General features: G+C 37.0%; 129 protein-coding genes, 9 pseudogenes and 1 riboswitch (1 of these 139 only partly in view). Of the genes and pseudogenes, 111 read left to right on the top strand and 27 right to left on the bottom strand.

Annotated elements, in window-relative coordinates:
* The 39 genes from BW961_RS01610 to BW961_RS01420 all read left to right on the top strand — a co-directional run.
* Positions 1-203, top strand: partial view of an Asp23/Gls24 family envelope stress response protein gene (locus BW961_RS01610; protein ID WP_068589944.1) — the end only. 205 nt of this gene lie to the left of the window's left edge; the window shows 203 of its 408 coding nt (coding positions 206-408); its start codon lies off the left edge, out of view; the stop codon is at positions 201-203.
* A gap of 77 nt (positions 204-280) precedes the next feature.
* On the top strand, positions 281-820 hold the full coding sequence (gene amaP, locus BW961_RS01605) for an alkaline shock response membrane anchor protein AmaP (protein WP_068589828.1): 540 nt from the start codon (positions 281-283) through the stop codon (positions 818-820).
* 14 nt (positions 821-834) lie between these two features.
* A complete protein-coding gene (locus BW961_RS01600) occupies positions 835-1068 on the top strand; it encodes a DUF2273 domain-containing protein (protein WP_068589829.1) in 234 nt (77 codons plus the stop codon).
* Positions 1069-1297: 229 nt separating this feature from the next.
* The gene (nusB, locus tag BW961_RS01595) at positions 1298-1756 is read left to right on the top strand and encodes a transcription antitermination factor NusB (protein ID WP_068589831.1); all 459 of its coding nucleotides are present in this window, start codon (positions 1298-1300) and stop codon (positions 1754-1756) included.
* A gap of 39 nt (positions 1757-1795) precedes the next feature.
* Positions 1796-2653 (top strand): bifunctional methylenetetrahydrofolate dehydrogenase/methenyltetrahydrofolate cyclohydrolase FolD, encoded by an 858-nt coding sequence (gene folD / locus BW961_RS01590; RefSeq protein ID WP_068589833.1) that lies wholly within the window; start codon positions 1796-1798, stop codon positions 2651-2653.
* Positions 2654-2664: 11 nt separating this feature from the next.
* The gene (gene xseA / locus BW961_RS01585; RefSeq protein ID WP_068589835.1) at positions 2665-4035 is read left to right on the top strand and encodes an exodeoxyribonuclease VII large subunit; all 1371 of its coding nucleotides are present in this window, start codon (positions 2665-2667) and stop codon (positions 4033-4035) included.
* Entirely contained in the window at positions 4019-4279 is a 261-nt protein-coding gene (xseB, locus tag BW961_RS01580) for an exodeoxyribonuclease VII small subunit (RefSeq protein ID WP_068530037.1), read from the top strand. The genes xseA and xseB overlap by 17 nt, the downstream gene beginning before the upstream one ends.
* Positions 4251-5177, top strand: a complete 927-nt coding sequence (locus BW961_RS01575) for a polyprenyl synthetase family protein (RefSeq protein WP_170878512.1) — start codon at positions 4251-4253, stop codon at positions 5175-5177. The genes xseB and BW961_RS01575 overlap by 29 nt, the downstream gene beginning before the upstream one ends.
* 103 nt (positions 5178-5280) lie before the next feature.
* Positions 5281-7188, top strand: a complete 1908-nt coding sequence (gene dxs, locus BW961_RS01570; RefSeq protein ID WP_068589838.1) for a 1-deoxy-D-xylulose-5-phosphate synthase — start codon at positions 5281-5283, stop codon at positions 7186-7188.
* Between the two features lie 27 nt (positions 7189-7215).
* A complete protein-coding gene (locus tag BW961_RS01565; RefSeq protein WP_068589840.1) occupies positions 7216-8058 on the top strand; it encodes a TlyA family RNA methyltransferase in 843 nt (280 codons plus the stop codon).
* A gap of 100 nt (positions 8059-8158) precedes the next feature.
* Positions 8159-8641: a hypothetical protein gene (locus tag BW961_RS01560; protein ID WP_068589842.1), complete on the top strand. Its 483-nt coding sequence runs from the start codon at positions 8159-8161 to the stop codon at positions 8639-8641.
* Between the two features lie 25 nt (positions 8642-8666).
* Positions 8667-9116 carry a transcriptional regulator AhrC/ArgR gene (gene ahrC, locus BW961_RS01555; protein ID WP_068589844.1) on the top strand — a complete coding sequence of 150 codons (450 nt, stop codon included), beginning with the start codon at positions 8667-8669 and terminating at the stop codon, positions 9114-9116.
* Positions 9117-9165: 49 nt separating this feature from the next.
* Positions 9166-10890, top strand: a complete 1725-nt coding sequence (gene recN, locus BW961_RS01550) for a DNA repair protein RecN (protein ID WP_068589847.1) — start codon at positions 9166-9168, stop codon at positions 10888-10890.
* A gap of 113 nt (positions 10891-11003) precedes the next feature.
* Entirely contained in the window at positions 11004-12335 is a 1332-nt protein-coding gene (spoIVB, locus tag BW961_RS01545) for a SpoIVB peptidase (protein WP_068589852.1), read from the top strand.
* A 202-nt stretch (positions 12336-12537) separates the two neighbouring features.
* Complete coding sequence (gene spo0A, locus BW961_RS01540; RefSeq protein ID WP_068589853.1) at positions 12538-13341, top strand: sporulation transcription factor Spo0A; 804 nt, start codon at positions 12538-12540, stop codon at positions 13339-13341.
* 438 nt (positions 13342-13779) lie between these two features.
* Positions 13780-15117: an AbiJ-related protein gene (locus BW961_RS01535; protein WP_068589855.1), complete on the top strand. Its 1338-nt coding sequence runs from the start codon at positions 13780-13782 to the stop codon at positions 15115-15117.
* Between the two features lie 47 nt (positions 15118-15164).
* Positions 15165-15383 carry a hypothetical protein gene (locus BW961_RS01530; RefSeq protein ID WP_068589857.1) on the top strand — a complete coding sequence of 73 codons (219 nt, stop codon included), beginning with the start codon at positions 15165-15167 and terminating at the stop codon, positions 15381-15383.
* 218 nt (positions 15384-15601) lie between these two features.
* Positions 15602-15793, top strand: a complete 192-nt coding sequence (locus tag BW961_RS01525) for a hypothetical protein (protein WP_068589859.1) — start codon at positions 15602-15604, stop codon at positions 15791-15793.
* 56 nt (positions 15794-15849) lie between these two features.
* The gene (locus BW961_RS01520; protein ID WP_139331504.1) at positions 15850-16044 is read left to right on the top strand and encodes a hypothetical protein; all 195 of its coding nucleotides are present in this window, start codon (positions 15850-15852) and stop codon (positions 16042-16044) included.
* 265 nt (positions 16045-16309) lie between these two features.
* Entirely contained in the window at positions 16310-16519 is a 210-nt protein-coding gene (locus BW961_RS01515) for a hypothetical protein (RefSeq protein WP_068589863.1), read from the top strand.
* A 719-nt stretch (positions 16520-17238) separates the two neighbouring features.
* Positions 17239-18060 (top strand): hypothetical protein, encoded by an 822-nt coding sequence (locus BW961_RS01510; protein WP_068589864.1) that lies wholly within the window; start codon positions 17239-17241, stop codon positions 18058-18060.
* 176 nt (positions 18061-18236) lie between these two features.
* Positions 18237-18422, top strand: a complete 186-nt coding sequence (locus BW961_RS01505) for a hypothetical protein (protein WP_068589866.1) — start codon at positions 18237-18239, stop codon at positions 18420-18422.
* Positions 18419-19735, top strand: a complete 1317-nt coding sequence (locus tag BW961_RS01500) for a hypothetical protein (protein ID WP_139331502.1) — start codon at positions 18419-18421, stop codon at positions 19733-19735. Before BW961_RS01505 ends, BW961_RS01500 begins: the two co-directional genes overlap by 4 nt.
* 290 nt (positions 19736-20025) lie before the next feature.
* Positions 20026-20217 carry a hypothetical protein gene (locus BW961_RS01495; RefSeq protein ID WP_068589870.1) on the top strand — a complete coding sequence of 64 codons (192 nt, stop codon included), beginning with the start codon at positions 20026-20028 and terminating at the stop codon, positions 20215-20217.
* 273 nt (positions 20218-20490) lie between these two features.
* Positions 20491-21717 carry a hypothetical protein gene (locus BW961_RS01490; RefSeq protein ID WP_068589872.1) on the top strand — a complete coding sequence of 409 codons (1227 nt, stop codon included), beginning with the start codon at positions 20491-20493 and terminating at the stop codon, positions 21715-21717.
* 1209 nt (positions 21718-22926) lie between these two features.
* On the top strand, positions 22927-23265 hold the full coding sequence (locus BW961_RS01480) for a hypothetical protein (protein ID WP_068589876.1): 339 nt from the start codon (positions 22927-22929) through the stop codon (positions 23263-23265).
* A 279-nt stretch (positions 23266-23544) separates the two neighbouring features.
* Positions 23545-24162, top strand: a complete 618-nt coding sequence (locus BW961_RS01475) for a hypothetical protein (RefSeq protein WP_068589878.1) — start codon at positions 23545-23547, stop codon at positions 24160-24162.
* 205 nt (positions 24163-24367) lie between these two features.
* Positions 24368-24787, top strand: coding sequence for a hypothetical protein (locus BW961_RS01470; protein WP_068589880.1), 420 nt, complete (start codon positions 24368-24370; stop codon positions 24785-24787).
* A 58-nt stretch (positions 24788-24845) separates the two neighbouring features.
* Entirely contained in the window at positions 24846-25151 is a 306-nt protein-coding gene (locus tag BW961_RS01465; protein WP_068589882.1) for a helix-turn-helix domain-containing protein, read from the top strand.
* 79 nt (positions 25152-25230) lie between these two features.
* Positions 25231-26223, top strand: coding sequence for a hypothetical protein (locus BW961_RS01460; RefSeq protein WP_068589885.1), 993 nt, complete (start codon positions 25231-25233; stop codon positions 26221-26223).
* Positions 26224-26303: 80 nt separating this feature from the next.
* Complete coding sequence (locus BW961_RS01455; RefSeq protein ID WP_068589887.1) at positions 26304-26750, top strand: hypothetical protein; 447 nt, start codon at positions 26304-26306, stop codon at positions 26748-26750.
* Between the two features lie 67 nt (positions 26751-26817).
* Positions 26818-27186 carry a hypothetical protein gene (locus BW961_RS01450; protein WP_068589888.1) on the top strand — a complete coding sequence of 123 codons (369 nt, stop codon included), beginning with the start codon at positions 26818-26820 and terminating at the stop codon, positions 27184-27186.
* Positions 27187-27214: 28 nt separating this feature from the next.
* Complete coding sequence (locus BW961_RS30250; RefSeq protein ID WP_156510164.1) at positions 27215-27376, top strand: hypothetical protein; 162 nt, start codon at positions 27215-27217, stop codon at positions 27374-27376.
* A gap of 37 nt (positions 27377-27413) precedes the next feature.
* Complete coding sequence (locus BW961_RS01445; RefSeq protein ID WP_068589890.1) at positions 27414-27785, top strand: DUF2513 domain-containing protein; 372 nt, start codon at positions 27414-27416, stop codon at positions 27783-27785.
* A 53-nt stretch (positions 27786-27838) separates the two neighbouring features.
* Positions 27839-28312: a hypothetical protein gene (locus tag BW961_RS01440; RefSeq protein ID WP_068589896.1), complete on the top strand. Its 474-nt coding sequence runs from the start codon at positions 27839-27841 to the stop codon at positions 28310-28312.
* Positions 28313-28365: 53 nt separating this feature from the next.
* Positions 28366-29427 (top strand): DUF4238 domain-containing protein, encoded by a 1062-nt coding sequence (locus tag BW961_RS01435; protein WP_068589897.1) that lies wholly within the window; start codon positions 28366-28368, stop codon positions 29425-29427.
* Positions 29428-29697: 270 nt separating this feature from the next.
* Positions 29698-30171 (top strand): hypothetical protein, encoded by a 474-nt coding sequence (locus tag BW961_RS01430; RefSeq protein WP_068589899.1) that lies wholly within the window; start codon positions 29698-29700, stop codon positions 30169-30171.
* Positions 30172-30339: 168 nt separating this feature from the next.
* Positions 30340-30732 (top strand): hypothetical protein, encoded by a 393-nt coding sequence (locus tag BW961_RS01425; RefSeq protein ID WP_068589901.1) that lies wholly within the window; start codon positions 30340-30342, stop codon positions 30730-30732.
* A gap of 92 nt (positions 30733-30824) precedes the next feature.
* Complete coding sequence (locus BW961_RS01420) at positions 30825-31049, top strand: hypothetical protein (protein WP_068589903.1); 225 nt, start codon at positions 30825-30827, stop codon at positions 31047-31049.
* 87 nt (positions 31050-31136) lie between these two features.
* Here the strand turns inward: BW961_RS01420 and BW961_RS01415 are convergent, their stop codons facing one another.
* The gene (locus BW961_RS01415) at positions 31137-31409 is read right to left on the bottom strand and encodes a helix-turn-helix domain-containing protein (RefSeq protein WP_068589905.1); all 273 of its coding nucleotides are present in this window, start codon (positions 31407-31409) and stop codon (positions 31137-31139) included.
* 179 nt (positions 31410-31588) lie between these two features.
* On the opposite strand from BW961_RS01415, the gene BW961_RS01410 reads away from it, so the two are divergent.
* From BW961_RS01410 to BW961_RS30245, 9 genes are all read left to right on the top strand, one after another.
* Complete coding sequence (locus BW961_RS01410; protein ID WP_068589907.1) at positions 31589-31969, top strand: hypothetical protein; 381 nt, start codon at positions 31589-31591, stop codon at positions 31967-31969.
* Between the two features lie 166 nt (positions 31970-32135).
* A complete protein-coding gene (locus BW961_RS01405) occupies positions 32136-32357 on the top strand; it encodes a hypothetical protein (RefSeq protein ID WP_068589909.1) in 222 nt (73 codons plus the stop codon).
* A 319-nt stretch (positions 32358-32676) separates the two neighbouring features.
* Positions 32677-32922: a hypothetical protein gene (locus tag BW961_RS01400; protein ID WP_068589911.1), complete on the top strand. Its 246-nt coding sequence runs from the start codon at positions 32677-32679 to the stop codon at positions 32920-32922.
* A 1269-nt stretch (positions 32923-34191) separates the two neighbouring features.
* Positions 34192-35148, top strand: coding sequence for a DUF4062 domain-containing protein (locus BW961_RS01395; protein WP_076576640.1), 957 nt, complete (start codon positions 34192-34194; stop codon positions 35146-35148).
* A gap of 209 nt (positions 35149-35357) precedes the next feature.
* Positions 35358-35537 carry a hypothetical protein gene (locus BW961_RS01390; protein ID WP_068589949.1) on the top strand — a complete coding sequence of 60 codons (180 nt, stop codon included), beginning with the start codon at positions 35358-35360 and terminating at the stop codon, positions 35535-35537.
* 102 nt (positions 35538-35639) lie between these two features.
* Positions 35640-36161, top strand: coding sequence for a hypothetical protein (locus tag BW961_RS01385; protein WP_244555835.1), 522 nt, complete (start codon positions 35640-35642; stop codon positions 36159-36161).
* Between the two features lie 544 nt (positions 36162-36705).
* Entirely contained in the window at positions 36706-37557 is an 852-nt protein-coding gene (locus BW961_RS01380) for a tyrosine-type recombinase/integrase (protein ID WP_068589951.1), read from the top strand.
* A gap of 409 nt (positions 37558-37966) precedes the next feature.
* Positions 37967-39046, top strand: coding sequence for an HIRAN domain-containing protein (locus BW961_RS01375; RefSeq protein ID WP_068589953.1), 1080 nt, complete (start codon positions 37967-37969; stop codon positions 39044-39046).
* Between the two features lie 300 nt (positions 39047-39346).
* The gene (locus BW961_RS30245; RefSeq protein WP_156510166.1) at positions 39347-39502 is read left to right on the top strand and encodes a hypothetical protein; all 156 of its coding nucleotides are present in this window, start codon (positions 39347-39349) and stop codon (positions 39500-39502) included.
* A 383-nt stretch (positions 39503-39885) separates the two neighbouring features.
* Here BW961_RS30245 and BW961_RS01370 read toward each other — a convergent pair whose 3' ends face one another.
* Positions 39886-40917 carry a tyrosine-type recombinase/integrase gene (locus BW961_RS01370; protein WP_068589955.1) on the bottom strand — a complete coding sequence of 344 codons (1032 nt, stop codon included), beginning with the start codon at positions 40915-40917 and terminating at the stop codon, positions 39886-39888.
* 149 nt (positions 40918-41066) lie between these two features.
* Between BW961_RS01370 and BW961_RS01365 the strand changes: the two are divergent.
* The 5 genes and pseudogenes from BW961_RS01365 to BW961_RS01345 form a co-directional block, all read left to right on the top strand.
* A pseudogene (locus tag BW961_RS01365) lies at positions 41067-41204 on the top strand (sporulation initiation factor Spo0A C-terminal domain-containing protein); the annotation flags it as partial.
* Between the two features lie 184 nt (positions 41205-41388).
* Positions 41389-42366 (top strand): tyrosine-type recombinase/integrase, encoded by a 978-nt coding sequence (locus BW961_RS01360; protein ID WP_068589956.1) that lies wholly within the window; start codon positions 41389-41391, stop codon positions 42364-42366.
* Positions 42367-42528: 162 nt separating this feature from the next.
* Complete coding sequence (locus BW961_RS01355) at positions 42529-42921, top strand: hypothetical protein (RefSeq protein WP_068589958.1); 393 nt, start codon at positions 42529-42531, stop codon at positions 42919-42921.
* 109 nt (positions 42922-43030) lie between these two features.
* Positions 43031-43390: a hypothetical protein gene (locus BW961_RS01350; protein WP_068589960.1), complete on the top strand. Its 360-nt coding sequence runs from the start codon at positions 43031-43033 to the stop codon at positions 43388-43390.
* Positions 43391-43483: 93 nt separating this feature from the next.
* Positions 43484-44314, top strand: coding sequence for an SHOCT domain-containing protein (locus tag BW961_RS01345; protein ID WP_068589962.1), 831 nt, complete (start codon positions 43484-43486; stop codon positions 44312-44314).
* A gap of 207 nt (positions 44315-44521) precedes the next feature.
* Here BW961_RS01345 and BW961_RS29420 read toward each other — a convergent pair whose 3' ends face one another.
* The 9 genes from BW961_RS29420 to BW961_RS01300 all read right to left on the bottom strand — a co-directional run bounded on the left by BW961_RS29420 (position 44522) and on the right by BW961_RS01300 (position 52513).
* Positions 44522-45301 (bottom strand): winged helix-turn-helix transcriptional regulator, encoded by a 780-nt coding sequence (locus BW961_RS29420; RefSeq protein WP_068589964.1) that lies wholly within the window; start codon positions 45299-45301, stop codon positions 44522-44524.
* Between the two features lie 272 nt (positions 45302-45573).
* Positions 45574-46284, bottom strand: a complete 711-nt coding sequence (locus BW961_RS01335) for a hypothetical protein (RefSeq protein WP_068589966.1) — start codon at positions 46282-46284, stop codon at positions 45574-45576.
* Between the two features lie 21 nt (positions 46285-46305).
* Positions 46306-47031 (bottom strand): hypothetical protein, encoded by a 726-nt coding sequence (locus BW961_RS29415; RefSeq protein ID WP_068589968.1) that lies wholly within the window; start codon positions 47029-47031, stop codon positions 46306-46308.
* The gene (locus BW961_RS01325) at positions 47024-47428 is read right to left on the bottom strand and encodes a hypothetical protein (RefSeq protein ID WP_068589970.1); all 405 of its coding nucleotides are present in this window, start codon (positions 47426-47428) and stop codon (positions 47024-47026) included. The genes BW961_RS29415 and BW961_RS01325 overlap by 8 nt, the downstream gene beginning before the upstream one ends.
* 28 nt (positions 47429-47456) lie before the next feature.
* Complete coding sequence (locus BW961_RS01320) at positions 47457-47753, bottom strand: AbrB/MazE/SpoVT family DNA-binding domain-containing protein (protein WP_068589972.1); 297 nt, start codon at positions 47751-47753, stop codon at positions 47457-47459.
* A gap of 77 nt (positions 47754-47830) precedes the next feature.
* Positions 47831-48556 carry a hypothetical protein gene (locus BW961_RS01315; RefSeq protein ID WP_068589974.1) on the bottom strand — a complete coding sequence of 242 codons (726 nt, stop codon included), beginning with the start codon at positions 48554-48556 and terminating at the stop codon, positions 47831-47833.
* A gap of 654 nt (positions 48557-49210) precedes the next feature.
* Positions 49211-50530 carry a DEAD/DEAH box helicase family protein gene (locus tag BW961_RS01310; RefSeq protein WP_082867621.1) on the bottom strand — a complete coding sequence of 440 codons (1320 nt, stop codon included), beginning with the start codon at positions 50528-50530 and terminating at the stop codon, positions 49211-49213.
* A 122-nt stretch (positions 50531-50652) separates the two neighbouring features.
* Complete coding sequence (locus BW961_RS01305; RefSeq protein WP_068589978.1) at positions 50653-50955, bottom strand: hypothetical protein; 303 nt, start codon at positions 50953-50955, stop codon at positions 50653-50655.
* 814 nt (positions 50956-51769) lie between these two features.
* Positions 51770-52513: a hypothetical protein gene (locus BW961_RS01300; protein WP_068589980.1), complete on the bottom strand. Its 744-nt coding sequence runs from the start codon at positions 52511-52513 to the stop codon at positions 51770-51772.
* A 750-nt stretch (positions 52514-53263) separates the two neighbouring features.
* On the opposite strand from BW961_RS01300, the gene BW961_RS01295 reads away from it, so the two are divergent.
* The 15 genes and pseudogenes from BW961_RS01295 (at position 53264) to BW961_RS01230 (ending at position 66658) form a co-directional block, all read left to right on the top strand.
* On the top strand, positions 53264-53818 hold the full coding sequence (locus BW961_RS01295; protein WP_068590558.1) for a tyrosine-type recombinase/integrase: 555 nt from the start codon (positions 53264-53266) through the stop codon (positions 53816-53818).
* A 351-nt stretch (positions 53819-54169) separates the two neighbouring features.
* Entirely contained in the window at positions 54170-54691 is a 522-nt protein-coding gene (locus BW961_RS01290; protein WP_068589982.1) for a hypothetical protein, read from the top strand.
* Positions 54688-56076 carry a hypothetical protein gene (locus BW961_RS01285; protein ID WP_068589983.1) on the top strand — a complete coding sequence of 463 codons (1389 nt, stop codon included), beginning with the start codon at positions 54688-54690 and terminating at the stop codon, positions 56074-56076. Before BW961_RS01290 ends, BW961_RS01285 begins: the two co-directional genes overlap by 4 nt.
* Positions 56060-57172: a hypothetical protein gene (locus BW961_RS01280; protein WP_068589985.1), complete on the top strand. Its 1113-nt coding sequence runs from the start codon at positions 56060-56062 to the stop codon at positions 57170-57172. Before BW961_RS01285 ends, BW961_RS01280 begins: the two co-directional genes overlap by 17 nt.
* 86 nt (positions 57173-57258) lie before the next feature.
* A complete protein-coding gene (locus tag BW961_RS31835) occupies positions 57259-57342 on the top strand; it encodes a DUF6979 family protein (RefSeq protein WP_394327644.1) in 84 nt (27 codons plus the stop codon).
* Positions 57343-57346: 4 nt separating this feature from the next.
* Positions 57347-58324, top strand: coding sequence for an HNH endonuclease (locus tag BW961_RS01275; RefSeq protein ID WP_068589987.1), 978 nt, complete (start codon positions 57347-57349; stop codon positions 58322-58324).
* A 23-nt stretch (positions 58325-58347) separates the two neighbouring features.
* Positions 58348-58665 carry a nucleoside triphosphate pyrophosphohydrolase gene (locus tag BW961_RS01270; RefSeq protein ID WP_068589989.1) on the top strand — a complete coding sequence of 106 codons (318 nt, stop codon included), beginning with the start codon at positions 58348-58350 and terminating at the stop codon, positions 58663-58665.
* Between the two features lie 65 nt (positions 58666-58730).
* Positions 58731-59621, top strand: coding sequence for a glycerol kinase (locus tag BW961_RS01265; RefSeq protein ID WP_068589992.1), 891 nt, complete (start codon positions 58731-58733; stop codon positions 59619-59621).
* Between the two features lie 43 nt (positions 59622-59664).
* Positions 59665-60312 (top strand): restriction endonuclease, encoded by a 648-nt coding sequence (locus BW961_RS01260; protein ID WP_244555834.1) that lies wholly within the window; start codon positions 59665-59667, stop codon positions 60310-60312.
* Between the two features lie 625 nt (positions 60313-60937).
* On the top strand, positions 60938-61936 hold the full coding sequence (locus BW961_RS01255; protein ID WP_068589996.1) for an LAGLIDADG family homing endonuclease: 999 nt from the start codon (positions 60938-60940) through the stop codon (positions 61934-61936).
* 457 nt (positions 61937-62393) lie between these two features.
* Positions 62394-62519 (top strand): annotated as a pseudogene (locus tag BW961_RS01250) (sporulation initiation factor Spo0A C-terminal domain-containing protein); the annotation flags it as partial.
* Positions 62520-62667: 148 nt separating this feature from the next.
* Entirely contained in the window at positions 62668-63570 is a 903-nt protein-coding gene (locus BW961_RS01245) for a tyrosine-type recombinase/integrase (RefSeq protein WP_394327641.1), read from the top strand.
* A gap of 140 nt (positions 63571-63710) precedes the next feature.
* Positions 63711-64457, top strand: a pseudogene (locus tag BW961_RS01240) (IS30 family transposase); the annotation flags it as partial.
* Between the two features lie 705 nt (positions 64458-65162).
* Complete coding sequence (locus BW961_RS01235) at positions 65163-65483, top strand: ArsR/SmtB family transcription factor (protein ID WP_068589998.1); 321 nt, start codon at positions 65163-65165, stop codon at positions 65481-65483.
* 95 nt (positions 65484-65578) lie between these two features.
* Positions 65579-66658, top strand: coding sequence for a Rossmann-fold NAD(P)-binding domain-containing protein (locus tag BW961_RS01230; protein ID WP_068590000.1), 1080 nt, complete (start codon positions 65579-65581; stop codon positions 66656-66658).
* Between the two features lie 229 nt (positions 66659-66887).
* Here BW961_RS01230 and BW961_RS01225 read toward each other — a convergent pair whose 3' ends face one another.
* Positions 66888-67862 carry a tyrosine-type recombinase/integrase gene (locus BW961_RS01225; protein WP_244555833.1) on the bottom strand — a complete coding sequence of 325 codons (975 nt, stop codon included), beginning with the start codon at positions 67860-67862 and terminating at the stop codon, positions 66888-66890.
* Between the two features lie 148 nt (positions 67863-68010).
* On the opposite strand from BW961_RS01225, the pseudogene BW961_RS01220 reads away from it, so the two are divergent.
* The 14 genes and pseudogenes from BW961_RS01220 to BW961_RS31830 all read left to right on the top strand — a co-directional run.
* Positions 68011-68149 (top strand): annotated as a pseudogene (locus tag BW961_RS01220) (sporulation initiation factor Spo0A C-terminal domain-containing protein); the annotation flags it as partial.
* A 185-nt stretch (positions 68150-68334) separates the two neighbouring features.
* Entirely contained in the window at positions 68335-69309 is a 975-nt protein-coding gene (locus tag BW961_RS01215) for a tyrosine-type recombinase/integrase (protein WP_068590002.1), read from the top strand.
* 229 nt (positions 69310-69538) lie between these two features.
* Complete coding sequence (locus tag BW961_RS01210; RefSeq protein WP_068590004.1) at positions 69539-69736, top strand: hypothetical protein; 198 nt, start codon at positions 69539-69541, stop codon at positions 69734-69736.
* A gap of 243 nt (positions 69737-69979) precedes the next feature.
* Positions 69980-70627, top strand: a complete 648-nt coding sequence (locus tag BW961_RS01205; RefSeq protein WP_068590006.1) for a restriction endonuclease — start codon at positions 69980-69982, stop codon at positions 70625-70627.
* A gap of 76 nt (positions 70628-70703) precedes the next feature.
* Entirely contained in the window at positions 70704-71363 is a 660-nt protein-coding gene (locus BW961_RS01200) for a hypothetical protein (protein WP_068590008.1), read from the top strand.
* A gap of 3 nt (positions 71364-71366) precedes the next feature.
* The gene (locus BW961_RS01195; RefSeq protein WP_082867622.1) at positions 71367-71603 is read left to right on the top strand and encodes an excalibur calcium-binding domain-containing protein; all 237 of its coding nucleotides are present in this window, start codon (positions 71367-71369) and stop codon (positions 71601-71603) included.
* Positions 71604-71756: 153 nt separating this feature from the next.
* A pseudogene (locus tag BW961_RS01190) lies at positions 71757-71963 on the top strand (IS1595 family transposase); the annotation flags it as partial.
* A complete protein-coding gene (locus BW961_RS01185; RefSeq protein ID WP_139331494.1) occupies positions 71963-72472 on the top strand; it encodes a hypothetical protein in 510 nt (169 codons plus the stop codon). The pseudogene BW961_RS01190 and the gene BW961_RS01185, both read left to right, overlap by 1 nt.
* Positions 72473-73169: 697 nt before the next feature.
* The gene (locus BW961_RS01180; RefSeq protein ID WP_068590012.1) at positions 73170-73958 is read left to right on the top strand and encodes a hypothetical protein; all 789 of its coding nucleotides are present in this window, start codon (positions 73170-73172) and stop codon (positions 73956-73958) included.
* A 334-nt stretch (positions 73959-74292) separates the two neighbouring features.
* Complete coding sequence (locus BW961_RS01175; RefSeq protein ID WP_068590014.1) at positions 74293-74919, top strand: hypothetical protein; 627 nt, start codon at positions 74293-74295, stop codon at positions 74917-74919.
* Positions 74920-74975: 56 nt separating this feature from the next.
* Positions 74976-75275: a hypothetical protein gene (locus BW961_RS01170; RefSeq protein ID WP_068590017.1), complete on the top strand. Its 300-nt coding sequence runs from the start codon at positions 74976-74978 to the stop codon at positions 75273-75275.
* A 252-nt stretch (positions 75276-75527) separates the two neighbouring features.
* Positions 75528-75635, top strand: a pseudogene (locus BW961_RS32110) (SLOG family protein); the annotation flags it as partial.
* 130 nt (positions 75636-75765) lie between these two features.
* Positions 75766-77139 carry an S-layer homology domain-containing protein gene (locus BW961_RS01165; protein ID WP_068590021.1) on the top strand — a complete coding sequence of 458 codons (1374 nt, stop codon included), beginning with the start codon at positions 75766-75768 and terminating at the stop codon, positions 77137-77139.
* A gap of 626 nt (positions 77140-77765) precedes the next feature.
* Positions 77766-78038: pseudogene (locus BW961_RS31830) on the top strand (IS110 family transposase); the annotation flags it as partial.
* Positions 78039-78257: 219 nt separating this feature from the next.
* Here the strand turns inward: BW961_RS31830 and BW961_RS01155 are convergent.
* The 3 genes from BW961_RS01155 to BW961_RS01145 form a co-directional block, all read right to left on the bottom strand.
* The gene (locus BW961_RS01155; RefSeq protein ID WP_068590023.1) at positions 78258-78773 is read right to left on the bottom strand and encodes a hypothetical protein; all 516 of its coding nucleotides are present in this window, start codon (positions 78771-78773) and stop codon (positions 78258-78260) included.
* Between the two features lie 292 nt (positions 78774-79065).
* The gene (locus BW961_RS01150; protein WP_068590025.1) at positions 79066-81264 is read right to left on the bottom strand and encodes a GH92 family glycosyl hydrolase; all 2199 of its coding nucleotides are present in this window, start codon (positions 81262-81264) and stop codon (positions 79066-79068) included.
* Positions 81265-81303: 39 nt separating this feature from the next.
* Positions 81304-82398 carry a GntR family transcriptional regulator gene (locus BW961_RS01145; protein WP_068590027.1) on the bottom strand — a complete coding sequence of 365 codons (1095 nt, stop codon included), beginning with the start codon at positions 82396-82398 and terminating at the stop codon, positions 81304-81306.
* 374 nt (positions 82399-82772) lie between these two features.
* Between BW961_RS01145 and BW961_RS01140 the strand changes: the two genes are divergently transcribed.
* The 3 genes from BW961_RS01140 to BW961_RS01130 are packed head-to-tail and all read left to right on the top strand — an operon-like array spanning position 82773 to position 86264.
* Positions 82773-84362, top strand: coding sequence for an extracellular solute-binding protein (locus tag BW961_RS01140; RefSeq protein ID WP_139331492.1), 1590 nt, complete (start codon positions 82773-82775; stop codon positions 84360-84362).
* A gap of 60 nt (positions 84363-84422) precedes the next feature.
* Positions 84423-85358: an ABC transporter permease gene (locus tag BW961_RS01135; protein ID WP_068590029.1), complete on the top strand. Its 936-nt coding sequence runs from the start codon at positions 84423-84425 to the stop codon at positions 85356-85358.
* A 12-nt stretch (positions 85359-85370) separates the two neighbouring features.
* The gene (locus tag BW961_RS01130; RefSeq protein WP_068590031.1) at positions 85371-86264 is read left to right on the top strand and encodes a carbohydrate ABC transporter permease; all 894 of its coding nucleotides are present in this window, start codon (positions 85371-85373) and stop codon (positions 86262-86264) included.
* A 108-nt stretch (positions 86265-86372) separates the two neighbouring features.
* Here the strand turns inward: BW961_RS01130 and BW961_RS01125 are convergent, their stop codons facing one another.
* Complete coding sequence (locus BW961_RS01125; RefSeq protein ID WP_068590033.1) at positions 86373-87626, bottom strand: ATP-binding protein; 1254 nt, start codon at positions 87624-87626, stop codon at positions 86373-86375.
* Between the two features lie 118 nt (positions 87627-87744).
* Complete coding sequence (locus BW961_RS31015; RefSeq protein WP_068590035.1) at positions 87745-87969, bottom strand: hypothetical protein; 225 nt, start codon at positions 87967-87969, stop codon at positions 87745-87747.
* 237 nt (positions 87970-88206) lie between these two features.
* Here BW961_RS31015 and BW961_RS01115 point away from each other — a divergent pair, with 237 nt between their 5' ends.
* A complete protein-coding gene (locus BW961_RS01115; protein WP_068590037.1) occupies positions 88207-89037 on the top strand; it encodes a stalk domain-containing protein in 831 nt (276 codons plus the stop codon).
* Between the two features lie 16 nt (positions 89038-89053).
* Here the strand turns inward: BW961_RS01115 and BW961_RS01110 are convergent, their stop codons facing one another.
* Both BW961_RS01110 and BW961_RS01105 read right to left on the bottom strand, forming a co-directional pair.
* Positions 89054-89785: a ZIP family metal transporter gene (locus tag BW961_RS01110; protein ID WP_068590039.1), complete on the bottom strand. Its 732-nt coding sequence runs from the start codon at positions 89783-89785 to the stop codon at positions 89054-89056.
* Positions 89786-89896: 111 nt separating this feature from the next.
* Positions 89897-90466 (bottom strand): thymidine kinase, encoded by a 570-nt coding sequence (locus BW961_RS01105; protein WP_068590041.1) that lies wholly within the window; start codon positions 90464-90466, stop codon positions 89897-89899.
* 123 nt (positions 90467-90589) lie between these two features.
* Here BW961_RS01105 and BW961_RS01100 point away from each other — a divergent pair, with 123 nt between their 5' ends.
* Positions 90590-90802, top strand: a complete 213-nt coding sequence (locus BW961_RS01100) for a hypothetical protein (protein ID WP_068590042.1) — start codon at positions 90590-90592, stop codon at positions 90800-90802.
* 87 nt (positions 90803-90889) lie between these two features.
* Positions 90890-91219 (top strand): hypothetical protein, encoded by a 330-nt coding sequence (locus BW961_RS01095; RefSeq protein WP_068590045.1) that lies wholly within the window; start codon positions 90890-90892, stop codon positions 91217-91219.
* A gap of 121 nt (positions 91220-91340) precedes the next feature.
* On the opposite strand, the gene BW961_RS01090 is transcribed toward BW961_RS01095, so the two are convergent.
* On the bottom strand, positions 91341-91628 hold the full coding sequence (locus BW961_RS01090; RefSeq protein WP_068590047.1) for a DUF2627 domain-containing protein: 288 nt from the start codon (positions 91626-91628) through the stop codon (positions 91341-91343).
* A gap of 202 nt (positions 91629-91830) precedes the next feature.
* Here BW961_RS01090 and lpdA point away from each other — a divergent pair, with 202 nt between their 5' ends.
* The 5 genes from lpdA (at position 91831) to lipB (ending at position 97564) form a co-directional block, all read left to right on the top strand.
* The gene (gene lpdA, locus BW961_RS01085; protein ID WP_068590049.1) at positions 91831-93252 is read left to right on the top strand and encodes a dihydrolipoyl dehydrogenase; all 1422 of its coding nucleotides are present in this window, start codon (positions 91831-91833) and stop codon (positions 93250-93252) included.
* Positions 93253-93396: 144 nt separating this feature from the next.
* On the top strand, positions 93397-94431 hold the full coding sequence (locus BW961_RS01080) for a thiamine pyrophosphate-dependent dehydrogenase E1 component subunit alpha (protein ID WP_068590050.1): 1035 nt from the start codon (positions 93397-93399) through the stop codon (positions 94429-94431).
* On the top strand, positions 94422-95408 hold the full coding sequence (locus BW961_RS01075; protein ID WP_068590052.1) for an alpha-ketoacid dehydrogenase subunit beta: 987 nt from the start codon (positions 94422-94424) through the stop codon (positions 95406-95408). The genes BW961_RS01080 and BW961_RS01075 overlap by 10 nt, the downstream gene beginning before the upstream one ends.
* Before the next feature lie 19 nt (positions 95409-95427).
* A complete protein-coding gene (locus tag BW961_RS01070; protein WP_068590055.1) occupies positions 95428-96798 on the top strand; it encodes a dihydrolipoamide acetyltransferase family protein in 1371 nt (456 codons plus the stop codon).
* A gap of 64 nt (positions 96799-96862) precedes the next feature.
* A complete protein-coding gene (lipB, locus tag BW961_RS01065; protein ID WP_068590057.1) occupies positions 96863-97564 on the top strand; it encodes a lipoyl(octanoyl) transferase LipB in 702 nt (233 codons plus the stop codon).
* A 2-nt stretch (positions 97565-97566) separates the two neighbouring features.
* Here lipB and prli42 read toward each other — a convergent pair whose 3' ends face one another.
* Positions 97567-97668 carry a stressosome-associated protein Prli42 gene (gene prli42, locus BW961_RS29725; RefSeq protein WP_139331491.1) on the bottom strand — a complete coding sequence of 34 codons (102 nt, stop codon included), beginning with the start codon at positions 97666-97668 and terminating at the stop codon, positions 97567-97569.
* 98 nt (positions 97669-97766) lie between these two features.
* Here prli42 and BW961_RS01060 point away from each other — a divergent pair, with 98 nt between their 5' ends.
* A complete protein-coding gene (locus BW961_RS01060) occupies positions 97767-98915 on the top strand; it encodes a tripeptidase T (RefSeq protein ID WP_068590058.1) in 1149 nt (382 codons plus the stop codon).
* 148 nt (positions 98916-99063) lie between these two features.
* On the opposite strand, the gene BW961_RS30240 is transcribed toward BW961_RS01060, so the two are convergent.
* The 3 genes from BW961_RS30240 to mciZ form a co-directional block, all read right to left on the bottom strand.
* The gene (locus tag BW961_RS30240; protein WP_156510167.1) at positions 99064-99234 is read right to left on the bottom strand and encodes a hypothetical protein; all 171 of its coding nucleotides are present in this window, start codon (positions 99232-99234) and stop codon (positions 99064-99066) included.
* 234 nt (positions 99235-99468) lie between these two features.
* Positions 99469-100686, bottom strand: coding sequence for a hypothetical protein (locus tag BW961_RS01055; RefSeq protein ID WP_068590060.1), 1218 nt, complete (start codon positions 100684-100686; stop codon positions 99469-99471).
* 112 nt (positions 100687-100798) lie between these two features.
* Entirely contained in the window at positions 100799-100933 is a 135-nt protein-coding gene (gene mciZ / locus BW961_RS01050; protein WP_076576635.1) for a Z-ring formation inhibitor MciZ, read from the bottom strand.
* 105 nt (positions 100934-101038) lie between these two features.
* Here mciZ and BW961_RS01045 point away from each other — a divergent pair, with 105 nt between their 5' ends.
* From BW961_RS01045 to spoIIM, 3 genes are all read left to right on the top strand, one after another.
* On the top strand, positions 101039-101596 hold the full coding sequence (locus BW961_RS01045) for an NUDIX domain-containing protein (RefSeq protein WP_068590565.1): 558 nt from the start codon (positions 101039-101041) through the stop codon (positions 101594-101596).
* Entirely contained in the window at positions 101593-102807 is a 1215-nt protein-coding gene (locus BW961_RS01040; RefSeq protein WP_068590062.1) for an endonuclease Q family protein, read from the top strand. The genes BW961_RS01045 and BW961_RS01040 overlap by 4 nt, the downstream gene beginning before the upstream one ends.
* Before the next feature lie 76 nt (positions 102808-102883).
* Entirely contained in the window at positions 102884-103510 is a 627-nt protein-coding gene (spoIIM, locus tag BW961_RS01035; protein WP_068590063.1) for a stage II sporulation protein M, read from the top strand.
* Positions 103511-103571: 61 nt separating this feature from the next.
* Here the strand turns inward: spoIIM and BW961_RS32105 are convergent.
* A pseudogene (locus BW961_RS32105) lies at positions 103572-103849 on the bottom strand (tyrosine-type recombinase/integrase); the annotation flags it as partial.
* A gap of 91 nt (positions 103850-103940) precedes the next feature.
* Between BW961_RS32105 and BW961_RS01025 the strand changes: the two are divergent.
* Positions 103941-104066, top strand: coding sequence for a dihydroorotate dehydrogenase (locus BW961_RS01025; RefSeq protein WP_068590067.1), 126 nt, complete (start codon positions 103941-103943; stop codon positions 104064-104066).
* A 242-nt stretch (positions 104067-104308) separates the two neighbouring features.
* Here the strand turns inward: BW961_RS01025 and BW961_RS01020 are convergent, their stop codons facing one another.
* Both BW961_RS01020 and BW961_RS01015 read right to left on the bottom strand, forming a co-directional pair.
* Complete coding sequence (locus BW961_RS01020; protein ID WP_068590070.1) at positions 104309-104926, bottom strand: hypothetical protein; 618 nt, start codon at positions 104924-104926, stop codon at positions 104309-104311.
* A gap of 299 nt (positions 104927-105225) precedes the next feature.
* The gene (locus BW961_RS01015; RefSeq protein ID WP_068590072.1) at positions 105226-105465 is read right to left on the bottom strand and encodes a glycine zipper domain-containing protein; all 240 of its coding nucleotides are present in this window, start codon (positions 105463-105465) and stop codon (positions 105226-105228) included.
* Positions 105466-105651: 186 nt separating this feature from the next.
* Here BW961_RS01015 and BW961_RS01010 point away from each other — a divergent pair, with 186 nt between their 5' ends.
* The 13 genes and pseudogenes from BW961_RS01010 (at position 105652) to BW961_RS00950 (ending at position 115337) form a co-directional block, all read left to right on the top strand.
* Entirely contained in the window at positions 105652-105903 is a 252-nt protein-coding gene (locus tag BW961_RS01010) for a cysteine hydrolase family protein (RefSeq protein ID WP_068590074.1), read from the top strand.
* A gap of 296 nt (positions 105904-106199) precedes the next feature.
* The gene (gene fur / locus BW961_RS01005) at positions 106200-106664 is read left to right on the top strand and encodes a ferric iron uptake transcriptional regulator (RefSeq protein ID WP_068590076.1); all 465 of its coding nucleotides are present in this window, start codon (positions 106200-106202) and stop codon (positions 106662-106664) included.
* A 174-nt stretch (positions 106665-106838) separates the two neighbouring features.
* Positions 106839-107075: a DUF4227 family protein gene (locus tag BW961_RS01000; protein ID WP_068590077.1), complete on the top strand. Its 237-nt coding sequence runs from the start codon at positions 106839-106841 to the stop codon at positions 107073-107075.
* A 127-nt stretch (positions 107076-107202) separates the two neighbouring features.
* Positions 107203-108102: a site-specific tyrosine recombinase XerD gene (gene xerD, locus BW961_RS00995; protein WP_068590080.1), complete on the top strand. Its 900-nt coding sequence runs from the start codon at positions 107203-107205 to the stop codon at positions 108100-108102.
* Positions 108103-108166: 64 nt separating this feature from the next.
* Positions 108167-108522: pseudogene (locus BW961_RS00990) on the top strand (hypothetical protein); the annotation flags it as partial.
* Positions 108522-108704, top strand: coding sequence for a hypothetical protein (locus BW961_RS00985; protein ID WP_068590082.1), 183 nt, complete (start codon positions 108522-108524; stop codon positions 108702-108704). The pseudogene BW961_RS00990 and the gene BW961_RS00985, both read left to right, overlap by 1 nt.
* A 177-nt stretch (positions 108705-108881) precedes the next feature.
* A complete protein-coding gene (locus BW961_RS00980; protein ID WP_068590084.1) occupies positions 108882-110072 on the top strand; it encodes a D-alanyl-D-alanine carboxypeptidase family protein in 1191 nt (396 codons plus the stop codon).
* 92 nt (positions 110073-110164) lie between these two features.
* Entirely contained in the window at positions 110165-110518 is a 354-nt protein-coding gene (gene spoIIAA, locus BW961_RS00975; RefSeq protein ID WP_068590086.1) for an anti-sigma F factor antagonist, read from the top strand.
* Positions 110515-110976 (top strand): anti-sigma F factor, encoded by a 462-nt coding sequence (spoIIAB, locus tag BW961_RS00970; RefSeq protein ID WP_068590088.1) that lies wholly within the window; start codon positions 110515-110517, stop codon positions 110974-110976. Before spoIIAA ends, spoIIAB begins: the two co-directional genes overlap by 4 nt.
* A gap of 11 nt (positions 110977-110987) precedes the next feature.
* Positions 110988-111743, top strand: a complete 756-nt coding sequence (sigF, locus tag BW961_RS00965; RefSeq protein WP_068590091.1) for an RNA polymerase sporulation sigma factor SigF — start codon at positions 110988-110990, stop codon at positions 111741-111743.
* Positions 111744-111903: 160 nt separating this feature from the next.
* A riboswitch (cyclic di-AMP (ydaO/yuaA leader) is annotated at positions 111904-112070 on the top strand.
* Between the two features lie 123 nt (positions 112071-112193).
* Positions 112194-114011, top strand: coding sequence for an APC family permease (locus tag BW961_RS00960; RefSeq protein WP_068590093.1), 1818 nt, complete (start codon positions 112194-112196; stop codon positions 114009-114011).
* 259 nt (positions 114012-114270) lie between these two features.
* Positions 114271-114918 (top strand): stage V sporulation protein AA, encoded by a 648-nt coding sequence (locus tag BW961_RS00955; protein WP_068590095.1) that lies wholly within the window; start codon positions 114271-114273, stop codon positions 114916-114918.
* Positions 114915-115337, top strand: coding sequence for a stage V sporulation protein AB (locus tag BW961_RS00950; RefSeq protein WP_068590098.1), 423 nt, complete (start codon positions 114915-114917; stop codon positions 115335-115337). The genes BW961_RS00955 and BW961_RS00950 overlap by 4 nt, the downstream gene beginning before the upstream one ends.
* Positions 115338-115343: the final 6 nt, after the last annotated feature.

Genomic DNA, 115343 nt, shown 5'->3' with positions numbered 1-115343 from the left:
AAGCTGCAATTGATGTATCCGTCATCGTAGAATACGGTTATCGTCTGCCTGAAGTAGCTACTCAGATTCAGAGTAACGTGAAACGCTCTATCGAGAATATGACTGGACTGACCGTAATCGAAGTGAACGTTCATATCCACGATGTTATTTTTAAAGCAGTGGAGAAGCACGAAGAGATTGATTATAGCCAACGAGTTAAATAATAGACTACGATAGGCATTCAAACCCCCGACATTTCATGTCGAGGGTTTACTATAATTTTAGGAGGTTGGGTTGCTTCGTGGCTAAAATACTTGATAGACTTTTGCTGTTTATATATAGCTTGAGTATTGCTATTCTTTCTGTAGTTGCCATCCTCCACCTCAGTGGTGTTTTACCTTCTAACTGGATTGATGACTCGGATTACCGCGTATTCATCTCAACCATTGTTGTGATGGTCGTACTGTTTCTTCTGAGTATTCGTTTCTTCTATATCTCAATCCGTAAAGATCGGAATAGTGTTCCGTCCATTGATCAGCGAACAGAATTTGGAGATATTCAAATTTCAGTAGAAACGATTGAGAATTTATGTCTCAAGGCGGCATCTAAAGTACGAGGCGTAAGAGATTTGAAAGTTCGTGTTAAGGTAAATCAAGCAGGTATTACGATTGAGATTCGTGCTGTTGTAGATGGTGAATTCTCCATTCCTGTCTTATCCTCTGACATACAGAAACAAGTCCATGATTATTTGCAAGAAACTACTGGAATTCCGGTGTCGGATGTGTCAGTATTTATAGCTAACGTTGCGCAATCACCAAGCTTTAAGAGTAGAGTGGAATAGAGGTGGATTTCCCGATGCTTTGGAAAGAGATGTGGGGGAGTCACAGAGGACGCATTGTCGGTATTATGGGTGGGGTTTTATTCGGTATTATATATTTGATATCTGGTTTTTGGGATATGTTGTTCTTTGCATTGGTTGTGTTCATTGGATACACTTTCGGTAAAAGAAAAGATTTGCAACAAGGTTCCTTCTTTCATTTGAAGGAAACGATGCAATGGTTATCGGAACGGTGGCGTCCTTTTAAATGAACCCTGTGATATGCTTTCTCTAAGAAAAGAGCTACAGCCTCGCCAGGCCCATTTTTTGGAGAAAGTTTACCAGGGTTTTTTTTGTGAATATTAAGAAAGTATAAGTTCACGTTATACTTTGTTAATATTTCACGAAGAAGCACATGTGAAACCTGAAATGACAACATGGTAGGCTCTGTTATGAAATAAAATGAACGCAATACAAGATATTCAGGAGGAACAGATAATTATGAAAAGACGTGTGGCAAGAGAAATCGTGGTACAAAGCTTGTACCAAATGGAAATGAACTTAGTAGAGAGTGAAGAGGCTGTATCGATCCTTTTGGAAGAAGCTTCTGAAGAGAATGAGACCGAAAGAGTCATCAAAGATGAAATCAAGCTAAAGGAGTATGTTCTAGAGCTTGTGAACGGAACGTGGAGTAATAAAGTCGCGATTGACGAACTGTTGGGTCATTATTTAGTTGGATGGCAAATGAGTCGTTTATCCCGAGTGGACCGTCAAGTATTACGATTAGCAACGTATGAAATGGTGTATCACGATCACGAAGACGCTCCAGCCAAAGTTGTTGTCAATGAGGCGATTGATCTTGCTAAGCACTTTGGTACAGAGGATTCAGGTAAGTTTGTAAATGGTGTGTTAGGTAAAATGATTGGCGATTTAGACGAACTTAAAGAGAAACGTTCCTAGAATTCCAAATTATACTTAAACATAAGGGGAGAGAGTGTAATGACAGCAACGATTATTAGTGGGAAACAGGTATCAGATGAAATCCGTGGTTCATTAGCAAATGAAGTAAAGGAACTTTCAAATAAAGGCGTTGTTCCAGGACTTGCTGTCGTATTGGTAGGGGAAGATGCTGCCTCTCAAGTTTATGTTCGTAATAAAGAGAAAGCTTGCCATGATCTAGGTTATTATTCGGAAGTGCACCGTCTGTCTGAGACAACTTCGCAAGAAGAATTGTTAACATTAGTGGATAAGCTTAACCGTCAAGATAATATTAATGGAATACTTGTACAGTTGCCACTTCCTGGGCATATTGAAGAGAAGGCCGTCATTAACGCCATTTCTGTGGAAAAAGACGTGGATGGGTTTCATCCCATCAATGTAGGTAACTTGGTTATTGGTGATGATAGTCTTCTTCCATGTACACCATCAGGTGTTATTGAACTGATTAAGCGTGCGGGCATTGAAATGTCAGGCAAACATGCCATTGTGATTGGTAGAAGTAATATTGTAGGTAAGCCCGTATCTTTGTTACTTCAAAGGGAAAATGCTACCGTTACGATGTGCCATTCTCGTACAGCTAATATGGCTGAGATCGCGAGACAAGGTGATATTCTAGTCGTGGCTATTGGACGTGCTAACTTTATCGATGCAAGTTATGTGAAACCAGGAGCAGTTGTTATCGATGTTGGGATGAATAGACTACCTAATGGTAAACTCGCTGGTGATGTTGATTTTGAAAGTGTTAAAGAAGTATCAGGACCTATTACACCCGTTCCTGGAGGCGTTGGTCCAATGACCATTACAATGCTTATGCAGAATACGTTGATTGCGGCTAAGCGTCATCATAAATTGGTTTAAAGGGGTTTGTTATGGACCAGCAGAATGTATTATCCATTAAAGATCTGAACCGATACATCCGGATGAAGCTTGATTCGGATTCATTGTTGTCTGATGTATGGATTCGTGGGGAAATATCTAATTTCACTCACCATTCTAGCGGACATATGTATTTCACATTGAAAGATGAAAGTAGCCGTATAAAAGCTATTATGTTTGGATCTCACAATCAGAAATTACCTTTCATACCGAAGGAAGGCTCACGTGTGATCGCCAGAGGAAATGTTACTGTCTATGAACGAGATGGACAGTATCAATTCTACGCTACACATATGCAGCCTGATGGTATCGGAAGCTTATACCTTGCGTATGAACAGCTAAAGAAGAAATTAGAGTCAGAAGGGTTATTTGCATCGGAGCGTAAGCGTCTAATACCTGACTACCCAAAAACAATTGGCGTAATCACGTCTCCAACAGGAGCAGCGGTAAGAGATATTATGATTACGCTGAAGCGGCGGTATCCCCAAGTCAATATCATCCTTTATCCTGTTCTTGTACAAGGTAAAGGCGCTGCACCAGCTATTGTGAAAGCAATTGAGGGTTTGAATAGTATGGCAGAAGTCGATGTGATTATTGCAGGTAGAGGTGGCGGGTCGTTAGAAGAATTGTGGGCTTTTAACGAGGAAACGGTTGCTCGAGCTATTTTTCGATCAGCCATTCCTATCATTTCTGCAGTGGGGCATGAAACGGATTTCACAATTGCTGATTTCGTTGCAGATCTCAGGGCTGCGACACCAACAGCAGCAGCTGAGCTTGCCGTACCCAATATAGAGGAAATTAAGGCTACGCTGCAGCTTAGAGAACGGCAGTTACGTCAGGCATTGAAACAACGAGTACAATATGGTCGTGAGCGGCTTGCAGCGTTACAACGTTCACCTGTGTTGGTACATCCACGTAGAACGTTGCAGCAACATACGGAGCGGCTTGATAGGCTACAGCAACAGCTTACGCGTTCGATCCGTTCCGATGTAAAGCTGAATATGGAAAGAAAATCGCGAATACACCATAGCTTGTTGCGATTCAATCCTCAAGAGCAAGTGTCCTCCGCTAAAAAGAATAGAGAGAGAAGCCAGCGTCAGCTTCAGCTAGCTATGTTATCTATTCTGAAAGGAAGTCAAACACAACTTGGTTCAGCGGTACGCCAACTGGATGCCCTAAGTCCCTTGAAAGTCATGTCTAGGGGATACAGTCTTGTGTATGATGAGCAGGAGAAGCGATTAATTAAATCGATAAGCGATGTACAGCTTGGAGATTTGGTGAAGATAAGAGTTAACGATGGTCAATTCGATTGTCAGGTATGGGCAATCAAGGAGGATGAACAAAGTCATGGCGAAGGTCACTGAACTTAATTTTGAACAAGCAATGAGCCAGCTAGAAGAAATTGTAGACGAACTTGAGCATGGAGACGTACCTTTGGAAAAAGCGATCGAGTTATTTCAAAAGGGGATGGGCCTTTCTCAGTTATGCAGTCAGAAGTTGGAACAAGTTGAACGCAAAATTGAAATGATTGTGGAGGAAGATGGCGAGCTTCGGAAGAAGCCATTTGGTGCTTCACTAGATTCGGAAAGTGGTGAGTCCATTGAATAATCAGCCTCCGTTGAAAGATTATATTGATGACATATCGGATTTGATCACATCATCCTTGTTGGAGATTTTCCCATCCAACTGGGATGTTCCTTCTAATTTAAAGGATTCAATGACATATTCCCTTCTTGCAGGTGGCAAACGTTTACGTCCATTATTGGTCATAGCGGCTTGCGAAGCTCTTGGGGGACGACGTGAAGTAGCGATAGAAGCAGCTTGTTCTGTTGAAATGGTTCATACATATTCGCTCGTTCATGATGATCTTCCAGCAATGGATAACGATGATTATCGTCGTGGTAAGCTTACGAATCATAAAGTCTATGGTGAAGCAATGGCTATCCTTGCGGGAGATGGGCTTCTTACCCATGCTTTTTTTAGTTTAGCTCAGATTTCACGTAAACATGGTATTCCCTCCGATCGGGTTCTTGCCATAATTGAAGATCTGGCTGAAATGGCTGGACCTAGAGGTATGGTTGGAGGACAGGTCGCGGACATGGAAGGGGAACAAGGCCTAACGGGTCTTTCTCAACTGGAGTATATCCATACACATAAGACAAGTGATCTGATCATATTCTCACTCATAGCAGGGGGACGAATCGCAGGGGCTGATGAAGCTAAGGTTACAGCACTTCGTACATTTGGTCACCGTCTTGGACTTGCATTCCAGATCCAAGATGACATTCTAGATCTAATCGGTGACGAAGCTAAGCTTGGCAAAAAGACTCAAAGTGATGTGAAACAAGATAAAGTAACTTATCCTTACTTTATTGGTCTTGATGAATCGAAGATGGAAGTCGAAAGACTTACCCAGGAAGCTAAGAAAACGATTATTGAGGCTGGATTCCCTCATCCAGAACGTCTTCTGGAGATTGCCGATTATTTGGTGAATAGAGATCATTAAGTCTGCTGATTTTATAAGTGAGGTTTATTTGTGATATAATGAGCGGAAGATTCGTGAAGTACAACATTAACAAATCCTATAGAAGAAAAGTGGGGAGATTTAAGTGAAACTTCCACAATTGAAACAGCCAGAACAATTGAAATCACTTTCGGTTGACGAGCTAACTTCTCTGGCGAGTGAAATCCGACAGTTTCTAATTGAGAAGTTGTCTGTTACAGGAGGGCATCTCGCATCGAATTTGGGAGTGGTGGAACTCACGCTTGCTCTTCATTATTGTTATAACAGCCCGAAAGATAAGTTTTTATTTGATGTAGGACATCAAGCATACGTCCATAAGATACTAACTGGCCGTATGGATCGATTCGATACATTACGTAAATATAATGGTTTATGTGGGTTCGTGAAGAGAACAGAAAGTGAACATGATGTCTGGGAAGCTGGACATAGTAGTACATCTCTTTCCGCTGCCATGGGTATGGCTCTTGCTAGAGATCTTAAAGGCGAGGACAACAAAGTTGTTGGGATTATCGGTGATGGAGCATTAACCGGTGGTATGGCATTTGAAGCGCTAAATCATATCGGTCATGCACAGAAGAAGCTAATGGTCGTTCTTAATGATAATGAGATGTCTATTGCACCTAATGTAGGCGCTATGCACAATTATTTGAGTAAGTTACGCTCAGATCGTCACTATTTAAGAGCAAAAGATGAAGTAGAAGGCATGCTTAAGAAAATCCCAGCCATTGGTGGTAAATTAGCCAAGACCGTTGAGAAATTAAAGGATAGCCTTAAATATATGGTTGTTCCAGGTATTCTTTTTGAGGAATTAGGTTTTACGTATCTTGGTCCCGTTGATGGACATGACCTTCAGAAATTAATTGACACGTTTAAGCAAGCAGATAATGTAGACGGCCCTGTGTTCGTTCATGTTCTTACAACAAAGGGTAAAGGTTACACACCTGCAGAAGCGGACTCCTATAAATGGCATGGTATTACACCTTATAAGATTGAATCTGGTCAAGTACTGAAATCAGTAGGAAACCCGATGTATACAGATGTGTTTGCACAAACATTGATTGAACTTGGGGAACGTGATTCAAGAGTTGTGGCAGTAACTCCAGCAATGCCTGGTGGCTCAGGATTATTTCCTTTCAGCAAAAGATTTCCGGATCGTATGATTGATGTAGGAATTGCAGAGCAACATGCGGCAACGATGTGTGCGGCGATGGCGATGGAGGGAATGAAACCTGTATTCGCAGTGTACTCTACCTTTATGCAACGTTCGTATGATCAGATTGTTCATGATATTTGCCGACATAATGCCAACGTAACGTTTGCAATTGATCGCGCGGGATTTGTTGGAGCAGATGGTGAGACACATCAAGGGGTTTATGATATTGCTTTTATGCGTCATATTCCGAATATGGTTCTTATGATGCCTAAAGATGAGAATGAACTTCGCCATATGATGTTTACGGCTCTAGAATATAATGATGGACCTATAGCCTATCGTTATCCACGCATCAATGGACTTGGTGTGCCTATGGATGAGACACTTAAGTCTATTCCAATCGGAACATGGGAGAGCGTTCGTGAAGGAGAAGGTTACGCCGTACTTGCTGTAGGACCTATGGTTCAAGTGGCACTTGAAGCGGCCGAACTACTTAAGCGAGAAGGAATTCAACTACAGGTTGTGAATGCACGTTTCCTCAAGCCTGTGGATGAAGATATGTTACGTGCCCTTGCTAAATCAAGAACGAATATGATCGTATTGGAAGAAGCATGTGAGGCGGGAAGTCTTGGTAGTGCTGTCCTTGAATTTTATGCAAGTCAACATATGTTTGATACGACTGTGTCCCTGATGGGTGTTCCTGATCGATTTATTGAACACGGAAGCATCAAGGAACAGCGTGAAGAAACAGAACTAACAGCTAGTGCAGTATGTGAGGAGATTCGTAAACTTATAGCTCTTCATCCTTATGAATATGGTAAAAGCAGCTTTCCGTCTTAAGGCGTGAAGACAGAATCAGGTGAATATATGGAAAAAGAACGTATAGATATACTGCTTGTCGAGCAGGGGTTATATGATAGTCGCGAGAAAGCTAAGGCAGCTATCATGGCGGGATTAGTATTTGCTGCTGAAGAACGGATTGAGAAACCAGGAATGAAGATTCCAAGGGACGCAGCGATCAGAGTCAAGGGTGCTGTTCATCCTTACGTAAGCAGGGGTGGATTGAAGCTGAAGAAGGCTATCGATAGTTTTGGGATTGAGCTCCAAGATGCTGTGATGCTCGATATTGGCTCTTCAACCGGTGGTTTTACCGACTGTGCGTTAAAGCATGGTGCAAAGAACGTATATGCGATTGATGTGGGAACCAACCAATTAGATTGGTCTCTTCGCAGCGATGAGCGGGTTTATGTTATGGAGAAGACTAACTTTCGATATATGACTCCAGAAGATTTAAAAGGACCTATTCCGAATTTTGCTAGTATTGACGTGTCATTTATTTCACTTCGAATTATTTTGCCACCTCTAATGGCACTATTGAGCCAACCCTCGAGTGTTGTAGCTTTAATAAAGCCGCAATTCGAAGCTGGTCGAGATAAAGTGGGTAAGTCAGGTGTAATTCGCGATACTGCGGTTCATAAGGACGTTCTAAAGACGGTTCTATCATTTGCTGAAGAATTAGGTTATCGCCTGCAAGGGTTAACTTTCTCACCCATTACGGGCGGGGAAGGTAATATTGAATTTCTAGCCCACTGGGGGTTAGATACATCTAATCGTGATGGAATTCCAATGGATAACGTAAGCATGAAGGAACACATTGATCGCGTTATTAACGAGGCGACACATACGTTTAAGGGGAACTCATCTAAATAGATGGGTTTCTTTGCTCATCTTTGAAAAAGGCATAGCCATTTTCAAATTGAAAAAAAGGTTTTTTTTAAGGTCTCACGAATACATCTACGAGGTGATTCGCATGGGAGGACGAGCTGATCTATTCATGATGGCTGTCATAGGAATTCTGCTTGTTATAGGTATTGTTTCTTTACTGACGAGGTGGTTTCAGAAGCCCGTAATTGATCGCAGCTTAAATATTCCCTTTAATGATTATATTCCTGAGCATCCAGCCGTGGATTTTTTGCAAAGTAAAGGGTATGAAGTGATGGGTGGACGTGTCAAGATCCCCCTTTATTTCGAAGTCAATCATGAGGATTACTTTAGTAGGTTGTTTATTGATTATGTTGTATCCGATGAAGCTGGAGCTGTGTATCTGGTCAAGACAGCGAAGAAGCGTTTACCTTTGGAATGGACAGGTAGTTCACTAAGAGATCGTCTCTTACCTTACTTCTTACTTTATCCAGACTGTGCCGGAGTAATATATATGGATCTAAATGAACGAGAAATACGGCATATCTATTTCGAGTGGGATGAGGAAGAATGGAATGGATATGATAGTTAATTATTAGCACAAATAGGAGGCATTTATGAAGGGACAGCGACATATTAGGATTCGTGATATTATTACGCATCGCGATATTGAAACTCAGGATGAACTGGTAGAAGCGTTAAGGGAGTCGGGGTTTCAGGTGACGCAAGCGACAGTATCACGAGATATTAAAGAATTAGTTCTCATTAAAGTACCGACGGAAGATGGAAGGTATAAATATTCACTTCCTACGGACCAGCGTTATAATCCTGTTCAGAAATTAAAAAGAGCGCTCGTAGATAATTTTGTTCATATTGATCATACTGGCAATCTCGTTGTAATGAAATGTCTTCCAGGAACAGCCAACTCCGTTGCGGTCCTGCTGGATAATATGGAATGGAATCAGATTATGGGCACCATCTGTGGAGATGATACCATTCTTATGATTTGTCGGTCTGAGGAAGACAGCGAGTATGTCATCAAACAAACGTTAGGTTTTATTTCATAGAAAACATGCTAATGAGTAAGGCAGTAAAGAGCCAAAGGTGGGATTATTCATGCTGGTAACGTTATCCATTCGAAATTTAGCTGTCATTGAAGCAATTGACGTACATTTTTATCCGGGTTTCCATGTGATTACCGGAGAGACAGGTGCAGGTAAGTCCATTGTCATTGATGCGCTTGGTCTATTGGCGGGGGGCAGAGGTTCTGCAGATCTCATCCGGTATGGCTGTAATAAAGCTGAGATTGAAGCATTGTTTGAACTTCAGGAAGGGCATCCAGTATGGGATACACTTGTTAAGATTGGTATAGAAGGTGATCATGAAGAGCATTTAGTTATTCGACGTGAGATTACGTCCCAAGGTAAGAGCACTTCTCGAATCAATGGACAACTCGTAAATCTTACAATGCTTCGTGAAGTGGGAGAACAACTGGTTAATATTCATGGTCAACATGAGCATCAGAACTTACTGCTCCCTGAAAGGCATTTGAATCTTCTAGATACATATGGCGAACAAGTTATTGGTCCTTTGAAGCAAGGTTATCAGGAGAAATATTCAGCGTTTATTAAAGTGGAGAAAGAACTTCGAGAACTGCAGAATTCTAGTCAGAAAGCATATCAAATGTTGGATCTATATCGATTTCAATTAGAAGAGATTGCAGCAGCACAATTAAAACCGGGTGAAGATGAATGGTTAACCAATGAAAGGGTTAAGCTATCACATAGCGAAAAAATGATGGACTCTGTTACAGGAGCACATGAGATTCTTTATGGGCACAAAGGCGTAGGTTCTATTAGCACTGCAATCACCCTTTTAAAAGATATCATTCATTATGATGAGTTGGGACTTAAGCCTTTACTTGATCAACTTCAATCCGCTTATTTTCAATTTGAAGATGCGGCATTTCAGTTAAGGGATTATCGTGAGAATATTGAATTTAATCCTGAGCGTTTAGAGGAGATTGAACAACGTCTAGATATGATTACCACGCTTCGTCGAAAATATGGCGACAGCGTTGAACAAATTCTAGCTTATTATGAGAATATTAAGCAGGAAACGGATTTGTTGGAGAATAAAGATGAGCGTTTGGAGAGCCTTCGTGAATTGCGCGATGGTATGCTTGAAGGTCTACTTCAATCGGCCTATAAATTAAGTCAGGCTAGACAACAGTGTTCTGAAGAGTTGGCTTCGCAGGTTGAGAGCGAACTGAAAGATCTTCAAATGGAGCGGACTTCTTTGCAAGTTAAGCTTGATCTGCTTGAGGATCCACGTGGATATGATGTGGAAGGTCATAAGGTAAGATTAACGAAGCAGGGAATGGATAACGTTGAATTTATGATATCCCCCAATCCCGGAGAGCCGCTAAGACCTCTTGGTAAAATTGCTTCAGGTGGAGAGCTATCGAGAATTATGCTCGCGATGAAGACCATCTTTGCACGTCATGATCAGATTCCTGTACTTATATTTGATGAAGTGGATACAGGTGTTAGCGGGAGAGCAGCCCAGTCGATTGCTGAGAAGCTCTTTAAGTTGTCAGGGACGTGTCAAGTGTTCTCCATTACCCATTTGCCGCAAGTCGCTTGTATGGCAGATCATCAATATTTAATTGAGAAGAACATTCAGGATGGACGGACGATGACACAAGTAGAAAATCTGTCTGATCAAGGTCGGATTGAGGAACTTGCGAGGATGTTGGGTGGCGTCGAAATCACTGAAAAAACGCGTCATCATGCCCAAGAGATGTTGAAGTTGGCGGAAGCGAGAAAAGCTGTCAGATGAGGGAACGGAGTAATGATTGACAGTAATAAAAGCCTGAGGGCGGGGTTATCTTAAAGGTACGCAACGGCGACCACTTTCGTCAAGCGAAAGAAACCAGGGGAGTGTGATAGCCATTGAACTCCAATCTCAGGAAGAAATTACTAGGTTTATTATCCGCCTTCTTTCTGTGTTTTCTATGTACAAGTGAATCTGTACACAGTTATGCAGCATTACCTAATGATGTAAGATTATTTACTGGCGATTCATCCATGTTTCAATTAGCAGTTCCGGTGAACACCCACGCATCTGTGGACAGGCCTGATGTACTTCAATTAAACGGACTGACACGTCCTACGTTGCAAGTGGCCCCTAATCATTCTTTGCGACTTAGCTCACAACAAAGTGGCAATGCGCGTCTTACCCTGAAATTATTCGGAACCATTCCTATTAAAACGGTACGGATTCAGGTTGTTCCTGGATTGAAAGTGATCCCTGGCGGACAAACAATCGGAGTAAAAGTGAAATCAGCGGGAATTCTTGTTGTTGGACATCATTTAGTTAACGTAAGAGAAGATCGTCGTGTCTCTCCAGGTGAGAATGCAGGTATTCAGTTAGGTGATTTAATGACTCATATGGATGGCGTCGCCCTAACCGACATAAGTAAAGTGGCTACGATGGTTGAAGAAGCTGGAGTAGGGAAGAGAAAACTTGATATTTCCTTTAAAAGAGGAGATTTAACCTTATCAACCAAACTTACTCCTGCCTATGACGAAGAAGACAAAGCATGGCGGCTTGGCCTTTATATCCGTGATTCTGCTGCGGGGGTTGGAACGTTGACCTTCTATGCTCCAGATCAAGGCGTATACGGTGCACTTGGACATGTGATCACGGACATGAACACGCAGACTCCTATCGTTGTAGGTAGTGGTCAAATTGTTCAGTCAAACGTAACTTCAATTTCCAAAAGCCAAGACGGTGAACCAGGTGAGAAACGAGCTCATTTTCTCAAGGAAAGTAACATCCTTGGTAATATTGTAAGTAATACGCACTTTGGAATTTTTGGGAAAATGACTCAAAACCCCGAGCACAGTTTATATAAGGAACCTATTCCCGTTGCTTTTGCTGAAGAAGTAAAGGAAGGGCCTGCTGAAATATTAACTGTCGTGGATGGACAGCAGGTTGAACGATTTAAAGTAGAAATTGTGCATGTTGCACGTCAAGATGAGCCAGCTACGAAAGGCCTTGTAATAAAGATTACTGACCCGAAACTTATAAGTAAGACGGGCGGGATTGTACAAGGAATGAGTGGAAGTCCCATTGTTCAGAATGGTAAGCTGATTGGTGCCGTTACTCATGTGTTTGTAAATGATCCGAAATCCGGTTATGGATGTTTCATCGAATGGATGTTACAAGATTCCGGGGTAATGCAGAAGTCGGGTCAACCTGAAAACCTTAAGGCGAGTTAGCCTTAAGGTTTTTTTGTCATAAATAAACGAATGCAGTCATACTTTGTAAATAAATAATTAATTATAAATGAAGTTAATAAAAAAATAAACAAAAATAATTTTCGACAGAAGGAATTGAGAAAGGGATGTCGAAAGTTATGTCTAGAGAAGAAAAATTATCACAGTGTGCCAATTATCAACATAAACCAAGGAGGAACCAACAGTGCAAAAAATTGAAGTGTTGTTAGCGGATGATAACAGAGAGTTTACAAATTTACTTGCCGAATATATTTCGGAGCAAGAGGACATGGTTGTTACCGGAATCGCCTATAATGGCGAGGAAGTGCTCAATATGATCAATGAGTCTAGAAAGGCGCCAGACGTACTCATCTTGGATATCATCATGCCGCATCTGGATGGCCTTGGTGTACTTGAACGCCTACGTGAAATGAACATCTCTCCACAACCTAAAGTTGTCATGCTGACGGCATTTGGACAAGAGAACATCACCCAAAGAGCAGTGCAGCTCGGAGCCTCTTATTACATTTTGAAACCATTTGATATGGAGGTTCTTGCGAACCGTGTTCGTCAATTGGTGGGTCAGCAGAACGTGAATTCATCAAGCTTGTCCATGTCTAACCACAGATCTAATGTACTTCCTTTAGGAAAAGGAAAAAATTTAGATGCTAACATTACATCCATCATTCATGAAATTGGTGTTCCTGCACATATTAAAGGATATCAGTACCTGCGAGAAGGTATCACCATGGTATATAACAATATAGAAATATTAGGAGCGATTACGAAGACACTTTATCCTGCAATCGCTGAGAAGTTCAAAACAACGCCTTCCCGTGTGGAACGTGCCATCCGTCACGCTATTGAAGTGGCCTGGACACGCGGCAACATCGACTCCATTAGCCACCTGTTCGGCTACACGATCAATATAAGCAAGTCTAAACCAACGAACTCGGAATTTATAGCGATGGTAGCTGATAAGCTTAGAATTGAGCATAAAGTTAGCTGAGAGTGGGCTACGATTGACTTTTCGCCTTGTATTCGGTCGCTAATTCGGTGAATTTACGTAAGTTGCAGCGCTGTCGTTCCGATAAACTACAGCGTCGCGATGCGGATAAGTTTTGGACTTTATACTTTGATAAATGCGTGAGTTTGTCGGACGTTTAGTTGAGGGTAATAGTAACGTAATTGAATAGTAAAGACAAGTGGGCGTTCTTTCGTTGTATAGCGGATGGACGTCTTTTTTGCATTCTATAATATGAATTCATTACCAATCATCATTGGTTGGGATTGGCTTTTTTAATTGGTTTTAATATTAAAAAAACCAGAACTCGCATACTTTCGTACTATCGGGCATGGTAATATTAACCTATAATATAAATGAAGAGAGAGTTTTGTCTCTAAAGTATTTAAAAAATTTAAAATAAACTAGTAACTGGGGTATAGTATGACTCTTAAGAATCTAATTAGTGGTATAACTTCCGTGTTAACTACCGAAAAATCGATGTACCTTCCGGATGTTTGCTCTCGCTATGGGCTTGAACATGGAGATGTTATCGAGATAGGAAATAGTAGAAGGATTTATGTAGAGAAACGTTTAAAGGGGAAAGACCAGTTATTTCTTATTGATTTAGCTAAGCGAGTAGCGAAGGATTATAACGATACTAATTTATATAAAGTTCTAAATATGCTTGCTCCTAGTGGCGTATTTATGATCACTCAATTGACAAGAAACAATATATTGAAATATCTGTTAACTCAAGGTATAGAAGGTGAAATGGATTTCATTGAGTTTTTGCAAAGAACTTGGGATTTAGACGAAATGGCTTCAACTGATCCACGCTATTCGAATGCTAGAGAAGATATTGTACAACATGTGCTGGCAAACTCTGATTGGGATGAGCTTTTCCTATATGAAAATATTCTTGAAATTTACAATATTTCAGATGATCAATTTATAAGATTCATTGAAAATACAGTACATCCTAGAGTTAGAAAACAAAATATAAATGAAATAATTGAAGTGCTGAATGTTTATCTTGCTAATGACGGATACAAAATCGTTATAGTTGATAAAATGTCTGGGTATGCAATCTACTCAGTGATTAAGACATCAGAAGGAGTAAAGGGTTCGTTTAAAAATCTTATCTTTGCAGCCGATGGATTAAAACCGAAGATAGTTATTAGCGATTCGATAAATAATGATATTAAAATTGTTGAAAATGAAGAGCATTGTTTAGTGTATGATGAGCCAATATTATCGGGTCTTAATTGGAAAGATCTAATTAAGTGGTGGGGAAGAAATAATATAACCTCGGATACAAATACGTTAGAGAAAACTCTTTACAAACGGTTACTAAAATCATTAGATTCAGAGCCAGAGGAAAAGCTGTTTTATTATTACTTTGAATGCTTTAGAAATATATTAGGAGATGAATTTCCTGCGTTAATACCTCAAGTATACCTACACTATGATCCATATACAGTAAAGAAAATGAATGGGACAAACCATTTATTTAGACAGAGGATGGATTTTCTTTTGTTATTGCCCAATAATATCCGAATAGTCATAGAAGTTGATGGAAAACAGCATTATTCAGATGAAACTAAATCTTCACCAAAAAAGTATGCAGACATGATGGAAGCCGATAGGGATCTGAGATTGAATGGATATGAAGTTTATAGGTTTGGCGGTCAAGAATTTGTTGATTCGAACAAACAAAAGGATTTAATCAATAGTTTCTTTGTCAGACTATTTAATAAGCATAGTATTCTTAAAAGGTGAGAGGAGAAAAAGAACCTAAACATTTTTCTGTTTAAGGAGGGCTATGCATGACCAATATAATCGTAAATTACAGTGTAAATCGTTTGGCTGGAACAGGTAGAATAGTTTTAGATCAAAAGTCAGTAGCAATACAGACAGACTGTGATCTAAATGATGAAACTGCTTTATATAATCTAGAAAAATCAAAGATTAGTTCGATTGAGTGTTTACCAGAAGACGAAATTAAAATACTTGGATTTATGAGAGTGAATAACCAGAGAAGGTGATCGCCATCTATCAAATTAAGAGGAATTATAAAATACTACTAGCTACTGTTGCTTTATTTATTTTAATATTGGCTGTAAAAAATCCTACCGTATCAAGTGAATATGCTGCTGACTTTATTACTGGGTGTTTGCAAGCGTTGGTGGAATTTATTTCAAGAGTCGTAGATTTACTTCGCTTTAAGTGATCGGAGATTACAACCTTTATTAGGAGGTAGGACATGAGTGAGCAAAATAAGAATGATGGTAGCGGTATAAGTAGGGCTAAAAACATACCACGTACAAGATGTAAGATTTATATGATAAACGATGAAGAGACAAATAAGAAGCTAATCAGTAATTTTGAAGACATAATGGTAAAAGCCTTCGTGCATTATATCCAGAGTGAGCGTGATAAATTGGGTGGCAAATAATTAATTGATTTTTAGAATGAAGGTGGCGATCAATAGAAATGATAAGAGACTCTATCTTGTTTGACGGAGAGATTTATGATTATAAAAAAAATGAAGATGGATCAAAAATTTTATCCAAAGAGAGGAATGAGAGAGGATTTAAAATATCAATAGAGGTGTCTGGTGATAAAGAAGAACTGGCTAGAGGAATACAAGCAGTAAAGGATTTCTATGTAAAATCAGATGTACTCTTACAGAAGCTGAAGAAATAACATTTAGTATCAAAAAATCCTAAATAAGATCAATTCAATCAGATAATTAATTTAGCGGATTTGATAAATACAATAATATGTACAGGTAAAGATACCTTGACTATGATGATATTGCAATTTTTTTATACACAAGTAAAGTTGTAAGCCCATGAGGGATAATCTCAAGGGCTCTTTTTTCGTATGTATTACTCATCATCGTTACGTCTTCGATCGGGCAATAGATATTAGATGATCTATTCCGTTATGCTAAAGGAGGTAACACAAAATGAGACAAGCTACACGCCATCCAAAAGGCTCTCAATCAAAGATACTTATCAATGGACGGTTTATATTTCGAATCGTTAAAGAGGATAGTAGGGGCTTGTACATCCAATATGACAAGCAGAGAGTAGAAGTTAAGCCCGATCCATACTCGGCTAATTATCTTGCTAATCAGTTATTGAGTGTCGAATTAGACACATATATTGGGAATTAATGATCTTTTTCAACTTAATTAGACACTATTCGACACTAAAAGAAGATAATAACTCACAAATCGACAAAAATGCATAAACGAAATCGTTTGTCAATCTATATTATTGATGCTCAAACTTGTCTATCTTTTTTGTTTGGCAGATTGTATGCTTGGATTATCAACAAACAAACAAACTACAGGGGCAAATAACGTAAGCAAAATGATAAGACAGGTGACTGTTTTTAGCAGATGGTGTGTGTTACGTATTGGCATGTTGCTCAGTGATGGTAAAATAGCGTTACATGGTGTCACGCTATCAGCGCATGCTAACAAGAGAAGGACTAACGAAATTAAGACAAAAGGAAGGAAATTATTAGATGATCACATTTACGAAAACAGCAGCCTTGAATTAAAATGAAGACGGGGAGAATCAGGAGGGTAACAAAAATTTTTAGACAAATAAAAATAATCTTGACAAATTGCATATCAAGTGTATTATTATTCAAGTGCGAGTTTAATATAGAAAAAAGAAAACTCTCATTATTTAATCTATTAGATTAGAGGTGATTATAATTAATCTTTCCCTAAATTTATTGAACTTAATTAAAATTTTTGGGTAAAGGTGTGTGGTTTACATTTGTAAAGTAATAATAGCATGAAGGAGAACTGGATGCAAGTGAGTGAAGAAAATTTTTTTAATGTATTCAGTTCAACTTTAATCGAAAAAAAGGAGGATTATATTGATAAAAGATAAATTGGATGTAGAGTCAGAGATTGCAAGGGGTTATCAACAAAGATGGCGAGAGAAACGATTTCAAGAAGACTTTGCACTACAGTGTTTGTACGAGAGTTGTTTTAATGCTTATGGTCGTGGAAAGGAAAATTATCCAAACAAAGCATATAAAAATGTGAAATGTGAATGGGAAAGCGGAAAAGATATGTTTTATGAGTTGTCAAATGATGATGTATTTATAACTGAATGGAGAAAGATTACAGCGGTTTACATTGCGAGTGATTTTAATTCAGGGCTTAGACCTGTAATCAGTCGTAAAGGGGATCAAGGAGATTACAAAAGGGGAAATATTGAAATCTTAAGTAGAGAGGACAATCTTAGGAACGCTACGAGCAAAGAATGTGTATTGATTGTCATAAAAAATACTAGAGTTGAACACATAAATAAATATGTGTCGATTAGAAACGCATTACTTCAACTAAAAGAAATTATTGGATTTGATTGTGGTCACAATGTAAGAAGAATGATGGACACTGGAGTCATTCATACAGCAGGACAAGATAATCAAGGTAATGACTGGTCATTTATCTTTCAATCGAAGGAAGGCAAGACTCCAATACCCACAGGTATACCTAAATATTTGAATGTTATTAGCATAGAGCGATACTGGGTAGATTTGGATTTGGTTGAGAAAATGAGCAAAGAGGAAGAATTGTCTTATCTTCGAACTCAAGTACCAATTCAAACGACTCAATATGAAGTCCCTCATGAATACATTTGGATTAATATGAAGAAAGGAAACTCAACTAAGATAGCCAATTGTTCCTAATTGAAACGAGACTATATACAATTTTAGCAGAAAACATAGTTTGACGAAGGATAAAAATATCTAGTAGTAAAATAAGCAATTATACGGGAAACGATATATCAAGTTTTATACATATTGGGGAGCGGGATATTCTTATTCTGATTCCCGCTCCCCTAATACAAAGGGGATAATAAACAATGAAACTGACAATTAATTTTAAAAACGGAACTACAGCAAATGGATGGTGTGATTATACATCTGAGCAAGTACAGCAAGTTATTGATTCACTTTCAAAAGGATATGAAGTGAGATTAAATCATAGCACTGATAAACCATTCACCTTTCAGGCAAATGACGTAAAAACAATCACGGTGAAAATATGAGTATGTGCTTTTACCTTGGCTATGATGATAAAGCAATGATATTTGCTGATACAAGGATATCAACTGAGAAAAATGGCATTTCCTATTATTTAAAAGATGGCATGGAAAAGTTAAGGCAATTCGGTAATAAGGTTGTATTTTGTGGTGGAGACTTAAACATTGCTAATCTGGTATTCAATTTTATTGACGATCAATGCAGTATTGAAGATATACAAGAAGTTGCTATTGATTGCTTTGGAACTAGCAAACGAGAGTTAGCCGTTTATGTCATGCAACAAGCGAACAATAAATATCATATGTATCAAATGGCATCACAAGATGGATTTAAGATTGATCATTCGGTTATTGAAGATTATGACGTTGGAGTGAGTGGGGCTAATTGTGATGAAGCTCTAGAATATTTTGGTAATCGTATGGGTCAGATGTCTCCATTAGATGCAATTAAACAATCCTATCAGCATGTTGCAGATAATAAGGTTGGCGGTGAGTTGATTATTTATACTCTATCAGGCGGTGATATTTCAAAGGAGATCTTTGACATTGAGGATAATAAGCCATTAAGACACTGGAAAGATCATCACTCAGTTTCCCATATTGATATGAGTGGACAAGCTATATTTAAAAAAGTGAAAATTACTGATGGTAATAATACGATGCTTATGGATTCTACCATACGTAAATTCTATATGAATAATTGGGATATCGAAGGTGTTGGATCTCTTGATGCTCAATTTATCCAAGCAGGAACGCTAACGGCTGAAGATGGATTTATTAATAATCTTACGGTAAATGCACTCAAAACACTTGATCAATCGGATGCTATTGGTGACAGTGTAGACTATGTTTATGCAAAAGAGAAGTATATTAAACTCGTCACGGGGACTATTACTAACCGTGAGCAAGCACAAGATGGTAATGGAAATCTACTGTATTGGACAGATGGAAATAAAACAATGCTTACTACTCAATCAACATCATATCCATTTTATGACCTTACATATGATCCAGTAGATAAATTTAAACTCTATTTACAAGGTCAAGGTGTCGATTCCTTCCCTGTGATGGAATTAGGCAGAGGTGACGGAGTTACTGCTACTAGCGCGCGCGCTTTTATCCAGAAACCAGCAGACGGTTTAGGCATAAGCTATCACCGAAGCAATACAGGAGCAATACGAGAAGTTGAATTAACTGATATTGGTATTACGATCAAAGCGCATGACAATGGTAGTATCACCATAGAAGGAAAGAATGTCAGTGTGGTGGCTCATGACAAGATAAGCTTATCAGCTCCAAATGGGTATGACTTCTCATAATTGAACAACACTGGAACAGGTCTATATGGCTTGTTCCGATTTTCTAGGATTAGGTTTTCACTCTCCAATTGTGGAGGTTGAAAAATGGTAAGAGGATAGCACGAATTTGTGCTTTCAGATTAACTCATTTCCTTTTTAGATTTGACTATTGACAACTATATTGTAAAGGTGGAAAGTACTGCTGAGATTGTTCGAGGGATAAATAACTTAGCAGTCTATCCTTACAAGTGAAAACCTCTAGCATAAACTAGACAAGGAAGGTAATTTCAAGAAACGGAGGATAGGTGAAAATGGAAAGTAACACAATTTTTATTCACTCAAAGAGAATGGTTGGATGGTTGCTGATGAATGGAATCACTCATTATAAAGTTGTTGATGACAAAAAACATATCGGAAAAAATGTATATCTTTATCATAAATCAGACTACATAGCATCACTCATGGAAAGAATGCCATACCCCCAAATGATGTCATTAAAGTGACATTAGATTCCACCATACCCCCAAAAAATGTCCTGTTTGTGACATAACCATACCCCCGTTTCATGTAACTTTAATGACATAACCATTACCCCAAACAATGTCATTTATTGGACGGTAATTGGGGTAATATTAACAGAATACTTATAAACAGAAAACTTACTAACAGAAGGGAATAGCAGGTTAGTTATTCGCTTATGCTTGGTAAAGGTCAGAAGATAAGATCAAAGGCACAATTATATTTATTGTTTTCTATTATTCGGAGGTTACTATGAAATGTTAAATGAAAAAGGTTTTATTAAATTTTATAATGTTTTTATGGAAAAAGGAGTATATAAACTCTCTCCTATTCAATGGTATTTTTATTCACTGGTTGCTTGTAGATGGACGCCATTCTTGGATGCAACTGAAACGTCTGTAAGTATGCTTAGTAATATTCAAACTTATTATAATGATAAGCCAAGCAGAAACAAAGACAATACATTAAAGCATCTTGTAGCGTTGAAGGAAAAAGGTGTTCTGAATTTTGATTACGATCCTCTTATTGATAACTATGATAAATTGATTACCGTTACGTTTACAGACTTTACTCGTCATGAACAAATTAAATCTAGTCTATACAATAGAACTGATGTACCAGATGAATTATATTTTATGTGTATACTACATCGATTCAAAGATGGTTTTTCTCATTCTATGAATAATATGAAGGATATACTGGACTGCAATATTAAAACAGCGGAAAAGGACATTGCTTCAATGAAGGAAAAGAAACTCATACGATATGTTCAAGGTAAATCAGTTTATACCAAGTGTGGAAAATATGAACGAGAACCTAATACATATTTTATTCGTGGAATTGATGAACAGGATGTTCTAGATGTTCCAGAAGAGATTACTTTACTTCCCGATGTTTCAGTTGATGAACTAATCATTCAATATGGAAATTGGAAGGGGGGCAGCAATCTAATTGAAAGTGACTATATCTATTATGCACAACAGATGGACAATCCTGAGTTTATGAAGGTTGCTGAGTCTAAAATAAGCAGAATAACTAATAAGAACACCAATGAAAAGGCTGTATGTACAATTGAATCAGAAATTGAAAAAGCAATGGATACGGTTGAGCGGAAACGAAGATCGTTGATAAGAGATAAAAAGGATAAGATTGCTAAAGAACATGGATATTTCTTTGTTTATGATGATGGAAGTTTCGGTATTCTCGAAGATAATCCTGAATGGTATACGTTTAAGGATATTGGTACTGATTCAATAAATAAACGAGACTTAGACAAGGAAGAAAATGTAGAATTAAAAGAGTTTATTATTATGAAGATCAAGGAGTATGGGGAATTAGATTATGATTTATTAGTAGATATTTATAAACAGTTTCGAGTATTGAATGGAATTGAAACAATAGAAGAAGTTAAGCCTGATAAATCTTATACATATGTACCAAAGAAGAAAAAAGATGGTCTTGATATTAGTGAATTGTTTGCGTAAACGGTTTATTCAGTTGCTTTTTTATTTGTCATTAATATATCAGGAAGGTGCAGCGTTTAAAGGGGAAAGCTATTGATACAACAATAAATTTTACCGATATTTGTATTCTGATAAGAATAGGTTACTTGTTCAGTAATAGGATTCTTTTCATTACATTAATAATAAAGATATGAGTTATTAGCAACAATTCGAAGCGTCTAGCAATAGGCGCTTTTTTGTAATCCTTAACCAGAAAAATGTAATCATAGACATGGTAAGCTGTGGTATCCCTGCTATTTATAACACTAAAAAACGGCTTAAAATGGACAAGTATAACCGTAGGTCTGGGAATTGACTTTAAGACAAATTGCATATCTGGCAAGGCTTTCTTCAGCTTGCGGAAAACTTCTCCCTTACTAGTCTAAGTACTCAATCCATTTTTGCCAAGGACATTGTGTTCCTCCCAAATACAGATTCAAATAGTTCATCTTTTTCATTACCTTTAAATCATGATTTCAATCTCTTTTTTTTGTTTTACTTGTATTTTCGAGATCGCAGTGTAACCAACATCTTAATAGTTAGCGATCATTCTCAACCCTTCTAAAATCCATCCTAAGCCATTCCTATTTGATAGGTGGATTTAATAGATTCAGAATAATAAATCAATTCAGCATATCGCTAAGTGTCTAAAATGTCGTGTTAGAGGAACTGTTAATATACTGATAAATATTATTGATTAGAATTTCCGAACTGTGTGGATCAGCTTTCTATGAATGATTTGATTGAACCTTAGAGATGCATGAGAAATGAGCATAGAATATATCGCTCTTTTTTGAGGCTTATCACGATGAAAATTAATTATTGAATTTGGAAAAAAATGAAGTTAATAAAGAAACAGATGAGGCTAATTATGAAAGTGTTTTATATCTTACTCTTAGCGATGCCAAGCTTTTAAGACAGTACAAGATTTTATTGATAAATGTATTACGACATGATCAAAGAGTGATTCCTTGGGGATTGAATTTAATAGTTGAATTGATAACTTTATCTTTAAAGTAAAAATACATATTGAAATTTATATGGTGTTGTTTAGTGCATTATTGAGAAAAACTCTATAAAATGCTTATTTTAGTACATCAGCATTTTAGATTGTAAATATCAGTTAAAATGATATAATTTTCTTACTATATTTAGTGATGATATCAATGATGAAAGGAGTGTCTCTAGCTAGTGGGAGAAGAATCCAAAGAATTTAAATTTATGAAAAACCTTGCCAACGAGCTGCTTATAAAGCATTCAAGACATGTAGAAGATAAGATTAAACTGTTTGAAGAGATTGAAGGTTTATCTATGACACTAGAACCAATGGAAGAAATTGAAGTTTCAGATTTAAATAAAGTGATGGATGCACTAAAACATTTATATAAGGGTGTTGTCTTTGATAAAGAAACTGATACTCATTATTTTTTCTATTTGAACAGTATGGAATTTCCTATAAGTGTTGATAAAAAAACAAGACAAGTATTTCAAGATGAAGATCCAGTTGAAATTCTGATAGTCCCAGAGTAGAAAGAAGCCTAATCTAATACATATTTGTCTTAATAAAACCAGTCTTTCATTAGAAGCGTTTAAATATTTAATATATTAGATTTAACTTGAAGCCCTGAGAGTAATTGTCTCAAGGCTTTTTATATAGCTGTAGTATGGACTTTTTTTCCTACATTGGAATAATCGCTATTTTATGCTGTTTCAAATCTAAAAGCCGCACTACCATACTCAAATACTGTTAACGTGGTAAAATAATCCTATACATTTTGATATTTATTATAGGGGAAGGTAATTACAATTATGAAGCCATCTTATTTAATCTCTACGATTTTACTTACACTGATAACTAGTGCATGTTCCAATAGTGTAACTAGTACAACTGAAGTATCAAAACCAGTAAAGTACTCTATAGCCACTCCATCACAAGATGAGACTAAAGAAGTCATACCTCCAAAGCTAGGAGGAAGACTTGAAGATTTTGAAGGTAAATACGATAAGTATGACTCACACTATAGAGACAGCTATACATTTGAAAATGATAACGTCTTTGATGTTTCTATTAACACTGATCTTGAAATGGTCAATGAGGTATCAGTGACAGGATATTCTGGCGATTATTTTTTACCCATTGAACGGGCATTAAAAGAAATCAATGAGTTCTTACCGTCCGATTCAGTAAAAATAGCATCCAAAGAAGATAACGGTGTGCTGTATATCGCTTACGAAAGCAAAATGATAGCTGAAAAGTTTGAAAACATGTATTCGGAAACAGAAGCAATAAACAAAGGTAGAGTTCTAATTAGAGCTAATGAAGGTAAGGAAGGAAGCGGGGTACGTTCAGAGGCAGCAACGAATGTTAGAATGACAGTAGGGATAGAATCTAGTGAGGAAAAGGAATTAGGATTAAAAAAAGAGTAGATTGAATCAAACACGGATTTTACGCAAAGTTTGATTTAACAACAAGAAAGGAGTGAACATCATGAGTTCAGTATTATTTATTGTAGGTTGGACTATAACTGGAATCTGCATCGGAGGTTTAATTGTGGTTTTGAAAGCTAGGTTTAAGAAGTAAGAGGCAGTGTTAATAAGAGTTTTTATTCAGAAGTTGAAAAGAGGTGAATGTTTGTCAACTCCAACCCAAAAGAGATTTAACAAGGAAATGACGCAGATAAATAAAGAGTCAAAGACCAACGATAAGGTCTACAGTTATATCCAAGATAAATTTATATCAAGTTATTATGAAGCGAATTCCAATGGGCGTCAAAGAGTAAAAACGCTTAATAAGTATAAATATTCTATTGTCATTACTGCTGCTCTTTTTTGTTTCCTTGTTTTTATAGCAGCCCCATACAGCAAGATAACAGCCATTCCTGTCACTTTTATGCTTTCATCAATAATCCTAATTCCTTTTGGACTAATACATCCTTCGTTAGCATTTCTCGATGGAAAGTCTAGGTTTACAGTGGTATGGGTATATGTGTTGCTTTTTATTGTTTCTTTCATTTTAATTGGATTGTCCCTCGGCGTCCGTTTTGAAGGATAGGTTCGGTATAGATGACTATCAAATATTGATTTCAACAGCATATGGAGTTGATAAATACATGACGTTTGGTAACAGACTAAAAACACTGCGAAAGCAATCAAAAATGACTCAAAAGGATTTAGGAAATCAGTTAGATGTAGGTGAAATGACCATATCTGGCTATGAATCTGGATCAAGAGAACCCAACTTCGAAAGATTAAAGAAGATATCAATTATTTTTAATGTTACAACTGACTATTTATTATTTGGCGAAGAGTCAGCATCTATAAAGAATGTATACTGGGAAAATAGAGCTAGAGAATTTGAAACTGAAGTTGAGAGACTGTCCGACGTGGTTGCACAGATAATAGGAATTTTGAATTAATGAAATACTAGTTTCATTAAATGCTTAGTAGTATCTAAAAAGGTTTTTTAGATCATAGAAGGTAGGTTGGGTCGAATACATGAAGCATTCATTTAAAGTCAATCGTAACATAATTATTACAACAACGTGTTTCATTATAATGCTAGTTTTTCTGAGTATCTTAAAATGGTCTTTTAGATTAGAGGCATATCTTCACCCAAGTACACATCGACTGGAAGCAGAGATTCGTCACTTTTGGTTTTCAACATTAAGGAATAGTTCAATTGTCTTGATTCTATTTATGATTATTTTTATTTTCATTACCCATTATGGTTTAGGTTATTTATTTAAAAAGAGAAGTGTCAAGGGAGACCATCCACAACTACTCTTATGGACAGGTCTAATTAGTACTTTTATTGCTTTTACATTGTCCACTGCAGCTCAGGATGTAAGTTCCAATAAAGACAGTAAGCAAAAAGCTACTGGTATTCTACAAGCCGCAAAGGAAGCTACAGATATGGGGGAAGAAAGTACTAGACAAATTTTAGTTAGTGCTATGATCAATCTTCATAATAATGAAACAGTTAAATTTAAAGAATTACAAAAGGATATTAACAACCCAATACACCTCATACCTGAAAGTGGAGATTTATTTAGTATTGTGTCATCTTCTGACCCAGTAACTCAAGATCCACTTAACGAATTTATGTATTCTCAAGACCCTAGCTATTGGTCAAGGTACGATCCAACCAGTAGTGACACGTTAAGTAACTTAAAAGAACTTGAGAAGGTTATTTTAAAATATGATGCATTTAGCAAAATGTTAGAAACAAAAATAGCAAGCTTGAGTAATTACCGTATTTATTACTTCGAGTACACTATAGATATGAACAGCAAAATACAGGAATATTATGATAATGTCATAAGCAAAAAAACTTTGAAAGATTATGTCATTAAAGTTAACAGTAGTGGATATTACCACTACGAAGGAGATTTTGGACCTTACATTGTATCAAGACGGTTTGGAGAGTACGATAATCAGCATTTCCGAATTAATGAAATAGGTACCTTTAATAGTTGGACAAAAGAATAAGATCGTTAATTAAATAACAGAAAAAGCTCATATTTAGGAAATAAAAGAGTTGTTTTATCTGAAAGGATGAGATGGAATCATTGAATAGACTGTTCCTAGGAAAAATGAAAATGTTAGTTCATTGTCATACAGGTCTGCCTCTAATAGAACTTGATATTGACTACTATGAGAAAACCACAATGTTTATGGGTTATAACTTGAACGAAAAACTTATAGCATATAATTTACCAATGTACGAACTAAATAAGAGCCAAATTCCTGAGTTAGTGCATCTTTCATTAGAGGAATTCTTTGAAATAGCAGTTTATCACGAAATAGGACATCATCTTGATTACATTGCAAACCCGAATAGGAAGCTATACAGAGAAATACATGTTGACGATGCGACCAATGAGTTTATGCTTGAAGGTGAACTCAATGCTAATAAATATGGTAGGGATCTTGTACCTGACTCCCTGATAACCTATTACGACATTTTGAACCAATTCAATATAGAGAAGTACAATAAAATAGCAAATGAAACCTGAATTTTATAAGGATTCATCTAAAAGAAGAGTGAAGTATTTTAGGTGTAATAAAAGGGAGGAAATCAAAATGGAGAAACGTAATAAAGTAGAAATGTTTTCTGAAGATATAAATATCAACATCGAGGGGAAGAGTGATATATTTGGCGGCGTAGATTTAAGTGTGAAAGCAGCTCGTGAAATAATTGAATCACTTGATTTTAAGTTTGCGTATGAAACTGTCGGAATGGAATATTCTCAAATAGCTCATATTCAATTAGTAAGTTCAATAGGCAGGTCAATAAAGAATTTAGGTTTTTATCCTGACGAGATGCCAAATATTGAAGTAATTCAGCATTTTTTGAACTGGTTTATAGATGAAGCTAAACTTCATGAAACCGAAAAATATGCAACTTTGTTGGAAGAAGATGAGGAAGATGAATCAATTACATTCTTTTAAAACGATGATTTCGTAGGAGGTGAGTTAAGTGCAAAAAGCATTGGTTGTTAGTTGGTTCACCGAAAAGAAAAATAATCTTGAAGAGTTGAACAATCTATTAAATGATGGTTGGAAAATAGTCTCTCAGAGTCCTATGGGTGGTGGTGGAGGCAGAAATGACGTAGTGTCGTTAGTTATATTGGAAAAATGACTACATGAAATGACGATTTTAAAGGGAGTGAATGTTAATGAAAAGAGATATGGAAGTGATTATCGAAACGCTAAAATTCATTGAAGAGAACAATGAGAATAATCCCAAATTGGTTATAAAATTAGATAATCAAGAATTTGGCTTGGTTCAATATAACGTAGGTCTTATGTTTGAACATGGATTAATTCACGCAACGCCAGTTAAAGTATCGGGGAGTAGGGTGGTTGAATATTTAGTTAAGGGGTTGACATGGGAAGGACATGAATTCTTAGACTCGGTAAGAAATGATAATGTATTAGAGAAAGCCAAATCACTCGCTAAGGAAAAGGGTAGTAAATTGTTTGACTTACCATTTGAAATTATTAAAGGGTTAGCAGTGAAGGCAGCACAATCGTATTTCTTGGGGTAGTAGATAAAAATGATTAATGATCAAATAATACTTTTATGTGGAGATGATGCAATTTGATCATTCGTGATTCAATTTGGCAAAAAAGATTAGACGCTGAAGTAAAAAAGTTTCTAAAAAAGCCTGCTATAAAACTAAATGGAAATAAACAATTGTTACCTATTGCTGCTGGAGTTTATATGTTTTCTTCAGAAGACGATACTGAGTGCTACTATGTTGGAAAAGCTGGAGATATCCAAGGACGAATATTTAATGGGCATCTAACTAGAAGCAAGAGAAAGGATAGGGTTGGTAACTTAAGAGATTATTATTATAAAGCACCCCTAAAGAATTCTTTACTTGGCTGGTCAAATGCAGGTACTTCTGAAGAGAATCCTGAGTGCTCATATGAGGATCAAGCCCATGATCTATTGTTAAATAAATTGAATTTCAGGTGGGTAGAGATAGGTAATAGTCGATTTAGGGGAATGTTTGAGTACTACCTAACCAGTATATTAAATGCGAAACATTCAATTGATAAAGACGTATAGGATAAATGAATTCATTCAAGAGAACATTCGATCTCGTATTGGAGGTGAATATTATGGCGGAAAAGAAAAATCAGCATTTTGTACCAAGGTTTTATTTGAAGTATTTTTCACATGAATTAAATGGAAAATTTCTTAGCATATATAATATCCCTAAAGAAAAATATATTCTTAAAGGAGGATTGCAAGGGCAGGCATCCAAAGATTATTTTTACGGTAGAGATTTGGTGATTGAGGATGCCTTAGGCGAAATAGAGTCAGAAACATCAAAATTGTTCAATCTTATGTTACACACACATACGACACCAAGCTATGGTTCTGAAGCGCACTATACTTTATTAGCTTTTGTTTTAACCCTATCCTCCAGAACTGAACAGACAGGAGATATGATAAACGAAACAGTAGATAAACTGATGAAAATTATATTAAGAGACGATGAAACATTTAAAGAGCACTTGAATTATGTGAAAATTGGCTATGAACATCCTACTTTAATGTCCCTGAAAGCAACAGCAGAGAACTTACAAGTCCTCCAAGACCTGCGTTTTAAATTTATTGTAAACACAACGGATACACCATTTATCACTTCGGATCATCCAGTTATAAAATACAATCAATTTTATGAACGTCTAAATAAAATAGGTGGACATACAGGATTTGCATCTAAAGGATTACAAATCTTCTTTCCTATGTTACCAGATCTATATATGGTGTTTTATGACTCAGATGTTTATGGAATTGGGAGCAGAAAAGAGGAAGTTATAAGTGTAAGTGATGAAAAAGATATAGAGTTTTTAAATTTGTTACAGTTTACAAATGCACATAAAAATATATATTTTAATGAAAAGTTCACTCTTAAGGATTTAGAAAGTTTGAAATCGAAAGGAGTAGGTTTCAGAAAAAAATCACTCACTAATGTTGTCGAATATAAGTCTGCAAACAATGATCTAGCCTCACTTCTACATACCTATTCAAATGATACTAAAATTGGTCTTAAACTAACTTTTGTAAAGGAATTAAGGAAGGCGAAAAAATATGAATTAGGAGATAGTGTTGTCCATTATCGAAATAAAGAACTCGTAGACATGGTTAAAGAAGAAAAAGGGAGGTATTTCTAATACTGAGATAGATGAGACCGCAGTAGAAAAATTAACGTGAGAAAAAAAGTAGATAGAGAAAAAAACGGTGATTGAACAAGTATGAGCGAAAATGGATATGGCACTTTTAAAATTATTAGATAAATACCAAAAAGAGAAGTTGGCATTAAATTAATGTGGTAAAATAGTCCTGAATGTTAAAAATTAACAATCAATGCTGTGTAAATATTGGGATTATGCTGATAGATGGCATATTTTTAATATTAAACTACGTAAAAGTGAGGAATAAATATGTCGATTGATCCAGTCTTAGGCACACTTGCAGGAACTCTGCTAGGTATGTTTGGAGCTTTCCTTACAAACATCCATAAAAAACGTGCCGATGAGAAAGATGCACTTAGAAAGAGAACTTGGGAGAAAGAAGATAGAGATATTTCCGAATTAAAAGATATGAAAAATATTAAATACGAAGTGTACAACAATATTTTAATGAAAGATGGAGAGGTGATAATTGTTACTAATGCTGGCAATCGACTTTCTTTTGACTTTATTAGTTATTCAAAAGAAATACGTCCTCTCTTATTTAAAAAATATCATTTATTGGATTTAGATGTTAAGGATAAGGTCAAAAAGATGGACAAAAAAATTGCAGCTATGGCTTTTAATGAGGAAGCTACAGGATATGATGAAGATGATATTTCATCTGATTATTATAGACTAATTGAAATGATAGAAAATAAGTATGAAGATCAGAAAAAATTGTAATAGAAATATCATATGACTCTAAATGATTTTGTTGATGGCGCAACATAATAAACATACGATATATTAAGGGTTTAGTCTTTCTAAGTGAAATTGAGAAGATAAGACTGAGGAATTTTTTTAAATGACTGTAATTAGGATTAACATTTTTTATAAAAGGGAGGTTATTTTATGCTTGATAGGGTACAGGTCATGTCTCGTTTATTAGATATTACCGCAGAACACTATGGTAAAGCTGATGTATCAATTAATAGTTTAATTAATCTAATTGAAGATATCGCATTTCCTTCACATTTCTATGAGAACATTACAAATCTTACAGATCCAATTGATAAATTTTGTCCTCATGAATTTGAAGATGAATTAGATAGAAAAATTTGGTTCTATAAGCAGGAGTTTTTCTACGAAATACTAAATTGTATTGATTTTAATACTTCTGACAATGTCAGTGAAGAAGAAATAGAAGATCGTAAAGTAGAATGTATAAATGCTTTACTATTTTGGGAGGATTCATTACAAAGGTATGATAAAAAATTTAGAAAACGAAACTTTAAAGTTTTGTAATAATTCACTAAGAGAATCGGGGAACTGGAAGAATAAATAAACTATATACAATATAAATTAGTAAAATAATTCTACATTGGAGAGATGCTGTAATGGTTAAAGCAGAAATAGAAAAGTATATTCTTTATAATTACCCAGATGTTAAATCGGAATGGGTTGGAGAGAAAGGCAATGAAGCGCAGTATTTGTATGTCCCTAAAGGTTTGATGCCAGAAATAAGTGAGTTTGTTAGGGATAATGAATGTATAGTCTCAACATTGGGTGATTGGAATAAAGATATTGACTATGAAGCAATCAAAATTGTAGGTAGAGCTTAAATGTCATTACGTTTCGAGATTTGATAATTAAAGAATAGTATAAACTTAAAGCCCTGAGACTAATTATCTCAAGGCTTTTTGTATTAGTTAATTACGTGATCCAGTATCAACAGTCAATAACCCATCAATGCTATATTTTAATAAATCCGAAATATCTATAAAACCTTTTCCTTGTTTACTAGAAATTTCATTTAGTGTATCCAATATTTTTAACAAAGTTTCTAATTTAATTGCTTTTGTTTTTCCTTCGGTCATTTCACTAATTAAATTGGGTCTAAGTTTAGATTCAACAGCCAATTTGTTCTTTGTAATATCTAATTTAGTTAATACTTTATCAAGAGTGATCTCAATCTTAGACAAATACAACTCCTCCTTTAGTTACTAATCTAATATATCATATATAAGTTATTGAAAGTAGATAATTGTTATTAACAAAACTAATTTAATTTATGTATTTACATTTAACTAATAACGATATATAATAAGTTTATCGAATAAAGTTAAACGAAAAACAATAGATTTAAAGGGGATTGATACATATGACAATCATGAACGTTATTATTCCAACAGGTACTATTATTAACGAAAACAAAATGAGCGTTCGCTATGCAGATGGAATGCACGATATATTGCTCGAACTGAAAGATGGAAGCATGAAGCCTTTACAGCTTCTACTTGATAAAGCATCTGAATCCAAAGCATATTTTATCCAGTTTATTAATAGCTTGGAACTGGTATATAGTACACCTTGGCTTGTTAGTTGGATAGATGAGTATTTTACAGATGCAATGGCAAAGGTGTTCTTCGATAAATTTTGGAATGGATCATGGGAAGTTAGAGCTCTCTATACAGCAGCGTATGAAGAGCTACCAAGCATAATTGATGATATGAGTGATTGTATTAATTCTTTTGCTCATTAAGAGTATTTTAGTAGGGGAAGAACACTCATTAGGATTACGCTATAAAAAAGTACTGGAGAGGGTAAGAATGCACTTTTGTTCAGGAAAAAGGATATATGGAAAGCTGTTCTTGAGAACAGTAAACGGAAATTGGATTGAAATTAAACTGCTTGTAGGAGAGGACTAGATGAAAGAAGAACAACTTTATAAATGTCATTGCAATCTTGTAAATAAGATTTTTAAATGTTTCTATTTAGACAGAAAAACGATGAAAGAAATTGATATATCTGCTACTAATTATAATGCATTAATTAATAGAGCATCTAATCGAAAGCTAACTTCCCATAAGGAACTGTTAAGGATAAGAGAAAAATTAAAAATGATTCGGTTACTTCGCAGTCGCAGTTAACGAACACTAGGTTCAGATAGAAGAATAGTGAAATAATATAATCCACTCAATAAAGGTGATATTGGAATCGCCAAATTGTAGTGGTTTTTGCGTTTTATAATATGATATACGCATATTTTTTATGAATTTATGCTTTATTTATGATAAAATGTAATAATAAAGGATGTTTATGGTTTTTTTGTAAGATTTTGAACATCCATTATTTCATTATTGCTAGATTGAAATTATGACGAGAAAATAGGAGGTAATTATTATAGAAGATAGACTTATTAAAATATTAGGTGAATTATTTAAATTTAAAGAATTAGAAGAAGGAACTATGATAGATGTAAATGTTAAAAAGGGAGAAGAAGTACAAGATTGGAATGATAATGAGCAGAAAAAGATTGTTGTAAATAATGAAAAAATCAAAGCCAAAAACATGCCCAATATGGGAAGTAAGATTTATATATTAAAGGATGAAGAAACAAATAAAAAGTTGGTCAGTAACTTCGAAGATGTAATGGTGAAAATATTCGTCAATTACATCAAAACTACTAATTATCTTGAAAGAAATGATAAATGATAATTAATTGATGCAGTAATTGAATCTTGAACTAACAAGTTGATTTTTGAAAAGATGGAGCGATCAATAAAAATGACAATAAAGAATGTACCAACTTCATTTACTGCTGTTTTTAAAAAGAATAATGACATTTGAGCAAGAGAAGCAAGAGGGCGCTTTGATAGGGTAATGCGTTAAGGCTAATCCAGATATTATTAAATATAGTAATGTGAAGGTGTGAGTGCTTGATTAGATGTGGTGTTCATCCTTTTTTGGAGGGGAACACATTCTTTGTTGAGTAACCAAATCTGAGTCAACTTATCGATTTAATACATTGAGAGAGATACTCTTGTTACTTTACGATACGATATCAAAAATCAGAAATACAACTCGAATCAAGAGTGTATAAAACCCTTATATTTCAATGTTATTTCACTTAATGTTTTTACTGCAAAATAAGGAAAAGGCAAGAAACGTTGAAATCATTGAATATTTACGATGTACATTACGATAATAAATTTGGTGTTTTTACTTATATGGAAAGGATCGAAATAACCTTATTTATCAGTGTATCTTTAGGAGCGGGAAATAAATTTGATTTATCACGATAGCATCACGATGTATATATATATGTAGTTAAATGGAATGAGATCAAGGTGGGTAATTACACTTTGGTCTCTTTTTATATGTAAGGAAAGAAAATAGTTGATATAGATTATTTCAATAAGGACAAAAAAGTCCACATTGAGAAATGGTTGCGAGTTTAGACGTTCAATGATTTATTAACCTGCCCCTCAAATTTTTTGGGGGGTAGACTATAATCCACGTTGAACCACCATTTCCATTCAGGACGAAATTTCGTCCCCCTAATTCAAACAAAGGTGCGTCAAATTTGACGCTACATTGATCTGGCGGAGTTCCAATTGGACTTGGCGAAATTGTCGACTCGTAGTTTAACTCGTAGTTTAACTCGGGGTCCATAGACCCACCTATCTTATATGAATCTTATTGTCCCACAGCTAAACGATATAAATCATGAATAGACACTTTGACGAAGACTGTATATATCTTGTTGCAAATTCTAATGTAACGAATCGTGACTTTAGAAAGCTACATTAAATACGTTAATATATTAATCCAGTTCCACATATGGAACTACCACCTAGCCATGTCCCCTTAAAACTAAGGACACCTAATTGGGGAATGAGTTAATAAACTGATTAATGTGTATGTTGGTATCTGTCAAACGTTGTATAATAATAGATGACATTATACAAAAGGGGAATTCATATGAAAAAGAAACTACAAGTTTTCATTTCATCTACATATACAGATATGATCGAAGAGAGACAAGCTGCTGTTTCAGCCGTTCTTAATTCTGGACATATACCCGCAGGAATGGAATTGTTTAAGTCTGGGGATAAAAGCCAAAAGGAAACAATTAAGCGGTGGATAGATGAATCAGATGTGTATATGCTTATTCTTGGTGGCAGATATGGAAGCATAGATGAAGAGACAGGAAAGAGTTACACTCACTGGGAATATGATTATGCAGGTGAAATAGGAAAACGTAGATTCGCTGTAGTGATTGAAGATAATTCACTTAGAGATAAAGCAATGAAGAATCCAGACTTTATGGAACGAGAAAACTATCCTAAGTATCAAGATTTTAAGAGAGATGTCTTAGGTAATATATCTAAGTTTTATGAGGATCTTAAGGATATAAAGTTAACAGTAATGGAATCGCTAAAAGAGTATGAAGCAGATGATAAATTAGTTGGATGGGTAAAAGCAGACCAAATTAGTAATGTAGAGGATACGTTGAAGGAAAATGCAAAATTGTTGAAGGATAATGCCAAGTTTAAGACGGAAATTGAAACACTTAAGAAACGGCAAAATCAGAATAATCTTATTAATGGCTGGGATTATGAGGAATTGAAGAATACATTGATAAAAAGAGATATCACATTGCCTATGAGTCTTTCCGAAATAGAAGAAGAAATGACTCTGCTACAATGCTTCGTTAGAATGGCTGATCGTTTCTCAGTAGGAGTAACAAATAGTGCTAGAAACAAAAGTGAAACTACTAGAGCTCTGTATTATCATGTCGCTCCTAAATTTCTACCATACGGACTTTTAGAAAAGGTAAAAGTAGCAGGTGTTCAATATGAGAGAATTCAGACATCCAAAGAAGGTTTTAAATTTTTAGCGAAATATAATATAAGGAATGCTCGAATTATGAATTGATGTGAACGGTAATATGTAAACCAAGGAAGAAGAAACGCAAAAAGAAAAGCGCCAAGACTTCTCGTAAAAGTCTAAAGCGCTAACACTATCCAAGGTTTATCAACTTAATGAATACATAGGACGGAAACTAACACCGTCCTTCTTTTTCCCTACATCTTATATCATTCCATTGTTTATAGTCAACGTTAAATCAAAGGAGGTCGTACCTATTGTCCAATCAATCTAAACGCACTGTGTCGAATCGTGAAGGTGTATTACGTATATCTCTATTCATTATCTTATTACCTCTTATCTATACCGTACAAGACACATGGGCTATTATACTCATCTCATTGACTGCACTATACTCATTCGTTACAGGAGTATATAAGCTTATTCGTAAGAATTGATGTCAAGTGTATTCAGCACCTGAGATGATAGATAGGACATCGTATCCCCTTGTCTATAGTGAAAACTAACTATCTGTAGTATATTGATGTTTGGAGGTGTAGATGAGCTATATGGGTCAAGTGGATCAAGTATTGCATATTATGACGTATACATTAAACAGTGGTGTGAAAGGTACTGTCCCATTGTCTGGTGAGCAGATAAAGGAATGGATCGAAGCCTATAGTAATAATAAAAAATATGTAACAGTGATAGGTATGGAATGGTTTGGACTCAATTCAGATTTAGTAGCAGATTTTAAGGTTCATAATAATAGTTCAGAGCAAAGAGAGTACATAGCTCCAACACAGCCAATAGTAGAAAGCGGCAAGGTTGAAGAAGAAAGTAATCAGTTGGCAGTAGCATACAGGCAGCAGAGCGAAGAAAGACTATTGATTCAGGTAGATTGTAAATGTGGAGCATCATATGAAGAAGGCTTATCTAAATACAGAACAAAGTCATCGTGCAAGGAATGTAACAGCTTGGTGTTTATGGATAGGAAGGTTGGAATAGTAGATACAGTCAAAGGCAAGGCGTGGTATATGACGAATAAATATTATGTTGAGAGAGAAGCAACTGGCATATAGTCGGTTGCTTTTTACTTATTTAACGTGAAAATGAGTAAAAGAACACTTACATTCCGCTACCTTTGGTATTATTACGATACGATAGGTGATATTCAAGAAACCCTTTAATACAGCTACTTTTCTTTATTTTGGGCAATATCCTTATTATGTTAAAAAGTATCTAAACCCCTTGATATGACTACGTTTCTAGATGATTTACTGAGATATTTACGATAGCAATCACGATAGGACTATTTTGGATGCCTAATGTTAGATATATCCATATGTATACCGTGTTTTGTGTGCAATTACGATACAAGGCACGATAAGACTTAATTGGAACTACAATAAGATAGTTGGCAATAGCTTTATAAAGGTATTAGCCACATATAGTATATGTACATATTCCTGCTAGAGTAATATTATAGTGAAATAATAATGCAACATAATATTAATTATGTTGCAAAACTAGATCAGAAACAGTATAATAATAGTAGGAAATGCAACATAATTTATAACAAATCACACCAAATACAATGCAACATAATTATAATGAGGTGAGTAAATGATAACCTTTGAATCATACTTAATCGAAGAAGAAAAGAGTATCAATACAATTAAGAGTTATATGCTTAACGTTAGCGGTTTTATGAAGTGGTTTGATGAAAGTAAAGGTACGGAGTTTAAGAAGCTACATAGAGAGAACATAAAGGACTACATAAGCTACCTGAAGGTTATTAAGAAGCTGAGTCCATCCTCCATTAATGCCAAGATTAGCGCTCTCATTAAGTATAATGATTTCCTTATCAGCACTGGATTACAGACAGAGCAAGCCATAACAAAGAGAGATATGATTAAGGTACAACGTCAATACGCTTCACTGGCTACTGTAGGGATTGCAGATGTAGAGAAGTTCAGACAGTTAGTACTAGAGAGTAAGTCTAAGCGAAACTATGCTATTGTCTCACTCCTTGGTTATGGTGGGCTACGTATCAGTGAAGCACTTAACATTAGGATGGATGATTTTAATACGACTTCTAGGGAGGTAATTGTTTCAGAAGGTAAAGGTAAAAAGACTAGAACGGTAATCATGAACAGCAAAGTAAAAGTAGCGCTGCTAAGCTGGATCAAAGAGAGGACAGATAAAGGTATTCAATCCGACTATCTCTTTCCTAGTTCTAGAGGTAATAAACTAGATAGGACAGTAATAAATAAGCTGTTTAATAAATACTCCTCAATTATAGGCAAGGATATAACTCCGCATGACCTTAGACATTTCTTTTGTACCTATGCATTAGAAAACAATATGTCAGTTCATGAAGTAGCAAATCAAGCTGGACATAGCAACATTCATACAACCATGATGTACACAAATCCAAGTAAGCAAAAGATGATAGATAAGATGGATAGACTTTAAGCCCAGTTAGGGCTTTTTATTTTGTTATCAGATTAAACTCAATATTTTAAATAATTTGTTTTCGGATTGACGTAATATCAAAGCTGAAATGAGTCAATTATGTCAACGTTAACCTGAGTATTACCTATACATATACCCAGGGGGGGATTTTAAATCCAAAATGACACTTAGTGTCTGATATACGCCCCTAGCACATCCATTACCACACCACCCTGAAATAAGTAGAAATTTTGTGCTTTCATAACACTCGATTACCAATAAGGTTCTGGGGGAATTCAATCCTTGCAAAAAAATAGGTGGTTTACTATCTCTAGTACTATTTGACTGATATAAAATAATAATCTATTCCCATAGAACTATTTTGTCGATAATGATAGAATAATGGAAAATATGGGTTTGGAGGGAAACTATGAAACTAAATAATGATCGAGATGGTTTTGAATCGTTTCTATTTAGTTGTTTAGGGAAAAATCTTTCCATAGAAACTGATTTTGAAAGTAATAGAACAATTTATTACTTTATTTTTGATTATAAGACAGCTAATAAAGTGAAAAGTTTATTACTTAATGAATTTGGGATAGATATTCAAATAATTATTGTTGATGTGAAAAATTTTGACTATGATGTTGACGATTTGTGTTACTTCATACTTCAAGAACAAAACGGAATTAAAAGTATATGGTCTGATATTTTCAAAGTTATTAGAACTTCTAGAATATCTGTTTGTTTGTATGTTGATACTCGTGGGAAAATTGAATTGAGACACTGGTACGCAGTTGATAATGACGAATCAACTGCAAATCATGGTTGGCGTGACGATTTGCAAACTGTATTTATGTCTTCGTGGGAAGCGAATATTGCGAGAATATTGAATTATATAAATATAGGTTGGGAATATGAGATGTATAAAGTTGAATTAAAAACATACCATAGTAACGTTGAACAACATAGTTACTCGTATACACCAGATTTCACATTGAGTGATGGAAGCGTCATAGAAGTCAAAGGATTTTGGGATTCTAATAGTGTAGAAGTAGCAAGTTGCTTTTCTAGAGAATATCCGAACATAAAAAAGTATTATATAGATGGAGATATGTATGGAACACTCAAAACAATTTATTCTGGCACCATTGAAAATTGGGAGCATTCGCGTGATAAAGGTTATCCTTCTAATAATATTCCTTTAATCGGTATCACAATTCCAGATAGAAAAGTTTATGTGAAATTGTTAACAGAACTCGAACAGGTATATTTTGAGAGAGATCAGGATAATCCTTATGATAGAAATGCTATAAAAGTAGTCAATTCTAATGGGAATCATCTTGGCTTTGTTGCAAAAGATTGGGCTGCTATATATGCCATGAAATTAGATTTAGGAATGCAGTATGATGTTCGAGTGAAAAGTATTCAAGAAAAAGTAATAACATTAAAAGTAACAAGAAACAATCACGAAGCACTTATGTATGAAATTTTCAAACCCACAATCTAGGCGGTTTTTTATTACCCATTCTCCTATATCGAAAGTATGAATAAATAAATGCCAACAGACACAATGACCAATCTCGATCTCGAATGCAAAACATAGAAGTCCAGAAATCAACCTACCATACAGAACTATCCATATTATTAGATGAATCTCTCCTCGTTCTTACAGAGGATCATAACCCTATTTCAATTGAGAACAAGAAAGCGATATTTCAAACGGATCTGCCATGCTTACAATCCCATACAAGTATGATAGAATACAATTAATACCATAACCATTAATGAACGCTAGGAGGGCTATACAATGTATAATAATGGTCTATACGTGCTTCTTATACTCTCATCTATCACAATGATGTTCGTGCTGGAAATGTCTACATTACCTATGTTTGCTCTAGTTGGTGCTATTGCCATTAGTGTATTAGGAATGTATAGAAACAAAACAAGAAAGCAAGTCTAAGCGTCAAATCTATTACATAAACAATAAAATTAGAAGGTATCCTGTTCCCTTGGTGTATTGGCTTGGGTGAATGGTGTGCCTTCTTTTTCTATTGTAATAGAGGCGATAAAATCTGTATTTCATGCATTGTTTGGTACGGAAAATGAGAGTATATGTAAGGTTGAGAATAAGGAAGGTGGGCGGGTAGTTAAAAGCTAGCAAGATTAACGGTTTATGCTATACCCCTATAGCACATCTGGTCACAGGTAGAGGTTAGATTTGAGCTGAGTTGGCTTAGTTTTAATCTGATCATATTAGCAAGAAAATATTATGAATAATCAAGTTAGGGCATAGACTACGGATCTTCTCCGCAATCTACACCTCTATATTTCATTTACAATATCTTAATTAAACTTATGCTTACCGCGTTTCTTTTCGTTACCTTCATCTAATAGATTCATAATAGGTGATGCCTTATCATGCTGCTCACGTAAATCCGTTCCCGTAAATTTAACATACACCTGTGTCATATTTAAGGAAGTATGTCCGAGTATCCGAGCGAGTGCCATAGGATCACCACCTCCACGTAGGAACTTAACCGCGAAATAATGGCGGAATGTATGTGGTGATACACGTGCACCAGTAACACCAGCCCTTTTCGCATATATCTTAAGCATCTTTGCAAATGTATCTCCAAAGTACCTTTCACCAAACTGCGTAAGCCATAGGTAATCATCTTCTCCTACGTCCATATATTCAATTAACTTTTCAAGTTCACGAGTAGTTCGTTGAGATATTGGAACTATCCGAGTAGTGTTTGTTTTTGCTATTTCTGCACGAATTGTTATTTGGCGCAGTTTAAAGTCAATATCCGATAACCGAAGGCTTGTCATTTCCTTTAGTCGAAGCCCTCCATCACAGAGAACGAGCATCATACAGTAATCACGTCTACCAGTATATACACGTCTATTTGGTGCATTCAGAAGTTTCAATACGTTTTCGTCATTGAATACCTCAAAGGTTTCTTTCTCTTCCTTCTGATAATAAATCTCGTCCATTGGTGAATGTATTATGATGCGCTCTCTGACGAGATAATTAAAAAATATCTTCATATTACGTATTGCATTGTTTACTGTACGTGGGGATAATCCAACTTTACCATTAGGACTCGTAGGGTGATCGTCCCATCTTGTTTTCTCAAATGTAAGATAATGAATGTAACTACGGAAAGTATCCGAATTCAACTCCTTGTCCTCTTCTGCATCGTACCATTTTCGGAATTGTGAGAGTACCTGCTCATATGCAGAGACTGTACGAGGAGATCGTTTTTCAATACGCTTCCTTTGTAAGAACTTTTCAATCTGTATTTCTAAGTTGAAATTAACGGACTGATTACGCTTTGAAATAAAACCAAATTTCGGATTGTTACGTGACATTTATTAGCGTCCTCTCTAGCGATAAAGTATTACTAAACGTTCCGACAAAGAACACGTGAAGTTTATCGCTATAACCGAATGCTATCGATTGAATCTACGTAAAGTTGCCCGGGAAATAAATTCGAAGTGAATGCGGAATCCCTTGCTACGCCTGGACACGCGGCAACATCGACTCCATCAGCCACCTGTTCGGCTACACGATCAATATAAGCAAGTCTAAGCCTACCAACTCGGAATTTATTGCGATGGTAGCAGATAAGCTTAGAATTGAGCATAAGGTTAGCTGAGAGCGGTAGGAGCGTTGTGAGGTAAGGGATGTAGGGTTTTGGAAGTTGTTTACTGCCAGAACAATTTTGGCGGTAAATAACTAAAACCAGTGTTTCCAAACCGATAAACTTCTGAATAGCAATCCAACTAATATCGCTTATTTATTGGTTCCTCAAATCCAATGAAAAAGGCGGTATTTTTGTTATGACAGACATTGAATTTCAGTTAGACAATTTTATGCTTTACTGTTCATCCAAGAATTTATCACGTAAGACGTTGGCAAGTTACGAACAGACGTTAAAGTTATTTGTAGCTTATTTGAAAAATGAATACCAAATCGAAGATATCAAGAAGGTTCAATCAGGTCATATTCGTCATTACATTAAGTATCTTAGGGAACGTGGCAAGTATACAGTTGTCAACAATGAAGAATCCAAGCAGTGTAATCATCCTGAGAACAGGAAAGACTATAAGATGGAATTGTCGATGACTACAATTGCAAATTATGTACGAAACATTAAAGTGTTCTTTAATTATTTGTATACGGTAGAAAGAGAAATTCCAAAGAATCCTGTTGAAAAATTAGAGAATCCTAAAGTTGAAAGGAAAATGAAGAAAACAATAACGCCTGAAGAGTTGAAAAAGGTGTTTGGACAATTTGAGACAAGCACATTTCATGGTTATAGAAATCGTGTTATATCAAGAATACTTTTGGATACTGGTATGAGGATTGGCGAATGCTTGAGTATTCTTCCAGAGAATATAGATTTTCAACATAAGAGCATTCATATCACGAATGCTAAAAACAAACAGGAACGTTTTGTATATTTCTCATTTAAATCAGCCAATGAATTAAAGCAATGGTTGCGTTATAAGGACAGATACTCCGAAAGTCCGTTTATGTTTCCTACAACTAAAGGAACAAAGTTAGATGTAAGGAATTTTGAACGTGCATTACGAGATGCTGGAAAAAAGGTTGGAATCCACATACATCCTCATCAACTAAGGAACAATTTCGCTAAATATTACATTTTAAACAATGGAGACTGGTTTTCCCTTTGCAGAATATTAGGACATTCTTCTGTGGAAGTTACGCAAAAGGCTTATTTGGATTTCAGTGATGAAGAAATTGCTAAGAAATATCAGAAACATAGCCCTCTGACTTTCATAGAGGAATTATAAAAATAAATTATGAACTTTTATATATTCGTATTAGGCTTCCTGCATGTGCAGGTAAGCCTTTTCGGCTAATAGTGGTTTTAGGTAACAACATATACTCTATTGCTAAATTCATCCAGTCAGATATAAGATTGTTGTACTAATACATAATGGGGGATGTACATCATGGAGGGGTTTGCATCAATTTTGATTCTGTTGTCAATGTTTGGAGTTTTTTTATCTCTTATTGGAACAGTTAAGGGTAGTATAAAGTTACTGAAAATAAAAGGCAGGAAGAATAGCTCGTTTCTTCTCATAGCGTGTTTTGTCCTATTTATAATTGGAGGATCGCTATTACCTGTAGATGACAGTACAGTTGCTCAGACGAATACATCACAGAAAGAAAAATCAGTAGTCACACAAGCTGGAAATGCTAAGTCTACAGCCATTAGTGAAGCGTCAAACAGTGACGGTATTAAGCCAACTGAAAATAAAAAAGTTGTAGTGTTACCATCAAAAGAAGTACAAAAAGTAACAGAAACTCTAACAGCACCTACAGGTGTTTGTTGTTCTAGTTAATGGAGTATGGATGTCTGATGCAACGGATACAGAACATCGAGAACGGAAGATTAAGAAGCTTATGAACGATATTTGGGAAGATTGATAATTCAGAATAGGATGTGCTGTTATGGATTTTAATTCATCATTTGCTTATCATAAATTCCTTAATGATTTCTATAATGAGTTCAGTATTAAGTACTTGAACGATGTGATTGATTTCATGGAGGAAGACGAAGATCATACTTTTGATCAATATTTAATAGAAGCTGAGCTTACACGTGAGATTGAATCGGCATTTTTTTCTATGGTGGTCACCTCAATTACAACAGAACTGAGTTTAATCTCATTAGATTCAACTGACATTGAAAACAAAAATGGCACTGAGGATAAGGTGTATGATGATGTTGTGATAATGATCAAAAGGAAGTTGCAGGATTTCATATTGGACTCTCAGGCGTATCATCATTTGGCGGAAAGAATTATGTAGAGATGAGTAAAGATATGTATTCCTTATGTACGGGATATAAACCGAATAAATAATAATTTTTATTTCTAAATCATAAAATTGGGGGCATACATAATGTATATGGGTTTTGGTGGTGTATTTGCAATTCTTGCTTTTATTATGTTTTTCTTTGCAATTGCTGGAGAAGGAGTCGGTTCAGTTATTGGATGGATGCTCGTATTCATATTCGGTATTGGTTCTTGGTTCTGTTATGCTATGCAAAAAGATAAAGATGAAGAAGAATTGATGAAAAAACAAAAAGAAACAAGTAAGAAATTAGAGGAAATACCCAACTATAAATCGACGCAAAGGTACACTTCTCCAAACGGGGATGTTACTTTGTCTATTGATGAGAATACAAAGAAGATAACCTTTGTAAATATTAATGCTAATAGTCAAAAAATATATAAATATGGAGATATTCTAAAATCAGAGATATTGACTGATGGTATAAGTGTCACTTCGACAAACAGAGGAAGTCAAATTGGTGGTGCTTTGTTAGGTGGTGTACTAGCTGGGGGAATAGGAGCAATTATTGGAGGACTTTCTGGGTCTCAATCAAGCGAGGAAAAAGTCAAGAAAATTGAACTGAACGTAATTGTAAATGATACAGTTAATCCGATTCATAAAATTTCATTTTTAGATTCAGAGTTTACTTCATATACAAAAAGTAGTCAAGAATACAAGGATGCATACAAAACTGCATACCATTGTCATCAATTAATGGGAGTTTTAATAAGACAAGCTGATGAAGATGACAAGCAAAAAGAGAATGCTAAGCAGAATGAAAGTTCACTGCAAAGTATATCGGTTGCAGATGAACTCAGGAAATTTTCACAATTAAGGGATGATGGGATTTTAAGTGTTGAAGAATTTGAAATACAGAAGAAAAGGCTAATTGGATAACAATGTCCAAAGACCCTTTAGGTGTGTTTGAATATATAGAATCCCAGAAGCTAATGGTTCACTTCTGGGATTCTATTCAATATATTCACTCTGTATTCTTAGTCTGTAAGGATACTTTATACTCCAAAATCCAAGTGCCTATAATGATAGACAACGTCTCTAAGGTGCTATATTGGCTGTCTGAGTACCAAGTGGATCTAAATGCTCCTATATTACGCAATAACTCTTTTCAAACCTCTTAGATGATCCTATCGTCTTCCTACTGCTAGATATTAATCCAAGCGATTCAAGCCTATTAGTGTAACTGTTTATCGTGCGTTCACTACATCCAACAACTTTTGCTAAGTCTGCGTTCGATATCGTATACCCCATTGGAAATCTATCAAACATCATGTTCAGGTATCCATAAACATATAATCCTACATGCCCCAACTGATCGTCAGCGATAATGGTAATGAACTTCATAATATCGATCCTATGCGTACTCTGAAAGGAGTAGAATGTTCCAGTACAATCTTCGTCATCAAACCTCACTATTGCTTTGACAGGCTCTTTTATTGTGAATCTTGGATTATTATCTAACCTAACATCTGACATTCTCTTTCTCAGCGACTTGATAGTTTCAAACTCCAATATTCCATTATCCATGTATGGAGCTATTGGGTAGTCTGTAGTCGTTCTGGTATACCCTATACTATCAAGCAGTCCGCCTTTCTTGGTGATGTAGGATATTGATGATTTATTTGTAGTTGAAAGACTGATTATATTTGATTGACTATATACACTTACGTCTCGTGTCCCATACAATGCATTTCTATATAAGTAGCTGACCACGTAATAGTATGCATACGCAAAACATTTATGGTTGAAGCTTTCAAATTCAGCTTGATGGAAATCCTCGAAAATCTCATTTGGAATTTGAACATTTATACTTGAGTCTATATTAAACCACGATCTCAAATCTTCCTTGTTTACGATGAATATCACTCCTTCTGTGTGAACATAGTTGTAGTTGTTGATCTCCTACTGAATGACTTTAAATTGAATCCTTGTTTTATTGACACTGAGGAAGAACGAACCACAGCAAATGATTGCTTACTCACTTATAATTCAGAATTTCATAGAAAAAGAAGTAGATTCCACCCAGTTCACTCTAGTTAAGTGATGGGTGGCTTCTACTTCTAGATTCATTTATTACTAGATTATACCACTGTTTCAACGAGCTACTCTCTAATGGTGCTTATTGACTGTGAGTATACTCAATCTTCATCGTCATACATTGCTTCCGCAGTAGATTTTCTGTACTCTTCGCTCTGCAAATGAAAAGGACTGATATCAGATTTTCTAGCTGATGAAATTCTTTCTTCAATACCAATGACAAGGAAGGACAATAATTCCGTCGATGAATCTTGTTGGTGTTGTTTACGCTGGATGATGTCCAAACGAGCTTCTAACTTGGAAAGTTGTCCTTGTAAGGACTTGGAGTCAGAGGGTTCTGATAGTTGTGTAAAATGATCTTCATGATTATTATAGATGCCTAGTTGCTCTTCAAGCGCAATTACTTGTTTCATTAAAGGTATTATTTTTGGCGTTTCTCTTTCTACTTGTTTTGATTCTGTGGAATCTGGCGTCTCCTCTAATTCTTCGACTACAGAAGGATTCACAGTGTGCATGGTATCTAAACTGGATATCGTTCTATTCATTCTGAGATTAACATACCCTAGACCTTCCTTTATCATTTCTGAATCTTTAAGTGTCTCTTTCAATAGCTTCATATCATGCTCTGATAATTGTTCTTCCCTGGTTGTTATATCATTACTTTCATTAACAATAGATTGTTCAAGATTCGATGTCAGGGCATTTAAATTAGAAATCATTATATGCACCCTGACATAAAAAGCCTCTAGACCTTCCTTGACTATCAATAAGCTATCAAACGCCTCTTTAGTTAGCTTTATATCTTGCTTCATAACGTTACCTCCTCTAATATATTACTGATCAGGAAAAAGTTCTTTTAATGACTTTTCAATGCATTCTATAGCCCTCAATTCTCTACCATTAACGGATGCCTCACCGCACAGTGTACATTTTGCACCGACTATTTTTACACTCTTTAACGAATCGATTGGAGACTTAATAGGGATGTCCAAGATAACTGTTCGGATACCATTCCTACCACACATGACACACTGTTTGATTGTAGATTCAGTTTGATCCTCTGGATATGGTGCTTTCAAATTCTCACCATTAAATGTTGTAGTAATATAGTCCCTGTACTCATCGTTATACTCGTTGTTAGATCCATCAAAAAAAAAATCAAATGCATTCGATATGCTGATAGGGACTGTATCATTATCTTCTTCTATCAGTGGAAGTTTACATATTGCTTCAATTAACTCTCCTTTATTTTTTAATCGTGTCTCTGCTTGTAATAATTGATCATTAATATATGCAATAGAATTATCATCAGCAAGAATAGCGTGACATATTTTGCATGACATTACTGGAATATCGTTTACTAGATATTCTCGCTCAGATCGAATGAGTCTATAATTGGATATTGTACTTGGAATATAATCATGCTGTTCACAACCTATAATTTCAGTGCTAATTGTATCTTGTGATATCAAGGTATCTTGCTCATTGGGCTTAAGCCAAATAAATTTGATCTTAGTTTTATGCATTTCTTTGAACTTTTCGAATTTGGATTTAGCCAATTTCCTCACCCCTGTGTAAAGCGCCTAGGTGAAATGGGGTGAATGGGACTTGATAATTACATGTACTGTTCTGACAGATAACCTGTTGATCCTCGTTCTTATCGACTTTTTCTGAACACGCAAACCAGTTACTTAATGCGCCTATTTTGGTCAAGTAATGCACTTCTTGGTCTGCATAATCATAGTAACGGCATGTCCAGTTACAAACGGGGCATCTTATGAAATCATCAAAAACGGATTCGGTAATTTCAATTACTCTGAGCTTTAGATTGTCGGGATCTGTATTTAAGCCTCCAGACGTTCTATAGAATTTACGTCTTGCTTCATGGGGATCTTCCTTTTCAACTTCAATTTGTTTTATACCTGATAGTGAGTAGTACACATTAAATACCTTCATTTGTATTGTTCCCTTCTATATTTTGATCCTAATCTAGCGAGTCCTCTGTTTTAACTACATAACATCTCCCAAACTGAAATTGGAATAAAACTGTATCTCCTGTATTTAAGTTCAATTTGGTTCTAATTTCGATTGGTATAGTAACTTGTCCATCTGTATCAATTGGTTCTGATTCTGCTTCGATTTTAAGATATCGTTCCTCTTGTACTTCTTCCCACGTTCTTCCGCTATTATTAAAGTGTTTATCGTAGAGCAGACCAAGTAGCTTAATACGCTGACCATTGTCCATAATTTCGATCTCAGTCATTATTTCATCTGCTGTCATAGAGTTAGCTCTTTAATAAAATTGAATGTGGAGATATTTATGGTTTTTTTAACTTATCTCTAAGAATATTAAATTGGTTACATCATAGAATATCCAAATTGCTTTCTAAACCATTCATGTAAATCATTACTTACAGAAACTATGGCTTCATTTATGGCTAATTTTGAAACTCTTTTTACTTCATTCTTAATCTTTAGAAACAGTGGATGATTCTCGCCTATAAAGTATTCAGGACGCCATTTATCATCTGCAACAAAAAATGCAATCTTCGCGTTATATGGAGCATCCATATTGTAGTTATCAGCTGAACCAAACCCATAGGAAGCATCACCTAAAACATATATGCTGAAATCAAAATTAGCTTTGTGTTCGAATGTAAGCTGATGTTGTATGTCAATTAAATAATCAAGAAAATATTGACCGTAATACTCTTCAAATTGCTCTTCGGAGGTAGGGAAAGGGGAGTATTCAAAAGGAGTTTCGCTAAATGCTTTACCTTTTACTTCGGCGAACTCCTTAGAAATAAGTTGTGATTCCTTCCACAAGTCATGACTAGCTTCATATTTTTTTTTAGCTAACTCAGCATACTCTTCCGTTGTAGCTTCAAGTAATTTGGTACTGAGCATCATCAAATGATTCATGGCTTCTATTTTAGACGATACAGTTATTTCACTTTTACTCAAAGAAATCAATTCTTTTTTCACATCTATTCCCCATGTTCCATCCTCATAGACACATATAGTATCAAAGTCACCATTCCAAATTACCTTTAACAATTTCTCTGGCATTTTCAATAAAGCCATAATAAACACAGCCACCTTTTCTATATATTGATAACGATCCACTTGCCAGTTTCTTTGGTTTTGAGATGAATCTAACTGGGATTGTTATTCCTCTATAATCACCTCCCTTCAATGGATGCTGAATAAAATAGAGATATAAAAAAATCCAAAAAAAAAACAGAGTGACTAAGAAGCTAGCCACTCTGTTTTGATATTGTATTTGATTCGTATCTGTATTTGTCTCTTAAGTATTAGCATTTAGTTATCTTCCCTTTCTGGTGAAGGATTGGTTGGTTGAGGATACGATAATATAATAACATAAAACTATATAAAAGTATACAAATAACATTTTACCTGTTACTGAATAAAGTATTGTTACTTTCATAAGTATATATTGTCAAACATCGTGTTAAATATGATGGGCAAAGTAATAGATTTAGAGAACAAATTATAATGCTATTTATATTGGGTGGTGAGAAAAAGGGTACTTCTAAGTCAAACCAAAACGAAGTTGCGGTTTGCCAGAAGTATCCTTTTTGTTGCCACAATGTTTTTGTCAAAGATAGAGAGAAGGGAGAGAGTATTATTTATACTTTTTTTCTTTAAGGAAATCATTTTGAAACCCTTATAAACACTGGGATTTTCATGTGTGCTTAGGCATATATTTGCCTAAGATTATAAATGCCAATCACTTGGTGCTTCGTCAGTGATTGCATTCAGAGGAGCTTCTTCGAATGCTTCGCTAGTTAGATACTGTTTCAATAAACCACGCATTCGACTACTTGGGATATAGATGTGAATTGGTTGATCATCTCGAATACGACTTCTCCATACCCATTGTATAAGTTCTGATAATGCCCATGCATCTTGGTCAACTTTAACTCCATATTGTTCAAAGAACTTTTTCTCAATAGGATTCATAAACCTGTTAATTAGGTAAGCTAGATGGGATCTATCTTTGTAAATATTGGTTGCTCTAGTAGTCATGGAAATAAAACACTTAGCGAAACCTTTTGGTTTTACTTTATTCATTATTTTTCCTTTGTTTTTTTCTTTTTTTCCTTCTTTTTTTCCCATAACAGTTGTCCATAGGGCAGTATTCTTGTTTGCATTACACTTATTTGTTAAGAAGTTATATGCATTATTTCTTAGTGTAACTAATAAATCTTTATTATCAGGCTTTTCAAACCAGCTAGTTGAGAGTGCATGTCTCTTATCACCAATTACATTGAGCTGACCTTCATAGATAGATATATTCTGACTAAGTACTGTCTTGTCATGAATTTGTCTATTCTCATATGGAACTAAGATATAACCTTGTTGTTCTTTAGTAACAGACAGATATTGGTACTTCACTTCATGTAAGTCGTAATAGTATCGCTGAAATTGTCCTTTAAAGAGATAAGTAAGTATGAATACATCTCTGAACATTAGAAAAAGATCACATGGAAGATTCCATATTAGGGCTGAGCTGTTGCAATACATAAGATTACCTGATAAAGCCATGTACTTAATGTCATTGTATTTTGTGTCATAACCGATCTTATCATCTTTCCACTTGATGAACGTTAATCCTTTATCATTATTTACATATTCAATGACACCTGCATTAAGTAAAAAGTTCAAATCATCTTTACGTAATGGGACTTGTTCAATTACATTCATAACTTCATCAAGAATAAGTGTGTAATCATTACTACTTATTAAATCTCGTGTTTCAGCATTCGCCATTTGAAATAAAGCGTGTGTTGTGCAAATATCATTTCCTTGTCCCAATAGACGATGTAAGTCATCAAGTTTTGTTACTCCTTTTATGGATTTAGGATCATAGAATTTTCGATTCACAACTGCTTGCTGAACTCTTTCAACCTCATCTAAAAAAGGGGTGACATAAATAAATCTATGTGATTCAGTACTCATTTCATTCATGTATTCAATTGCCCACGAAGTCTTTCCATAGCCACATGGTGCATCTACAACGTTAACTGTTGTCATTTTCATTTCTCCTTTAAATTGTGATTTCAGTATTAACTTATCTGATATGACGTAAGATTTGTTTGTAGCGAGGCAAAAGCAAAGAGAGCCTTCAAAAATCTGAAGGCTCTATAACTTCTTCCTTACTCAAATAAATCTCGAATGTCTTCAAAGTCTTTATTGTATTTATCTAAGACCTCTTGGGATTTTTTAATTGTTATTATGAATAACCAAAATCGTTGCATGGTTTTATGGTCTAAACCAGTACAAATACAAGGTATGTTAAAATTTACTGTATAGTATTGAGCCAGGGAAGCAGAAGTAATCAGTAAAGGTACTTTTCCATCGATGCCAAGATCATAGTCTTCCTCAGTAAGATAATCAAACTCTTGAAGAGGTTCCTCTCTGTGTCCACATGGTGCATCTACAACGTTAACTGTTGTCATTTTCATTTCTCCTTTAAATTGTGATTTGATTTTGGTTTTTAACTTAGTAGAGATTGCTTAAGATTCATTGTGATACCATCTGCTCAAATGTTCTCTGGAAACACCAGATTTTGTGGAAATAAAATATGGTGAAGCTCCTACAAACGTGCGTAAATCATCATCGTTCATGTATAATCACCTCCCTTCACGAATTTGTGATCTATTAGGTAAAACAAAAAAACTCCCCGATTTCTCGGAGAGTGAGTACACCATTTAGGGTATTTTGATTTCCTAATGTAAGTTGAGTAAGTTATGTAACGCAGGTAAGATGCAATGCATCTAATCGATATGAATCTCCCAGCAAAATTATGGAGAAGTCATTGGTTGTAAATTGTGCTTTTTGTTTATCTCCCCTATATATACACATGCATGAGACCCTCAAAATCACACGAGTAGGGTGAACTTTTTTTGATTTCTTAATGTAAGCGAAGTAACGCAGGTAAGATGATTTTATCTAATCGATATGAAACTCCCAGCAAAATTGTTGAGAAGTCATTGGTTGTAAATCACATTAAATATAGTCCACCAAGTAGTCACTCTACCTCTATAAATATATAGTAAGGTATGGGTGAATATTAGTTTGTATAGATTTAAGTACGATTAAAGCGTAACACACAAATAATCTCTTTACTGTAATGAGAGTGCATAGATAAGGTAGCCAGTTAGACATATTGAATCAGTAAATCAGATAATAAATAAAGAACATTCAGATAATCTGTTTGATCTGATTGATGATATGAAGTACACAAGATATAAGGTAGTTACGAGATGAATGTTAATCGATGAAATTCATCTTTATCAATAATTCGTAAAGTCCCTGATGATTTAAATTGGTTTTATCTAATAGGTCTGCCAAAGTGTGATTTTGGTTATTAAAGTGTTTAAATGAAAGATACATTGCATAATCACCTGATGTTCTATATTTTTCTTTTGAATCTCCGATGGTCCTGCTGTTATTTTTACATAAAGAGATACAAGCTAATTCTGCTTCTTGTGAGCATCCGATAGTATGTCTTATTTTTGGACTAAGTTTTCCTGTCCCAGTTTTTATAGGATCACCCATTGCATCGACATTTATAGTGCTATAAGAGATATAGTTTTCTTTTGCGTTCATCTTTGAATTATTATTGATGTCCTTAAGAAGCTTGAGTTTTCCGTTAGAATCCTCGACCCATGTGTCGCTCGCTCTTGCATCATCTATTTTTAATTCAAAGATAGCGATGATCTTTTTACTGTCTCTGTGAATAACAACGATGTCTGGTCGTATGGATTTCTTTACCCCATTTAACATTGTCGATAGATTTACGTCAATTAAAAATAAGTAATTTGATTTAATATTTAAGTTATTTAAAAATTCAGCAAATTTGTCCTCAACTACGTGAGATAAAGACGAATTATTGCCCCTAATCATAGAATCCTCGAAAATGCGCTTTATCTTTTTTTGAAAAGTAGAATCGAACTCCTGCTTCACCTCTTCAACAAATATCTTTAATAGATTATCGAATAAAGTTTTGTCCATATATTCTCCTTTTAGATAAAAAATAGCCATGGTTACATGGGAATGCGATCTCAATATTATTATATATTACGTAGGATAAATTATCCGAATATTTATATAGGATAGCGTAGCTACGATGTGTATAATTGGTAACTCTAAAAGATATCCATCCTGACACCCATCTTAATTAATTCCCGATACGAGAAGATATGAGTGTCAATCTATTATGTATTCAATAGGTATTATCGGTTGATGATTAGTTTTTTGAATCGAGATTTAAAAAGCATTGAACGACTGTGAATATATGGAATTTGGTTAGACAGCGTAACTATTATCGAAAGAACCACGATAATGAATTGTAGGATTCGCTTAAATCAATTACGTTTGTGATACATGAAAAAAACGCCCACTAGGGACGTTTATTCTGCTTCATATTCTTTTACACGACGATAGAATGTGTTAGGCTTCATCTCGATATGGTTCACCTGATGTAGTTCAAACTAGAATCAAGAGAGCTATCACAAATGAGTAGACTCACTTCGGACTAGTGGACATTCAGTGTTATCAGTAGTTCGTTCGGAGTGTCTCATATACATGTTTCATGAGTTAGAGATAATATTTAAACGAATGTACGTTTTTATCTAAAAACATACATTCGTTTTGTTGATTGTATTGACTATTTCTAATTTAAATAGTAGGATCTAATTATACAAATAAAAACGTACATTCAAAACGATATAGAATAAGGAGTCCTACGAATTGACTATAATAATGAATCAAATTAAAGATGTCCAACCTATACGTAGTAAAAAAGAAATCGATGATATGAAATGGTCGTTAAAAAGATGGTGTTCCGAACGTGACTACATATTGTTCTTTATCGGTATTAACACAGGGTTACGATGTGGCGATATATTAAAACTTAAAACAGCAGATATTCTACGTATGAACAAACGTGAGTTAAAGATAAAGGAAGGAAAGACAGCGAAGGTCAGAACCATTGATTTTAATAACATCTATGATGAAGTTAAAGCTTATGCTCAAACAGTTAATAGTGAGTGGCTTTTCCCAAGCCGAAAAGGAGAAGAGCCAATAACAGTCACGCAAGCGTACAGACAATTAAACAAATCTGCTGACATGGTTGGTCTTGAAAGTGTAGGCACTCATACAATGCGTAAGACGTTTGGCTATCACTATTATTCTCGAACAAAGAACATTGCCATGTTACAAACTATTTTGAATCATTCCACTCCAGCAATTACATTGAAATATATAGGGTACAACGATAAAGAAATAAGCGATTCGTTAAAGGACTTCTACTTGTAGAGGTCTTTTTTGTATGGAGAGAGAGGAGGGGGCATGGGTTTACAGTTGAAAAATGGATGTTATTTGCGGAAAGCGTCATAACACATACAGCCAGCAACTCGATGGTGATTTGTGAGCGATACGTTAAAGATGAAAGTTCCAACATAGAGCGATAATTTTATGTGAATACATTATTGAATTGAGCAGGCTATTGAAAACTTAATGTTAGAACATAGTTTGAGAGAGTTTGAAATAAGGTGTCGATATATGTTGATATTTCTTGATGGATTTAATATTTACCGTATCAAATCGAAGTTTACTTTGGTAAAATAATCCTATGAATTAGAATGTATTGAATGGGGGAACTGAAATATGTCTGATGAAGAAAGAATTGAAGATAATACAATAGAAAAAACTCATGACGAGAGCATCGGGATAGCATATGAGCAAGGCAATTTGCTGTATGAATCAAGAATGAGAGAGTTAATTAAAAATGTGGCAGAGCATGAAGGATTTGGTAACATTAGGATTGGTAATAAAGGAGGTATAGCGTTACAAAATGCACTAAGATTTATAACAGTAATGTTTACTTATGAATTGCTTGATATTTTAACTCTACAGAAGAAAATTACAGTAAGTGGAAAGTCGGTGAATGATACTCTTACTAAACTGCTAGGAAGAACTGATTCCTTTAATGTTACTATTCACGAATTAGAAAGTTTGATTGCAAATTTACAGCATAAATCAAATGACACCTCAATTACAAAAGCAATGGATTTCGTAAATATAATTGATGGTATTTATAATACTGTAACGCCTCCTTCAGAGGATGAAAGCGAAGATGAAGGTGAAGGTGAAGTTGTTACAGCGGATGAGGAGACTACAGACAAATGAGCTTAAAAGAGCAGAAACTTTTTTTTACTAGAAATGGAGAGTTTACTGTATGGGAAAAGTTAAACGCACTTAGCTTACCTCTACTAGAGAAGCTGTATTTTTTTGTGTTTGAAAAAAAATACATAGGTGATTTTTATCCCGCAGATAATGAATTTTCATCATTTCTTTATAGAGCGTTTGAGGCACTAGAAGAATCTAAAGAAAACCAAGGAATCTTTGAACTGGAAATCAACAATACCTTTAGTGAAATTATAACACCACGATGTGACTTTAATGCTTTAATATACCATGTTTCAGGAACAATGTTAGACATCGAATCCTCACGATTGAATCTTGAAGAATTAAATAAACATGATTTCGAAATTGATGGTCTTGAAATGGAGTATTGGTATTATCCTGAAAAGGATATTGTTGATGTTAGATTTACAAGTGAGAAAAGTTCATATTTTAAAGAAAATAATAACTTGCAATATCTACATACAGAATTACGAGTATACTTAGGATTTAATATTGTGTTAATGACAAACTTTTCTCAATATACTCATACTGACACTGAAAAAAATAAATTCATAAAAAGTATAATAGTGTCAGTTTCTTCATCTAGAAATACTGTCATTGCTCCAATTAAATTAAGTGATCATTCACTAAGAAAATTAATAGTCATGGAAGACCAAAATCTTCCTGCTAAATTAAAATTTCAAATTGAGGGACGTTTCAAGGTAGATATAGATATTAGCCACGATGTAAACGTTCGTGACCTTATCTCACAAGAAGAGATTAAGTACTTTTATGATAAATATCCATTATCATTAATCCGAGTTAAAATAAGGGATGATGCTGATAAATTGATGAGTTTGGATGGTAATGAAGGGAAAATGTACTCAAGATCACAGAATTTAGATCCTGAGGATATTGATGAGTTTATTGAAAAGATAAATATTTTACTTGCGTATGATTATTTGAATGTTAATTACCGAAATGAAATAGGCAGACTTGCTTATTACCATATAGTGGGGTCGGATCAACTGAAAGATAATATTGTTAGTACTATTTATAAAGATATAGAAAAATACATCTTATCAGAGACTCTTGATTATACGGGTGTTTTTGTGAAGCTTTTAAGTAATTCATTCTTTTTTTGTTTGAAAGACAAAAAGATATTATCGTCAGTTATGCCAATTGATTTACTTGAAAAATTTGATGGTAGAATGATTAATTATCTTCAAAAAATAACAAACGTTAAGATAAATGAAATAGGTGGAATATTAGCTCACTTACTTGATTTATATAAAGAAAACTTAGATGATGTTTCAAAACTCACTATAGCTATTGATGATTCCATCAGTACAGTAACGGAGTTGATTCGAAATGCTTCTGGGCAGTGAGTATGATACTCTAACAAAAATAGCAATGAATTATACATGGCATTCTGTAACTGGGACTTTTCAGTTTAGCGAGAATGATTATAAACTGAAATTTCCTGATGATGCTAATCTTTTTTATTTGAAAAAGTTAGTTATTAAAGGTTTTGTGAAGTATAGTACTAGAACACAATTAGTAGTAGACACAGTAGGTTGGATTACTGAATTTACTAGTTTAGTTGAAAAGGAAGTCAAAAGAAAAGGCTATGAGTATAGATTCGAATATAATTTACAAGAAAACGTAATTAAAGTGAAATCTAAAGATACAGAAATCATTGAATTTAATGTGAATTTTTGCGATGAAATATTGAATTATAACAACACGATTAGTTTTGTATATGTTCCAACTTTTGATTCATACGTATTTTGGCTTGATATTTTGAATGATCCTAGGATGTTTGATATGTTTTTGGCATTTATAAATAAGCAAATTAGTAGTTTCAATTTTCAAAGAAGATTTAGCTTTACATTTTTTGAAAATCTAGATGCTTCTTTTTTAAGCGAAATATATATTAATAGTATTCCAGACTATTTTAAACAAGCGAGCTTTACAAAAAGTAAAGTAATTAATGAACAATGGCAATGGTTAATGAAGTTGTATTTAAGAGAGGATTTAGACGCTTATATTGTCGAGAAAGATAATATTTATTTAATAATTTGTAAATTAGATGGTCGCCTTGAATTTGTTTCTTTTGATGATGAAGGAAATATTGATTATAGTCAAACGATTATTGATGAATTAGATAAGTTAGAATCGAAGTTGAGAGAAAAAGTGACATCTTATCGGCGAATAAAATTACATGTCAATAACAAAGTAACTGATAACGCAAAAACAACAACTCAGATAGCTGGTGTATTGATTACTCCAGTAAATTTGCTAATTTTATTTGGAATTTCTCCATTAGGTCTTACTTGGATGAAGGATGTTATAAATTCAATTTATTCATATATTTTTATGGGTGTGCTTCTTGTATTGATCATAATGGGTTATATATTTTGGCTTGTAATTCCTAATATTAAACTATTAAGGTTTAATTGGAGGTTGAAATATGATCATTAGATAGATAATGATCATATTTTTTTTAGATAGAGAGCTGTAATTGCGCTAAATGCCTTGATATTTTACATAATTCCAGAAAAGCTGAAATGAATGGCACAGAAAAATCACATAACTCCCAAATGGATGTTGTGCTTGAACTCTGGAAAAATAATTATATTGTAATGGAGTAAGTATATGACATTCTTAGAGAGATGGTTACACATTGTTAGAAGTTGTAGTTACGTCAATACATATAATGTAGCGTGGGCTAAGGCTATAACAGAAATTGCTGTAGAGAGTACTTTTACATTAGAGAAAGTGGAAACAGTTGAGATTCAACTAAAGGACATAGCAAAGAAAGTCATTCGTTACTATTTTGAGCAAACACTGTTCTTCGACCTTCAGCAAAGTTCAAACCCTCAAAAAATACCCGTAGTAGTTTCTATTGTGAAAAAGCTGATTGATATTTATCAAGTAAAGACAGGATCATTAATGCCTATAAAGTGGTTCAAGTCTAATATTGAAACAGCTTGTAAGTCTGAGTATGAGAAAGCTGTTAGCGATACTGTAAAAGCTCTGAAGACTGATGTGAGTTATCGCTTCTTAAGGATTCAAGGTATAGAAGTTGAAGGGGTCTATCAGTACGAGCAAAGAGCAAACAGTTTGTTTATTCGATCTGATGATCTACTCGCATTAAAAGAGAATAGATTAGCTATCTTAGATGCCATCAATTATCGCTGGACGCAGATGCTGGAAAACTTCAATCACTCGCCTAGGTTATCGAAGAAAGTAAGAATAATTGATGAAGATACGATGAAACGTAAACCACTTGGAAAGTTCGCGTCTTTTTTATATATGGAAAATCCTCATACCCAATGTTTTCTGTGTAGCTTGAAGATTGAGAACGAAACACCTGCTATAGACCATGTTATTCCTTGGTCTTACTTATATTCTGATGACTTATGGAATCTAGTATTTGCACATCAGTCGTGCAATAGTAGCAAGTCAAATGTGATACCCAGTGAGGAGATGATACAGAGACTTGAAGAAAGGAATAAGGTCTTACTTCAACGAATGAAGGAACAAGGAAAGCTTGATAAACATGTTTCTGAACTCGAACTAGCCATTGAAAGCAACTTTGTACGTAAGTTTTGGATTGCATGTCAGGGCTAAGAGATTAGAGTGGAGGATGAGGTTTGAAGACATATAATAAGCTTGTACGTGATAAGATTCCGCAGATCATCGAAGCAAGTGGAAAGCAATACACTGTAAGGGTGATGGATGAAACTGAGTATGCGATAGCTTTGAAGACTAAGATGCAGGAAGAATTGAACGAGTTCCTTGAAGCATCAGAGGAACATCAGATGGGTGAACTTGCTGATCTGCTCGAAGTGGTATATAGCTTTGCGTTTAGTAAGGGCGTTCGGGTTGAGGAACTGGAGGGCATTCGTCAAGGCAAGTGTGATGAACGTGGCGGGTTTCTCAATAGGATTTTGCTTGTTTCAAGTGAATGAACATGATACTTAGAAGAATCCTCATTAAGATAGATTGAAGCTTATATGACAGGGGACTATAAAAAATGACAGAGAAGGTAAAATACCAATCGACAACAGCATTGTCAAAAGAAATGGGTTTATCTGCTAAGGTACTATTCGAAGTAATGATGAACAATGGGTTGATAAGTAGAGAGAATGATACTTGGGTTCTAACAGAGCAAGGAAAAGTAAATGGAGGTATCATCAAGCATCATCCTCAACATGGTTCTTTTATTGCTTGGGATGAGAAAATCAAGGATGTACTTGATCTAACAAAGGATAATGAAGAAAAACTCATTAGTGCAATAGGTTTAAGCAAACATTTTGGGATATCTAAGCTTCGAATTAATCCAATCCTATCTGAACTTGGTTTGTTACAGAAGGGAGTTAAGGGATGGCTAGTAACTAAGCTCGGAGAGAGTGTAGGAGGAAAACAGTTTGAATATGACCAAAATGGTGTTCCTTATGTATGCTGGGAATCAAGTATCTTAACAAACAAACGATTGAATGAAACGATGGAAGAATTTCTTGGTGAAGAAGCAAAGGATGTAAAGGAATATAACAAAACAGAAACAGTTGGTTTCAGAGAGAAGTTTGAAGCAACCCATAGATCAGCAGACGGTCATTACGTGAGATCAAGAGCAGAAATGCTTATTGATAATTGGTTGTATATGTCTGAGATTGTTCATGCTTATGAGAGGAAGCTACCTATAGAGGAAGATGTTTATTGTGATTTTTATCTGCCTGTCGGTAAAGTGTATATAGAGTTTTGGGGGTTAGAAAATGATGCTAAATACAATGATAGGAAACAACTTAAGCTGGAGATATATAAAAAGTATGGGTTTAAGTTAATTGAACTTGACGACAAAGATATACTGAATTTAGACGATATACTTCCTAAGAAGCTACTCAAATTTGGTATTCAGGCATATTAAGAAACATTGGTTAGCTTAAATGAACTTAAGTAGAGGTGGATTTGTGCTAGGTCTTATTATTTCACTTATTGTTGTGGTTACTATAATAGTTGGTTTAATTGTACATAGAGGTATTAATAAAACGAAGAGTCATATCTATTCACTATCAAATGATTATAACTTGAAAGATATTGATATTACAGATATTGATAAAATGGAAGACGGTTCTGGATTTGAAATGTATCTATATAGGCTTTTCATTGAACTTGGTTACACTGGTGTATATAAAACTATAGGCAGTCGAGATTTTGGAGCGGATGTAGTATTCACTGATCGAGAGGGCGTAAGGAACGTAGTTCAGGCGAAGAGGTACTCTATTGACAATCCAGTTGGCATAAGTGCGGTACAGGAAGTATTCTCATGTATGAGATACTACAAGGCTAAGAAAGCCATAGTCATTGCTTCTGCTAAGTTTACAGAACCATGTGAAACGTTGGCAGGAATAAATCATGTAAAGTTGTTGGATCGTGATGATTTGATAAGCATAATTGAAGCATTCAAGAGAGAGGATATTCAAGCAGTCAAGGACAGAATTGAAGCTGAGCCGAGGACGATCTTGGAATCATGGAGAGAAACTACTAGTCCAGTACTTCATGAAATTAAGAAGGACTATAAAGCAGAGAAGTTTGTTAAGAAGTTTGTGAGTAAATGACTTGATTAGAAAGTTGTATGATCTAATATTTTCATAGACTCTTAAGGTGATTCAAACTCGTCACAGTTTCATTACAGGGCTTGTACGATCAGGAGAGGATATTAGTGTGATACAAAGTCTTAGCGGTCATATGATTTTGAGGTATAGTATGCCCGAGTGAGGAAGATAAACAGAAAGCAGTTGATCGTATATTTAAGGACTAGCCACCTAACAGGTGGCTTTTTTATATGGAATGGGTCAGCTCTGAGTTTGCATCAAAATTGAGTTATCCTAACATCGAACTAGGTATATGGAAAAGTTAGGATTTACACCTAATAGAGAATTGACAATCTAATATACGGTGTAATTAGAACAACGATACCTTTAGACTGTTAGGTGGTTGGATATTAGTCTTGAGAGCAGGAGATTGGATAATAGATCAACTGGATACACTATGGAATATTATGATCAAACATTGCTTTATTTCATTTTAACAACTCTCAAAAACTATGTGCTTATTTTGTGCGACATAAATAGTGATGTTGCTAATTACAACAGACCAATACAGCTCGAATTTAGAGTGCTTTTACAAGTGAGATCTGTAACAAGGCATTTTGCTTTATCCTAAAGTATGGAGAGATGAATCATGAAAAACAGTTATACCGATGACCAGAAAATAAGGATTTGCGAAATATACAGTAACACTCACAGATTTAATGATGCTTTGATGCTAATTGAAAAAGTAATAGGAATTAAAATGGGGGAGTCTGCTCTAAGAACGCTTGTATCCAGATGTGGAATAAAGAAGTCAGTAACAGCTTTCACCAAACAAAGTCAACTGGAATTAGTTGAAATTGACGCGTTGATACTGGATTATGAATCAGGTTCATATACTCTGTCAGAACTCTGTGAAAAATATGGTTTTAAAACTAGAAAGTCCATTACTGATAAAGTGAAGATGTATGGTGGGAGAATGAGAAAAGTCTCGGAATCTTCTAGAGTACATTGCCAGTATGATGAAGATATTTTCGAAGAATTAAATGAAGATTGGAAAGCATATTTTTTAGGTCTATTACTAACTGATGGATATGTGGAGAGTAAAAAGGGTACTGTTGGTCTTGATTTGGTTGATAAGGAAACAATGAGATTTCTTTCTGAGAAAACAGGGAAATCAATCACTCTATGTAAGGAAAGAAGTAACGCTCAAGCTAGGCATAGAATATTGTTCACATCTCGAAAAATGGCTAATGATCTTAAAAGGCTATCTGTGGTGAATAATAAAACTCACAACTTACAAAAACCTAAGCTGAAACCCAGTGAACGTATTTATCTCCCTCACATAATAAAAGGAATTATTGATGGTGATGGATGGATAAGAAAGGACGGGAAGGAGTTTTTCATCGTTTCTGCATCTTATACATTTCTTGAATGGTGCAAAGAAGTTCTTGAATCTTTCGGAATGTTTGATTTAAAAATAACTACGATGCGAATGAGTAAATTGAATGAAAATTGGAATGACGCTTATTTGATAAGGACAGCAATTAAACATAATATTGAAATCCTTAAAGAAACAGTTTATTACTATGATATCGGTATGAAGATAAAAAGAAATAGGTTATTTCAGCAGGGCGATCAGAGATTGTAACAGTAGAATCTCAGTAAGTGACATTATGATGAATTAAATATCACATTATTTTGAATGTATAAGAAATGGTTACTCATTTTATTTGATAGCTTTAGAAGGCTGAAAAAGCGACCGAGACAAAGACTTGATTGCATGTGAACGTTAAGTATTCTGTACATAATTTGAAATTTGATTATAGCAAAGACCTTTCTAATAGTGAGAGGTCTTTTTTTAGTAGAAATGAACTCTAAATGATGCAGATACAAGCATATTAAAAAAACTGTTTTATAGTTCGGGTTTCGGAAAAGTCAATTGACATTCTATAGAAAATAGCTTACCTTGATCTTAGGCAAATTTGCCCATAAATAAACTTACTGGAAACCGATAAATATCCGATTTTAGTTGATTGTCTACTATTATAGAAGTAACTCTCTAGCGACATGCTCTAACGCTTCCAGCCCTTACTACATAAGGATTCGGCAACATCGACTCCATCAGCCACCTGTTCGGCTACACGATCAATATAAGCAAGTCTAAGCCTACGAACTCGGAATTCATTGCGATGGTAGCAGATAAGCTTAGAATTGAGCATAAGGTCAGCTGAGGGCTTGCGGAGCGTTGTGTGGTAAGGGAAGCGAGGGATTGGTAATTATATACATACAATATATATAAGCCAACAAACTTGTTTTGAAGCCTATAAAGTATTCCCATCTCACCCGATAAACCTTTTTGGTTTATTGGGTTTTGTATTTGTGGAAAAAGAGATGGGGATAATACATATGAAGTTGTCGGAATTGGAGTTCTATCTTGAGGATTTTTTAGCTTATTGTCAAAATAAGAACTTATCACGAAAAACCATCAGTTCTTATGAACAGTCACTAAAGTTGTTTATTGTTTATTTAAAGAAAGAACATGATATTGATAAGGTGAAAGAGGTTCGTACAGGTCATATTAGACAGTATATTAACTATGTTCAAGATCGAGGGAAGTACACGGTGGTTTCAAGAGAATCAACTAAGAATATTAACTTTCCTGAGAATAGAACTGACTTTAAAAAGCAGGTTTCATCGATTACGATTAATAACTATATCCGTAATATAAAAGTTCTATTCAATTGGTTGAGACAAGAAGGAGAATTGCAAAAGAATCCTGTGGATAATATTTCACAGATTAAAACGGTTAGACGACAGAAAAAAGGAATAAGTAAAGAAGAGTTCAATAATTTGATTGAATATTTTGATTATACGAAGTTTCATGGGTACAGAAACAAAGTCGTAGTTCTCTTGTTGCAAGTCACTGGAATGAGGATTGGTGAATGTTTGGAACTGGAAGTTGATGCAATTGATTTTAAAAATAAGATGATTCTTGTTACAAAAACGAAGGGTAACAAAGAACGCTACGTATATTTTTCAAATGTGATGCAAAGAGAACTAAAACAGTATTTAAAGTTTAAGGATCGTTATATAGATACTCAATTACTTTTTCCTACCACAAAAGGAACGAACTTGACCATTCAATCTTTCGAGAAACAGCTGAAGGATGTCGGGAAAAAAGCTGGAATTGATGTACATCCACATCAAATTAGAAACAATTTTGCCAGACACTATCTACTAAATGGTGGAGACTTCTATACGTTATCTCATTCTTGGTCATAGTTCCGTGACAGTAACTGAGCAAGCGTATATGGACTTAACTCGTGAAGAAATAGCTAAAAAATATCAAAACCATAGTCCGTTGAGTAAGTGGAGGTTGCAAGGATAATAATCTTGAGAGGTAGAGGTATTTCTGTTAAGAGGGGAAATGGACAACGGAACTAGCCAAGCAAGTCGAGGAAAAACTACGACAGACGTGGTCTCCTGAACAAATTTCACAGTGGTACAAGACCACTGGAAATCCCAAGATCTCTTTCAAAAAAATCTACCGTTGGCTATACGATGGGCGTTTAGCATGTGCAAAGATAAGCATGCTTCGCCACAAAGGAAAACGACGTAAACCGTTAGAAACACGAGGACGCTTTCTGGTGGGTAAGTCGATTAAACAGCGGCCAAAGGAAATCCGGTCCCGCGAGACATTTGGACATTGGGAACTCGACACCGTTGTCTCCAGTCGAGGAAAGAGCAAGGCATGTGTTGCAACCTTGATTGAGCGAAAGACACGACTATATACGGCCATTAAAATGTCTGACCGAACAGCACTTTCTATGGAGATCGCCTTTGGCGTTGCTGCATCTCAGTATCCTCAGGGCACTTTCCAAACCGCAACCACGGATCGCGGGAAAGAGTTTGCCTGTTATGCCTCTTTAGAGTTCACTCACAACATCGATGTCTATTTTGCTGATCCCTATTCCTCCTGGCAACGTGGTTCCAATGAGAATGGAAATGGTCTCCTTCGAGAGTTCTTTCCTAAAGGCAAAGACTTCGCTGAGGTGACTGATGATGCACTAGCAACCGCACTCAATCTCATTAATAACCGGCCAAGGAAATGCTTAGGTTGGAAGACAGCTCACGAATCATTCATGAATGCCCTGTCGCACTTGGCTTGACAATCCGTCAATTGAAAACGCTCATCTCTTCGGAGGTGGGCGCTTTTTTGCGTTGATCTCAGCGGTGATTGTCGGTAGGTTCAGTGTTCAACGCAAAAACTTCGCAAATCAACGCGGTAACGAGCGCGCAAAAAATTACCGTAATCTGGAGTGGGACACATTCAAACCTGGTGACCGGAATATCTACATATCATTTTTTACCTCGGGGTTAACTCTCTATTACAACACCTATTTATAAAATGCTTGCTCCTTCATCATTTGTTCGATATATGTTTTAGCAGTATCAGTTATAATCATTTATAATTTCTCCTGTCTATTCTGGATACTTGTTATGCTTCTTACTTTGTATAAGCTGTTTTAATTTTTGATATCCTTTGATATCATTAGGTTCCCAAGGAATAAGCACACGCACCTACAAGAATGAGCAAACATGCTATTTTTGTAACCTGTGGTGTCATGGTGTCATCTCCTATTCTACTATTACATATAGACGGATGAAGAACAGCAATAGTTGCTTCTAGTTGCCTCTTTCTGCCTCAAAGGAAGCTAGGATCAACCGTCCCGCTTTATGATAATACATAGCTAACAATCACTAAGGAAGGAAGATGCGTTAACCTTCAACTTAAAACTCATCAAAGCATTGAATTATTTTGCGAAATACATTATGATATGTTTAAACAATTAAGCATTATAACGGAGTGAGCCATGAGCGAATTTATCGGCAATCAGAAGGCAATTCATATTTTCGAGAATCTAAGTCCCTATTTTCAAGGCTTGGGAGACCCCATTCGTCAGCAGATCATAGCGCTGCTGATCGACAAAGATAGTATGAATGTGACGCAAATCGCAGAGCATATTCCGATGTCGCGGCCTACCGTCTCTCATCACCTGAAAGTATTACGGCAAGCAGGGCTGCTTAAGGTTCAGAAAAAGGGAACAGAAATGTACTACAGGCTTGAGATTAACGAAGCGATAGCGCTTATGAAACAACTTGTCCATTTCGTGGAAGAGGAATGCGAGTGCTAGTGCCATTAACCAGGCTAGCACAATGACATTCCTATTTTTAGCAGTAATGCGTTGAATAAATTAAACGTATAAACATTTAAACGGAGGTCAATAATATGAACAGAAAAATGGTACTTATAGTAGGGGGATACGGTGCCGTAGGCAGACAGATTGCTCAAATATTACACGATCGGCACCCCGATCTGGATATTGCATTAGGAGGAAGGTCACCGGAAAAAGCGGCACCTTTCGAGTCCGTACGGGTCCAAACAGTCGTAGTTGATAATAATGCGGATGATCCACTGCTTTATGCAGGCGACAATATATCGCTAATCATTAACTCCGTCAACGATTTGCAGGATCGGCTGCTTCTGTCAGCAGTTAGAAGAAAAATTCCACTCATTGATCTTACTCGCTGGACAGAGCTATTCCAACAATCGGTCACCAAATTGGAGAACACAGAGCTTTATGCTCCTGTCGTGCTGTCCTCCGGATGGATGGCGGGAACGGCTTCACTGTTTGCCATGCTGCATTCGGCCTCACTTCAGAACGTCGCCGTCAATATTCATGCGCTATACTCACTGCGGGACAAAGCAGGACCCGATTCCACGGCGTATATGGATCGAATGGCCGTTCCATTCCATATTACGGAACCGGAGGGAAGCCGTCTTGTATTCCCAATGACCGATCCGGTCAAAGTTCAATTTCCTAACGGATATACAACAAAATGCTATCGGCTTGACACCCCGGATCATGTGACCCTGCTAAAGGCAAGCCATGTCGACTCAGCCAGCTTCCGCATCTCCTTCGACAGCAAAGCCTCCATCTACATGCTTGTTGGGCTGGTCAAGAGTGGAATATGGAAGATGATCAGCGGTGATCGATTCCGTTCACTTAGACGAAGTCTACTCTACAATCCGGGCGATGGCAGCGCACATCACGTCCTCATACATCTAAAGGGCCGGGATACTAATGGGCGCTGGGTTGAACGGAACATCGCGATTTCTGATCCACTTGGCCAGACTCATCTTACCGCCTTGGGGGCTGCAGTCCAAGCAGAAAAGCTATTGCGTATACCAGAGGACGAACCGCTGGCTCCAGGCATTTATTATCCAGAAGACCTACCCGATGTGCGGATGGACAGCTCTGCAATTATCAACTTTTTTAAACAATATGGGGTTCTTATATCTCACTAATGTTCTTTAGTTTCTGCGTTGCAGGTTTGTTACTTTGTAACAATGACAACAGTCCGCGAAGCGCCCCACCACTTCGAGCACTTCGCGGACGAATATGACATAAATGAAGATAGGCGCAGATTTAGCGGAGTGAAATCCGTTGAGTCTGCGCCTATTTTTGCGTTTACAATACCTTAATTAAACTTATGCTTACCACGTTTTTTCTCGTTTCCTTCATCTAATAGGTTCATTACTGGTGAAGCTTTATCGTGCTGTTCGCGTAAATCTGTTCCGTAAACTTCACGTACACTTGCGTCATGTTTAACGAAGTATGTCCGAGTATCCGAGCAAGCGCCATTGGGTCACCGCCTCCGCGTAGAAACTTAACCGCAAAATAGTGGCGGAATGTGTGAGGCGAAACACGCACACCAGTAACGCCAGCTCTCTTGGCATATAATTTAAGCATCTTCGCGAAAGTGTCACCGAAGTACTTCTCGCCAAATTGTGTAAGCCACAGGTAATCGTCTTCCCCTACGTCCATATATTCGATTAGCTTTTCAAGTTCACGGACTGTCCGTTGTGATATTGGAACTATGCGTAAAGTGTTTGTCTTTGCTATCTCGGCACGAATCGTAATTTGGCGAAGTCTAAAATCAATATCCGATAGTCGCAGGTTCGTCATCTCTTTTAATCGGAGCCCCCCGTCACAGAGAACGAGCATCATACAATAATCGCGCCTTCCTGTGTATACGCGTCTATTTGGAGCGTTTAATAATTTTAATACATTCTCATCGTTGAATACTTCAAAGGTTTCCTTTTCCTCCGTTTGGTAACCGATAGGCTCCATTGGGGAGCGCGTTATGATACGCTCATTAACGAGATGATTAAAAAATATCTTCATATTCCGTATTGCGTTGTTTACAGTACGTGGGGATAATCCGAGTTTACCGTTAGGGCTCGTAGGGTGATCATCCCATCTTGTTTTCTCAAACGTAAGGTAATGAATGTAGCTACGGAACGTATCCGTATTTAATTCCGCATCCTTTTGTACATCGTACCATTTACGAAATTGCGAAAGCACTTGCTCATACGCGGAGACTGTACGAGGTGATCGTTTTTCAATACGCTTCCTCTGTAAAAATCGTTCTACTTGCGTTTCTAAGTCGAAATTAACGGACTGATTGCGCTTAGAAATGAAGCCGAATTTCGGAGTATTACGTGACATTTATTGGCGTCCTCTCTAGCGATAAAGTATTACTAAACGTTCCGACAAAGAACACGTAAATTTATCGCTATGACCGAATGCTGACCGTTGAATTTACGTAAAGTTGCCCGGGAAATAAATTCGAAGTGAATGCGGAATCCCTTGCTACGCCTGGACACGCGGCAACATCGACTCCATCAGTCACCTGTTCGGCTACACGATCAATATAAGCAAGTCTAAGCCAACGAACTCGGAATTTCATTGCGATGGTGGCTGACAAGCTTAGAATTGAGCATAAGGTTAGCTGAGAGCGTAAGGATTGATGTATGGTAAGGGATTGCGATGATTGGTAAACTTTTACTTCCAGAACAATTATGGCAGTGAATATCTGGAATTAGCGTTTCCAAACTGATAAACTTCTATAGGACAAATCAACTAATACCGCTATTTATTGGGTTTGAGAAAAATCCAACGAAAAGGCGGTATTTCTGTTATGACAGACATTGAATTTCAGTTAGATAATTTTATGCTCTATTGTTTATCCAAGAATTTATCACGGAAGACGCTAGGAAGTTACGAACAAACATTAAAATTATTTGTAGCTTATTTGAAAAATGAGTTCCAAATCGAAGAAGTAAAGAAAGTTCAGTCAGGTCATATTCGTCAATATATTAAGTATCTAAGGGAACGAGGGAAATATACCGTCGTTAACAAAGAAGAATCCAAACAGAGTAATCATCCTGAGAACAGGAAAGATTACAAAAAGGAATTATCCACGACTACAATTGCAAATTACATTAGAAACATCAAAGTGTTTTTTAATTATCTGTATACGGTAGAAAGAGAAATTCCAAAGAATCCAGTTGAAAAGATTGAAAATCCTAAAATTGAACGGAAAATGAAGAAGACATTAAAGCCAGAGGAATTGAAAAGAGTGTTTGGACAATTTGAAACAAGTACATTTCATGGATATAGAAATCGAGTTATAACAAGAATACTGTTGGATACTGGCATGAGGATTGGTGAATGCTTGAGTATTCTTCCAGAGCATATAGATTTTCAACATAAAAGTATTCATATCACGAATGCTAAGAACAAACAGGAACGCTTTGTATATTTCTCCTTTAAATCAGCTAATGAATTAAAGCAATGGCTACGTTATAAGGACAGATATTCTGAAAGTCCATTTATGTTTCCCACAACTAAAGGAACACAACTAAATGTAAGGAATTTTGAACGGGCATTGCGTGATGCTGGAGAAAAGGTTGGAATCCACATTCATCCTCATCAACTAAGAAATGATTTTGCTAAATACTATATTTTAAACAATGGAGATTGGTTTTCCCTTTGTAGAATATTGGGGCATTCTTCTGTGGAAGTAACTCAGAAAGCATACTTGGATTTTTCAGACGAGGAAATTGGGAGGAAATATCAGAAACATAGTCCACTGACCTTCATAGAGGAATAATAAAATGGGTATTAAGCACTCTTGGAACAACAATTAGCTAGAGGGTTACCCTCCTTAATCCAGAAGTGAATATAAACTTACGTAGGCTTCCTTCATTTGAAGGTAAGTCTATTTTTTTTCTAGTTTGTTTAAAGTAATGGTTAATATAAGCATCCAACATATACTCTATTGCTATATTCATCCAGTGAGAGATAAGATGAATATAATAATTCAATTGGGGGATATACATATGGAGGGTTTTGCATCAATTTTAATTCTTGAGTACATGGATGACTTATATATTATCCCAATGGTATTATTGTTTAAAAATAGTTGGATAACACAAAGGGATGGTACAGTTCCACCGAAAGTAAGAGTTGAAGAAATAGAGAACTTTACATATGAATGGGCAAAGAGAGAAGGATTTTTAAAACACGTAAACGGCTAGATTAGCAAGGTTTGCTTGTGAACGGTAAGTGGTTCGTTTCAGAATTGATTTTTTGAATACTGATGTAAGTTATCGCTTCTTAAGGATTCAAGGTAAAGAAGTTGAAGGGGGCTATCAGTACGAGCATATAGAACAAATCAAGCCAAGCCTTTTATTTAGAAACGTATATGATCATAGAACACAGAGTTAAGCTAAATCAGATTATTTAGAAGCAAGCATAAAATTGAGTTGGGGGTTTGTTCTTTGTTTGGATACATAGTCTTTGCAATCATTATCATCGTATGTGTTGGGACTTTGATTGGATATATAATCAGGAACAAAACGGCTTATAAGAGTGCTAGTCAACCATCGGAAGAGAATTATGCTTTAAAAGCAATTGATATTTCAGACATTGATTTGATGGAAGATGGTACTGGATTTGAGATGTATCTATATAGATTGTTTCTTGAATTAGGTTACAAGGGAGTATATAAGACAGTTGGGGCTAGAGATTTTGGTGCAGATGTAGTTTTTACTGATCGAGATGGGATAAGAAATGTGGTACAGGCGAAGCGATACTCTGCTCCAGTAGGCATAAGCGCAGTTCAGGAAGTATTTTCCTGTATGAGGTATTATAAGGCAAAGAAAGCCATTGTGATAGCTTCTGCTAAGTTTACAGAACCATGTGAAACGTTGGCAGGAATAAATCATGTAAAGTTGTTGGATCGTGATGATTTGATAAGCATAATTGAAGCATTCAAGAGAGATGATATTCAAGCAGTCAAGGACAGGATTGAAGCTGAGCCGAGGACGATCTTGGAATCATGGAGAGAAACTAATAGTTTAGTACTTCATGAAATTAAGAAGGACTATAAAGCAGAGAAGTTTGTTAAGAAGGTTATGAGTAAATGACTTGATTAGAATGTTGTATAATCTAATATTTTTATAGACTCATAAGGTGATAAATAGCAATTTATTGGAGGAAGATATGAACTATATTATTTCAAATTTAGATTGGATATTTTCTGGTGCTGGTCTAGTAATAGTAGGGGGTATATATAGGTTCTTCTTTAAAAAAAAGAATCCACCCATACCACAATACATAAAAAATCAAAATGGTTCTAAAAATATCCAAACGGATGGAGCTGTAACCGTAAATAACAATACGACCAATATTTTTAATGGAAATGATAAAAATCCACAGAATGGAAAGCGTTTTGAAATGGATGAGCGTTTACTTGAAAGTATAATTGAAAGAATAGAGAGTGAGTCTTTGTTACAAGTAATAGAAAGTGTTCATACATCTTGTTCATATAATATAGAGGAAAGTAAAAAACTTACGGATTTTATAGATTTTTCTCGGAAACCGACTACAAAATACTTTAATGATGAACTTAACACAGTCTTGGATCAACTAATTAATTCATTGAATGAACTTAGTACATTCATGACACTTAATTTTTTTACACGGAGAGCTGGTAGAAAGGATTTCTATTTACGTCCAGATTTCGATATCGATCTTGAAGGACGTACAGAAGAAGATATGATACTATTTCATAAATATCAAGAAAAACTAGGTGGATTTTGTTTGAAAGCAATGGAGAGTATAAACGAGTATGCCTACAAGTCAAAATTAGTGTTGTACTGATTAATGGAAATTATCGCTGAAATTAGTTTCCGTGAGGTAATTAAACTTCTAAACTTTCGTTATCAGGTTCAAGACTTCTGTACGGAGTTGAACAAGGTGTACAAAGGTGGAGTGGCTCGTTCCTCCTCAGTCAAAAACAAGGGTGGGAAAACGAAGCACAAGCCTTTTGTTTCTCAGGCACTGTATGACGCCAATAAGAAGAGTGATCGAGACAAAGACTTGATTGCTTGTGAACGGTAAGTGGTGTTCGTTTCAGAATTTAGTTTTAGCAAAGACCTTTCTAATGAGATAGGTCTTTTTTTGTGTAGTGAGAATCAACGCTAAGGGAATGGTAACTTATAGTATAATCTCAATAACTAATTAGGTGAAATCACCGAAAATATAAAGGAGAAATTATATGCACGTTTGAAACAATGGGCTTACCCTTTTAAAGGTGTGGCTACCAAATATCTTGACAATTACCTCGCTTGGTTCTTGTTCGTAGATAGCCATAGTAATGAAACCACAAAACATAATATAAAAGAGTTTCTATTAACATCATTTGTATTTGAAATGATGGAAACAAACGACAGTTTACGCTTATCAAAATTCAGTGCATAGTGCTTATTAATCTAATTAAAGAGGGGATTATTATAAAAAAATATATTCCGATTGTGTTGCTTTGTTTCACTTTAATATTATCGGCTTGTACCCAACGTGAAGAAGACACACAAGAATATTCAGGAATTATTGTTGATGGTAAAGTTATGGGCTATGAGTACACCGTAACCAAAGAGGAAAATTCATTCTCTTGGAAGGTAGGTTACAAAGGAGATATAACCACTATCGAAGAAAGTATCGACAATCAAGATGAATTACAAAATTTTATGATGGCTGTAAGCGATAGTAAATTGATACTTTCAAAACTAATCATATCGTTATCATACTTTATAATTGTTGCAGTAATTTCGTTTTTCCTTTATAAGAAGAACAGAAAAACACTTAAAGATGTTGCAATTGTAGTTGTATTAGCAAGTATTATTGCATTATATATTGCTATTGATGCATCTTTTGATTTAAGTATTGCATTACAAGATATTAAACTTCACTATCTAAGGCTAACTAATTGAGATAATGAGGAAACCCGATAAAAAACTTGGGAATAATGAATGTGTATCAAAGTAGCCCGAAACTCCACATAATAGAGCATTCCAGCTGTGTCACTGACGCCCTTTGTTCACCAACATGGATTTTCAGAGAAGTGGAATCAGGAGACACATACAACCAGCTAAGTCTGATGATCCGTTCCCTTTTGATGGTATTCAAGTTTATATGCCTGAATTGAATGACTTTGCGAAACAAGTTAAATTGAAACATATTCATGATTGATCCTACGGAACACGGTAGTTCAATAAAAGAGAAGTTTTATTGAGAGTTAACTCCATTGTGTCGGGAGTTGCTCTGTGCTTTATAGACGTATGTTTACGAAGTGTATCGAGTGTGGAAGTTAAACTCATAAGGTTAAGGATTAGCCACCTGTGGAGGTGGTTTTTTGTTGGAGAGGGGCGGGGGATGGATAATAGATGAAATACGATTGTTATTTGCTGAAAGGCTCAGTATACATATAGCCAGAAACTCGATAATGATTTCTGAGCGATACGTTAAAGACAGATATACCAACATATGGTATTGTGTGTTCACGAAGTAGCTCAAAGCATGATATGTCTTACATAAAGTTCAATTACAAATATAGTAGTGCACTTATGAAGGTAGGTATCGGTAGCTATTATTAAAATAATGTTACTTGACTGGTGGAGGGAATAAGAATTGTCGTTAAAATACCGCTTAAACAAAAGAAAAAAAGCAATTGAAACAATTGACGAAATATCAAGAAATCCTTCTCATATTTTAATCATTCATTATTCGTGTGAGAGCCTTTATGATATAAATGAAGGTAAAACTCCTCGGATTACTTCAATTGCTGTAAGGTATTTCAATACAGCGCAAACTAAATCATTTGCAATTCATAGAATAGCGGAAACAAAAAGAATAGCATTTAACGAGATTGAAACTCACTATGATGCTTTAGAGAAGGATATGCTGAAGGATTTCTTTCAATTTGTAAAGAAGCACAAGGACTTTTCTTGGGTACATTGGAATATGCGTGACCTTAACTTTGGATTTGAAGCGATTGAAAATAGGTTTACAGTTTTAGGTGGGAAGCCAGAAGTAATTGACTCTAAAATTAAAATAGACTTACCTCGTTTTTTGGTTGATATTTATGGGCTGAATTACATTGGACATCCTAGATTAGAGAGACTAACTGACAGAAATAATATATCCAGAAGAGACTTTCTTTCGGGAGAAGTTGAAGCGAAGGCATTCGATAATAAGGAATATGTTAAGCTCCATCAGTCAACTTTGAAAAAAGTTGACATTTTTCATACGGTACTCGAGAAAGTAGATCAAGGAAGCCTGAAGACTAATTCTAGGTTTTACCAAGTTTATGGATTGACACCACAGGGAATATTTGAGTCGGTTAAAGATCATTGGTTGTATGCAATAGTTAATCTAATTATTGGTGCTATCATTGGTGCTATCATTTCAAAAATTTAGTTTAGTAGTAGATCGTGTATTCATGGGCTAGCTACCAAATAAGGTGGATTTTATTTTGTTGGAGCTTTTCGGAGGATGGTTTTCAGATGATAACCTGTTGTTATTTCAGCTATGGAAAGCTGATCACTCTTTGAAGTAGATTTAAGCGTACTCTTCTATCTGTATGGGGGAAATGAGTGCGTAGATCCCGAGTATTATCTGAAACTGCTTGTCAAATTCTAAATTTAATTTTGCCGTAATGAGAATTGAAGAAGTTCCTAAAGAAATGTTTCACTACACTTCACTTGAAACTTTAACATCAAAACATTAATTTGAAAGTACTGGTGAATAAAAAATGAGCGAGACAACATATCTAATCGAGCAATTGAAATTGTTAAAGAAGAAACCTACGGATACAGTTTTTGCATATCTAGTTTCTAAAACTATCGATTATAGTGAAATCAAGTCTATTAAAAATGAATTAAATAAATTAGGCTGGATACCAACGAGAAAGGCATATGATATTATGCTTTATCTAGCAAACACTTATAGTGAAGCGTGCATTGTTTTTCAAGAAATGTTGGACAATGGTAGGAAACCAAATTCGATTAGAATAGCAAAGAACGAGCAAGTAAAAAGTGATAATATTTTAAAACTGGCACTTCATAATAGAATTCAATATTTTAATACCGAGACGAATAACAAGTATGAATCTATAACACAAGTGTTAAACAGAAATATCCGTAATGCTGATTCGCACAATACAATAAAATATTCTGGTCAAAAAAATTGTATAGAGATAAAAAAACGTGTGGGAAATAAAACTGAAATCATTGAAGTAAGCATAGACGACTGGTTTTTAAACGTATATCCTAAGACAGGTTGGTTGGTTCAAGCTTTTATATATTCAATTGCTCTAATTTCTTTAGGTATAAGTGACATAGATTTATTCAGAGAAAAATATGTATCTTTGTTTGGATGAAATGACTGCTTTATCAGAAGAACAAAAAAGGCAAATAAGAGGGAGTGAGGTTTTAATTGAGTAATTTATTTGTATCGGTATTCATGCTAATCGTAGTTATAGTTATATTAGAAATTCTTCAGCGTATTGGTGCATTGAAGTATTTATTTAGTAATCATTCCTCAAAGTTTGAATACGGGATAAAATCATTCTTATATGCTGCTATTGCGATTTATACGGTTTACTATAATAAGTTAGATTTCAATGAAATTACGAAAGTTGAGTGGCTTGTCATTGCAGTGTCAATTATTGAAGCTGCATCAAACTACATAAATCTTTCAAGAGAACGTGATAAAGAAGGCGGAAATAATAAATGATGTAAGATTTAAGTTTAATTATAAAATGGCAATTTGATTCAAAGAATTCGGTGGTGAATGGCGTTGTCTTTAACATATTTGTTGAAAATAACTCAGACATGAAAAAAATATTTAAAGCAATTCCAAATTTGAAATATTTAGTAAGGAATGAAGAAGGCAATCGTGTCGATTTCAGAAATATCGATATCAAATCGACCTTATTGAGCAAAAATCCTTCATTGATCGGTCATTCCTATGACTATTTTTTTATAGGAAAAGGCTTTGAAGAAACAACAAGTAGACGGTTATCGTTATATTAACATAAGTTCAGAGGACATACAGAGCATTGCAGACGATGAAAGCTACCATGCTATGGAGTAATTATTCGGGCATTCTATCAAATGAAATTTTTGTAAATATTTTTGTTGACATAATAGTTTTTGAGTTGATATAATAATCGACGTTACGTAAATCCGATAAAATATATCGGGATTAATTGGAGGTATTGTTCATGACAAAATCAGTTGTTTCATACGCCAAGCTTTTTACAGCACTCCTCTTATCCGCATCTATCATTTTTGCGCAGCCAGCTGCTTTCGCAGCATCTGTTGCACCTGTTGCAACAGTAGCAGTTGCTGCTTCACAAGAGGACGGCGTACCGCAGTATAAACAGTTCTTGCAAGAAAAGTACAATGTAAAACTTGAGGGTGAAATTACGAAAGGCCAATTCATCAACGCAATAGCTAGTGTCCTAAAAGTTAAGCCTTCTGGTAAAGAAGTTGTATTTACAGATGTTAAAGAAACTGATGCATTGTTCCCGGCAGCTGCTGCTTTATATGAAGAAGGTATTCTAACAGGTCCTGCATTTCAAGGAGAAGAAACACTTACGAATGTGGTTGCAATCTCCATTGCAGTAAGAGCGGCTGACCTTAAAGAGCTTGCGTACACATATCCTGCTACGAAAGTTAACAAAGTGCTAAGCGCAATTAATGTTAACGGAAGCACACTAGGAACTAAAGTGGCTCAAGAATTAGCGCTTGCTGTTGATACAGGCCTATTGCCAGCAGAGTTTTATGCTAACTTCAAGCCTAAAGGTATCGCAAGCGAGCAATTGATCAACACGCTTGCTGGTAAAGTACTTATTACTAAAGGTCTTTATAAGCAATATATCGGTTACGTTAATGATGCTGATATTTATAACAAGCTGAATAGCGCATACAAAACTTCCGATATCATTGACGCTCCGAAATTGCAAAAGATTGTTAATACAGCATTGGAGCAAGAGCTTATTACAGGCTACAGCATCAAAGATTTACGTTTTGAACCTAACTTTATCCCATCACTTGCACTAAGCTATGGTCATTCCAACTATAAGCATGCTGTACAGCTTATTGGTTTGCTTCGCAGTGAAGGTCTAAATGCTAAAGTTCAATTTGAGCCTAAAACTTCCGCTTTCCTTCACTTGGCTGAGTGGGGCGATCCAGGTCCAAACGTAGTGAAAATTGCAAACGGAAATTATATCGCTTATGCAAAAGAATACGATCTGAAATTTGAATTTGCTACAGTTGCTGATAAAGCTGCTTTCGATGCAGTAATTGAAAAATATGCAAAGAAAAATGAAGATGGTCAAACTGGTTTGATCGCTAGCTCATGGTGGCAGCCGCTTTATTATTCTGCAACAGAATTGAATGGTTATGCGCAAATTACTAACAACCAAATTACAGATGCAGATAGCCCTTACACAGTAAATCCTTACTCACTGAATGAAAATTCAGAAAAAGTAATTGCTGGTTTGAAAGCAATCGATCCTGATGTAACGATTAAGCCAGTTAAATTCTGGGTTGATCTGCCTTTCTTCAGATACTTGCACGGTGAATCTAAATAATAGATTGATCTGATAAGTTAATAGTAAAATCGTAACAGCCCAACTATCACTAAAATGGTTGGGCTGTTTTTTTGTTGGGGAATGTATATAAGTTGAATAAAATGAATGATCTCCGCGCGCAGCGATCAACACGTAAATGTCTTGTTCAACTTGTATAGCCAAATTACGGTTGTATTTAGTGTGATATATTGAAACTAACAGGTGAAAATTGCTCGCAGGAGGGTAATTGGTTTCAAATTGTGAGTTTAGTTGGCGTTTTTACCGGGTTACTACATAAAAAGGACTTCTGTAGGTTCGAATTTTGAAACTAAATCGAGGTTTTTTAAGGTGAAATTGAGTTTAGTTTCAATAATTGAAATTAATTCCAATAAATAAGACAAGTCCTTTTAAAAGAGAATAAAGTATTCAGTATTGGTTGGATTATCACAGTTTTAAAGACGTGTCTGTAAATGATTATCTTATAAATAAAAAAGACAAATTAATGAAGGTACTCGGATTATTAATGTTTATCGAAGATTATTATGTAAGAATTACTGATATCAAATTTTGTGAAAGAATGATGATTCTAGTTGAAGATTACCTGAAGAAGTAATAACTGATTTCAAGCCACATGAGTGTAATAACTCATATGGTCAGGTGGTAAGTCACGAAACTACAAAAGTAAGCAAGGAAATCGAGAATTACATGATATTATCAAGAGCCTTGCTATCCGACAGATAGCGGTCACACGTACCAAGAGGGAACCAAGGAATCCTCATGTTTATGCCTATTATGTACAGAAGATGGCTGAGGGTAAAACGAAGCAACAGGTTATTGTAAATATTATGAGGAAACTAGTAAACATCATCTACGCTATGATGAAGAAAAAATCAGCATATGTGATGCCGACGAATACCTAAAAAGCAAGCAGGATGATATAACTGGTGGTAATTGGGAAAGTTATTTCCAGTTAGCACCTTTTTAAATTTTAGTTCCGTTTTATTAACTAGGACATGAAAGAAACAATTACAATATAAGAAGCCTCACCCAATTAAAAAAATTTTTAGTTAGAAATTAATAAACTAATAAACCTTATGGTTTATTAGTTTTTTTATTTGTAGGAAAAGTGATGGAAGAAATTACTTAGTAGCGACATGTCTAGCCTCATTATGAGCCATTCTGTGCAAATGGTTGTTCTTCTTGTGTTTGCTAATGTATTTTACACTTACTTTAACCTCTGGGAACATATTATTCAGATGATCTAATGAAGCTAATATTTCATTTCTTACATTTTCATAAAAGTGATGTGGAAAGTGTTGTTTTGATAAAATTCGTAATATAGAACTACAGTCAGTAAATATGATAGCGACTTTCGGTTGATGTTTCGTAAGTGCTTTTGTCAGTAACTCAAGACTGTAAGCGATAGCTAGTAATTCACCGTAATTTGAACCTTTATCATGTTCAATTAGAAGTTTCTTGGCGGTAACGCTTATAGTTCGATTATAGACAATACAGCAAGCTACGCCAAATTCATTTTGTACAACATAACCAGCGTAATCGCAGTATAAGAAAATCGTGCCCTTATTAAAAATATTTTGTCTTAAACTAGGGGTGGCATATGCTTTTTTTATCAATAAGTCTTTAGTTGAATCCATAAGTTAATCATTCTCCTTTATATGAGGGTAGGGCTATGCGATAAGGATAAACCTAAAGATCAATATTTAAACTTATGCTTAATATAAACTTGTTTTAAAGCCTATAAACTATTCTCATCTCACCCGATAAACCTTTTTGGTTTATTTGGTTTTACATTTGTAGATATAGATATAGAGATAGAGCTAGAGATGGCAGATATGATGCGATGTATTAAGAACTACAAAAAGGGACATCCCAAGAGGCCACATTAGCCTCTTGGGATGTCCCTTACCTGATAAAGCTGATACTGAATTAACCATTACTCTTCGATATCGAGAAAGGAAGCTCTTCCGGGCCGTAAGTACGGTATGTTGGAGCTAGTCCTAGACGGAAATCCAAGGATTTTCCTTCCATAATATCCTCATGCGTAATATACAATTTGGTATATTCCTCGTTCTCCAATGTGACGTTAGCAACGAAATTGGACTGCGTGTTATTGTTCTCAGTATGAATCTCCATATGTTGTCCATTTGGCAGTTCAATTGAAACACTGTCGAACAGAGGGATGCCAAGTACATATTCTTTGCTGCCCGGGCATACAGGGTAGAAGCCCATGGAGCTAAATACATACCATCCCGACATGCTGCCATTGTCTTCGTCGCCAGGGAATCCGTCAAAACCACTGTTGAACAGGTTGGTTAGTATTTGTTTGATTACAACCTGGGATGATGCTGGCTGTCCGACATAATTGAACAGATACGGAATGTGGAAGCTCGGTTGGTTTGAAATGGCAACCTGTCCGAAGTCGACAGCGGCCATTTCGCTCATCTCATGAATTTCAAATCCATAGCCTAATACATCGAAATCCGGTGCTTTGTTGCACAAATCGGTTATTTTGTTAAAGAATTGTTCCTTGGATCCATAAGCTTCGATTAAACCTTCGAAATCCTGAAATACGGCAAAGCTAGTCTGCCATGCGCTACCTTCGGCATAATCAAGTCCCCAGCTCGTATCGTTGAAGTTTGGACGGAAATGCCCATTTTGATCCTTCGCCCGCATGAATCCGGTCTCGGGGTCAAAAATGTTCCGGTAATTCAAGGCACTTTGTTTATAATTATCTTCTATCTCTTTGTTTCCTAATACTTCAGCCACGCGGCTAATACAGTAATCACTATAAGCGTAGTCTAGGGTATGATTAACGCTCTCGTGATAGCTGCTTGGAACATAACCATATTTGATGTAATCCAGTGTTCCCTGACGGCCGTAGCAGTTCTTTTCACTTTGCGTCGTGGCTGCTGTCAACATCGCTTCAAGTAGTTCAGGCATCAGGTGTTGTCCGATTCCTTTCGTTGCAGCATCGGCAATAACAGCGTCAATGAGCGTACCTGGCATGAGTCCGCGCTCATCCGGGGATAACCATTTTGGCAAGAATCCAGTTTCTCGGTAGGAATTCATAAAGCCCTCGAGCATCTCTTCATACTCTTTAGGTGCAATGATGGAGTACAGAGGATATACGGTTTTGTATGTATCCCAGAATCCGTTATTGGTATAAAGAATACCTTCCTTTACAGATCTAGCTGTCGTATCGTAATGGACCGGATTCATATTGACATCTAGCTCGTAGAACTTCTGAGGGAATAGGAACATGCGATACAAGCATGTATAGAATGTCCGTAAATATTCCTCGTTCGAGTGTGTGACTTGGATTTTGTTCAGATAATGATTCCAAGAATGTGCGGCTTGTTCTTTCAACTCATCGAAGGTTGTAATCGTATCCCGCTGTAGATTGAGCTGCGCTTGCTCGATGCTGATAAATGAGGTAGCCAGTCTAACTTCGAGCGTCCCCTTCTCACAGTCCACAAATCGAATGACCGCATGCTGATCCTCACCACGTAGTGTACTTACATTGGTTAAATTCCCTTCAGCATTATAATGACCGGAATGCGCAAGGTCGATGTCCTTGTTGAAGGTCATAGCCACGTACATTCGGAATCCATCGTCGTGACTACCCGAGAAATTGCTGACATATCCAGTAATTGTACGATTTACCGCATCCAGATGGAATTCGCTCTTCTTCTTTGCATTTAATACGAAACCTGCCTGTTGGGCTCCATTGTATTTGATGCGCAGAGATGCTCCGTAACAGCTTGGAACGAGTTCGGTTGTAATGTTGTAACGTTGTTGCTTCACTTTAACGTAATGAGGTTTAAATATCGCTTCTTCGGGCCGGTATGAACTTTGGCAGGAAAAGACGGATCCTCTGATTTTGTCATCTGCGATAGGTGTCATGAGGAAGTGGGCGAAATCTCCCATCCATGGACTCGGTTGGTGCGTCAGACGAATTCCTTGAAAGATGCGGTCATTCGGATTGAAGAACCAGCTCCCCTCATCATTTGTCTGTACGACAAAGTGATTCATACCAAAGGGAACCCCTGTGTACGGGAGTGTATTCCCGTTGGAATAAGAGTGTTTGTTATTTGTACCTTGGCGTGTGTCGACGTAATGTAGCATGCAGAGTCAGTCTCCTTTATTATGCAGAAATAATAAGTGCTAAAGTTTCTTTACAGTCTGACGTTCTATGAGCTGAACGGGGACTACAATGTTTTCTTGCAAAGAGTCCTGAGGACTTTCGATTAAGTGGATAAGGTTTTGGGCAGCCAGATATCCCATCTGGCAAAAGTCCTGTGACATCGTTGTCAGCTTAGGTTCTATGAAGCTGGCAAGGTTAATGTTATCAAATCCCACAATGGATAAGTCATCTGGCACGGACAGACCCAATTCCTTGGAAATCTGAATGATTTCGATGGCGGTTAAGTCATTCTCTGTAACAATCCCTGTGATTCCTTCCTCCATAGCGGATTGTATGAATTTGGTATAGTATTCTTTCCGGTTAGTGTGGTCATGGGTCAAATACTGGTCAGTTAAGTCATTCACGCTGTAATCGATCAAGTTGTTGTCATGTAGCGCCTTTAGGTAGCCGAAATATCGTCCCCGAATGGACGAAGAATTCTCTACCTTCAAGGATGAGAAAAAGGCGATTTTCTTATGATTATTCTCAATCAGATGCTTGCAGGCTTGATAACCACCGTCAATGTTATCAGAGGTAACGGATTGGAAAGGGATTCCTTCAATACATTTATCTATCGTCACTAATGGGAAATTGGACAGATGATATTGATATAGAATACCAAGATCGCAAATGCTGCTTACCGGGTAGAAGATTACACCAGAGTTGGTACTATGAAGAGCTGCCTTCAATAGCTTTCGTTCTTCTACAATAGTATTGGACTGAATGTTTAACGTATAGTCGGTATTCGTAAGATATTCGTTAATGCCTTTCTCGTAATCCCCAAGCCCAGGATTGTGGGTGAACGGCAAAATTAACAAAATATCCTTGTGTTCTTTGGACGAAGAGCGGGTGGAGGCATAGTTTGAATTTACGAAGCTTCCTTTTCCCTGTATCCGATAGATCAGATTTGAGTTTTCCAATTCTGTCAATGCCCGCTTCGACGTGATCCGGCTAACGTTATATTGCTTTGAAAGATCAGCTTCGGTTGGAAGTTGATCTCCACTTTTCAACTTCCCTGATTCAATTTTAGCTTTTAAATCGTTTACGATATTTTGGTATAGTGGAATTTGTCCCATTTATATATCTCCCTGCTTAATTTGATATATCATCATTATACTGCTTATGTCAAATTTATATGGTAGCCTCTTGTTTGAAATTAAGGTTCTTATGTTGAATATACGATAGGATAGACGTTTCAGCAATAGAAAAGAAATATCTAGCAAAACATTGGGGAAATTGACCGAATCGAAAGTTCTGTCTAGTGTTCATAGCCTGTCACTAGTGAAATCTGTTAACTCCTTATGAGTAAAGGTCCTAGGAGGTTTTAAATATAATGGTTACTAAATTACCTTGAAAATAATTAATGTAAGCGCTAGACAAAATAGTTGGTATGTCATAGAATGGATTTCATAGTCAAAGTTGATATATCAAATATTAAGGGGCTGATGGAGTGTTACATTCTAAAAAAGAAAGAGCTGTAATGTCATTGTTGCTGGTTTCGGCTCTGCTTGTGACAGCATGTGGAGGAGAATCAGGGAAGTCCAAAGGGGCTGGTGCTGATGAATCTGCGAACACGAACGAAATTTCACTCTTAAGACCAAGTTGGACGAACCTAAGACCTGCGTCAAAGGATTTGTGGATGTGGAAAGAATACGAAAAGATGTCAGGAATAAAAGTGAACTGGGAAGAGCTTAGTGATATTGGAGAAAAGAAAAATGTGATACTGACTAGAAGCACGCTGCCTGATGCTTTCTATCAAGTCGATTGGAGTAACGGTGATCTACTGAAATACGGACAGCAAGGAATGTTTATTCCTTTGGAAGATTTGATTAAGGAGAATGCGCCAAATCTGCAAAAATATCTGGATGAGAACGAGGACGTTCGAAAAGGGCTGACGAGTGCGGATGGTCATATTTATGCAAGCCCTTACATAGATCCATATCCGGAAGGAAACCGTACGATTCGCTTGTATATTAACAAGAAGTGGCTAGATAATCTTGGCATGGAGGTTCCGAAAACGACGGACGAACTGGAAAAAGCACTTACAGCATTTGTCACCAAAGACCCGAATGGTAATGGTATTAATGATGAGCAGGGGTGGTATATGCCGAGCGGTTCAGTTGGCTGGACTTTCGAACAGATGATGATGGGATCTTTCGGCATTGGTAACGGTGGACGGAAGGCTGTAGGTGATTTTATTTATGTGGATGACAACGATGAGATTCAGCTTACGATTACATCTGATGAGTATAAGGAAATTCTGAAGTATGAGAACCGGTTGTATAAGAGTGGTGCGATCAACAAGCAGGCCTTCAGCGGTGTAGATTATGACAAATGGACAGCGGATGCTGCTAAAGATACGGTTGGTGCATGGAACTGGGCTGCTCCAGATTATATCGGCGAGAGCGTGAAGGGTGACTTTGTAGCGATTAACGTGCTTGCTGGTCCTAATGGAGATACGGCTTCGTTGACCAGTTCCCAGGTAGCAGGGGGATCAAGTCTTGTTATAACGAAAGATGCGAAAAATCCTGCCGCGATTCTGAAATGGGTGGACTATTTCTACAGTGAAGAAGGCAGTGAATTCGGCTATCTTGGTAAAGAAGGCGTCACCTACAATGTGGAAGATGGTAAGAAAGTCTACATCGATGATATCTTGAAATACAAAGATGGAATCGGTCTGGGTGCATTTCAATATGTCGATAACGTGTATGGTGGATATTTCCCATATATCGAGCTTTCACCGGAAGTTAGAGCGGCGGCTGGACGTCAGGATACGCCAGTATATAGTGATTTGACCGAAACAACGCTGCCGAGTGTGATGTTGCCAGATCTCCCTGCAACGATTAAGGAAGCGAACGAATCTTCTTCTGTTATTGCAGATGTAGGTAATTATATCGGCCAGATGCGTGTGGAGTTTGTTCAAGGCAGTAAGGATATCGACAAAGAATGGGATAACTATATTGCTCAGTTGAAAAAAATGGGTTCGGATAAATACTTGGAGATAAAACAAGCGCAATACAAACGTTATAAAGAAAGCTAAAGGCTTTGTTGGGGAGATTCTTCGGAATTCTCCCTAACACTTTAAGGAGAGGGGAAAACCATGGAATCTTCAGTTCACAAGAAGCATCTTCTCAAGTCGAAACGTAAATCTTTTCTGAAGCAAAAGTGGCTATACATCATGATGCTACTGCCGCTAACCTCTTTGATTATATGGAATTACATCCCGATGTATGGGATTATTATTGCTTTTAAAGATTACTCTCCAGCATTTGGGATATTGAGTAGTCCTTGGGCGGGATTCTCACATTTTGAGCGTTTCTTTAACGCCTTTTATTTCTGGGACGTGATCATTAACACGCTGCGAATCAGTATATACAGTCTTCTGGTTGGAGTACCTCTTCCGATCATATTGGCACTCATGTATAACGAACTTCGCAATAAGAAGTATAAGTCTATTGTACAAACCATTTCTTATATTCCTAATTTTATTTCGGTAGTTATCATTGTTGGTATGGTGACGTTCTTTACGTCTCCGGTTGATGGAGTTATCAATTCTGTAATCGAGTATTTCGGAGGTACGCCGATTGATTTTATCGGAAATTCCAAGTTGTTCCCTCACGTCTTTGTCTGGTCTGGTATCTGGCAAGCAGTCGGATGGGGGACCTTGATCTATACGGCTGCGATGTCCGGCATTCCACAGGACCAATATGAAGCGGCTTATCTTGAAGGTGCATCCCGGATGCAGTGCATTCGTAACATCACCATTCCGGCGATCATGCCGACCATTATGATTTGTACCATCCTAGCGACGGGTTCTGTCATGTCTGTAGGATTCGAAAAGGTATTGTTGATGCAGAATGATGCAAACCTTGCTACATCCGAGGTTTTATCAACATATATGTATAAATCCGGTATTGTGAATGCGGAATATAGCTTCTCCGCTGCTGTTGGCCTATTTAATAATTTGATTAATTTTATTGTACTGTACGTAGTGAATAAATTCGCCCAGAAATTCAGTGAGACAAGCCTGTGGTAGGGAGGGACAAATATGCATTTACAATTATCTAGAAGTGATAAAATCTTTAATTGGCTAAATATTGTATTGGTTGGGGTCTTTACGCTGATTATTTTGTATCCATTATTATTTGTTGTGTTTGCATCACTCAGTGACCCCCGGCAAATCTTCGATAATATATTATTACTTTGGCCTAGAGGCTTTACATTAGAAGGTTATAAGCGGGTGTTTGAAAACCAAGATATATGGATGGGCTTCAAGAATGCCATTATTTACACTGTGCTGGGGACAGCCGTCAACGTGATTATGACTACGCTTGCTGCGTATCCGTTATCCCGTAGGGATTTTAGAGGGCGTAACGTCATTACGATGTTGTTTACCTTCACGATGTTTTTCTCCGGGGGCCTGATTCCGTCGTATTTGGTTAACCAGCAACTCGGGATTGTTAACACCATGTGGGTTATGATACTTCCGGGTGCGGTCAGTGTGTACAACATGATTATTATGCGTACCTACTTCCAACAGAATATTCCACAGGAGCTTGAGGAAAGTGCTTTTATTGACGGAGCGACCGACATGCAATTGCTGATCAAGGTTGTTCTCCCGCTTTCCACGCCGATTATCGCTGTAATGATGATGTTCTACGGCGTTGGCAGATGGAACGGTTATTTTGATGCGATGATTTACCTATCTGAGCGTGAATTGTTCCCACTTCAACTGATTTTGAGGGAAATCCTCGTTCAGAACCAAATGGGTGATGCGGCGAACCAAGCGATCATGAACAGCAACCAAGGTGAAGTCAACGCACTTAAGCAATCGATCAAATACGCGGTTGTCGTCGTATCCAGTGTTCCGGTACTGGTCTTTTATCCGATTGTATCCAAGTATTTTGAAAAAGGCATTATGGTTGGGGCTATAAAAGGTTAGAGGTGTAACGGCAAGGATAAAGCCTGGTAGAAACTGTTGAATAGTTTCTACCAGGCTTATGTGTTTGTATATTTATTTCTAATGTAGGTTGTTATCTAAGAATAAGTATTAGGGTACAACAGGTAAAAGGATACAAAAGGCTGTGCCCTCTTCTTTTTCACTTGTCACTTTTATTTGACCTTTAAAAGATCTGATAATTTGATAACTTACCATCATGCCTAGACCAGTACCACTTTCTTTTAGTGAATAGAAGGGTGTTCCAAGTCGATCAACTTGCTCTTTTGACATGCCTATTCCTTCATCTTGAATTGTAATCTCTATATTTCCATCGCCAGTCCGGATACAAGTAACCCAAACATATCCGCCATCTGGCATAGACTCGATAGCATTTTTCAATATATTGATTAGACATTGACGCAATTTTTGAGGGTTAGCGTAAGCCCAACAGTCATTAGTAATATAATGCTTGATCTCAACATCAAGGGATATGGAGTACGCTTTTGTGATATTTAAGATACGGTTCAATTCTAGCCCGACATCTACTTTGTGCATATTGTCGTTAGTTGGTTTGGCGAATATTAATAAATCATTTATTATTTCGTCTGCACGATCTAACTCTTCGATAGATAGTGCAATATATTTCTTCTTTTTATCAGATAAATCAGGCTCATCCAGAAGTTGAAGGAAACCACGAGACACTTGCATAGGATTCCTAATTTCATGTGCAAACACACTAGTGATATCCCTAATAATTTGTAACTTTCCTAATTCCTGAACCTCTACCCGCATTTGGCTAATCGTTCTTATGTACTCATATAGAATAGTAAAAAACCAAATGAACACTAGAATAAAGGAGGTGTGGATAATTAGTATTCTTAAATATGTTGGTGAAAATCCTAATAATAAATAATACATGGAAAAGCCAACAATAGAGAAGTGAAGAGAAAGTAAAACGACAATTTTAAGTTTTTTTTCTTTTGGTGCTTTGTTAAATGGTTTTCGGGAATATAAGAATAGAGGTACAGTACATAACATAGTGAGAATCGTTACATACAATCCTATGTCGATCCCAAAATAAAGTAGTCGATATAGAATGGCTACGATCGCTAGGAATATACCATTTCTATATCCACTGTATAATGTCCCTAATAATAAAGGAATGATTTCTAAGTCTAATCGGTAACCTGGGCCATACGTTGCAGGAAAGGACATGCAAAAGATGACAGACAATCCCCACAATGCTGTCATGACTAACTTCTCCATCGTTTCCTTTGTGAATTTCTCTGCAAAGAAGGTATGGTATGTAAACATGGGAAGCACGATAAGTGTAAGCTGTAGCAGTAAATCTTTTATGAGATTCATCGATGATCCCTTTCATAGTAATGATGTGATAATAGACATGCATAGTCATTATAACTGTTAATTGAGTAATTAATAAAGATGACTTCTGATAAATTTCAGAAGCCATCAGCGTATAGCGCTATATCAATGCAATAGCTAATAAAGTAAATAAACTCAAGGTTAAAATTTGATTCCTCCCTGGATAAAAGGCAGATGTGTGTACTTGGTTTCTAGGTGAATCAGTTCGTAAATAAACATACCGGTTATCTACACCTGTGATAACACCCTCATGTCTGTTTCCGTCCACGGTAAGGATACGAACTCTACGATTCATACAACTTACGCAATTATAATATGCCTCCACTTGTAGTCAGCCTCCTTTCATGTCATAAAGCATTTTATGAGTGAAATGAATAGCTGGTGTCGGCTAAGTTACCTACTTATCAGCTCCTTAGAGAAGAGTAGTAGATAAAAGTAAGATCCATTATCTATTAAATAATCCTTAAATGAAATAGTTACAATCTTTTTTCTGGAAATTTTGCTAAAATGAGCATACGATAAAGACATGAGTATTTAGTACACCATGAAAGGTGGGTTATCATTGAAATCTAGGAAGTGGGTTATTGTATCCACTGCTGCTTGTGTATTACTTGGAACTTCTGTCATAGCTTTCGCTTCTAACCCAATCAAATTAATTATTAATGGCTATGAACGTTATACAGAGACACCCCCAGAAATTATAAATGGACGAGTTATGGTGCCTTTGACGACCATTACAGAAGCGTTCAATAAAATAGTATCTTACAATGCGGACTCAAAAGAAGTTGAAATAAGCGATCCCAAACAAAAGATGATCTCTCAAATGGGTAATATAGTAGTCACGGGCAAGGAAAGTGAAGATGGGAGCTATGAACATTTACAACTCGTCACAGATCAATTCAGTCGTGATTTGGATGGTTACAATGTATCGAACCCGACGTATATACCAGAAATCATATCGGTAGATTTGAATGGTGATGGGAAGAAAGAAATTGCTGTTATTCTGACTACAGGTTATGGCACGGGAGTGTACATAAGTGAGCTTCATGTAAGACAGGGAGATACGGGGATTGAAATTCCGACGGAAGATGCTTTAATAGCAATGAAGAAACAATTCACAGGAGCCGTTACTAGTAAAGGAATTAACATAACTATAAATGGTCAACAGACGCTACTTACTAATGATACGTTAAGCACCGAGAGAGATTACTGGTTCGATGAGCCGTACATTGGTAATATTATTAATTACAATATCGAGAACAACACACTAAAGGCATCGGCTGCTGTACAAATATCGCCAGATGAATTTATCGGTGAACTTGAGGTCGAATATAGCTATAAGAATGGCATCTTTCAGGTGGGAGAGGCTACCTTCTCCCAAGACGAAGAATAGCCTCTGTTCATCTCATCTAAGTAAACATGTAACTGATGTAGACCATCGCGAGTAGACCAATGATAAATGAGTATGTAGAGGGCCTTTCATATCCATGTCCATGACTTTCAGGAATAAGCTCTTTATACACGATAAACATCATGGCTCCTGCGGCGAAAGCTAACCCGTAACCGATTAAAGAATCAATGTAACTTGCGGTAAAATAACCTACAATAGCAGCAATCACTTCTATAAAGCCTGTGACTGCAACGAGTAGAAATGCATTGAGCTTCGTTACGTTAGAATTCATTAAGAATATAGCTAGGATTAACCCTTCTGGCATATTCTGTGCACCAATGGAGATGGCAACCATGGGTCCCAAGATGTCGTTCTCACTGGCAAAGCTAAAGCCTGTACTGAGGCCTTCAGGGATGTTATGGATGAAGAGTGCAATAATAACTAGCAGAGATTTAGAATCGAATGTACTAATCCCAGAATCATTCTCAACATCAATGTGTGGAATGCTCTTCTCAATGAGGTCGAGAACAACAATGCCTAGCAACAACCCAATGGTTAGTCCTATAATCCCTGATTCATTGACTGCCTGAGGCATTAATCCAAACGTGGAGGCGGATACCATGATTCCGGCCGTAAAGGCAATTAAGATATCCTTCCACTTTTCAGAAAGACTTTTCACGAAGAATAAAGGAACGGCTCCAAGTACGGTAGCCATTGCTGAAATAAAGCTTCCAATGATAGCTGCTTCCATAGTCTGACTCCTTTTTTATGATGGATTGCCAAGTCCCGTCGTACTTGGATGTACAATTCGTCATTTCACTTAAAAATGGGGTATGGAAGAGCTTTTTTTTGCATTTTATTGTTATAATGACGGATTGGCATGGCATTTACGACACACCGGATAATACGTTTCATTTCCACCGATCTGGATTTGTTGTCCTGTATAGATAGGTTTTCCGTTCTCTACTCTTAAGGTCATGATTGCCTTACGTTCACAGAACCAGCAGATGGTTTTTAATTCTTCAATTTTGTCCGCATAAATCAGCATATATTTACTGCCCTCGAAGAGATTGTTTTGAAAATCATTTTTCAGACCAAATGCCATGACGGGAACGTGAAGTTCGTCCACAATTCGGACTAGCTGAAGAATTCCATTCTCGGTCATGAATTGGCATTCATCGATTAGTACACACGAAGGTTTAGGTTGATGCTCTTGTACGATTTGATAAATATTAGTATCCTCATAAATGGGGATTGCTTCTTTACGTAAGCCAATTCTTGAAGACACGTAGCCAACCTCGTCTCGATTATCGATAGCTGAAGTAAAGATCAAAACATGTTTATTCTGTTCCTCATAATTATGAGCAACTTTAAGAATCTCAATGGATTTACCGCTATTCATAGCGCCATATTTAAAAAATAACTGTGCCAACCGTACATCTTCCTTTCAATATGCCTTAAAGTATTATGTGGGGAATCTTCATTTCCCAGTCATTTATCCATATTAACAAAAGTCGAAACACATAAATAGTACCTTTAAACGGAGGAAATATTAATGAATGCTACGCTAGAACAATATAAAGAACGAATTGCTGCTATAGAAAGAGAAGGATCGCTTGACTTGAATACACAAATGCTCTTAAATCATCTGCTTGAGGATCTTGAGAAATGTGTGCAGTTAAACCTATCCTTAAGAAAGTCAGTGTCGAAATCCAATTCTAAGGAGTCAAGAATGTCCAGTAAGCTTAGGGATGCCTTGTACGAATAAAAGATTATACACTTTATGTATGCAAAAATGTACTAAACCATCACACCAATTTTGAATTCTTACTATATGTTATAAGAAGGAGATTTTATGGTGAAGGGTGGGGTGATAGTGAGTCTTTCTGCTAAAAAATCAAGACGGAAAAAGAGGGTTAAGGTTTCCAATAAGAAGCAAAGCGAAAACGGCTCTGCCCCGAATTTATCTCCACAACAAATATCTTTAATAGCTGCCCTTTTGGCTGGCTTCTTTAATATACAATCAGTGATTTATAATCGTGATAATGTGTTGCAGGTGATACTGACCACGAATAGATTAACGAACCTTCCTATACTAGGTCCACCGACTAATGTACAGAATTTGGATGTTCAGGATTCGGTCGATATCGATGTGATTAATAATGAAATCAAATTTTTGAGATAAGCGTTAAATAAGACACCGTCAGAGATTTGCTCACGGTGTCTTTTCTTATGGAAATAAGAAAAATGTAATTTTACGTTATCCCCGCGCTGTCTTATAGGACAAACTTTCGGTTGCGTGGAGATTACAATGGCTTTGGTTTACGTTTCTCTTTGAATCGTGGACCAACGTAATTTCGTTTGCGATCTCTAGTTAGAATCCAACCACCTAAGAAGGTCATTCCTGCAACAAATAGGAGAAGGCCTCCTCCAAAATGAAGCCACTGAAAGGATGGATTTGAAACGGTATCGTCACCATGCACCGAGATGAAATCGAATATAGAATCTTTCATCATTAGAAATCCAGTCATAGCCATTAAGCCAGGAATAACTAAAATTAGAATGGCAATGAAGCGGGTAATAAGTAATTTCATGGCTAAATCCTTCCTATTTCTTGGAATGTTTATCTTCATGTATAATACCGTGTTCACGAAGGGTTGTCTATTTGTGATGAACCTTTAAACTTTGTAATACGAGTGAAAAGGAGTAAGATATAAGAGAGTGTTAGGATGTCAATATCGTTATTAGAGATGTGGCATTCTATTTAGGTGAAAACGAAATAGATGGAGGATGTATATGACTATTACATGTGATATTGCAATACTAGGAGGCGGAACCGGCGGTTATGTCGCCGCAATCCGTGCTGCTCAATTAGGCAAAGATGTCGTTATTATTGAAGAAGACAAGCTTGGCGGAACCTGTCTCCATCGAGGTTGTATACCAAGTAAGTCTTTACTACGAAGTGCTGAAGTTTATGCGGATATTAAAGAAAGCGAAAGCTACGGTATCGAGACGAGTGGGGCCAAGGTTGTATTCCCTAATGTGCAGCAGCGTAAGACTGATATTGTAGAACAATTACATCAAGGCGTTAAATATTTAATGCGTAAAAATAAAATAAAAGTGTTGCACGGAAAAGGTCGCGTGACGGGACCTTCCATATTCTCACCTAAGAGTGGAGCTGTAGCTGTAGAGCTGTCAGACGGTGAAATGGAAACGGTTGTTCCAACACATTTAATCATAGCTACAGGGTCCCGCCCGCGGATATTACCCGGTCTTGAACCAGATGGTATTCATATTCTTAGCAGCGATGAAGCACTCTTAATGGAACAATTGCCACAATCTATGATCATTATCGGTGGTGGTGCTATTGGTGTGGAATGGGCTTCTATGCTGAATGATTTTGGCGTTCAGGTTACGATTGTAGAAGCGGCTAATCAACTGCTTCCACAAGAAGATGAAGATGTTTCGAAAGAGCTAACACGAATTTTTGTCCGTCGTGGTATTAAAGTACTGACAGGAAGTAAAGTGCTAGTGGATACATATCAAGCCAATGATGGCGACTTTTCGTTGAATATCCAGCAAGGTGACCAAACAACGAGTCTCTCGGCTGAGAAGTTGCTCGTGTCCATTGGACGTCAAGCGAATATTGAGAACATTGGTATTGAAAATACGGATGTGCGTACTGAAAAAGGATTTATTGCTGTTAATGCGTTCATGCAGACAGGTGAAGCACACATCTATGCTATAGGCGATGTGATCGGAGGCGTACAATTGGCGCATGCGGCTAGTCATGAAGGCATTGCGGCAGTAAACCATATTCATGGAGAAACAGTGCATCCTTATGAATCACAACTTATTCCACGCTGTGTGTATACCCGTCCGGAAGTAGCAAGTGTCGGTTACACAGAGAAAGAGTCTAAGGAAAGTGGATTAGATGTAAAGGTTGGGAAGTTTCCTTTTCAAGCGATTGGGAAATCCTTAGTACATGGAAGTAAGGATGGATTCGTCAAAGTTGTTGCAGATGTTAAGACGAATGATATTCTAGGCGTGCAAATGATTGGTTTACATGTGACTGATTTAATTAGTGAGGCAGCATTAGCTCAAGTATTGAATGCAACACCTTGGGAAGTGAGCCAAACCATTCACCCGCACCCAACTTTGTCTGAAGTTCTAGGGGAAGCGATGCTTGCTGTTGATGGAAATGCGATCGGAATGTAAAGATGTGATAAATCATCTTTTCTTTTTTTAGAAAAAAGGATTATAATAGGTTTAGCCTAGTCTTAGTACCTGGTTTTAAGATCAGATCAGATCAGATAGAGATCAGATAAGAGGATTTGGCTCTATGAACAAGGAGGACCTTCGATGAATGATAATGATGTTATTAACGTGGAAAATCAGCATGAGCAACTTGGACTGAGTGATGGTCAGGTGATCGACATGTACAGATATATGCTGTTGGCACGAAAATTTGATGAACGTAATTTATTACTACAGCGAGCAGGTAAAATTAATTTTCACGTGTCAGGTGTAGGTCAAGAGACTGCACAAGTTGCTGCGGCGTTTGCACTTGATCGTGAGAAGGATTATTTCCTTCCTTATTATCGAGACTATGGATTTGTCTTAGCCGTAGGAATGACGCCAAGAGAATTGATGCTCTCAGCTTTTGCGAAGGCAGAAGACCCAAATAGTGGTGGTCGCCAAATGCCAGGACACTTTGGTAGCAAGCGATTACGTATTGTTACTGGATCAAGTCCGGTTACAACGCAAGTTCCTCATGCGGTTGGATTTGCGCTAGCAGCCAAAATGAAGAAACAGGATTTTGTTTCTTTTGTTACTTTTGGAGAAGGATCAAGTAATCAAGGGGACTTCCATGAGGGATGTAACTTTGCTGGTGTACACAAGTTGCCAGTCATCTTAATGTGTGAGAACAATCAATATGCGATCTCTGTTCCTATGCATAAACAAATTAGCGGAAAAATTAGTGATCGTGCGCTTGGATACGGATTTCCAGGTATTCGAGTTGACGGAAACGATGCACTAGAAGTATATCGTGTAGTTAAGGAAGCAAGGGAACGTGCGATTCGCGGGGAAGGCCCAACACTCATCGAAGCGATGATGTATCGACTTTCACCCCATTCAACTTCGGATAATGATTTAGCGTACCGTACGCAAGAAGAAGTGGATGAGAATTGGAAGAAAGATGGCGTTGCTCGAATGAAATCTTATCTAATCCGTCTAGGGATATGGGATGAAGATAAGGATGCTGACTTGGTTGTACAGTTAAATATGGAGATTAAGGAAGCTACGGAATATGCTGATCGTGCACCGTTCCCGAAACCAGAAGATACGCTTCTGCATGTCTATGCTAGCGCTGAGGAGGAGAAGTCATGGCAGTAATGGAATATATCGACGCGATTCGTCTTGCGATGAAGGAAGAAATGGAACGCGATGAGAATGTATTTATTCTTGGAGAAGATGTTGGGGTTAAGGGTGGCGTATTTACGACGACCAAAGGATTAATGGATCAGTTCGGAGAAGAACGCGTGATGGATACGCCGCTTGCTGAGTCAGCCATCGCGGGTGTGGCGATCGGAGCTGCTATGTACGGAATGAAGCCGATTGCTGAAATGCAATACTCGGACTTCATGTTACCTGCAACGAATCAAATTATAAGTGAAGCGGCCAAAATCCGCTATCGTTCAAATAATGATTGGAATTGCCCTATTGTTGTTCGGGCGCCTATTGGTGGAGGGATCTTTGGCGGGTTGTACCATTCTCAGTGTCCTGAATCGATATTCTTTGGTACACCGGGCTTAAAAATTGTTGCACCTTACTCGGCATATGATGCCAAAGGATTATTAAAAGCGGCTATTCGCGACCCAGATCCGGTGCTCTTTTTCGAAAATAAGAAATGTTACAAGCTCATTAAAGAAGATGTACCATTGGATGATTATATTGTACCTCTTGGCGTAGCTAATGTATTGCGTGAGGGTGATGATATTACAGTCATTGGGTATAGTATGCCGCTTCATTTCTGTATGCAGGCTGCTGAAGAGTTGGAGAAGGAAATGGGCATTACAGCTCATGTATTGGATTTACGTACGTTACAACCGCTTGATCGGAATGCTATCCTTGAATCCGTTCGTAAGACGGGCAAGGTACTTATTGTTCATGAGGATAATAAAACAGGTGGTATCGGTGCTGAAGTATCTGCCATCATTTCGGAAGAATGTTTGTATGATTTAGATGCACCTATCATGAGATTATGTAGTCCGGATGTGCCAGCTATGCCAATTAGCCCGCCGATGGAGAAATTCTACATGCTTACGAAGGATAAAGTAAAAGAAGCCATGATCCATTTGGCAAACTACTAGAAGTTTAGGAGTGAATGATATGTCTGATAATAAACAATTAATTGATGTGTTTATGCCCCAACTTGCCGAATCACTCGTCTCTGCGACAGTAGGCAAATGGCTTAAACAACCTGGAGATAGAATTGAGCAATATGAACCGATCTGTGAAGTTATTACAGATAAGGTGAACGCTGAAATTCCATCAACGGTGGATGGCATTATGGGAGAACTTATCGCTGAAGAGGGTCAGACGATTGGTGTAGGTGAAGTTATCTGTCGAATTTCAGTGATTTCTACGAATGAATCCGTTTCTGTGAATAAACCAGCAAACACAGTAACTGCTGAGGCTTCATCTACCATATCATCGGATCAGTCCATGCGTAGTCGTTACTCACCTGCTGTACAAAGTTTAGCGGCTGAACACGGGTTGAATCTTGCAGACATTCCTGGAACGGGCATGGCTGGAAGAATCACTCGTAAAGACGTGTTGGCATATGTAGAAGGGGGTCATTCAGAACAAGCTAGGCCATCAACAGTATCTTCTGACGTGACTGGTGGAATAAATTCACCATTCCAAGGATTATCACATACAAATCCTGCTGTAACTCCTTCTCAATATGTGGAGAATAAATCACCTGCTGCTCGGAATTCAGGACTTCATTTAAATGAAAACCCACAAATTCCGAATAACGTTATTGAAGGTCAACAAGGAAGAGCTGAGACACTGATTGATATCACACCTGTCCGCAATACGATTGCTACGCGTATGAGACAAAGTGTATCCGAAATCCCTCACGCTTGGACGATGATTGAGGTAGATGTAACGAATTTAGTCTTGATACGTAACAAGCTCAAGGATGAGTTCAAACGCAATGAAGGAGTTAACTTAACTTATCTAGCGTTTCTTTTGAAAGCTGTTGTAAATGCCATTAAAGATTATCCTATTATGAATTCTGTGTGGGCTACAGATAAGATTATTGTCAAACGTGACATTAATATCTCTCTTGCCGTAGGGACGGACGACACCGTAATGGTCCCTGTTATTCAGAAAGCAGATCAGAAGAATATTGCAGGTCTCGCTAAGGAAGTAGAAGACCTTGCAACCAAAACACGCCAAGGGAAATTAAAACTGGACGATATGCAGGGTGGTACGTTTACCGTGAACAATACGGGTTCCTTTGGCTCAGTATTATCGTATCCAATTATTAATTATCCACAAGCTGCGATTCTCACATTTGAGTCGATTGTTAAGAGACCGGTTGTAATTAACGACATGATCGCTGTTCGTTCTATGGCTAATATATGTTTGTCGTTAGACCACCGGATTCTGGATGGTGTTATTTGTGGACGATTCCTTCAACGCGTGAAGGAAAACCTAGAAGGTTACACGTTAGATACGAAGCTGTACTAAGAAATGTAATCTAAAGACAATTTGGTTATCTTTTTTGTCTTACAGAGAAGGGCGGATATGACGTTTGCGTAGAACACTTGATATTTCTTATATACCTTTCATTGATTATGCTGAGGCTTGGGATATGCAAAAGGAATTCGTTCGTCGTATAGATCTTGGAGAGCAACAGGAAACCCTGTTGCTCTTGCAGCATCCACCCACGTATACCATGGGATCTCAGAAACATCCAGAACATCTTCTTCTTAGTAAAGAGCAGTTAAAGGAACGTGGTATTGCATTGTTTGAAATTGACCGTGGTGGAGATATTACTTATCATGGGCCAGGACAACTGGTAGGATACCCCTTGCTCTTATTGAATGAAGAGAGTGGCATTGATTTACATGCCTATTTACGAAGTCTTGAACAGGTCATCATAGATTACTTGGCTCTTTATGGCGTTCAAGGAACTCGCAAACCGAAGTATACGGGTGTGTGGGTAGGGGAACATAAGATTTGTGCGATTGGTGTGAAGTTTAATAAATGTCGGCATCATCGTGGGTTTGTGACAAGTCATGGGTTCGCCTTTAATATTACAGCAGGAATTCAGAATGAGGGATTTCAAGGCATTGTACCTTGTGGAATTCAGGAATTCGGAGTTACAACGCTTGAGGATTGTACTGGACAAGAATTTGATATCATGCAAGTTGCGAGTGAGATAGCACCATTATTTACCTCAATATTTGATTATGAAATATCTTTATCCGATAAAATGAAAAAAGCCCGCTGAATTTAGCGGGCCATGAAAGGTTCAACGACCATTAGGAATGTAGAGCCAAGCATCGCTATAAGCATAAGGTAAATAAAAATACGAAATAGTTTTTTTCGTTGCATGAAGAAACTCCTTTAATTTTAAGTTTAGTTAGAATGATTAGATTAGGTATGTTGCTATTCACTTATTGTAACGTATCCAAGAGAGAGAGGGAAGTCCAATGACATCGCAAGAGCGTATTGTGCAGGAATTCATAGAATTGGTACAAGTAGATAGTGAGACTTTGCATGAAGAGGAAATTTCCATCGTACTCAAGAAAAAATTCAGTGATCTTGGATTAACTGTATTTGAAGATGATAGTAAAGCTGTTACGGGTCATGGTGCTGGTAATTTGATTATTACGTGGGAAGCTGATCAACTCATCGACGCACCGCATATCTTTTTCACATGCCATATGGATACGGTAACTCCTGGTGTAGGTATTAAACCTTCACTTGGTGAAGATGGATGGATCACAAGTGATGGGACGACCATTCTGGGAGCGGATGATAAGGCGGGGATAGCTGCTATTCTCGAAGCTATTCGTGTCATTCAGGAGCAGAAGATTCCTCATGGACAAGTACAATTCATTATTACCGCGGGTGAGGAGTCAGGACTTCGTGGAGCGCGAGCATTTGATCCCAAGCACTTGGATGCTGAATTCGGATACGCCATAGATTCTAATGGAGAGATCGGAGCTATTGCAGTTGCTGCGCCAACTCAGGCCAAAATTACGATGACGATTATCGGTAAATCAGCACATGCTGGTGTGAATCCAGAAGATGGCATTAGTGCTATTCAAGTCGCTTCCAAAGCCATTTCACGCATGAATTTGGGCCGTATTGACCATGAGACGACTGCTAATATTGGTAAATTCTCAGGTGGTGGTCCAACGAATATTGTGTGCGATCGGGTACAGCTTGATGCTGAAGCTCGTAGTATCGTTCAAGACAAAGTAGATAAGCAGATTGCACAGATGAGAGAAGCGCTAGAGACAACGGCTAGAGAATATAATGCCGAGTGCGAATTCCGTAGTGAAATACTATATCCCGCTTTTAACTTCTCGGAGAATGATGCTGTCGTGAAGCTAGCTCAGCGTGCAATTATGAACCTCGGATTAACGAGTCGTGTGTTCCATTCTGGCGGAGGAAGCGATGCTAACATATTTAATGGATTCGGTATTCCAACCGTAAACCTAGCACTTGGATATGAGAACATTCATACAACCAAAGAACGAATTAAAGCAGCCGATATGCTAAAAGCATCTGAAATGGTCGTAGCGATCATTCAGGAATCTGGTAAATTGACATCAAAAGAGGAAGTTCTATAATATTTCCTTCTAAATATAAATTTAGTCGACTTCAGAATGTTGAATGTCATTTGTCATGGATTTAACGGGCAATATATTTAGAATAGCTATAAATTATTCAATTCAAAAAAAATGGCCCTGCTATAAATATAGCGGAGTCATTTTTTTCTTATACAATAACTTCTGTGGCACTGGTCCCACTTAAATTTTTCCAAGCTATAAAGATGGTAATGATAGCAGCAATCAGAAATAAAAATGAGGCGAAGAAAGCTAACTGATTCAATTTCTTTTGTTGAGAGGAACCGGATTTGGAGATGCTTCGGGCCTTTGTAGCTCTCACGTAAACGACACTCCTTTGCTGAAATCTAAGGATTCATAAGCACTTAAAGTAAAATATGTTCTCTATGACGATTGAGTTCTCGTAAAGGAGAAAATTAGACGAACAACAGTGGACAATCCACCATAGACCCTGAATTACCTATGAATGGCACCACCCATGAAAGATAAGTGAACAAAAAAATAGGAATTGTCTAGAACTAGATTCTCTAGTTCTAGACAATTCCTGAACTCACCTTCAGTTGAAAGGTAAGGTGCCTTCCAAGGGTTTGGAAGACATACGTCGTCTCTGGGCGGTTCCCCAAGCGGTATGCCATTGGGTATGATGTAGGATGTGTAAGGATTGGGTAATATTATGTATGTATTGATCCGCTAGGTGTGTGGGATCATCTTCTTGTGGAATGAGTTCATTTCTACTTAATAAAGATTCCAATGTTATTTGTAGATAACATGCTGCTGTTGCAAATTGTGACTGAGTGTGGGTAATGTCATTCATATAAATTTGTTCAAAATGCTCTGCCGCGGATTGTAATCGCCCTTCATCATACATCATTTCAGCAGCAATAAAACATAGATTCTGACTATGTTGTTCTTTCGTATGTAAAGGAAGAGGTAATAGAGTGGTAAGGAAATCTATGGATTTCTCAGTATAGCCTTCGTTATATAGTATGTATATTAACTGACTTAACTCAGCTTCATTTGGAACAGGAACAATGGACAAAGATTCATCCGGTAGTCCGTGACAGATGGCGAGCTTAGCCATATCTAATTGTTGCATACGTGTTAGATTCGAGGGCAAGCGACGATCGTTCGTTAACCACAGACAGAGGTTCAGAAGGGTTTCTAAGGTAGTTGTGAATGATCCTATGCGTAGTTCTATTTGAATAAGTTCTTCTAATCGGTTCTCCAGCAAATGAAGAGCTTGGGAGAACTCACCTGTATGAAGAGAACATTGAATATACAGTAGATAATCGCTGTTAGATAAATGGCCAATAGAAGAGTATAGGGTAGAAGACTCTTTATAGATTCCTAACATAAACAAAGCATGGGCTAATAGCGTAGAACTTAGCTTATTTTCGAGGCATTTCTCATGCAATATATTCATGATTTCGCTGTCATTCTTACCCATCGAATGAAGTAGATCGCCCCATTCAACGAAGCCATCCAACTTATATTTACCGCTTTTGAGACATTGTTGGAATGCATAAATAGCTTCCGATTTATTGCCTTCCCATTTGTTGATTTTTCCATATTCAAGCCATACGATAGATTTATCGAATCCCTCTTCGGAAAGATCATAAGTGTGTCCTTGACTACTATTATGTAAAGATGTTTTAAAACTTTCTAATGCCTCAGTATGTAAGCCACGTGTTTTGTACCACATTCCCATTTTGTATTGAAGCCTAGGGGGGAATGGGTCGATAAGTAGTTGTTCTTCTAGTTCTTTTCTATTCATAGCAACGCCTCCATCCATATGTATAACGCAACAGGAAGTCATTAGTTTATAGGATGAATAATTATTATTCATAATAGGTCGAAACTTGAACAAAATATGTAAGAATACATATTTATTTCATTTTTTTGAGAAGTTCCTCTACGGTGATGTTAGGGCCCCATTGTTTTTGCCATTGTTGAAGCATGATTTTAATCTGCCAAGCTTGTCCTACCATGTGGAACGAATCTGTTGATCGATAGCTCTTCATGCAATTTCCTTCTTTCAAATGAAGTTTGTTATAATTACACCATATGTAAGAGCATGTCCTTTCATGCATGATTAAGGGGGAATTATCTTGAAAGAAAATAAACCGATGTCAACATCTGCGTTGGATGAAGTTACATTATCAACGCAACCTATATTCGAAGGGCGAATCATTTCATTACAGGTCGATACCGTGCGTCTACCCGATGGGAAGACGGCGACACGTGAAGTGGTGAGACATCCCGGAGCCGTTGCAGTACTTGCTTTACGTGATGGAAAGATGTTAGTCGTGGATCAATTTCGTCAACCAATGGGTCGATGTGAAATTGAGATTCCAGCAGGGAAACTCGAGCCTGGTGAGGATCCTTATGCGGCTGCAGTTCGAGAATTGGAGGAAGAAACGGGATATCGTTGCGGTGAGATCAAGTTATTGCAATCCTTTTATACATCGCCTGGTTTCGCTGACGAGTTGATTCATTTGTATGTGACGGAGGATTTGGTAATTGGTGAAATGGCACCAGATGAAGATGAATTTCTAGAAGTGTCAGAAATTACACTTGAAGAAGCGTATCGTTACATCCAAGAAACACGGATTAGTGACGCGAAGACAATTATGGCTGTGTATGCTTGGCATCTATACACAATAACAGGGACGTTTGGAGGATGACCTTGAGCTCAATACAACACCAAGATAAGCTACAAGATTATTATGCGGATTTACATATTCATATTGGCAGAGCAACGAATGGCCAAGCGGTAAAGATAACTGGAAGTCGAAATCTTACATTTGCCAATATCGCTAAGGAAGCAGTCGAACGTAAAGGGATAGATCTTATAGGAATTATTGATTGTCATTCCCCGTCCGTACAGACTGACATCCTATCTTGTTTATATTCTGGAGAAATGAATGAAGTGGTTGGCGGGGGGATTGAGTATCGGGGAACAACCATTCTGTTGGGATGTGAAATTGAATTCAATGAACCCGATAAAGGTGCAGCACACTTACTTACGTATTTCCCAAACTTGGATGTGATGCAACAATTTAGCGCTTGGATGATTCATCATATGACCAACATCAATCTTAGTACGCAACGGATATATGTACCTGCAAGGGTATTGCAGGAGGAAGTGGTACAGCGAGGTGGGATTATGATTCCAGCGCATGTGTTCACACCCCATAAGGGCATGTATGGCAATGTAACCGACACGATGGAAGATGTCCTAGATCTTAACCTGATCAGTGGAATTGAGTTAGGTTTAAGCGCTGATTCTACTATGGCGGGTACATTGAGCGAGTTAGATGATTTTACTTTCTTGAGTAATTCCGATGCCCATTCCCTTGGCAAAATAGGGCGTGAGTACAATAAGATTAGCTTAGCTACGCCTTCTTTTGAAGAATTGTGCAAAGCTCTGGCAAGAGAAGATGGTCGCCGAGTGAGTGCCAACTATGGATTGAATCCACGACTGGGTAAATATCATCGAACATACTGTAGTGGCCGTCATGTCATCATGGATGATCATGTAGCAACGAAGAATGGACAGATATGTCCTAATTGTGGAGGTGCGAAAGTAGTGCAAGGTGTGCTGGAGCGGATACAGAGTATTGCAGATCGAAATGAACCCTATATACCGGATCATCGCCCACCCTATCATTACCAGATTCCATTAGAGTTCATTCCTGGGCTTGGTAAAGCTAAAATGACGTCGTTACTACAAGCTTTCGGAACGGAAATGAACATCCTTCATCAAGCGAATGAACAAGAGATTGCTGAAGTAGTGGGCTTAGAAATGGCCCGATATATCGTTATGGCGAGGAATGGAGAACTTAACCTTGTATCAGGCGGCGGAGGAACATACGGCAAAGTTATACGAACCTAATTGATAGACAAAGTCATAGTTTATAAGAGTCTCTCATAACCTATACATATGTGATAGGAAGGGAGACTTTTGTAAGATGCAATCCATACGCCATTCCTTAAAAGACCAGACGATGTTATTTATTTTTGTAGGTGTGTTATTCCTCGTCGGGGTCATTTTTGGAGCCTTGATGGTTAATGCACTTTCGTTAGAACAGCAACAAGATTTGGCCCGATATTTAGGTAATTATTTTGTGGTATTGGATCAAGGGAGTACTGGAACGGAACAGGTTACGTACTGGAACATTGCTTTATTGCATTTGAAGTGGGTCGGGTTAATTTGGATTTGTGGGTTATCCGTCATTGGTCTGCCCGGTATTTTAATTCTGGATTTTCTAAAAGGCGTACTGATCGGGTTCACGGTTGGTTATTTAGTGGGACAATTTTCGTGGAAAGGGCTTCTATTTGCGCTAGTATCTGTCGCGCCACACAACCTATTTGTTATTCCGGTTTTAGTACTTTGTAGCGTGGCCGCCATTTCCTTTTCTCTACATATAATTAAGAATAGGATATTGACGCATGGTCACGGTAGTCTTACACGTCCCTTTATTAATTATGTTGTGCTGACAGTGGTCATGGGGGCGCTCATGTTAGGGATAGCGTCGTTTGAAACATGGGTCACTCCGGCGATGATGAGATGGGTTACACCGATGCTGATCCAATAGCATTGTAATGATGTTCAAGGGTTTTTCTGATGCTAACCACAGAAAATCACATTCCCTGCATTTATTCGGGATTAAGGATGTTACCAAAGTGGATTTTAACTTTCTTGGTGGCATTTTTTTTCATTTTATCAGTAACATGCGTTTAGACTTTCAAAGTACTTTTAGCATCATCGTGACCGACTCGTTCCATAATGGTTTTAAGATCGACTCTAGCTTCCGCAAGCATGCTAATATGAGTATGTCTGAAAGTGTGTGGAGTTGCCTTTTTTTAATACTTGTATGTTTAAGTAAACGATTCATTCTTTCGAGTAATTTCTTTTGATTAATAGGTCTTCCATTCAAGGCTGAATTTTCCTTGCCATTAGTCCCAATTTCAATTTTATATTTATCCATATAGTAAGGTGTACTCTAATTAAAAGGAGGAATTACTATGAGTGAAGTTGTTGGAGGGTTTAATGGAGGTTACGGTATAGGTGGATTTGGTGGAGGAGGAGTAGGTGCAATATTAGTATTGTTCATTTTGCTTGTTATAATCTCTAAAGCGTTCTTTATCTAAGGTAATACGCAGCAAATAGTAGTAATTAATAGATTGTCCCAAAAGCATAATATGAGTCGTAACATATACGGAAGCATCGTTATGCAATCCGAAAACATCAGTGAAATACCCCACTAACCTTAATTTGTCGGTGGGTATTTTTTTGTTTAGGTAAGGAAACTACTTTTCCTGAACAACAAAAAGACCACAGAAGACTAACCTTCATGGTCTTTAATATTTTTTAACATATTCCATTAAATTACTTATTTTAATTCGATCTTAACATCATATTCTTTTCTTTCTCCACCTCCCATGCCTTCCCCTTTTAGAACATACCATTTCAACTTAACCCACTTGATATCCTCAGCATGCCCTCGATCAAGGTACCAAATTACATCGCCCTCTTTTATAACACCTTCGTAAATTTCTCCACCTAAATTAGAGCTTGCTAGCATGGCTGGTGAATCAATTTGTTCTCCTGTTGATGTAACTAGAACGGCTTGATCAGGGTATGTCGTGTATGTATCTGCTGTTGTGTTTTCAATACTAAACTTTACTCCCACTACAGAAGCAGTCATATCAGTCGGATTATCAGCTTTAGGAGACTTGTCAGAAACAGCAATTTTCTTAATAGTTGTTTTTAATCCGTCGAAATCATCCGTCCAACTTACGTTATCATAAACTTTCCACATGTCTGCAGCTGGATTTTCTGACTCTTTTGTCTCGGTACTAGTTACTGGTTCTGTAGCTACCGGAGCTGGACTTTCAACTTTGGTTGTTGCCGGACTCTCATCTTTAATTGCAGTATTTTTATTGGAGCAACCAGCTAACAAAATTAATGCGATAAAAGCTAAAGATAAAACCTTTGATATTTTATTCATATTGCCCTCCATGATTAATAATTTTTCATAAGTCTATCAGAACCAGGTAAATATATCCATGTATTATTAACAAATAAAAGAAGACAACAAAAACATAACGCCAATGGTGAACAACAAAACAATATGGCTAACTGAGCTTTTATCTACTTCTAACCTCAATACAATCTCCCTTTAAGGTTCATCCTCTAATATTTAGAGATCCCCTTTAATAATATAAAAAATGCTCTACCGGTATAAACTGGTAGAGCATTTTTTAACGTTTAGGTAAGGATATAACCTGAATCTTTACCAGCGCCTGTTTATTCTGTTCGGTGTGTATCGTTGTCGTCATCTTGAACAGCTTTACCCACTTTATTGCCCAACGTTGCGCCAACGATGCCACCTACGATGGTTCCAACAGGACCCAAAGCGGAACCCATGACAGCACCAACAGCACCACCACCCACGGTTCCTACAGCATTTCCAGTGTCAACGCCATCATCATTGGTCGTGGTTCGATCAGAACCAACGTTTCGATTACGTGTATTGTTTTTAGTCATCTAATCTCACTCCTCCTTTTTATGAACGCTGCTACTTATAGCGCAGTCCCACAACATACCTTGCCCTAACTCGTTTGAAAGGATTCTAGCTGGCGAGGATATCTGTGCTGTTTTCCCATCAATATGGGTATGCTAAAGAAAATTTTTTGAAATTTTCCGTTAATAATGGTTAAGGAGTGAATATTTATGATCGGGACCCATACGGCATTACTTATTATAGATGTTCAAATAGGTTCGTTTCGAGAATCGACACCTTTATATAAAGGAAATGAATTATTAAAAAATCTCCAATTGCTTATTTCAAAAGCCCATGTAGCACAAGCCTCTATTTTTTTCACCAAATTTAATGGAAAAACAGGGACACTCTCGATAATGTTTCTAGTGAAATTATATTATTTGCTAGGAGATCTTCAGCAAGAAGTCATCCCCGACTTGTAACGGATTGCAAAGAAGTGCTAGATCCTGACATATTGGCGTGTATAGCCTATGGTGAAAGTTCGCACATAGCCATAAAGATCTATGGATTTTCTAAATATTTTAAAATATGGATAGTTAGAGTTATGATTTAAGGCGAATATAGCTGAATGGTAATGCATGATGCGATGGGTAATACCGATGCTAGTAAATCAACAACACTCTCATTTTTATATTAGAAATGCGTTTGACATTATTTATAGACTCACCCTATAATGAAAGAAGTGATTAATAAGGCAGTATTTCCTAGGGGGGAGAGTATGCAGGCTCGGATCGATAAAATCAAACAACAGCTACAATCCCAGGGCTATAAGCTGACACCCCAGCGGGAAGCTACAGTCAGAATTCTCTTAGAGAACGAAGAAGACCACCTTAGTGCGGAAGATGTGTTTATGTTAGTAAAGGGAATTGCCCCTGAGATTGGTTTAGCGACAGTGTATCGTACGCTTGAACTACTTAGTGAACTTCATGTTGTAGAGAAGATTAACTTTGGTGACGGTGTAGCTCGATATGACTTACGCACTGATACTGCTAAGCATCATCATCATCATCTGATTTGTGTCCAATGTGGACGTATGGATGAGATTCGTGAAGATTGGCTTGGTCCTTTGGAGGAACGTCTGGACAGGGAATATAATTTCACTGTGTCAGATCATAGACTTGACTTCCATGGTATTTGTAGTCGGTGTAATGACAAAAACTTGGGTAATAACAAAGAATCTTAATGTATGCATTCGTAAATATATGAATAGCTAGACCAAGCTCTCACCAGCACAAGATTTGTTTGGGGGGAGCTTTTTGCTGTATACTTATACTTCAACTTCATGTTAATCCGAATCTAATACCTGTCATAATGATAGATCCTCTTTCATATGTTCTTGGTAAAGAGGAGGGGTTCGATGGTTATTTCTTTACGTAAATGCCTTGCTTTTATTCGATCTGTTATTGTATTTATAGCATTGACGTACTTGGTCTATCATTTTTTAGGTATTTTTGGTGAGTGGATTACACCTGTAGATCAATATAGAATCCCCAAAGGGTATGCTGTCAAAGCATTTCAGGCTGTAGATGGGCAAGGAAACATGGATACGAGTATGGGGGAGCGGCTCCGCTTCTATTACTGGTATGGTGAATAAAGGTGGCAAGGGATAGGGATAGCGCGATGCAGGAGTTTGAAGAATTTTGTCGAATACAAAATAATCATTTATGAAGGCAAAGACGGTTGTCAGCTTCATCTACCTAAAAAAAGGAGTGCAATGCCCCATGAAGCACCATCTAGCACCCTATATTCGTTATATGGATGAAGAAAAAGGATTATCTAAGAATACGTTGGAAAGTTATGAAAGAGATCTGGCTCAATTTCTGGTCTTTATCGAGGAACGAGGTATTACCTCTCTCGAACAGATTAATAGAAGTCACATCATTCTTTTCTTAGGCGTTGTCAAACAAGAAGGTCGGACAGCGGCAACGCTCACACGAAAGACGGTTTCCATACGGTCTTTTTTTCAATACTTACAAAGAGAATCTTTGGTGGGACAAGATCCATCTCTCCAAATGGAGACACCTAAGATCGTGAAGACAGCGCCTCAAGTGCTTAGCATTGAAGAGGTTGAGCTTTTGTTATCAGCTCCGGATTCCTCAGGGATACAAGGGATGAGAGATAAAGCGATGTTAGAGCTTTTGTATGCGACAGGGATGAAGGTCTCCGAGATCGTATCATTAGATACGCAACATATTCATACAGAATTAAGATATCTACATTGCATGGGGACTTCGGGTAAAGAAAGAATTCTTCCGATGAATAAGATGTCTGCTAATTATTTAGATATATATATGAAGGAAAGCCGTGAGAAGCTTCTGAAGAGGAATATGGAAGAACCTGCGCTTTTCCTAAATACGCTAGGAAGTCGATTGACACGCCAAGGATTCTGGAAAATCCTTAAGAAATATGCTAAAGAAACAGGTATACAGAAGGATATCACCCCGTATACGTTACGCCATTCTTTTGCAACACACTTACTTGATAATGGTGCAGATCTAAGATCTGTTCAGGAGATGTTGGGGCATTCAGATATTTCAACCACACAAGTATATAGTTCTCTCACGAAAAAGAATATGAAGGAACAATATGATGACCACCATCCGCGTTCTTCGTTGAGATGATCTATTCATAATTTCCGCAGATCATGGGATGATCCCATTCATAGTGGAACGTTATAAGTAGGGAATATTGATTAATGAGACATTTATATTTCCACAAATGTATTTCATAAGGGGATATGTCTATCAGATGTCAGCATGGGCAATGGCTGTATATTATAAAGGCATGACACCTCGTGAGACAGGTGATTTAACGCTTGAAATGGCTCAATCTGGTGATCAGATAGTATTAAGGAAATCAAGGTTGATAAACACTCAACGGGTGGCGTAGGTGACAAGACGACGATCGTATGAGCTCCTTTGGTAGCGGCTGCGGGAGTACCTGTAGCCAAAATGTCAGGACGTGGTCTTGGCCATACGGGTGGGACCATCGATAAGCTTGGATCGATTACAGGCTTCTCTGTTGAATTCTTGGATCTCCTATGTTAGTACTTGGTGGTAAAGCTAAGAATGAAGAGGAAGCCCGTGTTATTCTAAAGGGACATTTGGAAGATGGTTCAGCCTTAGCGAAGCCGAGAGAACGTGTAGAAGCGGGTGAAACATTAGCTGTTCTTCATTGTTACGCGAGATGGTATACAACGATTCTAACAAATATTTTTGGATAGATAGATCCACAGGAAATGTTTTCTGTGGATTTTTTGTTGTCTTTAAAAATATTCATATCAAAATAGGATGTTAATGGAATATTTTACGCCTAATCTGACGACACTGAAGGGAAGGTACGTTATTACAACGACAGAGTTCTTTGTAATAACTAATCTCACGTCAGGAGGGGACTTATTTTGAAAAAAATGTTACTGATTATTGTAACGGTGTTATGTCTTGTTTCTCTTAGTTTTCCAGTGAACGGGTACGCCGCTGAGGAAAAGAAGAAAGCTGCTAGTCAGACCCAAACAGAGCTTGCTCCGAGCGCTTTATCTGCGGTTCTGATGGATGCGGACACCGGCACGATTATTTATGAAAAGAATAGTCATGATAAGCTTCCGCCTGCTAGTATTACTAAAATCATGACCATGCTGTTAACGTTAGAGGCAATAGATTCAGGGAAACTTAAACTTACAGACAAAGTTCGGACGAGCGAGTATGCCGCTTCTATGGGTGGATCACAAATATTTCTTGAGCCTGGCGAAGAGATGTCTGTGGATGAAATGCTCAAAGGTATCGCTATGGCGTCTGGAAACGATGCATCTGTAGCTATGGCGGAGCACATTGCAGGCTCAGAAGAATCCTTTGTACAAATGATGAATAATCGCGTGACTGAGCTAGGTCTTAAAGATACGCATTTCAGCAACTGTAATGGACTTCCTGCGGAGAATCACTATTCTTCAGCCCATGACATTGCAGTCATTAGTCGTGAGTTACTGAAGCATAAAGAAGTTACTAAATATACAGGTGCGTATCAGGACTATTTACGAAAAGAATCGAAGAGTCCTTTCTGGTTAGTGAATACGAATAAACTGGTGAGATTCTATACAGGTGCAGATGGCTTGAAGACTGGGTATACTTCAGAGGCTAAGTTTTGTTTATCTGCTACGGCTGTACGTGGTGACTTAAGAGCCATATCTGTCGTTTTGGGAGAACCCAATACGAAGACTCGTAATAGTGAAGTATCTAAGATGTTTGATTTCATGTTCTCCCAATATACGAAACAAACCATCTTTAAAGAGGGTGACGTGATGGGGAAAGCTGAGATTACAAAGGGTAAGAGCAAAGAGATTGAACTTGTCGCAGGACAACAATATAGTGTTCTGATGAAGAAAATCGGGAATGCTTCAAAAGTTAGGCACGAACTACAATTAGAACCAGAATTAAAGGCTCCAATTGAGCAAGGGCAGGTTCTAGGGAACCTAGTCGTATATCAAGGAGATCAAGTCATTAAGAAGTTTGAATTGAAGTCTCCAAGCAAGGTTGAAAAGGCTGGTTGGTGGACGATGTTCAAGCGTACGACAGCTAAGTTATTTTTTGTTGATTGATAGCAGATTTCTTCTAGTTTTGTCGTGATGCAGGAATATGATTTTCATTTCTAGAACTCTTTGTTTATGACAAGGAGGAGAGTGAGCAAAATATGAATCTTCAAATGGAAATGGAACATCACCGTCAAGTACTCATCGTCCGTTTCATAGGGGAGCTTGACCATCATACTGCGGATCATGTTCGTACTAAGCTAGATGATGCTATTCATAGTCGGCAGACCGATCATATTGTTCTAAGTCTGAAAGATCTGCAATTCATGGATAGTTCAGGTATAGGTGTGATTCTTGGAAGGTATAAGCTTATTAAGAGTAAGGGCGGTAAAATGGCTGTATGCGACGCAACTAAACCTGTCTTCCGTCTATTGGAGATGTCGGGGTTGTTCAAGATTATGCCTATTTATGAAAGCGAGAGCGATGCACTCTCAAGTCTGGAGGTTGTGTCATGAGTGAAGAACAGGCCTTAGCTCACAATTTCATGACGCTTACGTTTGCAGCCAAATCGGAGAATGAATCTTTTGCTCGAGTCACGGTGGCTGCATTTATCTCGCAGCTAGATCCTACAATGGATGAGCTTAGTGATCTGAAGACGGTCGTGTCGGAAGCGGTAACCAATTGCATTATTCATGGATATGATTCTGATTCCACAGGAACGGTCACCATTACAGCAGAGATCGAAGGAGATACAGTCACCATGACCGTGGAGGATCGTGGACACGGGATAGAAGACTTGGATCTCGCAAAACAACCGTTATATACATCTAAACCTGAGTTAGAAAGATCAGGGATGGGATTTACGATCATGGAGAATTTCATGGACGAATGTGAAGTCGTAAGCGAACCCGGAGTGGGCACGTCGATTAGGATGAAGAAAAGGATTGAATCCAAGAAAGCTTTATATAATTAGGGGTTGGACGTATGGATGCTGATGTGAAGAAAGCTTCGCAAACCTACTTGGAAGATTCAGAAGTCAAACGCCTTATTGCACTTAGTCAATCGGGTGATAACGGAGCCCGGGATACACTAGTACACTGTAATATTCGTCTCGTATGGTCGGTTGTGCAGCGTTTCATGAACCGAGGATATGAGCCAGAGGACTTGTTTCAAATCGGCTGTATCGGTCTCTTGAAATCCGTTGATAAATTTGATCTGAGTTATGATGTGAAATTCTCTACCTACGCTGTTCCTATGATAATTGGAGAAATCCAACGTTTCTTACGTGATGATGGAACACTTAAAGTGAGCCGATCATTGAAGGAAATGGCCAATAAAGTGCGTAAGAAAAAGGATGAGCTCTCGAAGGTGTTAAATCGACTGCCGACGATTAAAGAGGTAGCGGACGACCTTGGAGTTACGCCAGAAGAAGTTGTGTTCGCTCAGGAAGCGAACAAACCTCCAACTTCCATTCATGAGACCGTCTACGAGAATGATGGAGATCCGATTACGTTGATGGATCAGATCGCGGATGAATCTCAAGATAAATGGTTCGATAAATTGGCACTAAATGAAGCGATAGAGGGATTGTCTGAACGAGAGAAACTGATTGTCTATCTTCGGTATTATCGAGATCAGACACAATCTGAGGTAGCAAGCAGACTTGGAATTTCTCAGGTACAGGTATCTCGATTGGAAAAGAAGATCCTTCAGCTTATACGTGAACAGATTGCCCAATAACACATCAAAGAAACCTGAGAATATAATCTCAGGTTTTTTTGATGTGTTATTCATACACAATTATGATTTTTCAGATAATTCCACAATAATTCCATTCGTTTTCATGTAATTTCATATATACAGATTCGTTCATGCGCATTATAATTAGCTCTCGTGATAAGTTGTATATGCGCTGAATTTTCTATAAAGGAAAAGCGGGGGAACCAAACGTTGGCTTCATGCCAAATGGGGTGAATCGTAAATCAAGTGGTAGGTGACTTGATTATGTAGGGCTATTCCACAGTCCGAATCCGACAGCTAACCTCGTAAGCTTTGGTGGGTTTTGACCATATTGTTAACTGTGGGGAATCCTCCGTACGGGTTTTATGTGGAAAGAACCGCAAGCTAACCTTCCCCGAATAGGCGCACAGCATAGCTGTTACTAGTTGTATGAAAAGGGGATATTTTAAAATGGTTAGCAAAGTAAAACGTCTCTTGATCGGACGTCCCATGAAATCAGACGAACTCGATCATGAGAAATTAAGTAAATTCAAAGCACTCGCGGTTCTTTCTTCCGATGCTTTGTCATCAGTCGCTTATGGTACGGAACAGATATTAATCGTACTTATGGTGGCTGGATTCTCAGCTGTATGGTACTCAATTCCAATTTCTGTAGCTGTGCTTGGGCTGTTGGCTATCCTTATTCTTTCTTATAGACAAACCATATTTGCTTACCCTAAGGGTGGGGGAGCATACATTGTTGCAAAGGAAAATTTAGGTGTTCCTGTGGGACTCATGGCAGGTGGATCTTTACTCGTTGATTACATTCTTACCGTGGCGGTAAGTGCCTCGGCTGGAACGGATGCCCTTACATCGGCGTTTCCCTTTCTTCACGACTATAGTGTAGCGATTGCAATTACGGTCATTTTAATTCTGACGATTATTAACTTGCGTGGCGTTACAGAGGCAGCTTCATTTATTGCTATTCCGGTATATTTGTTTGTCGTTTCCATATTTGTACTCATTATATCTGGCGTGTTTAAGTATGCTACAGGGGATGTCCATGCGGCGATTCCGGAACTTGGTTCGGCAGTATCTAATATAAGTTTATTTTTGCTTTTGAAAGCCTTTAGTTCAGGATGCTCTGCACTGACGGGTGTTGAAGCGGTATCCAATGCGATTCCGAATTTTAAACAGCCAGCTGAAAAAAATGCGGCTAAGACATTAGTGATGATGGGCCTTATTCTTGGAGCGATGTTTATTGGTATAAGTCTGTTGGCCTATTGGTATGGTGTGACACCTGATCCCAAAGTGACCGTTGTCTCGCAGATTTCGCAATCAGTATTTGGTCGTGGATTTCTTTATTACGCAATACAAGGCGTTACTGCACTCATTCTCTTTTTAGCCGCTAATACAGCGTATTCCGCTTTTCCCTTGCTCTCTTTTATGTTAGCTAAGGATAAGTTCATGCCTCATATGTTTATGGTTCGTGGGGATCGTCTAGGTTTCTCTAATGGGATAATCATTCTGGGAGTTCTAGCATCAGTCCTTGTTGCGGCATTCCATGGAGATACAGGTAGCTTAATACCGCTATATGCGGTCGGCGTATTTATTCCCTTCACCCTGTCTCAACTTGGCATGATGATTCACTGGTATAAAACAAAACCATCAGCATGGATACAACGTTTTGTTGTGAATACGATTGGTATGATCACGACGTTATCCATCACGCTTATTTTTATCTTCACGAAATTCTCGCATATCTGGATGGTATTTATATTCCTACCGTTAGTTATGCTTCTCTTTATGAGAATTCATCGCCATTATGTGAATACAGCAGATCAATTACGTATTCAACTTGACGTGGATAAGCCAACAATCAAAGGTAGCACATTCTTAGTGCCGGTCTCTGGGATTACTCGAGTCGTACTTAATTCCATCAGTTATGCTCGCTCATTATCGGATAATGTGGTAGCGGTATATATTGGTTTTGATGAAGAAGAGATTCAAAAGATGGAACAGAAATGGGCGGAATGGAATCCAGGTGTGCGTCTAATCGTACTTCGTTCACGTTATAGAAGTGTGGTCAAACCACTAATACGGTTTATAGAAACCGTTGAATGGAAAACAGCATCAACCGATCATATTACTATCGTTATTCCACAGTTCATTACGAAGCATTGGTGGCAAAATATTTTACACAATCAGTCTAGCTTACTTATTCGTACTTTTTTGGTTAATCATAAGGATATTGTGATTACAACCGTACCGTATCACCTTAATAAATAGAGTACATTTTCAGGAGGTTGCCCATTAGCTATTGATTTAGCTAGGGGCTCCGCTTTTTTTTGAATGTCCACTAATTAAGAATGAAAAGGATAGCATCATCAGATTTCTTCTGATGACGCTATCTTTTTTGTGTTTTTATGATTCAGCTACTCAAAACAAGGAATGATGGAAGAAAAATGTATATTTCCAAATCGTCCTGACTAAAAAACACAGTTATTTACCATACTAACGATAATTTAGCAGAATAGGAGTGATTGTTATGGCAAAGCCATCCACTCCCACGGTTTATCTTCAACTCAAAAAGCGTGTCCAGATCCCTCGGGATAAGATGATAAAACTTGGAGATATCGCTCATATTCTGAGTGAACCGGAGTGGGAAGAGAGGTTATTCAGCCTAGAGTTAGTTCTTCCTCTCCCAAAAGATGGAAACATGCTTGTTATGGATTTAATGCAAATTATACCGCGAGTGAAGAAAGTCATACCCAATGTCTTTATCGAGTCGATTGGACTTCAACAGGTGATTGTTGAAATTGTTGGAATCCCCAAGAAACCCTCCATTCCGCTGTTTTTACTTGTTTGGTTATTGTTGTTTTTTGGTTCTGCACTTACGATTATGAATTTTCATGCGGATGTGAACATGATGGAAGTTCAAATCAAGGTTGTGGAGATGATCACAGGGAAGCGAGATGAACATCCATATCTTTTTCAAACATCCTATTCGATTGGGATTGGATTCGGTATGGTTGTGTTTTTTAATCATCTTTTTAAAAAGAAATGGAATGAAGAACCTACGCCGCTAGAAGTTGAAATGTTCCTTTATCAAGAGAATATTGATCAATTCGTAGTTGCTGAAGAGTATAAGAGAGTAGGGACGAAGCAGGCGAAGCAAGATGAGCATCCATCATGACGATATTGACGTGGCTTATTGAAATATTGTTAGGTGTCGCAGGAGGAATTGCTGTCGGGAGTGGTGTTATTGCCTTTATTCTGGTCCTCGATATCATACCAAGACTTGCGCAGTTAACCCACTCGTATCATAAAGTACATTGGTATGAAGGGGCCTTAATCGTAGGGTCTTTAGTTGGTACGGTGAGTGACTTCTGGAACTGGAAAGGTTCATTTAATCCGCTTGTGGGGTTAATTATAGGTTTATTCTTTGGTGTGTTTGTAGGTCTTCTTGCAGCGGCGTTAACTGAAGTATTGAATGTGCTCCCGATCCTGGCTAAGCGTCTTCATATGAGGAACTACTTGCTAGGTTTATTAATGGCAATGATTGTCGGGAAAGTGGCAGGGTCACTATTTGATTGGTATGTGTTCCGAAGATAGATAACG

Source organism: Paenibacillus macquariensis (assembly GCF_900156375.1).
GTDB lineage: Bacteria > Bacillota > Bacilli > Paenibacillales > Paenibacillaceae > Paenibacillus_AQ > Paenibacillus_AQ macquariensis.
Note: the sequence above shows the minus strand (reverse complement) of the source record. Positions and strands in the feature narration are given on the sequence as shown.

Excerpts from the sequence above, each read along its gene's own strand:
- sigF (WP_068590091.1), top strand. The coding sequence starts at position 110,988 with ATGGATGCTGATGTGAAGAAAGCTTCGCAAACCTACTTGGAAGATTCA.
- spoIIAA (WP_068590086.1), top strand. The coding sequence starts at position 110,165 with ATGAATCTTCAAATGGAAATGGAACATCACCGTCAAGTACTCATCGTC.
- BW961_RS01450 (WP_068589888.1), top strand. The coding sequence starts at position 26,818 with ATGGAGAAACGTAATAAAGTAGAAATGTTTTCTGAAGATATAAATATC.
- BW961_RS01130 (WP_068590031.1), top strand. The coding sequence starts at position 85,371 with ATGCATTTACAATTATCTAGAAGTGATAAAATCTTTAATTGGCTAAAT.
- nusB (WP_068589831.1), top strand. The coding sequence starts at position 1,298 with ATGAAAAGACGTGTGGCAAGAGAAATCGTGGTACAAAGCTTGTACCAA.
- ahrC (WP_068589844.1), top strand. The coding sequence starts at position 8,667 with ATGAAGGGACAGCGACATATTAGGATTCGTGATATTATTACGCATCGC.
- lpdA (WP_068590049.1), top strand. The coding sequence starts at position 91,831 with ATGACTATTACATGTGATATTGCAATACTAGGAGGCGGAACCGGCGGT.
- BW961_RS01405 (WP_068589909.1), top strand. The coding sequence starts at position 32,136 with ATGAAAGAAGAACAACTTTATAAATGTCATTGCAATCTTGTAAATAAG.
- BW961_RS01530 (WP_068589857.1), top strand. The coding sequence starts at position 15,165 with ATGACCAATATAATCGTAAATTACAGTGTAAATCGTTTGGCTGGAACA.
- BW961_RS01315 (WP_068589974.1), bottom strand. The coding sequence starts at position 48,556 with ATGGCTTTATTGAAAATGCCAGAGAAATTGTTAAAGGTAATTTGGAAT.
- BW961_RS01305 (WP_068589978.1), bottom strand. The coding sequence starts at position 50,955 with ATGACAACAGTTAACGTTGTAGATGCACCATGTGGACACAGAGAGGAA.
- BW961_RS01505 (WP_068589866.1), top strand. The coding sequence starts at position 18,237 with ATGAAACTGACAATTAATTTTAAAAACGGAACTACAGCAAATGGATGG.
- spoIIAB (WP_068590088.1), top strand. The coding sequence starts at position 110,515 with ATGAGTGAAGAACAGGCCTTAGCTCACAATTTCATGACGCTTACGTTT.
- BW961_RS01155 (WP_068590023.1), bottom strand. The coding sequence starts at position 78,773 with ATGGATTCAACTAAAGACTTATTGATAAAAAAAGCATATGCCACCCCT.
- BW961_RS01060 (WP_068590058.1), top strand. The coding sequence starts at position 97,767 with ATGACATCGCAAGAGCGTATTGTGCAGGAATTCATAGAATTGGTACAA.
- BW961_RS01195 (WP_082867622.1), top strand. The coding sequence starts at position 71,367 with ATGGAAATTATCGCTGAAATTAGTTTCCGTGAGGTAATTAAACTTCTA.
- BW961_RS01110 (WP_068590039.1), bottom strand. The coding sequence starts at position 89,785 with ATGGAAGCAGCTATCATTGGAAGCTTTATTTCAGCAATGGCTACCGTA.
- BW961_RS01420 (WP_068589903.1), top strand. The coding sequence starts at position 30,825 with ATGGTTAAAGCAGAAATAGAAAAGTATATTCTTTATAATTACCCAGAT.
- BW961_RS01280 (WP_068589985.1), top strand. The coding sequence starts at position 56,060 with ATGCTTCTGGGCAGTGAGTATGATACTCTAACAAAAATAGCAATGAAT.
- BW961_RS01495 (WP_068589870.1), top strand. The coding sequence starts at position 20,026 with ATGGAAAGTAACACAATTTTTATTCACTCAAAGAGAATGGTTGGATGG.
- BW961_RS01020 (WP_068590070.1), bottom strand. The coding sequence starts at position 104,926 with ATGAATAAAATATCAAAGGTTTTATCTTTAGCTTTTATCGCATTAATT.
- BW961_RS01145 (WP_068590027.1), bottom strand. The coding sequence starts at position 82,398 with ATGGGACAAATTCCACTATACCAAAATATCGTAAACGATTTAAAAGCT.
- BW961_RS01265 (WP_068589992.1), top strand. The coding sequence starts at position 58,731 with ATGACAGAGAAGGTAAAATACCAATCGACAACAGCATTGTCAAAAGAA.
- BW961_RS01460 (WP_068589885.1), top strand. The coding sequence starts at position 25,231 with ATGAAGCATTCATTTAAAGTCAATCGTAACATAATTATTACAACAACG.
- spoIIM (WP_068590063.1), top strand. The coding sequence starts at position 102,884 with ATGCAATCCATACGCCATTCCTTAAAAGACCAGACGATGTTATTTATT.
- recN (WP_068589847.1), top strand. The coding sequence starts at position 9,166 with ATGCTGGTAACGTTATCCATTCGAAATTTAGCTGTCATTGAAGCAATT.
- BW961_RS01350 (WP_068589960.1), top strand. The coding sequence starts at position 43,031 with ATGGATTTTAATTCATCATTTGCTTATCATAAATTCCTTAATGATTTC.
- BW961_RS01080 (WP_068590050.1), top strand. The coding sequence starts at position 93,397 with ATGAATGATAATGATGTTATTAACGTGGAAAATCAGCATGAGCAACTT.
- BW961_RS01380 (WP_068589951.1), top strand. The coding sequence starts at position 36,706 with ATGATAACCTTTGAATCATACTTAATCGAAGAAGAAAAGAGTATCAAT.
- BW961_RS01165 (WP_068590021.1), top strand. The coding sequence starts at position 75,766 with ATGACAAAATCAGTTGTTTCATACGCCAAGCTTTTTACAGCACTCCTC.
- BW961_RS01125 (WP_068590033.1), bottom strand. The coding sequence starts at position 87,626 with ATGAATCTCATAAAAGATTTACTGCTACAGCTTACACTTATCGTGCTT.
- BW961_RS01290 (WP_068589982.1), top strand. The coding sequence starts at position 54,170 with ATGTCTGATGAAGAAAGAATTGAAGATAATACAATAGAAAAAACTCAT.
- BW961_RS01025 (WP_068590067.1), top strand. The coding sequence starts at position 103,941 with ATGAGTGAAGTTGTTGGAGGGTTTAATGGAGGTTACGGTATAGGTGGA.
- xseA (WP_068589835.1), top strand. The coding sequence starts at position 2,665 with ATGGACCAGCAGAATGTATTATCCATTAAAGATCTGAACCGATACATC.
- BW961_RS01075 (WP_068590052.1), top strand. The coding sequence starts at position 94,422 with ATGGCAGTAATGGAATATATCGACGCGATTCGTCTTGCGATGAAGGAA.
- BW961_RS01560 (WP_068589842.1), top strand. The coding sequence starts at position 8,159 with ATGGGAGGACGAGCTGATCTATTCATGATGGCTGTCATAGGAATTCTG.
- folD (WP_068589833.1), top strand. The coding sequence starts at position 1,796 with ATGACAGCAACGATTATTAGTGGGAAACAGGTATCAGATGAAATCCGT.
- BW961_RS01475 (WP_068589878.1), top strand. The coding sequence starts at position 23,545 with ATGAAGCCATCTTATTTAATCTCTACGATTTTACTTACACTGATAACT.
- BW961_RS01600 (WP_068589829.1), top strand. The coding sequence starts at position 835 with ATGCTTTGGAAAGAGATGTGGGGGAGTCACAGAGGACGCATTGTCGGT.
- BW961_RS30245 (WP_156510166.1), top strand. The coding sequence starts at position 39,347 with ATGTATAATAATGGTCTATACGTGCTTCTTATACTCTCATCTATCACA.
- BW961_RS01000 (WP_068590077.1), top strand. The coding sequence starts at position 106,839 with ATGGTTATTTCTTTACGTAAATGCCTTGCTTTTATTCGATCTGTTATT.
- BW961_RS01015 (WP_068590072.1), bottom strand. The coding sequence starts at position 105,465 with ATGACTAAAAACAATACACGTAATCGAAACGTTGGTTCTGATCGAACC.
- BW961_RS01400 (WP_068589911.1), top strand. The coding sequence starts at position 32,677 with ATGATAGATGTAAATGTTAAAAAGGGAGAAGAAGTACAAGATTGGAAT.
- BW961_RS01425 (WP_068589901.1), top strand. The coding sequence starts at position 30,340 with ATGCTTGATAGGGTACAGGTCATGTCTCGTTTATTAGATATTACCGCA.
- BW961_RS01445 (WP_068589890.1), top strand. The coding sequence starts at position 27,414 with ATGAAAAGAGATATGGAAGTGATTATCGAAACGCTAAAATTCATTGAA.
- BW961_RS01275 (WP_068589987.1), top strand. The coding sequence starts at position 57,347 with ATGACATTCTTAGAGAGATGGTTACACATTGTTAGAAGTTGTAGTTAC.
- BW961_RS01430 (WP_068589899.1), top strand. The coding sequence starts at position 29,698 with ATGTCGATTGATCCAGTCTTAGGCACACTTGCAGGAACTCTGCTAGGT.
- BW961_RS01215 (WP_068590002.1), top strand. The coding sequence starts at position 68,335 with ATGACAGACATTGAATTTCAGTTAGATAATTTTATGCTCTATTGTTTA.
- BW961_RS01490 (WP_068589872.1), top strand. The coding sequence starts at position 20,491 with ATGTTAAATGAAAAAGGTTTTATTAAATTTTATAATGTTTTTATGGAA.
- BW961_RS01090 (WP_068590047.1), bottom strand. The coding sequence starts at position 91,628 with ATGAAATTACTTATTACCCGCTTCATTGCCATTCTAATTTTAGTTATT.
- BW961_RS01435 (WP_068589897.1), top strand. The coding sequence starts at position 28,366 with ATGGCGGAAAAGAAAAATCAGCATTTTGTACCAAGGTTTTATTTGAAG.
- xerD (WP_068590080.1), top strand. The coding sequence starts at position 107,203 with ATGAAGCACCATCTAGCACCCTATATTCGTTATATGGATGAAGAAAAA.
- BW961_RS01525 (WP_068589859.1), top strand. The coding sequence starts at position 15,602 with ATGAGTGAGCAAAATAAGAATGATGGTAGCGGTATAAGTAGGGCTAAA.
- BW961_RS01370 (WP_068589955.1), bottom strand. The coding sequence starts at position 40,917 with ATGTCACGTAACAATCCGAAATTTGGTTTTATTTCAAAGCGTAATCAG.
- BW961_RS01345 (WP_068589962.1), top strand. The coding sequence starts at position 43,484 with ATGTATATGGGTTTTGGTGGTGTATTTGCAATTCTTGCTTTTATTATG.
- BW961_RS00950 (WP_068590098.1), top strand. The coding sequence starts at position 114,915 with ATGACGATATTGACGTGGCTTATTGAAATATTGTTAGGTGTCGCAGGA.
- BW961_RS01355 (WP_068589958.1), top strand. The coding sequence starts at position 42,529 with ATGGAGGGGTTTGCATCAATTTTGATTCTGTTGTCAATGTTTGGAGTT.
- BW961_RS01360 (WP_068589956.1), top strand. The coding sequence starts at position 41,389 with ATGACAGACATTGAATTTCAGTTAGACAATTTTATGCTTTACTGTTCA.
- BW961_RS01210 (WP_068590004.1), top strand. The coding sequence starts at position 69,539 with ATGGAGGGTTTTGCATCAATTTTAATTCTTGAGTACATGGATGACTTA.
- BW961_RS01285 (WP_068589983.1), top strand. The coding sequence starts at position 54,688 with ATGAGCTTAAAAGAGCAGAAACTTTTTTTTACTAGAAATGGAGAGTTT.
- fur (WP_068590076.1), top strand. The coding sequence starts at position 106,200 with ATGCAGGCTCGGATCGATAAAATCAAACAACAGCTACAATCCCAGGGC.
- BW961_RS01335 (WP_068589966.1), bottom strand. The coding sequence starts at position 46,284 with ATGAAGCAAGATATAAAGCTAACTAAAGAGGCGTTTGATAGCTTATTG.
- BW961_RS00960 (WP_068590093.1), top strand. The coding sequence starts at position 112,194 with ATGGTTAGCAAAGTAAAACGTCTCTTGATCGGACGTCCCATGAAATCA.
- BW961_RS01255 (WP_068589996.1), top strand. The coding sequence starts at position 60,938 with ATGAAAAACAGTTATACCGATGACCAGAAAATAAGGATTTGCGAAATA.
- BW961_RS01095 (WP_068590045.1), top strand. The coding sequence starts at position 90,890 with ATGGTGAAGGGTGGGGTGATAGTGAGTCTTTCTGCTAAAAAATCAAGA.
- BW961_RS01410 (WP_068589907.1), top strand. The coding sequence starts at position 31,589 with ATGACAATCATGAACGTTATTATTCCAACAGGTACTATTATTAACGAA.
- BW961_RS01385 (WP_244555835.1), top strand. The coding sequence starts at position 35,640 with ATGAGCTATATGGGTCAAGTGGATCAAGTATTGCATATTATGACGTAT.
- prli42 (WP_139331491.1), bottom strand. The coding sequence starts at position 97,668 with ATGCAACGAAAAAAACTATTTCGTATTTTTATTTACCTTATGCTTATA.
- BW961_RS01395 (WP_076576640.1), top strand. The coding sequence starts at position 34,192 with ATGAAAAAGAAACTACAAGTTTTCATTTCATCTACATATACAGATATG.
- BW961_RS01175 (WP_068590014.1), top strand. The coding sequence starts at position 74,293 with ATGAGCGAGACAACATATCTAATCGAGCAATTGAAATTGTTAAAGAAG.
- BW961_RS01150 (WP_068590025.1), bottom strand. The coding sequence starts at position 81,264 with ATGCTACATTACGTCGACACACGCCAAGGTACAAATAACAAACACTCT.
- xseB (WP_068530037.1), top strand. The coding sequence starts at position 4,019 with ATGGCGAAGGTCACTGAACTTAATTTTGAACAAGCAATGAGCCAGCTA.
- BW961_RS01295 (WP_068590558.1), top strand. The coding sequence starts at position 53,264 with ATGAATCAAATTAAAGATGTCCAACCTATACGTAGTAAAAAAGAAATC.
- BW961_RS01320 (WP_068589972.1), bottom strand. The coding sequence starts at position 47,753 with ATGACAGCAGATGAAATAATGACTGAGATCGAAATTATGGACAATGGT.
- BW961_RS01070 (WP_068590055.1), top strand. The coding sequence starts at position 95,428 with ATGTCTGATAATAAACAATTAATTGATGTGTTTATGCCCCAACTTGCC.
- BW961_RS01055 (WP_068590060.1), bottom strand. The coding sequence starts at position 100,686 with ATGAATAGAAAAGAACTAGAAGAACAACTACTTATCGACCCATTCCCC.
- BW961_RS01515 (WP_068589863.1), top strand. The coding sequence starts at position 16,310 with ATGAGACAAGCTACACGCCATCCAAAAGGCTCTCAATCAAAGATACTT.
- BW961_RS01465 (WP_068589882.1), top strand. The coding sequence starts at position 24,846 with ATGACGTTTGGTAACAGACTAAAAACACTGCGAAAGCAATCAAAAATG.
- mciZ (WP_076576635.1), bottom strand. The coding sequence starts at position 100,933 with ATGAAGAGCTATCGATCAACAGATTCGTTCCACATGGTAGGACAAGCT.
- BW961_RS01325 (WP_068589970.1), bottom strand. The coding sequence starts at position 47,428 with ATGAAGGTATTTAATGTGTACTACTCACTATCAGGTATAAAACAAATT.
- BW961_RS01500 (WP_139331502.1), top strand. The coding sequence starts at position 18,419 with ATGAGTATGTGCTTTTACCTTGGCTATGATGATAAAGCAATGATATTT.
- BW961_RS01010 (WP_068590074.1), top strand. The coding sequence starts at position 105,652 with ATGATCGGGACCCATACGGCATTACTTATTATAGATGTTCAAATAGGT.
- BW961_RS01375 (WP_068589953.1), top strand. The coding sequence starts at position 37,967 with ATGAAACTAAATAATGATCGAGATGGTTTTGAATCGTTTCTATTTAGT.
- BW961_RS01135 (WP_068590029.1), top strand. The coding sequence starts at position 84,423 with ATGGAATCTTCAGTTCACAAGAAGCATCTTCTCAAGTCGAAACGTAAA.
- BW961_RS01565 (WP_068589840.1), top strand. The coding sequence starts at position 7,216 with ATGGAAAAAGAACGTATAGATATACTGCTTGTCGAGCAGGGGTTATAT.
- BW961_RS01235 (WP_068589998.1), top strand. The coding sequence starts at position 65,163 with ATGAGCGAATTTATCGGCAATCAGAAGGCAATTCATATTTTCGAGAAT.
- BW961_RS01310 (WP_082867621.1), bottom strand. The coding sequence starts at position 50,530 with ATGACAACAGTTAACGTTGTAGATGCACCATGTGGCTATGGAAAGACT.
- BW961_RS31835 (WP_394327644.1), top strand. The coding sequence starts at position 57,259 with ATGAATGGCACAGAAAAATCACATAACTCCCAAATGGATGTTGTGCTT.
- BW961_RS00955 (WP_068590095.1), top strand. The coding sequence starts at position 114,271 with ATGGCAAAGCCATCCACTCCCACGGTTTATCTTCAACTCAAAAAGCGT.
- BW961_RS01040 (WP_068590062.1), top strand. The coding sequence starts at position 101,593 with ATGACCTTGAGCTCAATACAACACCAAGATAAGCTACAAGATTATTAT.
- BW961_RS01200 (WP_068590008.1), top strand. The coding sequence starts at position 70,704 with ATGAACTATATTATTTCAAATTTAGATTGGATATTTTCTGGTGCTGGT.
- BW961_RS01100 (WP_068590042.1), top strand. The coding sequence starts at position 90,590 with ATGAATGCTACGCTAGAACAATATAAAGAACGAATTGCTGCTATAGAA.
- BW961_RS01230 (WP_068590000.1), top strand. The coding sequence starts at position 65,579 with ATGAACAGAAAAATGGTACTTATAGTAGGGGGATACGGTGCCGTAGGC.
- BW961_RS01045 (WP_068590565.1), top strand. The coding sequence starts at position 101,039 with ATGTCAACATCTGCGTTGGATGAAGTTACATTATCAACGCAACCTATA.
- BW961_RS01535 (WP_068589855.1), top strand. The coding sequence starts at position 13,780 with ATGACTCTTAAGAATCTAATTAGTGGTATAACTTCCGTGTTAACTACC.
- BW961_RS00985 (WP_068590082.1), top strand. The coding sequence starts at position 108,522 with ATGTTAGTACTTGGTGGTAAAGCTAAGAATGAAGAGGAAGCCCGTGTT.
- BW961_RS01225 (WP_244555833.1), bottom strand. The coding sequence starts at position 67,862 with ATGTCACGTAATACTCCGAAATTCGGCTTCATTTCTAAGCGCAATCAG.
- BW961_RS01300 (WP_068589980.1), bottom strand. The coding sequence starts at position 52,513 with ATGGACAAAACTTTATTCGATAATCTATTAAAGATATTTGTTGAAGAG.